This window comes from Rhodococcus sp. NPDC059969, from assembly GCF_042738325.1.
In the GTDB taxonomy this organism is placed as follows: domain Bacteria; phylum Actinomycetota; class Actinomycetes; order Mycobacteriales; family Mycobacteriaceae; genus Rhodococcus_F.
Genome location: NZ_JBHWUF010000008.1, coordinates 1 through 113,161 on the forward strand (window position 1 = coordinate 1; position 113,161 = coordinate 113,161).

111 protein-coding genes, 1 pseudogene and 1 riboswitch (1 of these 113 cut by a window edge) are annotated in these 113,161 nt (G+C 61.7%); of the genes and pseudogenes, 61 read left to right on the forward strand and 51 right to left on the reverse strand.

The features are described 5' to 3' along the window. Positions 1-104 precede the first annotated feature (104 nt). The 7 genes from katG to ACFWAD_RS20955 all read right to left on the reverse strand — a co-directional run bounded on the left by katG (position 105) and on the right by ACFWAD_RS20955 (position 7,822). Positions 105-2,327, reverse strand: coding sequence for a catalase/peroxidase HPI (gene katG / locus ACFWAD_RS20925; RefSeq protein WP_378547295.1), 2,223 nt, complete (start codon positions 2,325-2,327; stop codon positions 105-107). A gap of 36 nt (positions 2,328-2,363) precedes the next feature. Beyond that, positions 2,364-2,807, reverse strand: a complete 444-nt coding sequence (locus ACFWAD_RS20930) for a Fur family transcriptional regulator (RefSeq protein WP_378535689.1) — start codon at positions 2,805-2,807, stop codon at positions 2,364-2,366. A 237-nt stretch (positions 2,808-3,044) separates the two neighbouring features. Further along, on the reverse strand, positions 3,045-3,479 hold the full coding sequence (locus ACFWAD_RS20935; RefSeq protein WP_378535686.1) for a nitroreductase/quinone reductase family protein: 435 nt from the start codon (positions 3,477-3,479) through the stop codon (positions 3,045-3,047). A gap of 88 nt (positions 3,480-3,567) precedes the next feature. Next, positions 3,568-4,347 carry an acetoacetate decarboxylase family protein gene (locus tag ACFWAD_RS20940; RefSeq protein ID WP_378547298.1) on the reverse strand — a complete coding sequence of 260 codons (780 nt, stop codon included), beginning with the start codon at positions 4,345-4,347 and terminating at the stop codon, positions 3,568-3,570. A gap of 1 nt (position 4,348) precedes the next feature. After that, on the reverse strand, positions 4,349-5,149 hold the full coding sequence (locus ACFWAD_RS20945; protein WP_378535681.1) for an SDR family NAD(P)-dependent oxidoreductase: 801 nt from the start codon (positions 5,147-5,149) through the stop codon (positions 4,349-4,351). A gap of 17 nt (positions 5,150-5,166) precedes the next feature. After that, positions 5,167-6,411 carry an NADH:flavin oxidoreductase/NADH oxidase family protein gene (locus tag ACFWAD_RS20950; protein WP_378535679.1) on the reverse strand — a complete coding sequence of 415 codons (1,245 nt, stop codon included), beginning with the start codon at positions 6,409-6,411 and terminating at the stop codon, positions 5,167-5,169. Positions 6,412-6,445: 34 nt separating this feature from the next. Next, the gene (locus ACFWAD_RS20955; RefSeq protein ID WP_378535677.1) at positions 6,446-7,822 is read right to left on the reverse strand and encodes a flavin-containing monooxygenase; all 1,377 of its coding nucleotides are present in this window, start codon (positions 7,820-7,822) and stop codon (positions 6,446-6,448) included. A 111-nt stretch (positions 7,823-7,933) separates the two neighbouring features. Between ACFWAD_RS20955 and ACFWAD_RS20960 the strand changes: the two genes are divergently transcribed. The 3 genes from ACFWAD_RS20960 (at position 7,934) to ACFWAD_RS20970 (ending at position 10,028) form a co-directional block, all read left to right on the forward strand. Then, positions 7,934-8,581 carry a TetR/AcrR family transcriptional regulator gene (locus ACFWAD_RS20960; RefSeq protein WP_378535675.1) on the forward strand — a complete coding sequence of 216 codons (648 nt, stop codon included), beginning with the start codon at positions 7,934-7,936 and terminating at the stop codon, positions 8,579-8,581. Between the two features lie 112 nt (positions 8,582-8,693). After that, positions 8,694-9,599: an alpha/beta fold hydrolase gene (locus ACFWAD_RS20965; protein WP_378547301.1), complete on the forward strand. Its 906-nt coding sequence runs from the start codon at positions 8,694-8,696 to the stop codon at positions 9,597-9,599. A 120-nt stretch (positions 9,600-9,719) separates the two neighbouring features. Beyond that, on the forward strand, positions 9,720-10,028 hold the full coding sequence (locus ACFWAD_RS20970) for an amphi-Trp domain-containing protein (protein ID WP_378535671.1): 309 nt from the start codon (positions 9,720-9,722) through the stop codon (positions 10,026-10,028). Positions 10,029-10,055: 27 nt separating this feature from the next. On the opposite strand, the gene ACFWAD_RS20975 is transcribed toward ACFWAD_RS20970, so the two are convergent. The 10 genes from ACFWAD_RS20975 to ACFWAD_RS21020 form a co-directional block, all read right to left on the reverse strand. Beyond that, positions 10,056-12,350, reverse strand: coding sequence for a serine/threonine-protein kinase (locus ACFWAD_RS20975; protein WP_378535668.1), 2,295 nt, complete (start codon positions 12,348-12,350; stop codon positions 10,056-10,058). 86 nt (positions 12,351-12,436) lie between these two features. After that, complete coding sequence (locus tag ACFWAD_RS20980) at positions 12,437-13,846, reverse strand: FAD-dependent oxidoreductase (protein WP_378535666.1); 1,410 nt, start codon at positions 13,844-13,846, stop codon at positions 12,437-12,439. A 53-nt stretch (positions 13,847-13,899) separates the two neighbouring features. Beyond that, on the reverse strand, positions 13,900-14,679 hold the full coding sequence (gene nagB / locus ACFWAD_RS20985; protein ID WP_378535664.1) for a glucosamine-6-phosphate deaminase: 780 nt from the start codon (positions 14,677-14,679) through the stop codon (positions 13,900-13,902). After that, entirely contained in the window at positions 14,680-15,597 is a 918-nt protein-coding gene (gene murQ, locus ACFWAD_RS20990; protein ID WP_378547304.1) for an N-acetylmuramic acid 6-phosphate etherase, read from the reverse strand. Between the two features lie 45 nt (positions 15,598-15,642). Further along, complete coding sequence (locus tag ACFWAD_RS20995; protein WP_378547307.1) at positions 15,643-16,518, reverse strand: MurR/RpiR family transcriptional regulator; 876 nt, start codon at positions 16,516-16,518, stop codon at positions 15,643-15,645. Then, positions 16,515-17,711 carry an anhydro-N-acetylmuramic acid kinase gene (locus ACFWAD_RS21000; RefSeq protein ID WP_378547310.1) on the reverse strand — a complete coding sequence of 399 codons (1,197 nt, stop codon included), beginning with the start codon at positions 17,709-17,711 and terminating at the stop codon, positions 16,515-16,517. Before ACFWAD_RS21000 ends, ACFWAD_RS20995 begins: the two co-directional genes overlap by 4 nt. A 46-nt stretch (positions 17,712-17,757) precedes the next feature. Next, positions 17,758-19,089, reverse strand: coding sequence for an MFS transporter (locus tag ACFWAD_RS21005; RefSeq protein WP_378547313.1), 1,332 nt, complete (start codon positions 19,087-19,089; stop codon positions 17,758-17,760). Positions 19,090-19,192: 103 nt separating this feature from the next. Continuing rightward, positions 19,193-20,173, reverse strand: a complete 981-nt coding sequence (locus ACFWAD_RS21010; protein ID WP_378547316.1) for a linear amide C-N hydrolase — start codon at positions 20,171-20,173, stop codon at positions 19,193-19,195. Between the two features lie 17 nt (positions 20,174-20,190). Continuing rightward, complete coding sequence (locus tag ACFWAD_RS21015) at positions 20,191-22,098, reverse strand: alkyl/aryl-sulfatase (RefSeq protein ID WP_378547319.1); 1,908 nt, start codon at positions 22,096-22,098, stop codon at positions 20,191-20,193. Between the two features lie 109 nt (positions 22,099-22,207). Continuing rightward, positions 22,208-23,611: an MFS transporter gene (locus ACFWAD_RS21020; protein WP_378547322.1), complete on the reverse strand. Its 1,404-nt coding sequence runs from the start codon at positions 23,609-23,611 to the stop codon at positions 22,208-22,210. A gap of 112 nt (positions 23,612-23,723) precedes the next feature. Between ACFWAD_RS21020 and ACFWAD_RS21025 the strand changes: the two genes are divergently transcribed. After that, positions 23,724-24,326, forward strand: coding sequence for a helix-turn-helix domain-containing protein (locus ACFWAD_RS21025; RefSeq protein ID WP_378547815.1), 603 nt, complete (start codon positions 23,724-23,726; stop codon positions 24,324-24,326). Here the strand turns inward: ACFWAD_RS21025 and ACFWAD_RS21030 are convergent. Continuing rightward, positions 24,323-25,102 (reverse strand): IclR family transcriptional regulator, encoded by a 780-nt coding sequence (locus ACFWAD_RS21030; protein WP_378547325.1) that lies wholly within the window; start codon positions 25,100-25,102, stop codon positions 24,323-24,325. The two genes, ACFWAD_RS21025 and ACFWAD_RS21030, sit on opposite strands and share 4 nt — an antisense overlap. Before the next feature lie 167 nt (positions 25,103-25,269). On the opposite strand from ACFWAD_RS21030, the gene ACFWAD_RS21035 reads away from it, so the two are divergent. Genes ACFWAD_RS21035 through ACFWAD_RS21045 form a run of 3 tightly spaced genes read left to right on the forward strand, consistent with a single transcriptional unit; the run spans position 25,270 to position 27,892 of the window. Beyond that, a complete protein-coding gene (locus ACFWAD_RS21035; protein ID WP_378547328.1) occupies positions 25,270-26,037 on the forward strand; it encodes a CoA transferase subunit A in 768 nt (255 codons plus the stop codon). Next, the gene (locus tag ACFWAD_RS21040) at positions 26,034-26,696 is read left to right on the forward strand and encodes a 3-oxoacid CoA-transferase subunit B (RefSeq protein WP_003941451.1); all 663 of its coding nucleotides are present in this window, start codon (positions 26,034-26,036) and stop codon (positions 26,694-26,696) included. Before ACFWAD_RS21035 ends, ACFWAD_RS21040 begins: the two co-directional genes overlap by 4 nt. Next, the gene (locus ACFWAD_RS21045) at positions 26,693-27,892 is read left to right on the forward strand and encodes an acetyl-CoA C-acetyltransferase (RefSeq protein WP_378547331.1); all 1,200 of its coding nucleotides are present in this window, start codon (positions 26,693-26,695) and stop codon (positions 27,890-27,892) included. The genes ACFWAD_RS21040 and ACFWAD_RS21045 overlap by 4 nt, the downstream gene beginning before the upstream one ends. A 72-nt stretch (positions 27,893-27,964) precedes the next feature. Here the strand turns inward: ACFWAD_RS21045 and ACFWAD_RS21050 are convergent, their stop codons facing one another. Beyond that, the gene (locus ACFWAD_RS21050) at positions 27,965-28,180 is read right to left on the reverse strand and encodes a BldC family transcriptional regulator (protein ID WP_317551308.1); all 216 of its coding nucleotides are present in this window, start codon (positions 28,178-28,180) and stop codon (positions 27,965-27,967) included. A 111-nt stretch (positions 28,181-28,291) separates the two neighbouring features. Between ACFWAD_RS21050 and ACFWAD_RS21055 the strand changes: the two genes are divergently transcribed. Beyond that, positions 28,292-28,699 (forward strand): RidA family protein, encoded by a 408-nt coding sequence (locus ACFWAD_RS21055; protein ID WP_378547334.1) that lies wholly within the window; start codon positions 28,292-28,294, stop codon positions 28,697-28,699. A 22-nt stretch (positions 28,700-28,721) separates the two neighbouring features. Here ACFWAD_RS21055 and ACFWAD_RS21060 read toward each other — a convergent pair whose 3' ends face one another. The 5 genes from ACFWAD_RS21060 to ACFWAD_RS21080 form a co-directional block, all read right to left on the reverse strand. Further along, positions 28,722-28,991: a DUF4235 domain-containing protein gene (locus ACFWAD_RS21060; protein WP_378547337.1), complete on the reverse strand. Its 270-nt coding sequence runs from the start codon at positions 28,989-28,991 to the stop codon at positions 28,722-28,724. 410 nt (positions 28,992-29,401) lie between these two features. Then, positions 29,402-30,559 carry an AI-2E family transporter gene (locus ACFWAD_RS21065; RefSeq protein WP_378547340.1) on the reverse strand — a complete coding sequence of 386 codons (1,158 nt, stop codon included), beginning with the start codon at positions 30,557-30,559 and terminating at the stop codon, positions 29,402-29,404. A gap of 64 nt (positions 30,560-30,623) precedes the next feature. After that, positions 30,624-31,100, reverse strand: coding sequence for a hypothetical protein (locus ACFWAD_RS21070; protein WP_050656092.1), 477 nt, complete (start codon positions 31,098-31,100; stop codon positions 30,624-30,626). A 136-nt stretch (positions 31,101-31,236) separates the two neighbouring features. Next, positions 31,237-31,392 (reverse strand): DUF6131 family protein, encoded by a 156-nt coding sequence (locus ACFWAD_RS21075; RefSeq protein ID WP_003945564.1) that lies wholly within the window; start codon positions 31,390-31,392, stop codon positions 31,237-31,239. 164 nt (positions 31,393-31,556) lie between these two features. After that, a complete protein-coding gene (locus ACFWAD_RS21080; RefSeq protein WP_317829497.1) occupies positions 31,557-31,958 on the reverse strand; it encodes a nuclear transport factor 2 family protein in 402 nt (133 codons plus the stop codon). 104 nt (positions 31,959-32,062) lie between these two features. Between ACFWAD_RS21080 and ACFWAD_RS21085 the strand changes: the two genes are divergently transcribed. Beyond that, positions 32,063-33,433: a DUF1254 domain-containing protein gene (locus tag ACFWAD_RS21085; RefSeq protein ID WP_378547344.1), complete on the forward strand. Its 1,371-nt coding sequence runs from the start codon at positions 32,063-32,065 to the stop codon at positions 33,431-33,433. Positions 33,434-33,485: 52 nt separating this feature from the next. Here the strand turns inward: ACFWAD_RS21085 and ACFWAD_RS21090 are convergent, their stop codons facing one another. Together ACFWAD_RS21090 and ACFWAD_RS21095 are read right to left on the reverse strand one after the other, a co-directional pair. Beyond that, positions 33,486-34,277 (reverse strand): SDR family NAD(P)-dependent oxidoreductase, encoded by a 792-nt coding sequence (locus ACFWAD_RS21090; RefSeq protein WP_378547347.1) that lies wholly within the window; start codon positions 34,275-34,277, stop codon positions 33,486-33,488. Positions 34,278-34,444: 167 nt separating this feature from the next. Next, positions 34,445-34,603, reverse strand: coding sequence for a hypothetical protein (locus tag ACFWAD_RS21095; RefSeq protein WP_230815084.1), 159 nt, complete (start codon positions 34,601-34,603; stop codon positions 34,445-34,447). A gap of 156 nt (positions 34,604-34,759) precedes the next feature. On the opposite strand from ACFWAD_RS21095, the gene ACFWAD_RS21100 reads away from it, so the two are divergent. The 7 genes from ACFWAD_RS21100 (at position 34,760) to ACFWAD_RS21130 (ending at position 41,638) form a co-directional block, all read left to right on the forward strand. Next, positions 34,760-35,617 carry a siderophore-interacting protein gene (locus tag ACFWAD_RS21100; protein ID WP_378547350.1) on the forward strand — a complete coding sequence of 286 codons (858 nt, stop codon included), beginning with the start codon at positions 34,760-34,762 and terminating at the stop codon, positions 35,615-35,617. A 41-nt stretch (positions 35,618-35,658) separates the two neighbouring features. After that, a riboswitch (cobalamin riboswitch) is annotated at positions 35,659-35,840 on the forward strand. 57 nt (positions 35,841-35,897) lie between these two features. Further along, complete coding sequence (locus ACFWAD_RS21105) at positions 35,898-36,893, forward strand: ABC transporter substrate-binding protein (RefSeq protein WP_378547353.1); 996 nt, start codon at positions 35,898-35,900, stop codon at positions 36,891-36,893. Further along, positions 36,894-37,646, forward strand: coding sequence for a class I SAM-dependent methyltransferase (locus ACFWAD_RS21110; RefSeq protein WP_378547356.1), 753 nt, complete (start codon positions 36,894-36,896; stop codon positions 37,644-37,646). It begins immediately after the preceding gene. After that, the gene (locus ACFWAD_RS21115; protein WP_378547358.1) at positions 37,643-38,683 is read left to right on the forward strand and encodes a FecCD family ABC transporter permease; all 1,041 of its coding nucleotides are present in this window, start codon (positions 37,643-37,645) and stop codon (positions 38,681-38,683) included. Before ACFWAD_RS21110 ends, ACFWAD_RS21115 begins: the two co-directional genes overlap by 4 nt. Next, on the forward strand, positions 38,680-39,453 hold the full coding sequence (locus ACFWAD_RS21120) for an ABC transporter ATP-binding protein (RefSeq protein ID WP_378547360.1): 774 nt from the start codon (positions 38,680-38,682) through the stop codon (positions 39,451-39,453). The genes ACFWAD_RS21115 and ACFWAD_RS21120 overlap by 4 nt, the downstream gene beginning before the upstream one ends. 25 nt (positions 39,454-39,478) lie before the next feature. Further along, positions 39,479-40,339: a hypothetical protein gene (locus ACFWAD_RS21125; protein WP_378547362.1), complete on the forward strand. Its 861-nt coding sequence runs from the start codon at positions 39,479-39,481 to the stop codon at positions 40,337-40,339. Between the two features lie 138 nt (positions 40,340-40,477). Then, complete coding sequence (locus ACFWAD_RS21130) at positions 40,478-41,638, forward strand: CaiB/BaiF CoA transferase family protein (protein ID WP_378547365.1); 1,161 nt, start codon at positions 40,478-40,480, stop codon at positions 41,636-41,638. On the opposite strand, the gene ACFWAD_RS21135 is transcribed toward ACFWAD_RS21130, so the two are convergent. Further along, a complete protein-coding gene (locus ACFWAD_RS21135) occupies positions 41,635-42,243 on the reverse strand; it encodes a TetR/AcrR family transcriptional regulator (protein ID WP_378535617.1) in 609 nt (202 codons plus the stop codon). The two genes, ACFWAD_RS21130 and ACFWAD_RS21135, sit on opposite strands and share 4 nt — an antisense overlap. Positions 42,244-42,357: 114 nt before the next feature. On the opposite strand from ACFWAD_RS21135, the gene ACFWAD_RS21140 reads away from it, so the two are divergent. The 6 genes from ACFWAD_RS21140 (at position 42,358) to ACFWAD_RS21165 (ending at position 48,614) form a co-directional block, all read left to right on the forward strand. Beyond that, the gene (locus tag ACFWAD_RS21140) at positions 42,358-43,914 is read left to right on the forward strand and encodes a long-chain fatty acid--CoA ligase (protein ID WP_378547368.1); all 1,557 of its coding nucleotides are present in this window, start codon (positions 42,358-42,360) and stop codon (positions 43,912-43,914) included. Positions 43,915-43,926: 12 nt separating this feature from the next. Further along, positions 43,927-45,111, forward strand: coding sequence for an acyl-CoA dehydrogenase family protein (locus tag ACFWAD_RS21145; RefSeq protein WP_378535613.1), 1,185 nt, complete (start codon positions 43,927-43,929; stop codon positions 45,109-45,111). A gap of 100 nt (positions 45,112-45,211) precedes the next feature. After that, positions 45,212-45,541, forward strand: coding sequence for a YidH family protein (locus tag ACFWAD_RS21150; protein ID WP_378547370.1), 330 nt, complete (start codon positions 45,212-45,214; stop codon positions 45,539-45,541). Further along, entirely contained in the window at positions 45,538-45,870 is a 333-nt protein-coding gene (locus ACFWAD_RS21155; protein WP_378547373.1) for a DUF202 domain-containing protein, read from the forward strand. Before ACFWAD_RS21150 ends, ACFWAD_RS21155 begins: the two co-directional genes overlap by 4 nt. A 132-nt stretch (positions 45,871-46,002) precedes the next feature. After that, positions 46,003-47,328 (forward strand): MFS transporter, encoded by a 1,326-nt coding sequence (locus tag ACFWAD_RS21160; protein WP_378547376.1) that lies wholly within the window; start codon positions 46,003-46,005, stop codon positions 47,326-47,328. 74 nt (positions 47,329-47,402) lie between these two features. Beyond that, positions 47,403-48,614 carry a serine hydrolase domain-containing protein gene (locus tag ACFWAD_RS21165; protein WP_378535604.1) on the forward strand — a complete coding sequence of 404 codons (1,212 nt, stop codon included), beginning with the start codon at positions 47,403-47,405 and terminating at the stop codon, positions 48,612-48,614. A gap of 13 nt (positions 48,615-48,627) precedes the next feature. On the opposite strand, the gene ACFWAD_RS21170 is transcribed toward ACFWAD_RS21165, so the two are convergent. Continuing rightward, the gene (locus ACFWAD_RS21170; RefSeq protein ID WP_378547379.1) at positions 48,628-50,004 is read right to left on the reverse strand and encodes a wax ester/triacylglycerol synthase family O-acyltransferase; all 1,377 of its coding nucleotides are present in this window, start codon (positions 50,002-50,004) and stop codon (positions 48,628-48,630) included. Between the two features lie 385 nt (positions 50,005-50,389). On the opposite strand from ACFWAD_RS21170, the gene ACFWAD_RS21175 reads away from it, so the two are divergent. The 3 genes from ACFWAD_RS21175 to ACFWAD_RS21185 all read left to right on the forward strand — a co-directional run bounded on the left by ACFWAD_RS21175 (position 50,390) and on the right by ACFWAD_RS21185 (position 52,787). Next, the gene (locus ACFWAD_RS21175; protein WP_378547381.1) at positions 50,390-51,262 is read left to right on the forward strand and encodes a hypothetical protein; all 873 of its coding nucleotides are present in this window, start codon (positions 50,390-50,392) and stop codon (positions 51,260-51,262) included. A 72-nt stretch (positions 51,263-51,334) separates the two neighbouring features. Continuing rightward, positions 51,335-52,123, forward strand: coding sequence for a hypothetical protein (locus ACFWAD_RS21180; protein ID WP_378547384.1), 789 nt, complete (start codon positions 51,335-51,337; stop codon positions 52,121-52,123). Between the two features lie 49 nt (positions 52,124-52,172). After that, positions 52,173-52,787 carry a hypothetical protein gene (locus ACFWAD_RS21185; RefSeq protein WP_378535596.1) on the forward strand — a complete coding sequence of 205 codons (615 nt, stop codon included), beginning with the start codon at positions 52,173-52,175 and terminating at the stop codon, positions 52,785-52,787. A gap of 124 nt (positions 52,788-52,911) precedes the next feature. On the opposite strand, the gene ACFWAD_RS21190 is transcribed toward ACFWAD_RS21185, so the two are convergent. After that, the gene (locus tag ACFWAD_RS21190) at positions 52,912-53,370 is read right to left on the reverse strand and encodes a MarR family winged helix-turn-helix transcriptional regulator (protein ID WP_378535592.1); all 459 of its coding nucleotides are present in this window, start codon (positions 53,368-53,370) and stop codon (positions 52,912-52,914) included. 62 nt (positions 53,371-53,432) lie between these two features. Between ACFWAD_RS21190 and ACFWAD_RS21195 the strand changes: the two genes are divergently transcribed. Both ACFWAD_RS21195 and ACFWAD_RS21200 read left to right on the forward strand, forming a co-directional pair. Beyond that, positions 53,433-54,308 carry a haloalkane dehalogenase gene (locus ACFWAD_RS21195; protein WP_378547387.1) on the forward strand — a complete coding sequence of 292 codons (876 nt, stop codon included), beginning with the start codon at positions 53,433-53,435 and terminating at the stop codon, positions 54,306-54,308. 168 nt (positions 54,309-54,476) lie between these two features. Then, the gene (locus ACFWAD_RS21200) at positions 54,477-55,115 is read left to right on the forward strand and encodes a PAS and ANTAR domain-containing protein (RefSeq protein ID WP_378547390.1); all 639 of its coding nucleotides are present in this window, start codon (positions 54,477-54,479) and stop codon (positions 55,113-55,115) included. A 155-nt stretch (positions 55,116-55,270) separates the two neighbouring features. On the opposite strand, the gene ACFWAD_RS21205 is transcribed toward ACFWAD_RS21200, so the two are convergent. Further along, positions 55,271-55,417 (reverse strand): hypothetical protein, encoded by a 147-nt coding sequence (locus ACFWAD_RS21205; protein WP_378547393.1) that lies wholly within the window; start codon positions 55,415-55,417, stop codon positions 55,271-55,273. 185 nt (positions 55,418-55,602) lie between these two features. Here ACFWAD_RS21205 and ACFWAD_RS21210 point away from each other — a divergent pair, with 185 nt between their 5' ends. The 5 genes from ACFWAD_RS21210 (at position 55,603) to ACFWAD_RS21230 (ending at position 59,524) form a co-directional block, all read left to right on the forward strand. Further along, a complete protein-coding gene (locus tag ACFWAD_RS21210) occupies positions 55,603-56,790 on the forward strand; it encodes a zinc-dependent alcohol dehydrogenase (RefSeq protein ID WP_378547396.1) in 1,188 nt (395 codons plus the stop codon). A gap of 27 nt (positions 56,791-56,817) precedes the next feature. Continuing rightward, positions 56,818-57,528 carry an enoyl-CoA hydratase/isomerase family protein gene (locus tag ACFWAD_RS21215; RefSeq protein WP_378547399.1) on the forward strand — a complete coding sequence of 237 codons (711 nt, stop codon included), beginning with the start codon at positions 56,818-56,820 and terminating at the stop codon, positions 57,526-57,528. Positions 57,529-57,590: 62 nt separating this feature from the next. After that, positions 57,591-58,118: an SRPBCC family protein gene (locus ACFWAD_RS21220; protein ID WP_378547402.1), complete on the forward strand. Its 528-nt coding sequence runs from the start codon at positions 57,591-57,593 to the stop codon at positions 58,116-58,118. A gap of 51 nt (positions 58,119-58,169) precedes the next feature. Then, a complete protein-coding gene (locus tag ACFWAD_RS21225) occupies positions 58,170-58,757 on the forward strand; it encodes a TetR/AcrR family transcriptional regulator (protein ID WP_378547405.1) in 588 nt (195 codons plus the stop codon). Next, the gene (locus ACFWAD_RS21230) at positions 58,754-59,524 is read left to right on the forward strand and encodes a glucose 1-dehydrogenase (protein WP_378547408.1); all 771 of its coding nucleotides are present in this window, start codon (positions 58,754-58,756) and stop codon (positions 59,522-59,524) included. The genes ACFWAD_RS21225 and ACFWAD_RS21230 overlap by 4 nt, the downstream gene beginning before the upstream one ends. A 44-nt stretch (positions 59,525-59,568) precedes the next feature. Here ACFWAD_RS21230 and ACFWAD_RS21235 read toward each other — a convergent pair whose 3' ends face one another. Beyond that, entirely contained in the window at positions 59,569-60,054 is a 486-nt protein-coding gene (locus tag ACFWAD_RS21235; protein ID WP_378547411.1) for an RNA polymerase subunit sigma, read from the reverse strand. 424 nt (positions 60,055-60,478) lie between these two features. On the opposite strand from ACFWAD_RS21235, the gene ACFWAD_RS21240 reads away from it, so the two are divergent. From ACFWAD_RS21240 to ACFWAD_RS21250, 3 genes are all read left to right on the forward strand, one after another. Then, complete coding sequence (locus tag ACFWAD_RS21240) at positions 60,479-61,366, forward strand: SAM-dependent methyltransferase (RefSeq protein WP_378535572.1); 888 nt, start codon at positions 60,479-60,481, stop codon at positions 61,364-61,366. Between the two features lie 184 nt (positions 61,367-61,550). After that, positions 61,551-62,957, forward strand: a complete 1,407-nt coding sequence (locus tag ACFWAD_RS21245; protein WP_378547414.1) for a serine hydrolase — start codon at positions 61,551-61,553, stop codon at positions 62,955-62,957. Between the two features lie 1,143 nt (positions 62,958-64,100). Then, positions 64,101-65,279, forward strand: a complete 1,179-nt coding sequence (locus ACFWAD_RS21250; RefSeq protein WP_378547417.1) for a glutamate--cysteine ligase — start codon at positions 64,101-64,103, stop codon at positions 65,277-65,279. On the opposite strand, the gene ACFWAD_RS21255 is transcribed toward ACFWAD_RS21250, so the two are convergent. Beyond that, entirely contained in the window at positions 65,273-65,428 is a 156-nt protein-coding gene (locus ACFWAD_RS21255) for a DUF6131 family protein (RefSeq protein WP_003945912.1), read from the reverse strand. The genes ACFWAD_RS21250 and ACFWAD_RS21255 overlap by 7 nt on opposite strands. Before the next feature lie 145 nt (positions 65,429-65,573). Here ACFWAD_RS21255 and ACFWAD_RS21260 point away from each other — a divergent pair, with 145 nt between their 5' ends. From ACFWAD_RS21260 to ACFWAD_RS21270, 3 genes are all read left to right on the forward strand, one after another. After that, positions 65,574-65,777, forward strand: coding sequence for a hypothetical protein (locus tag ACFWAD_RS21260; RefSeq protein WP_003945456.1), 204 nt, complete (start codon positions 65,574-65,576; stop codon positions 65,775-65,777). Positions 65,778-65,854: 77 nt separating this feature from the next. Further along, positions 65,855-66,937: a M48 family metallopeptidase gene (locus ACFWAD_RS21265; protein WP_378547420.1), complete on the forward strand. Its 1,083-nt coding sequence runs from the start codon at positions 65,855-65,857 to the stop codon at positions 66,935-66,937. A 201-nt stretch (positions 66,938-67,138) separates the two neighbouring features. Beyond that, the gene (locus ACFWAD_RS21270; RefSeq protein ID WP_378547423.1) at positions 67,139-68,173 is read left to right on the forward strand and encodes a hypothetical protein; all 1,035 of its coding nucleotides are present in this window, start codon (positions 67,139-67,141) and stop codon (positions 68,171-68,173) included. A gap of 38 nt (positions 68,174-68,211) precedes the next feature. On the opposite strand, the gene ACFWAD_RS21275 is transcribed toward ACFWAD_RS21270, so the two are convergent. Further along, positions 68,212-69,378 carry a MinD/ParA family protein gene (locus ACFWAD_RS21275; RefSeq protein WP_378535562.1) on the reverse strand — a complete coding sequence of 389 codons (1,167 nt, stop codon included), beginning with the start codon at positions 69,376-69,378 and terminating at the stop codon, positions 68,212-68,214. A gap of 403 nt (positions 69,379-69,781) precedes the next feature. Continuing rightward, positions 69,782-70,750 carry a cellulase family glycosylhydrolase gene (locus ACFWAD_RS21280; RefSeq protein WP_378547426.1) on the reverse strand — a complete coding sequence of 323 codons (969 nt, stop codon included), beginning with the start codon at positions 70,748-70,750 and terminating at the stop codon, positions 69,782-69,784. Positions 70,751-71,016: 266 nt separating this feature from the next. Here ACFWAD_RS21280 and ACFWAD_RS21285 point away from each other — a divergent pair, with 266 nt between their 5' ends. The 4 genes from ACFWAD_RS21285 to ACFWAD_RS21300 all read left to right on the forward strand — a co-directional run bounded on the left by ACFWAD_RS21285 (position 71,017) and on the right by ACFWAD_RS21300 (position 74,822). Continuing rightward, positions 71,017-71,547, forward strand: a complete 531-nt coding sequence (locus tag ACFWAD_RS21285) for a hypothetical protein (protein WP_378547429.1) — start codon at positions 71,017-71,019, stop codon at positions 71,545-71,547. A 108-nt stretch (positions 71,548-71,655) separates the two neighbouring features. Beyond that, a complete protein-coding gene (locus ACFWAD_RS21290; protein ID WP_378547432.1) occupies positions 71,656-73,086 on the forward strand; it encodes a PepSY-associated TM helix domain-containing protein in 1,431 nt (476 codons plus the stop codon). Positions 73,087-73,111: 25 nt separating this feature from the next. Beyond that, positions 73,112-73,612: a copper chaperone PCu(A)C gene (locus tag ACFWAD_RS21295; protein WP_019747182.1), complete on the forward strand. Its 501-nt coding sequence runs from the start codon at positions 73,112-73,114 to the stop codon at positions 73,610-73,612. Next, positions 73,605-74,822, forward strand: coding sequence for a Dyp-type peroxidase (locus tag ACFWAD_RS21300; RefSeq protein WP_378547435.1), 1,218 nt, complete (start codon positions 73,605-73,607; stop codon positions 74,820-74,822). The genes ACFWAD_RS21295 and ACFWAD_RS21300 overlap by 8 nt, the downstream gene beginning before the upstream one ends. Positions 74,823-74,908: 86 nt before the next feature. Here ACFWAD_RS21300 and ACFWAD_RS21305 read toward each other — a convergent pair whose 3' ends face one another. Then, positions 74,909-76,045 carry a GIY-YIG nuclease family protein gene (locus ACFWAD_RS21305; RefSeq protein WP_378547438.1) on the reverse strand — a complete coding sequence of 379 codons (1,137 nt, stop codon included), beginning with the start codon at positions 76,043-76,045 and terminating at the stop codon, positions 74,909-74,911. Between the two features lie 45 nt (positions 76,046-76,090). After that, complete coding sequence (locus ACFWAD_RS21310) at positions 76,091-76,678, reverse strand: TetR family transcriptional regulator (RefSeq protein ID WP_378547441.1); 588 nt, start codon at positions 76,676-76,678, stop codon at positions 76,091-76,093. Positions 76,679-76,858: 180 nt separating this feature from the next. On the opposite strand from ACFWAD_RS21310, the gene ACFWAD_RS21315 reads away from it, so the two are divergent. The 3 genes from ACFWAD_RS21315 to ACFWAD_RS21325 all read left to right on the forward strand — a co-directional run bounded on the left by ACFWAD_RS21315 (position 76,859) and on the right by ACFWAD_RS21325 (position 80,099). Further along, positions 76,859-78,424 carry an LVIVD repeat-containing protein gene (locus ACFWAD_RS21315; protein ID WP_378535552.1) on the forward strand — a complete coding sequence of 522 codons (1,566 nt, stop codon included), beginning with the start codon at positions 76,859-76,861 and terminating at the stop codon, positions 78,422-78,424. Then, positions 78,421-79,083 (forward strand): DUF305 domain-containing protein, encoded by a 663-nt coding sequence (locus ACFWAD_RS21320; protein WP_378547444.1) that lies wholly within the window; start codon positions 78,421-78,423, stop codon positions 79,081-79,083. Before ACFWAD_RS21315 ends, ACFWAD_RS21320 begins: the two co-directional genes overlap by 4 nt. 92 nt (positions 79,084-79,175) lie before the next feature. After that, positions 79,176-80,099, forward strand: a complete 924-nt coding sequence (locus tag ACFWAD_RS21325; RefSeq protein ID WP_378547447.1) for a DUF2797 domain-containing protein — start codon at positions 79,176-79,178, stop codon at positions 80,097-80,099. Positions 80,100-80,106: 7 nt separating this feature from the next. On the opposite strand, the gene ACFWAD_RS21330 is transcribed toward ACFWAD_RS21325, so the two are convergent. Beyond that, positions 80,107-80,577 (reverse strand): hypothetical protein, encoded by a 471-nt coding sequence (locus tag ACFWAD_RS21330; protein ID WP_378535545.1) that lies wholly within the window; start codon positions 80,575-80,577, stop codon positions 80,107-80,109. 704 nt (positions 80,578-81,281) lie between these two features. Between ACFWAD_RS21330 and ACFWAD_RS21335 the strand changes: the two genes are divergently transcribed. Further along, complete coding sequence (locus ACFWAD_RS21335; protein ID WP_378448756.1) at positions 81,282-81,650, forward strand: hypothetical protein; 369 nt, start codon at positions 81,282-81,284, stop codon at positions 81,648-81,650. Positions 81,651-82,032: 382 nt separating this feature from the next. After that, positions 82,033-82,776: pseudogene (locus tag ACFWAD_RS21340) on the forward strand (HNH endonuclease family protein); the annotation flags it as partial. 45 nt (positions 82,777-82,821) lie between these two features. On the opposite strand, the gene ACFWAD_RS21345 reads toward ACFWAD_RS21340, so the two are convergent. From ACFWAD_RS21345 to ACFWAD_RS21360, 4 genes are all read right to left on the reverse strand, one after another. Then, a complete protein-coding gene (locus tag ACFWAD_RS21345; protein ID WP_378535541.1) occupies positions 82,822-82,992 on the reverse strand; it encodes a hypothetical protein in 171 nt (56 codons plus the stop codon). 345 nt (positions 82,993-83,337) lie between these two features. Then, positions 83,338-83,706, reverse strand: a complete 369-nt coding sequence (locus tag ACFWAD_RS21350) for a hypothetical protein (protein ID WP_378547450.1) — start codon at positions 83,704-83,706, stop codon at positions 83,338-83,340. A gap of 288 nt (positions 83,707-83,994) precedes the next feature. Then, positions 83,995-85,113, reverse strand: coding sequence for an Ig-like domain-containing protein (locus ACFWAD_RS21355; RefSeq protein WP_378547453.1), 1,119 nt, complete (start codon positions 85,111-85,113; stop codon positions 83,995-83,997). A 55-nt stretch (positions 85,114-85,168) separates the two neighbouring features. Beyond that, positions 85,169-86,383 carry an Ig-like domain-containing protein gene (locus ACFWAD_RS21360; RefSeq protein WP_378547457.1) on the reverse strand — a complete coding sequence of 405 codons (1,215 nt, stop codon included), beginning with the start codon at positions 86,381-86,383 and terminating at the stop codon, positions 85,169-85,171. Positions 86,384-86,679: 296 nt separating this feature from the next. Between ACFWAD_RS21360 and ACFWAD_RS21365 the strand changes: the two genes are divergently transcribed. Genes ACFWAD_RS21365 through ACFWAD_RS21375 form a run of 3 tightly spaced genes read left to right on the forward strand, consistent with a single transcriptional unit; the run spans position 86,680 to position 89,287 of the window. Continuing rightward, positions 86,680-88,179, forward strand: coding sequence for a SulP family inorganic anion transporter (locus ACFWAD_RS21365; RefSeq protein ID WP_378547460.1), 1,500 nt, complete (start codon positions 86,680-86,682; stop codon positions 88,177-88,179). 35 nt (positions 88,180-88,214) lie between these two features. Beyond that, positions 88,215-88,640, forward strand: a complete 426-nt coding sequence (locus ACFWAD_RS21370) for a MerR family transcriptional regulator (protein WP_378535530.1) — start codon at positions 88,215-88,217, stop codon at positions 88,638-88,640. A gap of 26 nt (positions 88,641-88,666) precedes the next feature. Continuing rightward, positions 88,667-89,287 carry an L-threonylcarbamoyladenylate synthase gene (locus tag ACFWAD_RS21375; protein ID WP_003945756.1) on the forward strand — a complete coding sequence of 207 codons (621 nt, stop codon included), beginning with the start codon at positions 88,667-88,669 and terminating at the stop codon, positions 89,285-89,287. 33 nt (positions 89,288-89,320) lie between these two features. On the opposite strand, the gene ACFWAD_RS21380 is transcribed toward ACFWAD_RS21375, so the two are convergent. The 3 genes from ACFWAD_RS21380 to ACFWAD_RS21390 form a co-directional block, all read right to left on the reverse strand. Beyond that, positions 89,321-91,234 (reverse strand): alkyl/aryl-sulfatase, encoded by a 1,914-nt coding sequence (locus tag ACFWAD_RS21380; RefSeq protein WP_378547463.1) that lies wholly within the window; start codon positions 91,232-91,234, stop codon positions 89,321-89,323. Between the two features lie 99 nt (positions 91,235-91,333). Next, positions 91,334-91,897 (reverse strand): TetR/AcrR family transcriptional regulator, encoded by a 564-nt coding sequence (locus ACFWAD_RS21385; protein ID WP_378448767.1) that lies wholly within the window; start codon positions 91,895-91,897, stop codon positions 91,334-91,336. Then, on the reverse strand, positions 91,894-93,129 hold the full coding sequence (locus ACFWAD_RS21390) for a cytochrome P450 (protein ID WP_378547466.1): 1,236 nt from the start codon (positions 93,127-93,129) through the stop codon (positions 91,894-91,896). Before ACFWAD_RS21390 ends, ACFWAD_RS21385 begins: the two co-directional genes overlap by 4 nt. Positions 93,130-93,224: 95 nt before the next feature. On the opposite strand from ACFWAD_RS21390, the gene ACFWAD_RS21395 reads away from it, so the two are divergent. Beyond that, positions 93,225-94,070 (forward strand): hypothetical protein, encoded by an 846-nt coding sequence (locus ACFWAD_RS21395; protein ID WP_378547469.1) that lies wholly within the window; start codon positions 93,225-93,227, stop codon positions 94,068-94,070. A gap of 113 nt (positions 94,071-94,183) precedes the next feature. On the opposite strand, the gene ACFWAD_RS21400 is transcribed toward ACFWAD_RS21395, so the two are convergent. Further along, the gene (locus tag ACFWAD_RS21400) at positions 94,184-94,342 is read right to left on the reverse strand and encodes a hypothetical protein (RefSeq protein ID WP_019747160.1); all 159 of its coding nucleotides are present in this window, start codon (positions 94,340-94,342) and stop codon (positions 94,184-94,186) included. Positions 94,343-94,547: 205 nt separating this feature from the next. Between ACFWAD_RS21400 and ACFWAD_RS21405 the strand changes: the two genes are divergently transcribed. Beyond that, positions 94,548-95,309, forward strand: coding sequence for an SDR family NAD(P)-dependent oxidoreductase (locus tag ACFWAD_RS21405; protein ID WP_378547472.1), 762 nt, complete (start codon positions 94,548-94,550; stop codon positions 95,307-95,309). Here ACFWAD_RS21405 and ACFWAD_RS21410 read toward each other — a convergent pair. Continuing rightward, positions 95,291-95,428, reverse strand: coding sequence for a hypothetical protein (locus ACFWAD_RS21410; RefSeq protein WP_378535516.1), 138 nt, complete (start codon positions 95,426-95,428; stop codon positions 95,291-95,293). The genes ACFWAD_RS21405 and ACFWAD_RS21410 overlap by 19 nt on opposite strands. A gap of 219 nt (positions 95,429-95,647) precedes the next feature. On the opposite strand from ACFWAD_RS21410, the gene ACFWAD_RS21415 reads away from it, so the two are divergent. The 3 genes from ACFWAD_RS21415 (at position 95,648) to ACFWAD_RS21425 (ending at position 98,864) form a co-directional block, all read left to right on the forward strand. After that, entirely contained in the window at positions 95,648-96,592 is a 945-nt protein-coding gene (locus tag ACFWAD_RS21415; RefSeq protein WP_378535514.1) for an alpha/beta fold hydrolase, read from the forward strand. 262 nt (positions 96,593-96,854) lie between these two features. Next, positions 96,855-97,628 (forward strand): VOC family protein, encoded by a 774-nt coding sequence (locus tag ACFWAD_RS21420; RefSeq protein ID WP_378547475.1) that lies wholly within the window; start codon positions 96,855-96,857, stop codon positions 97,626-97,628. An 81-nt stretch (positions 97,629-97,709) separates the two neighbouring features. Beyond that, positions 97,710-98,864, forward strand: a complete 1,155-nt coding sequence (locus tag ACFWAD_RS21425) for an alkaline phosphatase family protein (protein WP_378547478.1) — start codon at positions 97,710-97,712, stop codon at positions 98,862-98,864. On the opposite strand, the gene murJ is transcribed toward ACFWAD_RS21425, so the two are convergent. From murJ to ACFWAD_RS21445, 4 genes are all read right to left on the reverse strand, one after another. Continuing rightward, positions 98,850-100,466 carry a murein biosynthesis integral membrane protein MurJ gene (murJ, locus tag ACFWAD_RS21430; protein WP_378547481.1) on the reverse strand — a complete coding sequence of 539 codons (1,617 nt, stop codon included), beginning with the start codon at positions 100,464-100,466 and terminating at the stop codon, positions 98,850-98,852. The two genes, ACFWAD_RS21425 and murJ, sit on opposite strands and share 15 nt — an antisense overlap. Before the next feature lie 116 nt (positions 100,467-100,582). Next, positions 100,583-101,611 (reverse strand): beta-ketoacyl-ACP synthase III, encoded by a 1,029-nt coding sequence (locus ACFWAD_RS21435; protein WP_378547484.1) that lies wholly within the window; start codon positions 101,609-101,611, stop codon positions 100,583-100,585. A 161-nt stretch (positions 101,612-101,772) separates the two neighbouring features. After that, on the reverse strand, positions 101,773-102,414 hold the full coding sequence (locus ACFWAD_RS21440; protein ID WP_283307679.1) for a response regulator transcription factor: 642 nt from the start codon (positions 102,412-102,414) through the stop codon (positions 101,773-101,775). Further along, on the reverse strand, positions 102,402-103,640 hold the full coding sequence (locus ACFWAD_RS21445) for a sensor histidine kinase (RefSeq protein ID WP_378547487.1): 1,239 nt from the start codon (positions 103,638-103,640) through the stop codon (positions 102,402-102,404). Before ACFWAD_RS21445 ends, ACFWAD_RS21440 begins: the two co-directional genes overlap by 13 nt. 109 nt (positions 103,641-103,749) lie before the next feature. Between ACFWAD_RS21445 and ACFWAD_RS21450 the strand changes: the two genes are divergently transcribed. From ACFWAD_RS21450 to ACFWAD_RS21465, 4 genes are all read left to right on the forward strand, one after another. Continuing rightward, positions 103,750-104,532 carry an ABC transporter ATP-binding protein gene (locus tag ACFWAD_RS21450; protein ID WP_378547490.1) on the forward strand — a complete coding sequence of 261 codons (783 nt, stop codon included), beginning with the start codon at positions 103,750-103,752 and terminating at the stop codon, positions 104,530-104,532. After that, the gene (locus ACFWAD_RS21455; protein ID WP_378547493.1) at positions 104,532-107,015 is read left to right on the forward strand and encodes an FtsX-like permease family protein; all 2,484 of its coding nucleotides are present in this window, start codon (positions 104,532-104,534) and stop codon (positions 107,013-107,015) included. Before ACFWAD_RS21450 ends, ACFWAD_RS21455 begins: the two co-directional genes overlap by 1 nt. Positions 107,016-107,036: 21 nt before the next feature. Beyond that, the gene (locus tag ACFWAD_RS21460) at positions 107,037-107,669 is read left to right on the forward strand and encodes a class I SAM-dependent methyltransferase (protein ID WP_378535497.1); all 633 of its coding nucleotides are present in this window, start codon (positions 107,037-107,039) and stop codon (positions 107,667-107,669) included. An 89-nt stretch (positions 107,670-107,758) separates the two neighbouring features. After that, positions 107,759-109,594: an acyl-CoA dehydrogenase gene (locus ACFWAD_RS21465; protein WP_378547818.1), complete on the forward strand. Its 1,836-nt coding sequence runs from the start codon at positions 107,759-107,761 to the stop codon at positions 109,592-109,594. Between the two features lie 85 nt (positions 109,595-109,679). On the opposite strand, the gene ACFWAD_RS21470 is transcribed toward ACFWAD_RS21465, so the two are convergent. Next, positions 109,680-110,312, reverse strand: coding sequence for a hypothetical protein (locus tag ACFWAD_RS21470; protein WP_378547496.1), 633 nt, complete (start codon positions 110,310-110,312; stop codon positions 109,680-109,682). Between the two features lie 180 nt (positions 110,313-110,492). Here ACFWAD_RS21470 and ACFWAD_RS21475 point away from each other — a divergent pair, with 180 nt between their 5' ends. Together ACFWAD_RS21475 and ACFWAD_RS21480 are read left to right on the forward strand one after the other, a co-directional pair. Then, a complete protein-coding gene (locus tag ACFWAD_RS21475) occupies positions 110,493-111,215 on the forward strand; it encodes an ATP-binding cassette domain-containing protein (RefSeq protein ID WP_378547499.1) in 723 nt (240 codons plus the stop codon). 5 nt (positions 111,216-111,220) lie between these two features. Further along, positions 111,221-113,161, forward strand: the 5' portion of a protein-coding gene (locus tag ACFWAD_RS21480) for a YhgE/Pip family protein (protein WP_378547502.1). The gene runs 72 nt beyond the window's last position; only the first 1,941 of its 2,013 coding nucleotides appear in the window; its start codon is at positions 111,221-111,223; the stop codon falls past the right edge of the window.

Below are 113,161 nucleotides of genomic sequence, written 5' to 3' on the forward strand. Positions count from 1 at the left end.
CCACCCGCCAAATCTTCCCCCCCACCCCCCCCCGCTCGCGGGGGGGTCACTCCCGGGCCCCCCGGCACAAACCCCCCCGGGGGCGCCGTCGACGATCTGCTGGATCAGTTGACGTCGAACCGGTCGAGGTTCATCACCTTGGTCCAGGCGGCGGCGAAGTCCTCGGCGAACTTCTGCTTCGCGTCTTCGCTGGCGTACACCTCGGAGAGTGCGCGCAGTTGCGAATTCGATCCGAAGACGAGGTCCACTGCAGTTGCCGTGTACTTCGGGTCGCCCGTCGCACGATCAGCCCCGTCGTAGACGTTCTCGTTCGTCTTCGACGGCTTCCACTCGGTACCCATGTCGAGAAGGTTGACGAAGAAATCGTTGGTCAAGGTCTCGGGACGGTCGGTGAACACCCCGTGGCCGGTCTTGCCGAAGTTCGCGTTCAGCGCGCGAAGTCCGCCGACCAGCACTGTCACCTCGGGTGGGGTCAGAGACAGCATGTACGCGCGGTCCACCAGCAGAATCTCTGCCGGAATCTTCTCCCCACCCTTGAGGTAGTTCCGGAATCCGTCGGCCCGAGGTTCGAGTACCTCGAACGAGTCGACGTCTGTCTGCTCCTGCGTTGCGTCAGTACGTCCCGGAGTGAACGAGACCGTGATGTCCTGTCCCGCGTTCTTCGCGGCCTGTTCGACGGCCGCTGTACCACCCAGAACGATCAGGTCGGCGAGTGAAACCTTGGCTCCACCAGCCTGGTTGAAGTCCTGCTGAACCCGCTCGAGAGTCTCAAGCACCGCGGCGAGGGCTGCGGGCTCGTTGACTTCCCAGTTCTTCTGCGGCTCCAGTCGAATTCGCGCACCGTTGGCGCCGCCGCGCATGTCGGTGCTGCGGAAGCTCGCAGCCGACGCCCACGCGGTCGACACCAACTGCGAAATGGACAGCCCGGAGTCGAGAAGTCGACTCTTGAGGATCGCGATGTCTGCGTCCCCGATCAGTTGATCATCGGCCGAGGGAACGGGGTCCTGCCACAGCTGCGGCTCGGGAACCCAAGGTCCCAGGTAGCGCGTGACCGGTCCCATGTCACGGTGAAGGAGCTTGTACCAAGCCTTGGCGAACTCTTCGGCAAATTCTTCCGGATGATCGAGCCAACGCCGGGTGATCTTCTCGTACGTCGGATCCAGGCGTAGGGAGAGGTCGGTCGTCAGCATCGTCGGTGTGCGTCCGGCCGACGAATCGAACGGGTCCGGGATCGTGCCCGCCCCCGCGCCGTCCTTCGGAATCCACTGCCACGCACCCGCCGGGCTCTTGGTCAGCTCCCAGTCGTAGCCGTACAGAATCTCCAAGAAGGTGTTGTCCCACTTCGTCGGAGTGGGAGTCCACACGACCTCAAGACCACTGGTGATCGCGTCCTTACCCACACCCGTGCCGAAGGCACTCTTCCAGCCCAGTCCCTGCTGCTCGATGGGTGCGCCTTCGGGTTCCGGTCCGACGAGGTCGGCCGGTCCGGCTCCGTGTGTCTTGCCGAAGGTGTGGCCGCCGGCGATCAGCGCAGCTGTCTCCACGTCGTTCATCGCCATGCGCGCGAATGTTTCTCGGATGTCGCGGGCGGCCGCTACCGGATCCGGTTGCCCGTTGGGCCCTTCGGGATTGACGTAGATCAAGCCCATCTGCACGGCGCCGAGCGGTCCGGACAGCTCACGGTCTCCGCTGTAACGCTCGTCGCCGAGCCAGGTGTCCTCAGGACCCCAGTAGATCTCCTCGGGCTCCCAGATGTCTTCTCGGCCGAATCCGAAGCCGAAGGTCTTGAACCCCATCGACTCCAGGGCGCAGTTGCCCGCGAACACCAGCAGGTCGGCCCAGGAAACCTGCTTTCCGTACTTCTGCTTCACGGGCCAGAGCAGGCGCCGTGCCTTGTCGAGGCTGGCGTTGTCCGGCCAACTGTTGAGCGGGGCGAAACGCTGAGCGCCTTGACCGCCGCCCCCGCGGCCGTCTGCAATGCGATAGGTGCCGGCAGCATGCCAACTCATACGCACGAAGAGTCCGCCGTAGTGGCCGTAGTCGGCCGGCCACCAATCCTGCGACGCCGTCATCAACGCGATGACGTCGCGCTTGAGTGCCTCGACGTCGAGTTTGGCGAATTCCTGGGCGTAGTCGAAGTCTGCACCCATGGGATTCGACTTCGACGAATGTGAATGCAGGACAGAGAGATCCGGCTGATTCGGCCACCAGTCGCTGTTCGTTCTCGGACGGTTCCCGGTGGGTGTCGGCGACGGGATTGCGGGGTTTTCACTTTCGCTGGTGCTCTCGGTGTTTCCATCGTGAGCAACCGGGCAACTATCGGACACGGTAATCCCTCCATGAGCGAGTAGAACGGACTTCGATCACGTTTGTGATCGCAAACTCTGAGTTGTCGAACAGTCGGCACACAGGCCCCAGTAGATGACCTCGGCTTCATCGAGGACGAAGCCGTTGTGCGTCGACGGCGTCAAACACGGCGCTTCACCTACGGCGCAGTCGACGTCCTCGACAACGCCACACGACCTGCAGACCACGTGATGGTGGTTGTCACCGACGCGAGACTCGTACAGCGCCACGGATCCGGACGGTTGTATTCGCCGTATCAATCCGGCGTCGGTGAGAGCGTGCAACACGTCGTAGACCGCCTGCCGAGATACCCCTGGCAGAACCGCCCGCACAGCATCGAAAATCGTCTCGGTGGCTGCATGTGGGCGTGCATGCACAACCTCGAGCACCGTGACTCGGGGGCGAGTCACGCGAAGCTCAGCGTCACGCAATTGGGCTGCGTAATCCGGCGTCGAAGGCACCTTTCCACTATTGCGCAATCTTCTGGACTGAACCCAGACTTTCGCGAAATTCTTGCCCGATCGAGCTAATCGGCCCTGTGAACAATCCGTCCGGTCACCCGTCACCTCAACAGGTAAAAGGCGGGCTCGCCTGCGATCCCCGAGTTATCGTCCGACACCTGAACCTAATGCGACGGTGGTCGGGCAACTCCGTTCACCGTCGTGACTTCGCCGCATTCAGCGCAGCGACGGCGGTGTTCAAGACTTCATCGGGACCAGTTCTACGATCGGGATCGTGCGAGATGTCTTGTTCTGGTAGGCGGAGTATCGCCCCTTGTTCACGACGTCGAGTGTCGACCACCGTCGCGCGTAATCCGGATCGGTCGGCAGGGTGACGCGCGCGCGAACTCGTGTACTGCGTAAGCCGATCTGCATCTCGCACACAGGTTGTGCGGTGAGGTTGGCAAGCCAGTCGGGTGGCTTGGCTGCTCCTCCGGCGGAGGCGACCACCAGATAGGTTCCGCCATCGCGTGCGTAGGTCAATGCCGAAGTTCTCGGCAGACCGGATTTGCGACCGAGGGTGCGTATCAGAAGGGTGGGGTTGCCGAAGAGGAGACGATGCCCGACCAGTCCACCGGTACGCATGTAGATCCATTTGTGGGCACGCAAGATGTGACGATAGATATCGCTCATGACGGTCCTGAAGTTCTCTCGCAGAGGGATTCTGTAGGTGGCGGCAGCTCACGTTGATTTCCCGCGGGTGCGCTCGAGTATGTGAAGGTCACAGGACCCGCGGCCGTAGACGGCTGGTCGTGAACAACGGAGTAAGTGGGCGTACCGGGACAGGCGGCACCCACACGCCCGGCAGGTCGACGCGGTGCAGCCGCGCTTCGACCACCCGGCCGATTCCCATCTGATCCAGAGGGTCTCGTTCTGAGCCAAACACTTCCAGCGCGAATTCGTCGATGCGCCGTACCTCGAGCACGCTCTCACGTGGAGTGAAGGCGACCAACCAGGGCGGCAGCATGCCCGCGACGCCGACGACATTGCGGTGCGGTCGGGCGAGGATCGGCGGTGGGTCGGTGATGGCGTCGCCCATGCGGCCGCTCATGGTGAGCAGCTTGTGCCCACGCCGGGTTGCCGCAGCGCGGATATCGGTATCGGTGACCGTCCACTCGATCTCACCCAGTTTCTTCGGGTAGCCAAGAAGCTCACGGCCGATGATCAGGGCTACGTCGTCGTCGAGAATCATCCACGGGCAGTGAATTCCGGTGCCCTGCACTGTCTTGATGTGAACGAACAGTCCGGCCTCGTGATAGCCGGGTGACTCGAAATTGTTGTCCGGGAAACAGGCGGTGAAAAGGTCGGCGCGCGCCGGTTCGGCCAACCGTACCCCCGCAGGAAGCCACTGCTTCATGATGTCGGGGTCGATTTCGACGGTGGCGCTGAAGTAGTGGGCGTCGCGGTAGAGGCTGCGCCGCGGATCGCCGAGTGTCAGTGTGCGGCGCAGGTCCGTCCAGAGTGAGCGACCCGCAGTCCTGACGGCCGGTTCCCAGCTCATCTCATTTGACCCTTCGGTAGACGGTACGCAGAATCGGCCCGATCAGCCCTCGCGGGGTGTATTGGCCACTGACGGTCTGCAGTTTGGCGAACGCGCCGGGGACCACGCGGCGGCGACCAGCCGCCAGCCCGACGATTGCTGCCGTTGCGGCTTGTTCGGCACTGACCCACAGCGGGCCTGGCAACAGGCGGTCGAGCTTCGGGACCTCGGCTACCTCGGCGTATTCCGTACGTACTGGGCCTGGCGCGAGTAGCGTACATTGCACTCCGGTGCCGACGAGCTCACTGTGCAGCGATTCGGCGAGGGTGTTCGCGAATGCCTTGCTCGCCGCGTAAGTAGCGTTGTTCGGTCCGGGTTGGTTGCCTGCGGTGGATCCGGTGATCAGAATCGCGCCCACGCCGCGCGCCAGCATGGGTGGCAGTACAGCGAGGATGAGGTCGTGCACTGCAACGGAATTCAGTTCCACCTGTTGGCGTTCCCGCTCCGGGTTCGCGGTCGCGAGCTCGCCGTAGGTGGCGAATCCGGCGTTGTTGCACAGTATTACGACATCTCTGGTCGCGAGCTCGTCACAGAGCTTCGCGCGCTCGGCACGGTCGGACAGATCGACGCTTCGGATCTCGACCTCGATGCCGTAACGCTGGGCCAACCGCGCGGCCAGCTCACGCAATCGATCCTCGCGGCGGGCTACCAGGATCAACGAGTATCCACGCCGCGCCAGGCCTTCGGCGAGGGCGAGACCGATACCGGAGGACGCACCGGTGACGACAGCTCGCGTGGTTGATGTGGGTGGGGGAAGGCTCATGGTTCGCTCCTCGGTGATCAGAATTGGGTGAGCGCGCGGGCAGTCACGGCGGTACCAGCAGCGATCAGAGTGCGAACTGCACCCGGTTCACGTACTTGCTCCTTGCCTGCCGCAATCCGGCGGAAATTCGCCGCATGCCAGGCGAGTTGGAGGTAGGAATTGATTGGTGTGGCGCCGGCCAGCGGAATGCGTGGCGCAGTCGGAAGCACCTGCGGCTCACCGGTCCCGGACAGCAGGTCGGCCGCGATCGTCGGCCGCACGGCGAATGGTCGGCCGAGCCCGATCACATCCACGACGCCCTGAGCGAGCACGTCGCGGATGAAGTCGCGGGTGCGTACACCGCCGGTCAACATGAGCGGCATAGCAGTACGGGCGCGCAGGCTTTCGGCGTAGCGCAGGAAGTAAGCCTCCCGGACTCGGGTGCTGTCCTGCACGACGCCGGTCATGGCTGGAGCTTCGTAGTTGCCGCCGGAGACCTCGAGCAGGTCGATGCCGGCCTTTTCCAAAGCGAGCGCGACATCGAGCGACTCGTCTTCCCCCAACCCGCCGTGCTGGAAGTCTGCCGAGTTGAGCTTGACCGACACAACGGCCTCCGGGCCGATGGCTGCGCGAACGTCAGCGATCACCTCGAGCAACAGGCGACGCCGGTTCTCCGGGCTTCCGCCGTAGCTGTCGGTGCGCTTGTTCGCGACAGGTGAGAGGAACTGCGACAGGAGGTATCCGTGTGCGGCATGGACCTGCACTCCCGAAAATCCGGCTGCCACGGCCAGTTCCGCGGTTCGGGCGTAGCGGCGACGCAGGAAGGCGATGTCGCCGAGCGAGAGTTCCCGGGGTTTGCGCAGATTGAATCCGAGCGCCTGCGGCCGCAGCGCCGACGGGCCGACCGGGCGTCGGTGCAGTGGTCCGACGGCAACTCGTCCGGGGTGGTTGATCTGCATGATCATCACCGCACCCTCCCGGGATCCTGCCCGGGCCCAGTTGCCGACGGCTTCGAGGTGGCGGTCGTCTTCGAGGGTCACGTTGCGTGGCTCGACGTAGGCGCGACGGTCGATCATGACGTTGCCGGTGATGAGCAGGCCTGCACCGCCTCGTCCCCAGGCGCTGTAGAGGCGGGTCAGGTTCTGGCTGGGTGAGCCGTCGATCGCGGCGAGTTGTTCACTCATCGCGGCCTTGGCGATGCGGTTGGGCAGGGTAACGCCGCATGGCAGCGTGAGTGAACTGGCAGCGGTAGCAGTGCGGGGTGCGTGTTTCTTGGGTGGCATGGTTACTCCTGTTGTCGTGGTGGAGAATTGGAGGTCAGGCGTTGCGGTGCGCGGCAGCGAGGATCGGTCGCCGGACGTTGCCGGGCACAACAGGTCGCGGCTCGGGAATTCTCCGCGCGGTCGGTGGGCCGGCGAGTGCACCGAGGAGCTTCGAGCGGAGTGTGGCCAGTTGGGTCATGATCCGGACCGACCACCGGCCGCGCCGCATTTCCCAGCGCAATTCGGGGCCACCGGCGAGGATTTCTCCGGATGGCTTGGACAGATACGAGTAGAGATCACCGACCGGTGTATGCAGTTGTTGCTGCAGTATCGCGGCCTCGGCGAGCAGGCGTGAACTGTTCATCAGCAGCATTCCTGCACCCGAGCGCGGGGCGACCAGTCCCGCGAAATACAAGTTGGCCAACCCCGGGGCGAAGGTGTGTGACACCAGGCGCGGTTGCCCGTTATCCCACGTGAGCAGTCCGTCGCCTAGGAAGGGGAAGGTGGTCTTGAAGCCGGTGGCCCAGACGATGGTGTCGTATTCGCCGCTGGTGCCGTCGGTGAAATGCACTGTACGTCCGTCGAACCGGGATATTTCCGGCCTGACTGCAATGCGGCCGTGTTTGAGGAAGTAAGGCAGTTGCTGGTTGACTACCAGATCTTGGTCGAAGATACGGTGCTTCGGCTTTTCCAGCCCGAAACTGCGAAAACTTCCCATTCCGACAACAACGATCATTCGGAAGACTAGCTCCTGCAACACTTTTGGAACTGGGATCGAGCCCACGTCGAACTTGCTGCTAGGGACACCGAGGACGTACTTCGGAATGAACCAGTAGCTACGGCGCAGTGAAATCTCCGCGGCGCCGAAGGTCAGCGCGGCTTCTACCGCCAGGTCACAACCGGAGTTTCCCGCGCCGACCACCAAGGTGCGCGAGCCGTCGAGGTCGGCAGGGCGCTTGTAGTTCTTGGAATGGATCTGTTTGCCGGTGAATTCGCCCGGATACGCGGGAATGTTGACATCCCAGTAGTGACCGTTGGCGATCACGACGCCGGCGTACTCGCGCACCGTGCCGTCTCCGAATTCCACCAGCCACCCGGCTCTTCCCGAAGTATCGAGTGGCGCCACATCGACAACCAGCGTGTTGAATTCGATCCGGTGATCCAGGCCGAACTCGGCAGCGAAGGCGCGCAGATACTCGCACATCTGTGTGGCGCTGGGAAAGTCCGGGTAGTCGTCGGGCATCGGATAGTCCGGATACCCGGTGACGTCCTTCGAACTGATCAGATGCGTGGAGTCGTACACCCCGTGCGACCAGTTTCCGCCGATCGCAACGGCGGTCTCGACGTGGTCGTAGTCCAAGCCGAGATCCGCGTAGGCCTTTGCCACCGCCAGCCCGGTGTATCCAGCTCCGATGATGCAGTACCGAGTCACGGTTGCAACCTTCCCTCAAAGCTACAGTCAGTGTAGCTACAGTCAGTGTAGTATTTGCCAAGGCGTTGTTGCATGTCAAGCAACGCGGTGACGGAGAGGCGGCAAACGATCATGACCGAACGACGGAACCGGGCGTATGCACCGCGAATGGCTCCTGAACAACGTCGGGAGCAGTTACTGGACGCAGTCCTGCGGGTGATCGTCGAACAAGGCGTCCACAAGGTGTCCATCGACACGGTGGCGAAGGAAGCGGGCGTCAGTCGCCCCGTCGTCTACGGCCACTTCGACGACTCCGACCAACTGCTGCGCGCTTGCCTCGACCGCGAGGAGAACGCAGCACTGACGCAACTCGCCAACGTGGTGCCTCTTCACACGCAGGACCCGATCCACGCGATGACAGAAAGCCTCGAAGTTTTCCTTACGGCCGTCCTGGCCGCACCCAACCGGTGGCGAGCAGTCTTCCAGCTCGCCGACTCGAGCACGCCAACCTTTCGTAGACGCCTCGAGCACGGCCGCCAGGCGCTCATCGCAGCACTGACGGACTTCGTACGAGCGGCAACACCTCCGGATCGACTTCCCGCCGTCGATGTCGACCTCACCGCCCGCACCATGTATGCACTTTTCTGGGAGGCCGGTCGCTTGGTTTTGGCGGAACCGAAATCCTTTCCACCACAGCGCATTCGCGACTATGCCGACCTCCTCATTCCTGCACTGCCCGCATTCCACGAACCGAACAGGACCCCTGAACGATCCGCATGAGGAAACGCGAGAACTCCGATCGAACGCCTCCTGGCCCTCGGGCGTCCCCGTTGCGTCTTCAGGCGTGTTACGTTCCGGCGGATTGAACAGTCAACTCAGGGGAGCGCGACAAGTGGAGTTCAGCAGTACCGAACCGGACGAACGACGCGAGAATCATTGCCAGGGGAATTCCGAGTCAGTCCGCACCCGCGACGGCCGATACCTGCACACGATGGTGCTGCCAGGGCCTCGCAATCGGTCGGTCACCGTCGTCTTCGAAGCCGGTGCTGCGGCAAGCCGATCCGGGTGGGCTTTGGTTCAACCAGCGGTCGGAAACTGGGCTCGCGCCGTCGTCTACGACCGTTCCGGACTGGGACGCAGTGCCGTCGATGCGCAGCCGCGGACGCTACGGCGGATGGCTGACGATCTGGGCGACGTACTCGATCACTTCGGCCCGGGCCCGTTCGTCTTGGTCGGCCACAGCGCCGGCGGACCCATCGTCCGGGCTGCAGCGGCCGCTCGCCCCGAACGGATTGCGGGCGTCGTGCTTGTCGATCCGACTGACGAGGCTGCAGATCTGCTGTTCAGCCGGATGTTCCGTCTGATGGAGCGGGTGGCCATCGCAGCGAACATGGTCTTGGCCCGAACCAAACTGATGCCGCGACTGTACAAGTCGATGACCGACGCCTTGCCGGACGACGCGCGCAGAGATATGGAGTTGGAGGGATTTACCGTCACGATGGTCCGCACGCATGCCTCGCAAGCCGAAACCTTCATCGACGACTTGTACAAGTTCAGAGCTGACCCACCCGCGCTCGGCGGGATTCCGGTCACCGTCATCTCCGGCGCGCGAACAGGATCCGGCATGAATGCCACAGTCAGGGCGGCTGCGAATGCTTCCCACGAGTACCGGGCCGCACAATCTCCACAGGGCCGCCACGTCATCGCCGAGCGCTCCGGCCACTACGTCCCCATCACAGATCCGGAAATCATCGCCCAGGAAATACACCGCCTCGTCGATGGCACGCAAGAGTCCTGAACATTCGAGATCAGCGTTGCGTTGAAGCCTGTTGCCACCTCGCGGTTCCACAAATTCCGACAATCTTTCGTTTGTTCCATCTACCGTGAAAGGGAGAATCCGCCGAGGTCAGGAGTGATCGTGCCCAAATTGGAGATCAAGAGGAAGTCAGAACTCTCGCGCCAGGAAGTCGCCGACCGACTCATCGCCCTCGGCCAAGCGCTCGCCAGTGGATCGGAAGTGGAACTGGGATCTGGCGGGGACTCGATCGAAATCAGTGTTCCGGAGCAGGTTCGGTGGGAACTCGAGATCGAAGTCGACGGCAATGACGTCGAGATAGAAATCGAGATCCACTGGCGCGACGACCCTCAGGAAGAATCGGAAGTGAAGTCTCCGCCTCCCGCCAAAGCCGTCCGTCGCAGCCGACCACGCAAGAGCACTGCCAAATAGGCCGACTCGAATTCGGTTGACAGGCACTTAAGGAGACGCCGACACCTCGAGAGATACTACGCGCAGCAGTGCCCGGAGATCCCTTTCGATTCGTCGAAACAGTTGGTAGACAACGATGAATCCGGCGATACCGCCCAAACACAGAGCGCGGACGGTTGCGTTGAGTTCCTCACCGGCACCCGAACCGACAAAACTGAGCCCTGCGATTCCCACCAGGGGAACCGAGGCTGCGACCGCGAGGTACCTCGTGCTGCTCCGACCCAGTGAACGAATATCGCGGCCGTCGTCGCTTCGTAACTCGCCGTGTGACAACAAGATCGGATACAGACATCGAACCGAGTAGTAGGTCAGGATGAAGAACGGATAGGCGACTGCGACGGCTCCGCACACGGCCAGCGACGACATCAGGTGCACGTAGGCTCGCTGCGGAATACCGCCAGCCGCAATCTGCAACGCAACTGGATATGCGATACCGGCCAGCACCCACAGACCGAAAGCGATCACCACCGCTCGGTGTCCGACGTTCAGCGTCGCGGTACGCGCCTTGTTCAAGACCTCCGCGCTGTACGTCTGACCGTTACGCAGTCCGTGAGGCACGGTGAGCGCAAGCCGACACCAATACAGGATCGCCGCGGCGCCGAGAGAGAACGCAGCCACCCCGATGACCAGATGAACCTGCTCGAGATGCTGCTGAGCCTGCGGCGAGAGCCCCGAGATGATCAGCATCTTGTTGTAATAGTAGTTGTAACCCGCCGCAAGGAGATTCGGAATTCCGATCGCCGCCAGCAGAATCGGCAGCGCCCACTTCCACAACGTGGAACGCGGGCTCCCTTCCGGTGGGTCCACCAGATTGCGGGCAGACCGGTCCAGACACAGAGCGAACTGACGAGCCAGCTTTCGGCCACCAGACCACCTACCGTCTCGCTCCGGCGAGAGAGACTTCACCAGAACTCGGCGCAGCGCCGGCGGACAGTCGTCCGGTAATCGGGCCTCGGCCGCGGGGTCCACTCCGCGCCGACGAGCTTCGAGGGCCTTCTTGGGCGACGGCGGGTTCTCCCCCGTTCCGTCGTCAGTGAAAGGCCTACTCCCGGTGAGGAGCTCCCACAGCATCACGCCGAGTGCATAGATGTCGCTGCGAGTGTCGAGTGTGCCGGGCGCACCCACCGCACAGGCCTCCAACTGCTCTGGAGACATGTAGGCAAGCGAACCCCCGACAAAACAAGCCGCGTCCTCGGTCGAGACCTCCTCGCTCGAGCTGACGTTGAAGTCGGCGAGTTTCGGGATGCCTTCGACACTGAGAAGTACGTTCGCCGGCTTGATGTCCCGATGTAGTACGCCGTGCTCACGCGCGTACTCGAGAGCGTCGGCCAGTCTCATTCCGATCCAGGCCACGGTCTCCGGCCACGACATCGCAGCGATCTCGCTCCGCAGGCTCGTCTCGCTCGGCTTCATCTCGCCCTTCTTCGCCAGAGTCTGATCGATGGCGTCGAGAAGAAGTTGTCCGGACCGCTGGGCCTGCGGTGTCACGCGCACAAGTTTGACCACGTCGAGCAGAGTCCCACCTGGCACGTATTCCATGAACAGGACTCGCAACGCGCGTTCCTCGAGCAGTCGCTGATCGAAGACGCGGACGATGTTGGGATGGTCGAGCTGGGCGAGGGTCTGCGGCTCGACTCCGACGTTGCGGGAAATCTTCAACGCAACCCACCGCTGCATCGAGAGTTGCCGAGCGAGGAACACTCGAGCAAACGCCCCGTGCCCGAGTTCCAACACCAGTTCGAAATCGTCGAGGTGCTGCCCGATTTCGAACTCGTCGAAACCCGAGAGACCCAACATCATGACGTCTTCGCGACCGGCCATCGAATCACGGTCGAACATCTGCTCGAAACTCTCTGCCTGCAAAGGGAACTCGGCGACGTACTCAGCCGCCACGACGTCCTCGCCGCCCTGCTTCCGTAGCCGGAACTCCTCGTACAGGAGCTCGGCCGGTAGTGGTTCTTCGAGCAATTCCGGATACTCGACGCAATATTCCGTGAGCCGCTTCGGGCGATCGCTTTTCAGCCAGCGGTACTCCATGTCGATTCCGACCAGTTCGATCAGTGCGGCCCGGCGAATCTTGGCTGGATCGGGCAGATAATCGGTCAATTCGGAAGGGGTCCCCGCCTCCCAGTCTCCGACCAGGCGACCGAGCCCGTCGGCACCGTTGCGCCCGTCATGCCCCACCGGCGGTGCTGACGGGCGCAACTCGGTGACGGTGCCCCGTTCGGTCAGGGGCCCGCTCGCGACTGTCGCGTCACTGGCCTGCGCACCACGTTCATTCATGACACTTCTGCTCCGCACCTCGAGCACGATGAATCGAGGTGACTCACTTCAGCGTAACCCCGGTGGTACCCCAGACCCCAGCGATTCTATTCGGGGTGAACGGCCACGTTCGCGCCGATGCGGACAAGGTCTTCGCGATCTTTGATCTTGACGCGATCACGCCCGTGCCGCGCACCGAGGTCGCGTTCGGCGGCATCGATGCGAAGCCATCCGTCCCAATCGACGGGCAGTAATTTTCCGGCCGCGAGTAGTGCAGCGATCCGGCTGCGGTCCGATCGACATTCGACATCCGAATCCAGCTGCCGCAGCATAGTTTCGACGGTTTGGCGAGCATCCGGCCGTGCCGCACCGATCAGCCCGACGGCACCTCGCTTCATCCATCCGGTCACGAACAGGCCCGTAATGGGAAGACCGCTCTCGTCGACCACCGCGCCGCTCCGGTGCGGAACCGTGCCGCGTCCGTGATCGAAGGGCACCCCGGCAAGTGGAGTGCCGCGAAATCCGATTGCCCGGTACACCGCTTGAACCGGATAGTCGGTACAGACCCCCGAAGCGGTGACGTGACCGTAGCCGTCGGGATCAGTCCGCTCGACGCGAAGTGCTTCGACTTTCCCGTTACCGAGAATCTCCGCCGGCTGTCGGTAAAAGTGCAGGTGAACTCGGCGCTGGGCGATTCGGTCGGCAGAAGCAGCGCCTGCGAAAGTGCGGAGCGTCTCGACAGCCAGTCGGGTATGCACCCACTGTTTGGTCATCCGCTCGATATGCCGATCCGGTGCGACATCGGCAGCGTCGACGACAACATCGACTCCGGGCAGTTCACCGAGAGCGCGCAACTCGTTCGGGGAGAATCGAGCGTCGGCGGGTCCGTGCCGGACGAAGATGTGCACCTCCCGAACGAGACTGCTGGCGATCCCTTCCCGAACGTCGGCCGATACGTCGGCGGCCTGTAGTGATTGCTCCTCGGCGAGGATCATGCGCGCGACATCGAGTGCGACGTTGCCACCCCCGATCACGGCGACCGATTCGGCGTTCAGCGGCCACTGCGGCGAACTGTCCGGGTGATCGTTGTACCAACCGACAAAATCGGCGCCACCGAAAGAGCCTGGAAGGTCGACGCCGGGAATGTCGAGCGGCACATCCCTTGGCGCACCGGTTGCAATGATCACGGCGTCGTAGGAAGAACGTAGAACCTCGACGGAAAGGTCCTTTCCGATCTCTACGTTGCAGAACAGCCGGAAGTCACTGGCGCCCAGCGCGGTGTGCAGAGAATGGACGAACTTCTCGGACTCGGCGTGCCCTGGCGCGAGACCGTAACGCACTAGTCCGTACGGCGTGGGTAGACGCTCGAACACGTCTATCTTGGTGCCGGGCGCCAGTTCAGCGAGAGCGCTCGCAGCGTGGATTCCCGCCGGCCCCGCTCCGACGATCGCAACACTGCGCGGAGGTGAGAAAACCCGGGGCGACGCAAGCGGGGATACCGCTCTCACACTGATCATGCACCGAGGCTAGGAGCTCAACTGCGCTAGAGATCAAGTCCCCCGCTTTTCAGTCAGTAGCCCTGCTCTGCAGGCTTGTGCTCGGTTGTGTAGCGGTAGAACTCCGCGAGTTCGAGTTCACCGGCAGCTGCCTCGTCGACGATGACGGTCACGTGTGGATGCAGCTGAAGCACTGATGCCGGGCAGAACGCCGAGACCGGACCTTCGACCGCCGCCCGGACGGCGGGCGCTTTGCGTGCGCCGTCCGCGATCAGGACGAGATGCCGTGCATCACTGATGGTTCCGAGTCCTTGTGTGATCACATGATGCGGCACGTCGGCCGGGTCTGCGAAGAACCGTGCGTTGTCGGCGCGGGTCCTCTCGGTCAAGGTCTTCACTCGGGTGCGCGACGCAAGTGAAGAGGAGGGCTCGTTGAAACCGATGTGTCCGTTGAGGCCGATGCCGAGGATCTGCACGTCGACGGGACCGTTTTCGGCAATGGCAGCGTCGTAGCGCCTGGCAGCTTCACTGGGATCCGCGGCTCCACCGTCGGGGCTGAACACTCGCGCATTGTGGATGTCGAGGTGATCCACGAGTTCCGTGCGGATAGTGTGCGCATAGGACTGTGGCTGATCGGACGTGAGACCTACGTACTCGTCGAGAAGATACGCGCTCACGTCCGCGAACGACACTCCCGATTCTCGATGCCGCCTGATCAGCTCTCGATACGTGTGCAGCGGTGACGATCCCGTCGCGAGGCCGAGCGTTCGCGCTCCGTTCTCCATTGCGCCGCACACGATATCGGCAGCAATTCGCCCGCCGTCTTCCGGACTGGGAACGATGACGATTTCCATTCAGGCTTCCTCACTGCTCTTGCCGGCTCCGACGATGGCATTGCGTACCGAACCCGAAGCGCGTTCCAACAGTTCGGTTGCTTCGGCGAAGTCGCATTCGGCCAACAACATGACGACCGCTGCCTTCACATGACCGTCGGCATTCTCGATGGTCTCCGAAGCGATCTCGGTATCGACTCCGGTGGCTGCCGCGACGATCCGGTTTGCGCGATCGACAAGTTTGGCATTGGTCGGCCGAAGATCGACCATCAGATTGTGGAATGCCTTCCCGGATCGGACCATACTGGCCGTGGAGAGCATGTTGCACACCATCTTCTGCGCAGTCCCGGCCTTGAGCCTCGTCGATCCGGTGAGGATCTCGGGGCCGGTGTCCACTTCGATGGCCACGCCGGCGTGAGAACTCATTGCCGCACCCCGGTTGCACGAGACTGCCACTGTTGCGGCGCCGAGTTCGCGGGCATGATCGAGGCCACCGATGACATAGGGGGTACGACCACTGGCCGCCAAGCCCACGACGACGTCGGTGGCGTTCAACGAGATTGCGTCCAGGTCGCCCCCAGCCGCTCGCGGATCGTCCTCTGCTCCCTCGACTGCGTTCAGAAACGCTCCCGGGCCACCGGCGATGATTCCGATCACCTCACCCGGATCTGTCCCGAACGTCGGAGGGCATTCCACTGCGTCGAGCACTCCTAGACGCCCGCTTGTCCCGGCTCCCAGGTAGATCAGTCGACCACCTTGTGCCCGTGCGGCGACGATCAAGTCGACTGCGGCTTCGATGGCGGGTATTACCGCCGCGACGGCGTCGGCCACGATTGCGTCCTGCTGGTTCATCACCGTGAGCAGGTCTGACACCGACATGACGTCGAGATCGCGGGTGAGAGGGTTGGGTCTCTCGGTGGAGAGCATTTCCAATTGCATTGTGACGAGTCCTCCTAGATCAAATCTCACAGTGACGACTCCTCGTCAGTGTCGCTTCGAAGCGATTGCATCGTGGCTTCGTTGTAGAGCAGAGAGTGCGCTGGGCAGCGAGTGCGCCACCATCGCAAAAATTGTGTCGACTACCAACAGCTGGCCGGTGCGGCTTGCCATCGCAGCCGATCGGAAACCGAATTCTCTACCGGCAGTGAGTAGAACGTGGTGTGACTGCACGGCGAGCGTCGATCGCGCCCCACCGGTGATCGCAGCCGTCGACGCCCCGGTACGACGGGCAAGAGCAAGTGGCTCGACGACATCGGAAGTCTCACCTGAATGTGAGATCCCCACTGCGATGTCGTCCGGCCCGAGCAGGCTGGCACTGACCATCGCCGCGTCGCGGTCGAGATGAACCCGGCAATTGACGTCGATACGCGAGAGCTTCAACGTGAGGTCTTGCGCGACGATGCCAGACGCGCCGATGCCGTACACCTCGACGCGGCGGGCGGATCGAATCCGGGACACAACTTCTTCGAGCGCAGCAGGATCTGTCAATTGCGCCGTGCCCTTGAGTTGTTCGGATTCGAACTCGGCGAGCTTGGCCATCACCTCACCAGCCGAGTCGGCAGCAACGATGTCCACACCGAGCGGGATCGTGTTCTCTGTACCGGACCCGCTGATCGCCGCCAGCGCGAGACGAAGCTGTGGATAACCCTCGAAACCGAGTCGTTTTGCTGTGCGGACCACTGTTGCCGTGCTTGTCGACGCTCGCTCGGCGAGGTCGTTGACCGTCAGGGCGGAGGCCAGGCTGGGGTCGGCTTCGATGATTTCGGCGATCCGCAACTCGGCAGGCGAGAGGCTGCTCAGTGATGCACGAATACGAGCAAGCAGGTCGACGGACGCCGGAGCACTCCGGTCCAAAGTCATAACGCCTCGATTCGCATCGTTTTCGGAGCTGACGGCACCGATGTGATTCTAGGCAGCCCACGGCTTCCTGGCGTCAGAGATCCGAGCACACTGGCGTGACGCGCACCGGTGCACGAAGCAATGCTTCCGGGCAATCCGTGTGCGGTGAGAAAGCCGAGAACCGCGAAAGCCAATGCTTCCTTGATGTCGGAGGTGACGCCGAGTTCGTCCGAAGAGACAAGCGCGATGTCGCCCAGTTCGTCACGGAGCATCGCCATCAACGTCGGATTCTTGGTGCCACCACCTGACACCACTACCTCGGTGGCTGCCAGCCCTCTGACGGAATCGGCTACCGTCCGGGCGGTCAGTGCAGTCAGTGTCGCGACGATGTCAGCCAGAGACAAGGATTCGTAGCCCCGCAGAGCTGCGAGTAGATAGTCCCGATGGAACAATTCCTTGCCCGTGCTCTTGGGAGCGGGCTGCGCGTAATACGGTTCGCTCAGTAGATGTGCCAGCAGATCGACGTTCGGTGTGCCGGCTGCGCCCAGAGCCCCACCGAGATCGAACCACTGCTCCCCCGCCGTGAATTCGCTTACCGCAGAGTCGATCAGCGCATTTGCGGGGCCGGTGTCGAAGGCAATCGGTACTGCGGCACCATCTGCCGTCGATGTCGGGGCGCCACCCGGAGCAGTGACGTTGGCGATGCCACCGAGATTGAGCGCGACGGAACCCGAAGTTCTTCCGTTGAGCCACAATACGTCGAACGCGCTGACCAGTGGCGCACCCTGACCACCGGTCGCCACGTCGCGAGAGCGCAGGTCCGACACGACCGTGCATCCGGTCTTCTCGGCTATCCAGGCCGGCTGCCCGAGCTGAAGAGTGCCCTTTACCTGCACTCCTTCGACCCAGTGGAACATCGTCTGACCATGTGAGGAGATCAATTCCGCATTGCCACCGCACAGTTCCGCGTTCGCCCGCGCGGCGACGGCCGCAAATGCCTGTCCGATCTCGGTGTCGAGTTGGCAGATCTGACCGACAGTCGTGGACGCCGGCGGTACCGCAGCCGCCACCGCAGCCCGCAACTCACCGGAATACGGTTCGCTGACCATCCCCAGTGGGGTGAGCACAAGAGTGTCCCCGTCGATCCGGATGTCTGCTGCGGCAGCGTCGATAGCGTCGTACGAAGTACCGGACATCAGGCCGATGACTCTCATGAAATATCCCTTACTCGGATCGTTTCGGCATTCGGAAAAGCTGCGGTCAGTCGACGAGTGCCCGCATGTGGGCATTTCCTCGCAAGGTACTCAAGGCGATCGCACTGACGGCGCACGTTGCCATCACGAAGTAGGCCGGAATATCGAGATTGGAAGTTTCCTTGATCAGCCACGTGATGATCAGACCGGCGCAGCCCGAAAAGACCGCGTTGGACAGGGAGTATGCGAGTCCCAATCCGGTGTACCGAACCGAAGTGGGGAACATCTCGGAGAGCATGGCGGGTCCGGGCCCGGCAACAAGTCCCACTGCGGCGCCGGCGGCAAACACTGCAAATCCCTTGGCTGTCAGAGACGTCTGCTCGTTCTGCAGGACGTTGAGCAGCGGCAGAGCCAAGACCAGAATTATCACGGTGCCGGTGAGCATGACCGCGCGTCGTCCGATGCGATCGCTGAGTCCACCCGCGATCGGAATGGTCACCGCGAAGCCCGCATTGGCGAGCACGGAAGCAACAAGTGCCTGATGGAAAGTCGCGTTGAGCGAACTCTGAAGATAAGTAGGCATGACGACGAGGAAGGTGTAACCGGCAGCAGACCACCCCATCAACCGCCCGATTCCGAGCAGAATCGCCTTGGCCGTCTCTCGGACAGTCGGCTGCACGACCGGCGCCGGCGCATCAGCTGTCGGTTCGGACTGGACTGATCGAGCACGCTCGAACGACGGCGTTTCTTCGAGCCGGAGCCTGAGCCACAGGGCAACCAGCCCCATCGGGAGTGCAAGGAGGAACGGGATGCGCCAGCCCCAGTCACTGAGCTGTGACGGGTCGAGGACAGTGGCGAGGAGTGCTGCGATACCCGCACCGGCGAGCAGTCCGAGTGCGACGGTGAACGACTGCCACGAGCCGTACAGCCCACGTCGTCCGGGCGGAGCGAACTCGGTCATCACCGACACTGCACCGCCGAACTCACCACCGGCCGACAATCCCTGCAGAATTCGAAGGACCGTCAAGAGAAGCGGTGCCAGAATTCCGACGCTCTCGTAGGTGGGGAGCACACCGATCAGGGTCGTCGCAGCCGACATCAGCAGAAGAACGATCACCAGGGTGGGACGTCGGCCGATGCGATCACCGAGTCGACCGAACAGCGCGGCACCCACGGGGCGGAAGAAGAACGCCAACGCAAACGACGCATACGTCTTGATCAGGCTTTCGAGATCGCCGGAACCGTCGGCGCTGAAGAAGTTCGACGCGATGATCGTCGCGAAGAACCCGTACACACCGAACTCGTACCACTCGATGAAATTTCCGACGGAGCCGGCGACGAGCGCCCTGCGCCGTTTGAGCTGCGCACCATCGTTCCGTGTCTGCACTGTGATGCCCATGCCGTCCTCCGTTGACGAAACCCGAATATGCAACAAAGTTTCATCTGAACGGAGTGTAAATGTCAAGAAGTTTCACGATTGGATCTTTGCGGCCCCGGAATCCCTATGCTCCCGCGAACGTGAATGCCTCCGCCCGCTCGAACTGGTCAGTGGAATCACCGGAATAGACGGTGCTCTCGTTCGCGCCGAGCCCGAGCTTTCGGACGGGCGTCCCCTCCGCGAGATCCATCGACGCCACGTCCACCCAGAAAGTATTCGGTGTCATCGCCGACTCGAAGAAATAGAGCGTGCGTTTGTGATCGACGACCGTACGCCAACGGGTCGACGAGATGTTGGGCTCGTCGGGAGTCGAAATACCCAGCGGCACAGACACATTCCGAATAACACTGAAGGTGGATGCCAATGCCGACCGCGGATCGTCCGTCTGCGGTATCGCATCCACATAGAACGATGCCCGCGCGAATCGATCAGCGGCACGGTTGGTTCCGGGCAGCATGACGGTTCCGTTGATCTGCTTCCAGTACTCGTTGACGGCGAGTTGCTGATCGAAGATCGGCGAATTGGTCATCACCTGGTACTCGCGACTGTGATGAATCGTCGGGCGTCCACCGACGTACTCGATGATCGCGCTGTCTCCCCCAGCGTCCGAGAGCGACATGTGCAGCGTTGCGAGGCGGTCTTCGCCGGGAACGGCAGCGGTCACTACCGTGAACGGTTCCGACGCGAGCACTTCGACCGCTTCCTGAACTGTCGCAAAGCGATCCAGGACGTATTGCGCCCACGCCGCGATCGACAATCCCGGGGTCGAACCGTCATACGTCGGGTACTCGGACTCGACCAACCACAAGAGATTGGCAGACAGCCCAGCCTCGTTGACCCCGTCGGTCGTGCACATGTCGTAGGCCGTCGCGACAACACTTCCATATTTCGACGTCCACTGTATCGAGTTCGGACCTGCGCAGCCCCCTCTGGTCATGCCGCGCGGGAAAGCCCAGAGGTTTGTTCCGAGATCGACCTTCCAATCCATCGATCGAGCAGTGATCACAGTGTCGTTGGGCCCCAAGTAGACCAAGCGTGTACACATCGAAAACTATCCCTTCGTTACGGCGTGACGATATTGAAACTGGGATCGAAGGTATCGAGCAACCCTCCCAGCGTCTCGAGCGCTGATTCGTCTCCGTCGAGCGAAATCTTCCCGGCCTTGGCCAGTTCGGCGGCCGCGCCCGGTTGCAGAAGCGCTCCCACGAGTGCCGCTTTCGGGCCCGAGACCGTCAGTTGTGTGTTCGGTGACGCGCCCTTACGTGCATTGAGGACGCCGCGCTTGACCCACGCAGTCCATGCCTCATCGCCGCGATCGGTGAACACGAAATCGATCCGCAGTTCCGCGTCGGTGGCCTTGTCGCCGATGAGATGTATTGCGACGAAGTCGAAGAGGATGTCGATGGGCATCGCGAGGACACTGTCCTGGCTCGCGGTGACATAGGGGGCGGGCTGGGCGCCTTCACGGAGCTCCAGAGCGGCCGAGAGATAGATCCCACGCCACTGTGGCCCCTCGGCTTGATAGCCCATCTGCTCGTAGACGTCGGCTTGGAGGTTCCTCGCTTCGGTGTTCTCCGGTTGCGCGAACACCAACTTGTGCAGGATCTCTGCCGCCCATCGGTAGTCCGCGGCGTCGAATGCCCGCTTGCCCTCGTCCAGGATCTTCTGCGCGCCAAGGAGATCAACGAACCTCTTCGCCGATTCGACCGGCGGATGTGGATGAAGCGACACCGGATCGCCGTCCCACATTCCCAGTTCCTTGGTGTACACGGCGCGAACGTCGTGGTGCAGAGTTCCGTGATATCCGCGGTTGTACCACTTGCGCCCGAGTTCGTCCGGCAGTTCGATCACCTCGGCAGCTTCGAGCGGTGTGTACCCCTTGTTCGCGAGACGGAGCGCCTGGTCGTGAATGTACTTGTAAGTGTCCCTTTGCGATTCGATGAACGGCACCAGGTTCTCGTTACCCCACACCGGCCACGTGTGCGGTCCGTAGTGAACAGCCGCTTCGTCTCCCCATCGTTCGAGAGTCTCGTCCAGATACCGAGCGAAGTTCCGAGCGTCGCGAGTGCGCGCGCCTCTGAGGGTCTGGATGTTGTGGAGCGAATGATTGGCGTTCTCCGCACAGGTCAGCGCGGCGAGTTCGGGGATCCAGATGTGCATTTCCTCCGGGGCCTCGGTATCCGGCGCATACAGGAACTCGAATTCCAGACCGGCGATCTCACGCTTCGTTCCGGTCTCCGTGATGCTGTCGGTCGGCGAAATATACGAGATCTGAGGGCCTTTGGTGCTGAGCACACCGATTCCGCAGGAGACTGCCCCTTTCGGGCCGAGGTCGAGCAATCCACCGAAGGCATAGAAAGACCGCCGGGCCATGGCATTGCCGGCCACAACGTTCTCACCGATTGCGAACTTGTCGAACGATGCGATCGTGCCGGGTGCGATGATCGGCACCTTTCCCGACGCAACGTCCTCGACGTCGACGATTCCTTTGACGCCGCCGTAGTGGTCGATATGGGTGTGCGTGTAGATGATTGCCGCGACCGGCTTGTCGCTGACGTGCTCGCGAATCATCTTCATTCCCTGCCGTGCCGATTCGACTCCAGCCATACAGTCGATGACGATCAGTCCCTCGTCGCCCTCTACGACCGTCAGGTTCGCGATGTCGTTGTTCCGCACCTGGTAGAGGCGATCCGTCACCTGGTAAAGCCCACCTCGGCGTATGACCTGACTCTGGCGCCACAGGCTGGGGTTGACGGTGTCGGGTGCGGGGACGTCGTCACCGATGTACGCCAAAGCGTCCGGGTCGAAGACCACATGCCCGTCGTCGCCGAGAACATTGCCCGGCAACGGAGCGATCAACCCTCGATCCGCGTCGGCAAAATCCTGCTGGTCATCCATGGCATACCGCGCGACTGCCTCGCGATTCGCCGTGACTGTGGCCGGTGTTGCGTCCTTAGGTGTCTGGCACATGGCACTCCCCGCTCGGATACGACGATCTGATACCCCATCATCTGTATCGGTTGGGCGCGCGCTTGGAATCACCCGCGCAGGGTGAAGCTCGCACGAACATGGGAGGTGATCAGCCGGGGAGTTCCTCGGAATTCCGAGATGCGAGTGCAATTAACAGGACTGCGATCCCACATCCGGCAACCAGGATCCATCCCAGCCGCGATGCCTGTGCGACGTCTACCGGTGCACTGCCGCCGATAATGCCACCGGCCAGCGCCACACCGAGAGCGGCACCGAATTGGCGTGCACTGGAAGTTATTCCACCGGCAAGCCCCGCCTGCGATCTCGGCAGCCCGTTGACGGCGGTGTTGGTGATGGGGGCATTCGAGAACCCGAATCCGATACCGAGAAACAGGTAAGCGGCCAACAGCATCGGAATCGCCGTGTTGTTGTCGAGCGAAACCAGGCACAGTCCACCGAGCGTCGTGAAACTACCGGCGATCAGCAGCGGCCGCCGTGGGCCGAAGCGTCCGACGAGTATTCCGGACAACGGCGCGCAGACCGTTGCCGCAACAGCCATCGGGAGGGTGATCGCGCCGGCCAGGGCCGGACTCATACCGCGGGAGTGCTGCAAGTAGAACGTGCCGAGCAGTAGCGTCGCGTTCAACGCCACGAACACCACGACAGCGCCGACCACAGCCGACGAGAACGGTCTGCGGCGGAAGAGTGCGAGATCCATCAGTGGCTCGCGCTTGCGTGTTTCGACGCGGATGAATGCGGCCAACGCTGCAGCAACAACGACGTACCCGGCCGTCGCCGCGGCAGAGAACCATCCGATTCGCGGACCCTCGATCAGAAGGGCGACCGCCCCGCCGACAAGAATCACCAGTAGCAACTGACCGGGAAGGTCGAGACGTCGCGACAGCTGCGCTCGGGACTCCGGTACAAACACAGCAGTCAAGACGAGCACGGCCAAGATCACCGGCACGTTGATCCAGAAAACCGATCGCCAGCCGAAACTTTCGATGAGCACGCCGCCGACGATCGGCCCTGCCGCCATACTCAGGCCGAAGACCGCGGCCCACACCCCGATCGCCTTGGCCCGCTCCTTCGGGTCGGTCATCACGTTGACCACGATCGCCAAGGCAACCGGACTGAGCATCGACCCACCGACGCCTTGGACGACCCGCGCCGCGATCAGCACCTCCACGGACGGAGCGAGTGCGCAGGCAATCGACGCCACCCCGAAAACGACAAGCCCGATCTGAAAGACTCGTCTCCTGCCGAAACGATCGGCCACCGCTCCGGACGAGATCAGCAAGCTGGCCAGGACGAGTGTGTACGCGTTGACGACCCATTCCAGACCACGGGTTCCGACGCGAAATCCCTCACCGATCGCCGGCAGGGCTACGTTGACGATGGTCGTGTCCAACCCGACGACGAACAGGCTCGTGCAGCAGATCGCCAGGATGCCCCATCGCCGCCCTGCATCAAGTCCGATCACTTGCGGTTCGATCCCGCTCGAAGGTTTCATGGTCGGACTCCATCTCTCGAAGTGCTCTGCCGTACTCGACTGTCGAAAGGATCGTTGCTCTCCAGCGTCCGAAGTCGGTAAGAATTTTGCGGAAACTGCAAAGATGGACGGCATGGATGCTGAATTCGAGCAGTTGATCACCGATATCGGGCCGAGGCTGCGCACGCTTCGACGCGATCGCGGATTGACTCTCGACGCGCTGTCCGAGGCCACCGGCATCTCCGTCAGCGCACTCTCACGCCTCGAATCGGGGAAGCGTCGTCCCACCCTCGATCTGTTGTTGCCGCTTGCCCGGGCGCACCGGGTCGCGCTGGACCAACTCGTCGGCGCTCCCGCTACGGGCGATCCCCGGGTTCACCTCACCCCGAGCCGACGCAAGAACGGCAGTGCCGTCGTTCCATTGACGCGCTATCCCGGCCGCGTGCAGGTCTTCAAGCAGGTGATCGGTCCGCGTCCACCGAAGCTGGTCACCCACGCCGGCTACGAATGGCTCTACGTCCTCGCCGGGGATCTGCGTCTCATCCTGGGGGCGAACGAGGTTCTCCTACACCCCGGTGAAGTCGCGGAGTTCGACACTGCCGAGCCCCATTGGTTCGGGCCTGCCGATGAACAGGTGGTGGAAATCTTGCATCTTTTCGGCCCGCAAGGCGAGAAGGCACATGTGCGCACGAAGGCAAAAACTACTGCTGCACAAGACCTGGTTTCCGAAAGCTAGTTCACTGCATGCGTTTTCAATCGGTTCGACAGTGTGTGAGCGTGCTCGAGGAGCAGCGTTCCCAACTCGGCATGACGCGCGGGCCGGAAGCGAGTTTCCACTCCGGTCAGGCTCAACGCCCAGGCCGGGCGACCGTTGCGGTCGAACACCGCGGCACCCATCCCCCAGCTTCCCTCGACGATGAGGGCTGGATTGACGGCGTAGCCGGTGACCCGCGTCGACTCGATTCGCTCTCGAATCGATGTCTCACTGTGAATCTCACCCCATTCCGATTCCAGATTCACCCGGGCGAAATAGTCGTCGACGTCGCGCGCCGGTAGGTGGCTCAAGATGGCAAGGCCGGCCGAAGCGACTCCCAACGGGAAACGCTTCCCCTCGTGCAGCACGTGAGATCGCAGCGGAAAACTGCCTTCCTGACTCAGGACGCAGACAGTCTCGTCACCTCGACGTGCCGACAGGAATGCGCTCTCCCCCGTGACCCGGGCAAGTTCGTCGACGACGTCACGAGCGCGGTCGGTGATGTCGTACCGATTTCCGGCCGCCGCCCCCAGGAGGTACAACTCCGGACCGAGAGACCACCGACCGGTTCGTGCGTCACGATCGACCAGTCCTTCGGCAGCCAAGGACGTAAGCAGTCGGTGCGCGGTGGGCCGAGCGAGGCCAGTGAGCTTGCCCAATTCCGTGGTGGAAGAGCCCGTTGGTTCGGACGCGCCGAGGGCTCGTAGAAGTGCCGCCACCCGCGCGACCATGGCCGGCGATTGCTCGTGAGTTGGCATGCCTTCATCCTAGCGTCCATTGAGTGAACGAAATTACTTCAGATGGTCAGTAGTCGATCAGTTCTCTGTCGATGTTCGAGATTGCTTGAACCTGTGAACTGGAGATAGTTCACTGGATACCGAAGTGAGTGAGTGTCTACTCAATGAACGCCTGGCAGGGAGAGAACATGACAGCAAAGGTGTACGAGTCCGCAGCAGACGCGGTCGCCGACATCGTCGACGGCGCAACGCTGGCAGTCGGCGGATTCGGTTTGTGCGGCATCCCCGACGTACTGATCGACGCGATCGCAGCTACCAGTGCAACCGACCTCGAGGTGTTCTCCAACAACTGCGGCGTCGACGATCACGGCCTCGGAATCTTGCTGAGCGCGGGACGTATCCGACGGGTGACCGCGTCGTACGTCGGTGAGAACAAGGAGTTCGCCCGGCAGTACCTTGCCGGCGAGCTCGAAGTGGAACTGACGCCGCAGGGCACGCTCGCGGAGCGTCTTCGCGCCGGCGGCACCGGAATCCCGGCGTTCTTCACACCGGCCGGAGTGGGTAGCCCCATCTCCGACGGCGGAATGCCGTGGCGCTACGACGCCGACGGCTCGATCGCAATCGCCTCTCCCCCGAAGGAGACTCGCGTCTTTGGCGCCAAGCGTTACGTGATGGAAGAGGCGATCAACGCCGACTACGCACTCGTGCACGCTGTTCTCGGAGACACCGACGGCAACCTCGTGTTCGACAAGACCGCGATGAACTTCAACCCCCTCGCCGCTATGGCCGGTCGCATCACGATCGCGCAGGTGGAACGCCTGGTCGAGCCCGGCGAGATCGATCCGGCGTCAGTGCATCTGCCTGGGGTGTTCGTCCAGCGCATTGTTCACACCGGACCTCAGAACAAGCGAATCGAAAAGCGAACCGTCAGCGCTTCGGAAGGAACCACACGATGACCGCACCAGTGACAGTGACGGGTTGGACGCGCCAGCAGATGGCAGCACGGGCGGCCGCAGAGATGATCGACGGCGAGTACGTCAATCTCGGAATCGGCCTTCCCACACTGATTCCCGGATACCTGGGCTCGGACGTTCGTGTGGTCCTGCACTCGGAGAACGGAATTCTCGGCACGGGACCGTATCCCACCGAGGACAACGTCGATCCTGACCTCATCAACGCAGGCAAGGAGACGGTCACCGTCAATCCGGGTGCGGCATATTTCGACTCCGCCCTCTCGTTCGGGATGATCCGCGGCGGCCACATCGACACCGCAGTCCTCGGCGGTATGCAGGTGTCGAAGACGGGCGACCTTGCCAACTGGATGGTGCCAGGCAAGATGGTCAAGGGTATGGGCGGCGCAATGGACCTGGTCCACGGCGCCCGACGCGTCATCGTCGTCATGGAGCACAACGACCGCGACGGCAACCCCAAGATCGTCGACGCCTGCACCCTGCCGCTCACCGGCCAGGGAGTGGTGAATCGGATCATCACCAACCTCGCCGTCATCGACGTGAGCGAAGACGGTCCACTCGTCCTGCGTGAACTCGCCCCCGATGTCAGCGTCGAAGACGTTGTCGCCGCAACCGGCACCGAACTGAAAGTAGAACTGGCATGACCGACACGACAACTGTGATTGTTGCGGGAGCTCGTACCCCGATGGGTCGACTCCTCGGATCGTTGAAGGACCTCTCCGGGTCCGACCTCGGCGGCATCGCCATCAAGGGCGCCCTGGACAAGTCCGGAGTCGCACCCGAGCAGGTCGAGTACGTCATCATGGGACAGGTCCTCACCGCCGGCGCCGGCCAGATGCCCGCCCGCCAAGCCGCCGTCGCCGCCGGCATCCCCATGAACGTGCCCGCCCTGAGCATCAACAAGGTGTGCCTGTCCGGCATCGACGCCATCGCCCTCGCCGACCAACTCATCCGCGCCGGCGAATTCGACATCGTCGTCGCCGGCGGGCAGGAATCGATGTCCCGCGCACCCCACATGCTCGAAAAGAGCCGCGAAGGCTTCAAGTACGGCGACGTCACGATGCGCGACCACATGGCCTACGACGGCCTCCACGACATCTTCACCGACCAGGCCATGGGCCTGCTCACCGAACAGGTCAACCAACACGAGAGCACCCACATCACCCGCGCCGAGCAGGACGCCTTCGCCGCCGCCTCACACCAGAACGCGGCCCGCGCCTGGAAAGACGGCTACTTCGACAACGAAGTCGTCCCCGTCTCCATCCCCCAACGCAAGGGCGACCCCATCGTCTTCGCGCAGGACGAAGGCATCCGCGCCGACACCACCACCGAATCCCTCGGCACACTGCGTCCCGCGTTCAGCAAGGACGGCACCATCACCGCCGGCTCCGCCTCCCCGATCTCCGACGGCGCCGCCGCCGTCGTGGTGATGAGCAAAACCAAGGCCGAAGAACTCGGCCTGACCTGGATCGCGGAAATCGGTGCCCACGGCGTCGTCGCCGGACCGGACTCCACCCTCCAGTCCCAGCCCGCCCGGGCCATCGCGAAGGCCTGCGCCAAGGAAGGTATCGACCCCACCGACCTCGACCTCGTCGAAATCAACGAAGCGTTCGCCGCCGTCGGGATCGCCTCCACCCGCGAACTCGGCCTCGACCCCACCAAGGTCAACGTCAACGGCGGCGCCATCGCCGTCGGACACCCCCTGGGCATGTCCGGTGCCCGCATCGCCCTGCACCTCGCCCTCGAACTGCAACGCCGCGGCGGCGGCATCGGCGCAGCCGCACTCTGCGGCGGCGGCGGACAAGGCGACGCACTCATCATCCGCGTCCCCAAGGTGTAATCAGTTTCTGCTGACCAAACAGGTCGCCGAGCCCTCATCGTGCTCGGCGACCTGTCTGCTTCACGCCGGAGGTTACGTCGGGTCGAGTGTCGTCAAGCGGTTACGCAACAACTTCTCGATCTCCGACCGTCGGTATCTCCGATGTCCGCCAAGCGTTCTCAGAGTTCCGACTTTGCCCTCCCTCGCCCATCTGGATACCGTGGTCCGGTCGACGTGGAACAGTGCCGCAACCTGTTTGGTCGTCAGCCACTCATCGACAGGTGCTGTGTGCTCTTCTTCTCGGCTCATTGACAGACATTCGTAGCCGCAGCCCGAATGGACGGGTCCGATGACGAATTGGCTACCCCAGGTGCGCTGTGAAAGACTCGCTGCAAACCTTTACTATTCCTTGGGGAAACTATGGCGAAGTCGGTAACTCTGATCCGTTCCACATCACTCTCTTCAGTCGCTGAATATGCCTATGCAGCAACGGCTCCCGCCGAGGCTCGACTGATCTTTCTCGCAGGATCTTGCCCGTTGAACGAGGACGGCTCCACCGCCGCCGTCGGCGACTACGCGGGACAGGCAGCCAAGGCCGTCGACAACCTCAGAACCGCCCTCTCGGACGCCGGCGCGTCCTTCACCGATGTGATCAACACCCGCGTTCTGGTGGCGTCGAGCAGTCAAGAAGACCTCGTTGCGGCATGGGAAGTAGTCCGCGACGCGTTCGGCGATCATGACGCCCCGAGCACTCTGATGGGTGTGACCGTTCTCGGTTACGACGATCAACTGGTCGAGATCGAGGCAATCGCGGCCGTCGTCGACTGAACTCGAACCGAACCGGGCGTTCCTACCGGGGATCTTCGTGAGCAAGCGCCTGATAGCCCTTTGCCCCTGCACGATCCACGGCGGCGCGCACAACAGCGAAGATGGCGCCCTGCAGGGCAGCGGCGATCAGGACTTCCCTACTCGACCTGCTCAAGTCCTTGGGCTCGGGCGCATTCTTGTCGTCACCGATGCGCTTCCACACCTGTTGGAAAACTGCACCCGCCAAAATGCCGCCCAGGACGCTCGTGGCCAGCGAGAGTGGCTTGTACATCGCTTTCGATACTGCGCTCATTGCGCGGATCCTCCGTCGTTCGACACGTACCGCCTGAGCGGCTGACCGACTCTCACTACCCCGCAGGCGAGTTGTCGAAACATCGCAGCGGCGAGACGCGAAGTCGACTGTCGCACGTTATGTTCCACGGGTTTACCACTTCTCGAGCCGGGTAAGATCGTCTTAGCGAAAGAAGGTTGTGTAAGTCATGGAAAACTACAGAATCGAACTACCGGACGGTACAACGGTGATGGAAGATTTCGTCTCGGATCGCGCCGCGATCGCATACGCGGTCGATTTGAATCACGGTTGCAGCGAAAAAGTGTCGGTATTCCGTATCACTGACGAAGGGGAAACGATCCCGACTCGGATGTGCCCCAAGCCGAATCCTGGTTCGCGGCGTCACGCGCGAGCTGTCCGATAGAAGCCAGTCAAGAAGCGTCGAGCCGAGGGAAGAGAGTTTCCCTTGCGAGCAGCAGCAAGGCCGCAGCGACCGGAATTGCCAGCAACGCACCGACAATACCGAGCAACGCTCCGCCCAACAGAACCGCGACGACAGTCACCAGTGCCGGGACCGCCACCGTCTTCCCGATGATCTTCGGGACGAGAAGGTAGTCCTCGAGCAGGCGTAGTGCGACGAAGAACGCAACAGTCGCCAATGCCGTTGGGACAGAGACTGTCAGGGAGACCAGGGCGACGATAACCCCTGCGATCGTGGAACCGACTACCGGGATCAAATCGAGCAGAGCGACCAGCAGCGCCAAGATCAACGGATACGGCACGTCGAAGATCACCAACCAGGCGAAGGTGCATCCTGCGGTGATCACAGAGATCAGAACATTGCCGAGGACATACCCGCCCACACCTGCCAGTATCTGGTCACCGATGGCGATTGCTCGCGGCCGGCGCGAATGTGGCACCAGCCGATACAGATTCGTGCGGATTCGTGGATAGTCGATCAAGAAGTACGTCGTCAGTACAGCAACGATTCCGGCGTCGGCGACTGCGCTGAACACCGCCCGCCCCGCACCGAGCAAACCCGTCGCGAGTGCAGAACCCGAACCATCCAGTTGTGTGGTGAGGTGCTGCTCGAGGTGATACTTCTCGTCGAGGTCGCTCACGATCGGATACCGGTCACGAATGTGTGTCAGGAGTTCGGGAGCGTGCGATGCGAACTGGCGTCCCTGCTCGACCAGCGGAGTGATCGCAGCAACGAGGAACAGAGCCAACATCACGGCAATTCCGAGGAGCACCACGGTGACCGCGATCCAGCGTCGGAAATTTCTCCGCTCCAGCCAGACGATCACCGGTTCGATGCCCACCGCGAGAAACAATGCGACCACGATCAGGATCAACATGCCCCGCGCCGCAAGCAACACCTCGATCACCGCGTACGTCACGGCAACTCCGGCCGCGGCGCTCAGTCCGATGAAGAACGGTGAACGACGATCGAATCTCGGTCCGGGTTCGCCCAGCGGCCGGACGGGCGTCGCCAATGCTGCGGCTTCACGTTCGGCTTCCGCCATCGGATCTATCGGTTGAACTCCGCTTTCGGAATCCGGTGATGTGTCCGCGGAACTGGGATCCATCCAAGCCACCTCACGATCCGCGCGACTTCCCGGCTCGAGGGTGAGTACCCGTGCCGCAGTCGGATCAACCTCGAGGCTTCTCCGCTCCGCTTCGTGTCAGCGCGAGCCCGGTTCCCACAACACCGATGATCGACACGGCGATGGCAATGCTCGGCCAACCGTCGCTCTGCCAGTAGACGTCGTCGAGAGTGATCAGTAGTGCGGCTTCGTCGACGATGAGTCCGAGCGCAATGCCCAGCGCGATGCCCATCCAGGTTCTTGCGCGAGGACTTCGGTCGACGAGTCCGAAGATCGCTACTCCCGCCAGCAGGAGAATTCCCCACAGGTAGTGATGCAGATGAGTGCCACCGGCGCTGATGTCGCCGACATCCCTGGTATCGATCTGGATCAACCAGGTCACCAGACGTGCTCCGCCGAACGTCAGCGTGAAGGCCACCCACGCCAGCACCAAACCGCGGCGCGATTCGTCAATTTGATTCCATCTGCGAGGGAATCTGAATCTCTCTGCAGATTTCTCTTCGTCATGATCTCGAGAAAGCATCCTTCATGTTTACCCGACGCCATTCAGAGTCAGGTTTCGGGGTGGATGCAGCGACACGTAAATCGAGAACGAAAAAGCGGTACCCGATCTCCGGAGAGATCGGGTACCGCTTTCTCAGCTACTCGCGCAGTATCGATCAATACCAGACTTTTCGTCCGCCCACTGCACGCCCCGTAGCACCGAGGATAGACAGAACTGCACCTACGACGACCAAGATGATGCCGACAGTGGTCAGAATGCTCAACCCCGTGAAAAAGCCGATCAACGCCAGAATAATGCCGAGAACAATCATGTGAGAACCTCATCCGGTATGCGTATCAAAATGATCTACTCAACTGACGCTACTACAGAAACTTCGCAATCGATAAATCCGATAAATACATTCACAAATACGAAACTCGTTTTACTACCCAATAGTGTCTCCGTTAAAACATCAGCCCTTCTTTTACTTTTCCGTCACGGCTCCACGTCCTCGATCTTCGCCTCGACCGCCGGCGTGATGTGGCTCAATACGCAGCGCCAACGACCGTCTCGTCGCGCGAACACGTCGGTGGTCCACTCGTCGGCGTCGTACTGCCTGCCGTCGTAGTGCGCAGTATTGGTGATCCGCGTGGTGAACAGTGCAACGTCACCGAAGAAACGCACGCGAGCGCTCCCGACGCGGTCCATCGCCGAATGCGTCAGGTCACCCGAGGCCACGAAGCCCAGAAACTCCGCTTTGGTCGACACCCCGGATTCCGAGACGATTACCCAGTCGTCCGCCATGAAGTCGCCGATCCGTTCGGCGTCGTTCGAGCACATCGCGACATTCCACTCGTCTGCGACAGCGATCAACGCCGCACTCTCCTGATCCGACATGTCTTCTCCCTGTCGTCGGGGCGTCACCCCTGGCGGGTGATGCCCCGACGACAGGGTTCCCGCAAGGTGGACTTCGAACCGACGTGAACGACGAGAGGGCAGAGATGACCGACACCAGCCGCACCGAGCTTGCAGCTCAGGCGTATATCTACGGATTTCCCCTCGTTTTCAATCTCGACCAGGTCCATCGGTACGTTCACGACGGTGTCGGAGCGAACCCCGCCGCACCTTTCAACACCTTCAGCCACGCCCGCACACTCGCCGGCCCGGCAGACACTTTTGTCACGATCAACAACGACACCGTGTATTCCATGGCGCAGATCGATCTCTCTGTCGGCCCCGTTGCTCTGCACGTCCCCGATACCGATGGCCGTTACTACGTCCTCCAGTTCGTCGATGCCTGGACAAACAATTTCGCCTACGTCGGGCACCGTGCCACCGGTACGAAGAGCGGAGACTTCCTTCTCGTCCCACCCACCTGGACGGGAACCCCGGCGGCCCAGACCACGGTGATCAGATTTCCCACGAACATTGCGTCCATCGTGGGCCGGTGGGCATGCGGTGGCGGCGACGACCTCCCCGCGGTGCACGCCTTGCAGGACGCCACCACCCTGACCGTCGCCGACTCCACCGGGACCCCGGCCGGTCTCCCAGTCCCCGACGCCGGGGTAAGCCAGGACCTCCTGTTCCTCGAGAAACTCCGCATCTGGTCACAGGCCTTTCCGCCGGCCCCGCGCGATCGAGAACTCCAGGAATCGTTCTCGCCGATCGGCATCAACGAGCCCGGTGCTTCTCCCTATACCTCACACTCTGCCGACTCGCTCTCTGCCGACTCACTCTCTGCCGACGAGGCGGCCGCGTTGGCTGACGGATTGACGATCGGCGAGAAGAACCTGCTCGAGGCCCTCACGAAAGGCTCCAGCCCCGAAGTCAACGGATGGAAGCTCACATTCCACGCCTTCGACTACAACCTCGACTACTTCGAGGTCGGCACAATCGACGATCCACAATTCAAGATCGCCGATCCCAGGTTGCGCATCGTCGAACGCGCCGCGGCTGCCAAGGGCGGGCTGTGGGGCAACCACCCTTACGAAGCGGCGTACATCATGACCTACGTCGACGATCAGGGCGAGCAGTTGAACGGAACGCATACCTACACAATCAAACTCGACCCCACTCCGCCGGTGCGCGCCTTCTGGTCGCTGACGATGTACTCGGTGCCGGACTTCTTCCTCGTGGCGAACCCCGTAGACCGATACTCGATCGGCGACCGCACTCCAGGAATCGTCCACGACGCCGACGGTGCGTTGACGATCACGATCAGCCACGAGGAGCCGAAAGATCCCACGGCGAAGGCGAACTGGCTGCCCGCCCCGCGCGGGGATTTCCGACCGGTACTGAGAATGTACGAACCTTCGCCCGCCGTGCTCGATCAGTCCTACGTCGTCCCCGCCATCACTCGCTCGCGAGAATGACGGCTCGCGTCTGACGGCCTGCCTGGGGGTAGGCCGTCAGACGGACTCAGAATCAGGCGTGTGTGCCGCCGTCGACACGGATCTCCGTGCCCGTGATGAAGGCACCATCGTCGGATGCCAGCATCGCGATAACTCCCGCAACACTTTCCGGCCCGGCCATGGGGGCACCACTGGACTCCAGATCAGTGCTCAGAATCGGTGACAACTTGCCGAAGAGCGACCAGTCGGTGTCTTCCGGCAAGTACGACGCCGTGGTGTCGGTGATCCCGCTCTTCACACTGCCTGGAGCCACCGCGACGGCACGCAGACCCTGCTTGCCGTATTCGAGAGCCAGTGCGTGAGTGAAGGACTGGATTCCTCCCTTACTCGCGGCATACGCGGCCATGTACGGGTGCGCGAAGGCAGCGGAGGTGGAACTGAAATTCACCACGACTGCGTTGCCGGTGACGAGGAGAGCTGGCAGTGCCTGACGAGTGACGAGGAAAGTGCCCGTCAAGTTCACGGAGAGCACCTGATTCCACAGGTCCAGCGAGGTCTCGTGGGTGTGCCCACCACGCAGTATCCCGGCGGCGTTGACCAGTACGTCCAATCCCCCGAGAGTCGAAATCGCCTGACCCACAGCCTCGATGACGGAACTCTCGTTACCGATATCGACGACGAGGGTGTCGAGGCGATCCTCCGTCGAAGCATGTTCTGCCGATTTCCGGGTGTTCGCCAAACCCTGCTCGGAGATGTCGGCAGCGACCACTCGGCCACCTTCGGCGAGCAACCGCAGCGCGGTGGCCTGCCCGATTCCAGATCCTGCGCCGGTGACGAGAATACGACGACCTTCGAAACGATTCATTGCTGTGTACCTTTCACGAAAACGAGTTGGCTGGTATTCCAGGCGCGGTGGCGCCGACACTCACAAACTCACCCGCGAGAAACTTCAGGTACGGGAAATGCGCAGCACTGCAACAGGTGTGGCACTGCGAAATCTCAGCGAGGCAATGCCCGCCGAAGTGGCGAATGTCAGACGGATCCGGCCGGTGCGGCCAAGGCTCTTTCGATCCAGACGAGACCAGAGGGGCGGCGGTCGATCGCCTTACGCCCCCGTCGGAATGTCGCTACGCCGAATCGGGCCGTGCGCAGTGCACGGCCGGAAGCGAGAGAAGAGCGGCGTATGGACATCACAAGCACGGTAGCAGCGCGAGCACAGGTCGCTCAAACGCGTTGTTCGCGGAGCGTGTCATTTCAGGTAAGCAGATGTCGCTTTCGGACAACTTCAATTACTTAGGCAGCACTAACCTGATGGCACCTCGACAATCCGATCCAGGAGCGCAACCGATGACACATGCAGACGCCACGAGTACAACAACTTCCCCGACGACCGTCCTACGCACCGCCGACCACAATCGCGGACTCAACGACGTTCTCGCGATCGTCGAGGCAATGGAGCGACCGAGCGACCATCTGCTGCGGATCACTGCTCGCTTGAGCGAGTCGACCGACGATCCGACCTGGTCACGCCCGAATGTAACCGTACGGATGAATCTCGGGCCGGCCTTCGACGACGCTTCGCGCGTGTACACGGTGCGTTCCTACGATTCAGCGAGCGGATCGATCGTCATCGACGTGGTCCTGCACGGACAGACCAGTCCGATGATGAGATGGGCGGCGGCGTTGACCGTCGGCGACACCTTCGGCCTCACCGGTCCGCGGCCACACTTCTTGATCCCTGATGTTCCCGGTCGACGTATCGCACTCTTTCTGGACGGCACCGCAATACCTGCGTTGCACTCGATCATCGAGCAGTTGCCTACCGACGTCGCCGGAATCGGCTGGGTCACAACAGATGACGAGGTCGCCTTCGCCGAACTACCCACCCTCCCCGGGCTGGAACTTCACCGCGTCAGGGTCGATCTCGCCGAGCCCGACGGCCCACTGACGACGCGGGCGCGCGAGCTCACCGATCCCGAGAGCTACGTCGTATGGGGCGCCGGTGAACGCAGTGAGATGCGCGCAATACGGAAGCACTTTCGCTCGACCGTCGGACTCGACAAGGACGACGTTGCGATATTCGGGTACTGGAAGCAGGGCATCAGCAACACCGAGATCGACCTCCGTCGACGCGAGAACTACGAGCGCATCCTCGCCGACGGCGGATCCCTGACCGACATCGACGACCTGGCCATCGAGATCTGATTGCCTCACACTGGCCGACCTGACCGGCAGTGCACTGCGGTGATAAGTTCCTCTGTGCCAGCAGACCTCCACACAGGGGGTCAGGGAATCCGGTGTGAATCCGGAACTGACGCGCAGCGGTGAGGGTGACCGCCCGGGCTTACGCCACTGGATGAGAATCTGGGAAGGCGCTCGGGTGGGGCGATCTCGAGTCCGAATACCGGCTGGCAGCAGGGGTCAACAGGCGCCTGTTCACACGGTAACGGGCTCCGCGTACGAGCCCCTGCGAGAACGAGATTCCATGCGTCTGTCCAGACTTCGCCTACCCGCCGCTGCCGTTGCAGCCCTGTTGGGCGCATCGTTGGTTGCCTGTTCCTCCGACGACAGTGGTGCCGAACAATCCAGCGCCTCAGTCCAGAATTGTGGCCGAGACGTCACGGTGGAGCGACCGATCGAACGGGCGATCGCGGTAAATCAACCGGCGGCCGAAATGCTGTTCGCGCTGGGAGTGCAGGACCGGATGGCCGGCTACGCCATGAGCGATGACGACGTCCTCCCCGAACTGCGCGAGGCGCGTGGTCAGGTGAAGGCCTTCGACACCGAGTTCCCGTCATTCGAGAGTGTCCTCGAACGCGAACCCGACATGGTCTACACGACCTTCAACTACACGTTCACCTCGGAAGGCATCGCCGACCGGACCAAGTTCACCGACCTCGGTGTCGCGACATATCAGTCTCCCAGCGAGTGCACCGGTCAGGATGCCGAGCAGAGCAAGGCCCTCACGCTCGACGACTTGTACGACGAAATCGACGACGTGGCAACACTGTTCGATGTCAAGGACAAAGGTGTCGAGCTCACCGAGAGTTTGAAGGATCGCGCGGCCACCGCCACGGCGGCACTGGGAGCCGAAAACGTAACGCTGGCGTGGTGGTACGCCGCCACGAAGACTCCGTACTTCGCCGGGTGCTGCGGTGCACCGGGAATCATGACCGACGCGGTGGGTGCGAAGAACGCCTTCGACGACAACAAGCAGTACTGGCCCGAAATCGGTTGGGAGAGTGTGCTCGATCGAGACCCGACCGTGCTGGTGCTCGCAGATCTCGACCGCGGTGGAGACGGCGACAGTGCCGCAGACAAGATCGCGTTCCTCGAATCGGACCCGGTCGCCAGCAAGCTCACCGCAGTGAAGAACAAGCGTTACATCATCCTCGAAGGCACGACGATGGATCCCTCGATCCGCAATGTCGGTGGCATCGAACAGCTCTCCGACGGGCTGCGCCAGTTGGGTGTGGTCTAGATGTCCGCGGAGATCAGAGAACTGGTGTGTCAGTGGGACGACCAGCAAGCGGCATACATCGCCGATCGCGAGAAGCGCTTCGACGTGATTCTCGACGTTCTCGAATTGCAGTACGCGCAGACACCCTTCACGGTCGTCGACCTCGCCTGCGGGCCGGGTTCACTGAGCGCCCGGATCCTCGAGAAGTTCGAGCACGCCGGCGTTGTGGGAATCGATTACGACCCGATGCTGCTGGAGCTCGCCCGCCAGTCGTCGACTCGTTTCGGTGACCGACTGCAGCTGATCGACGCAGACCTAGCAGGCGCCGATTGGCCGACTGCGGTCACTGCGCCGGTTCAGGCGATCGTGTCGACGACCGCGCTGCACTGGTTGCAACCGCAGCAGCTCGTCGAGGTGTACCGGCAGTGCCGCGAACTGCTGAGCCCTGACGGTGTGCTGCTCAACGGTGACCACTTTCGCTTCGACAGCCGCTCCCCCGTCATGAGTCGATGGGCGAAAGCTCACGACGAGCAGACACAACGCTCCGCTTTTGCGACCGGTGCTCCCGAATGGGACAGCTGGTGGGACGGGCTGCGGGCCACTCCCGGCATCGGGGCACTGACCGGCGAGCGTGAGCGCAGATTCGCCGGACGCGACGCCACCGCGCCCACTGCCGTCGACTTCCAGTTGGCGGCGCTCGCGCAGGCGGGTTTTCGGGAGTCGGGAACGGTCTGGCAACTGTTCGACGACTACGTGGTCTACGGCGTGAGATGACGACAAGCGTTCGGCTGCGTGACAACCCGAAAGCCGTCACCCTGCTGTGGGTGATCGGTGTTGTCGCGCTGGCCGGGTCGGCCGCCGTGGCGATCACGTTGGGGCCGGCCGGTCTGTCGGTCGGCGAGGTGGCCTCGATCGTCGTGGGCCATCTCGGCGGTACCGCGGCGGACGTCACCCCTATTCGCGACGGAATCGTATGGGATCTCCGTCTGCCGCGTACTCTGCTCGCCGCGCTCTGCGGTGCCGGCCTCGGGTTGTGCGGAGCGATCATGCAGTCTCTGCTTCGTAATCCACTGGCCGATCCCTTTGTCCTCGGTATCTCGTCCGGCGCCTCGACCGGCGCCGTTCTGATCGTGATCCTCGGAGTGGGGTCAGGGGTGGTCGGACTGTCGAGCGGCGCCTTCATCGGCGCGGTGATCTCCTTCGCACTGGTGCTGCTGCTCGCCCATGCGGCCGGCGGCACACCGGATCGGGTGATCCTGGCCGGAGTCGCCGCGACCCAACTGTTCTCCGCGCTCACCTCGTTCATCGTCATCACCTCGGCTGATCCAGAGCAGACCCGCGGTGTGATGTTCTGGCTCCTAGGCTCACTCGGCGGCGCCGACTGGCTCGATGTCGCGCTCTGCGCAGCGGTGGTGGCAATCGGCCTGGTGGTCTGTCTGACTCACTCCCGTGCACTCGACGCGTTTGCCTTCGGTGAGGACGCCGCGTCGTCGCTGGGAGTGAACGTGTGGCGGGTACGGCTGACCTTGCTACTGGCAACAGCTTTGATGACCGCAGTGATCGTGAGCGTCGCAGGCGCCATCGGCTTTGTGGGCCTCGTCCTCCCGCACGCGGCGCGCGCTCTCGTCGGTTCGAACCACCGCCGACTCCTGCCCGCATCGGCACTGATCGGCTCCATCTTCCTGGTCTGGGTCGACGCCGTGGCACGCACAGCCATTGCGCCGCAGGAACTCCCGGCCGGTGTGGTGACCGCGCTGGTCGGTGTGCCTGCGTTTGCCGTCATCCTCTGGAGACGGAAGGCCAGGCCATGACGCTCGAAGCTACCGGTATCAGCTGGCGGGTCGGCGGGGCGCTCATAGTCGACGACATCGCCGTCTCCCCCACCACCGGAAGTACGGTGGGGCTCCTCGGCCCAAACGGTTCGGGAAAGTCGACGCTGCTGAAACTTCTTGCCGGGCAGAATAGTCCGACGTCCGGAATGGTGACCCTGGACCGAACTCCGTTGTCCGACTGGAAACGGCGCGACGTCGCGCGCCGAATCGCCACCGTCGACCAGCACAGCAACACCGAGATTGATCTGACTGTTGCCGAGGTCGTCGAACTCGGACGCACACCGCACCGCGGTCTGTGGGGCGGGCAGTCCGATTCCGATCGTGACGCCGTCCGCGCAGCGATCGAACACACCAACCTCGCCGGCATGCTGGACCGGTCGTGGCACACCCTGTCAGGCGGGGAGCGACAGCGCGTCCAGATCGCACGCGCCCTCGCCCAGGAACCCCACGAGTTGCTACTCGACGAACCGACAAATCACCTGGACATCAACCACCAACTCGAATTGCTCGCGCTCGTGCGACGCCTGCCCACCACCACGATCATGGCGTTGCACGATCTGAATCTGGCCGCCATGTTCTGCGATTCGATAGTGATGCTGAACCGGGGATCCATCGTTGCCCACGGAAGCCCGACCGAGGTCCTCACTGCCGACCTGATCGCCGAGGTCTATCAGGTCGACGCCGAAGTACGCCTTGATGGTCCCGGGGGCGCACCCACCGTGCGATACCTTCCGCCTTGCCACATGTAACCGTTCCGAGTGCCAATATGGATACGTGACCCTCGATGATGTCGCCGACGAACTGTACGGGCTCGACCCCGGCGAGTTCGTCGAGGCGCGTACACATCATGTGAAGGCTGCCCGTGACGACAACGACCGCACATTGGCGACGGAGATCGGAAAACTTCGGAAGCCGACCACCGTGGGATGGTTGGTCAATCTCATTGCGCGCGATCTACCGGAAGATCTGGATGCGCTTCTCGCACTCGGCGAATCGCTACGCGACGCCCAGCGCCATCTGTCGGGCCCGGACCTGCGCCGACTGACGACTCAGAGGCAGCAGGTGGTGCGGAGTCTCGCGCACAAATCCGGTGAGATTGCTGCTTCACGCGGAAAGAGCGTCGGCGAGGATTCGTTGCGTGATGTCGCGCAGACGCTCAATGCCGCCCTGGCCGACGAGGAGACTGCCGCGCAGGTTCGACTCGGACGGGTCCTGACCGCTGCGAGTTACAGCGGTTTCGGACCCTCCGGGCTCGCCGTGGTGAAGGAGAAATCACCGCAGCACGCCGCGGTTGAAGAGCCGCAGACTCCGAAGTCGAGAACTCCGGACCTGAAGGCCGAACGTGCCAGGGCAAAAGCAGAATTGAAGGAAGCCACGGCGCAAGCCGACGAGATCCGCCGCCGGGTGAAGGCAGAGACCGCCGAACTCGAGGAAGCCAGAACGACGATTTCCGACGTCGAACGTCGTGTTGAAGAACTGCGCGCCGAACTCGAGCACGCTGAGCAGCAACGACAGTTCGCACGGAACGCCGAGAAGACCCGTGATGCTGCGGTTCGAGAATCCGAGAAGGAACTCCGTGGCGCAGAGCGTCGCGTCGACGAAGCAGAACAAAACCTCGCCGCAATCAATTCATAGACATCCTGTTCATTAATCGATAGTCTGCCATTTATTGATCAGGTTGATCATCCTGGAATCCAGCAGCTACGAACAACGCCATGCCGATGAGGGTTTGGCGCTATCGGCTACTGCCTCGACAGTCTTCGGAGTGTGAACATGGACAGTGACACCGCGCCGGAATGGAGTTTCTTACACGGCAAGCGCGTTCTCGACCTCTCTCGACTTCTGCCCGGCCCGTTTGCGACGACGCTGCTTGCAGATCTGGGCGCCGACGTGGTCAAGGTCGAGGACCCGAGCCGCCCTGATCCCACCCGTATTGCTGGTGAACGGATGGCCTCGTTGAACAGGAACAAACGGTCGATTGCGCTCGATCTCCGCCTCGAACCCGATCGCGAGACGTTCCTTCGACTGGTCGAGACTGCAGATGCAGTGGTCGAGGGGTTCCGACCGCAGGTACTGGCACACATGGGACTCGGCTATGACGTACTACGAAAAGCCAACCCACGCATCGTATTATGTTCGATCACCGGCTACGGGCAGTCCGGACCTTATGCCGACAAGCCTGGGCACGAATTGAACTTCCTCGGCCTTTCCGGCTTTTTCGCAGTTCCCGGGTGCACCGACGGAGTCGTCACCCGCCCTGGCATCCGGGCCGGCGATCTGGTGGGTTCGATGTACGCGGCACTGTCCATCTCGGTTGCTCTCGCCAGCGTGGACAAGCACGGACGCGGACAACACATAGACATTTCCCTCGCCGAGGCTGCAACCGCCTGGTGCGCGCCTTTCGCGCTCATGATCCGAGATATCGAGAACCCTACCGATTCACCAACTGTCCAGGGAGACAATGACATTTTCGAGACTTCCGACGGTTGTTTGCTTTCACTTGCCACTTTCGAAGACAAGTTCTGGATCGAGTTCCGCACAGCATTCAGCGCTGAGTTTCCGGCACTGAACACACAGTGCTACGACGATCGACGGACTCGAACACAGCACAAGGAAGAGGTGCGGGAACTCCTGGTCACCACCATTGGTACGCGAACATATGAGTGGTGGGAAACATCGTTGACTGCGATCAATGCCCCGTGGGCGCCGGTGTTCACCAACGCCGGACAACTGATGAGCGATCCCCATGTCGTCGCTCGAAACCTGTTCTGCGAGGTCTCGAACGACGATGGAGGAAGCTGGCCTCAGATGAGATTCCCGGCACAATTCAGCTTGGGACTGAACAGTTTTCGACTTCCGACTCCGTACGTGGGCGAGCATACCGAGTCTGTTCTCAACGAAGCCGCCACGGAAGCGAACCGTGACAGCGACTAGTCCGCTTTCAATTCGCCATCGAAGCCCGAAGACCAGTAGCGACCCCGCAACGAAAGTTCGAGCAGCATCTCGGTGACTTCTTCCGGGGTCAGCGGTGGCGGGTCGGACTCGAGCCACCACTGCATGACCGCGATCTGTTCACCCACCCATGCCCGCGAGAGTACTTCGATGTCGATTCGCGGAGTAACTCCGAGCGCCTCCGCCCGTGCGGAAAATATCCGCACGGCGGCGACGCTGCGGTCTTCGACGAACTTTCGCAGCGCCTTGCCGTCCCCCTCACCACGCAGAATCACACGGTAGACGTCACGTTCCTCGGCGGCATGCCTGAACATCTCGAGCACGGGCTTGCCGGTGAATCCGATCGAAGACGCAGGAATGAGTGGACCGAGTCGCTCTTGTAAGTCATCGGCCAGATCGGACACGACTTGACCGAGCAGGTCGTCTTTGTCGGTGTAGTGGCTGTAGAACGTCGCCCGACCCAAATCTGCGCGGTCCGTGATGTCTTCGACGGTAATCCCCGCATATCCCCGTTCCAGAACGAGCGAGACCAAGGCATCCCGCAGCAATCGTCGGGTACGCCGGACGCGTCTGTCTTCTGGAGGCACTGGCTTCCCTTCCTTCGCACTGTTGTACGCAGCATAGTTCAACATTGACAGGACGATCGAATGTAGACAGACTGTCCATTAACATTCGTGATGTCAATTTTCTCTGGAGTGTTCATGAACCTCGGTACTTATCTCGCCCGAAGCGCCAGCTTCTACCCCGATCTCGAAGCCCTTGTCTGCGGCGAAGGCCGGTGGACTTACAGCGAGCTCGATACGGCCGCAAACCGTCTCGCGTCCGCTCTCGCAGTGACCGGGGTACGGCCCGGACACATGGTCGGAACCTTTGCCGGAAACTGCGGGGAGCTCGTGGTGACCGAAATGGCCTTGTACAAGGGAGGGTTCGTCAGGGTTCCGATCAACGCACGACTGGGCGCCGACGAACTCGCGCATATCCTCGCCGACGCCGACGTGCGTGTTCTCTTCGTCGACGCCGCCCACGCCGACATGGCGCTGAAGGTCGTCGCCGACGCCGGGCTGCACTGCAGGGTCATCGACTACGGCACTTCAACTCCCGGCGCGGACAGTTATCACGAGCTGACTGCAAGGGGCAGCGAAGACAACGTCGAGGTGGACGTCGACATTGACGCCCCGGCTGTCCTCAACTACACATCCGGATCCACCGGCAAGCTCAAAGCTGCGGTCCAGAGTCACGGCAACCGCTTGGCGAACATGCGCAAGCGACTGATGAGTCCGGAGGGCGCGCCGACTGTTGGTGATCGCTACCTCGCCCCCGGCCCGATCACACACGCCTCCGGCATGGTGATGCTCGGAATGTTCGCCAGGGGCGCTGCAGTGGTGATCCTGCCGGCATGGGACACGAGGACGTTCCTGCAGACCATCGAACGTGAGCGGATCACCACCACCATGGTGGTCCCGACGATGCTCAACCTGCTGATGGACCATCCGTCGGTTACCGACGTCGATCTGAGCTCTCTGCGCTGCATCGGCGTAGGCGCCGCGCCTGTTTCTCCACAACGGCTGCGTGACGCGGTAAAGCTGTTCGGTCCCATCGTCATCCAGGGGTACGGGCTCGGCGAAACGACCAGCGTCGTCACTGTTTTGACCGCTGAAGACGTGGTGCGCGGTATCGAATCCGACCCCGAGCTTCTTCTCTCGTGCGGTCGGCCGGCATACGACACCGATGTTCGAGTGGTCGACGACAACGGCGTACAGGTCCCGGCCGGCACGATCGGCGAGATCGTCGCCAGGGGTCCGGACTGTGTCCGCGAATACTTCCGCGAACCCGAACTGTCGGCTCAGACGTTCAAGAACGGCTGGGTCCACACGGGCGATGTCGGCTATTTCCGCGAAGACGGCTACCTGTTCATTGTCGACCGCAAGAAGGACATGATCATCTCGGGCGGATTCAACATCTACTGCAGCGAGGTAGAGGCAGCCCTGTACGAACATCCTGCTGTTTCCGAAGTATGCGTAGTCGGAGTTCCCGATCCGAAATGGGGAGAAGCGGTCAAAGCCGTTGTCGTGACCCGCGATGGCATTGACACCACCGCAATGGAATTGATCGCGCACTGCTCGACCCGTCTGGCAAGCATGAAGAAGCCGCGTTCGGTCGACTTCGCAGATTCGTTGCCCGTCAACCGAAACGGCAAGATCGATCGCCGCGCGATTCGCGCAACCTATTGGACCACCGCTGACCGTCACGTCAACTGACAGGAAAAACACATGTCATTCGCTCTCACTCCTACCTACGAAGACAACCCAAGGCTTCAATCGCTCGTCGAGCGTCTACGCGACTATCTCGACGGCGAACTCGCCGAGTACGAAGCCGAATTGGGTCTCACTCAAGAATCCCACTACATCCGTGAGACGCTCGAGCCAGTGTGGAGACGCAGCCGCGAACTCGGCTTCTACGGGATCCACCTCCCAACTGAACTCGGCGGCCAGAACCTCACCTTTACGGAACTCGCCGCGCTCAAAGAAGAGGTCGGCGCATCGCCGCGGGTCCTCGCGACGTCCGTACTCGGAGACATGGGCGGTCCACTCCGCGCGGGGTCGATCTTTCAGTACGCCACCGAATACCAGTTGGAAAAGTACTTGATTCCGGTACTGCGCGGCGAGAAGGCGTGCTGCTTCTCCCTCACCGAGAACGATGCAGGTTCAGACGTTCGCGGCATGCTCACCACAGCAACCCCGGACGGTGCCGGATGGCGCCTGAACGGCCACAAGGTGTTCTCGTCCGCGGGTCCCTTCGCCGACTTTTCGGTCCTGATCGCAAAGATGGCATCCGACGGCGACGGCCCGGATTCGTACTCTGCCTTTCTGGTCGACCTGGATTCTCCCGGCTGCACAGTGGCGGACGGTGACGTCCCGATGTCCGGTCAGCACATCGAAGCGGACATCATCCTCGACGACTGCTACGTGGGGCCGGAACAGCTTCTCGGAAATGTGGGCGAAGGCTTGCGAATCGGACTCGGCCGAGTCACGGTCAACCGGTTGTTGCATTGCCCCACCGTCCTCGGCGGAGCCCGCCGAGCGCTGGAACTGTCGGTGGAGTACAGCAAGACTCGCCAGGTGCAGGGCGCTCCTCTTGCGATGCTGCAGTCCATTCAACACAAACTCGCCGACATGGCGACGGACTACTACGCCGCGCGCTCGATGACCTACGACGCACTCGCCGCACTCGACGCCGGTCGAAGTCCTCGAATCGAAGCATTCATGTGCAAACTGTTCGTTGCCGAGAAGGCCTTCACCATCGCCGACCACGCAGTTCAGATTCACGGAAAGGCCGGGGTCATCCGTGGTTCGGAGATCGAATCACTGTTCCAGAGGTTGCGGATGTTCCGAATCCTCACCGGATCATCCGAGATTCAGAAGAATGGCATCGCGCGCCAATTACTCACCACCTGAACATCATTGATCCAAATGCGTATCCACTCCGTGCCCGCCAGGTCGTCTCCCGCTCGATGTGGCGGCCGGACGGGCACTCGACGCTCCAGAGGCAATCCCTGTGATCGAGAACGAACCGGACTACAGATTCAGCCTTGCCAACGAGCGAACTTTTCTGGCGTGGATTCGAACGGCGTTGGGGTTGTTGGCCGGCGGCGTCGCAGTCGGCCAATTCTACGGGTCTGAGAATGACAACAGCCTGAACAAAATTCTCGGAATCGTGTGCACTGTCGTGGCGTCAGCGATAGCGCTCGGCGCGCTCAGACATTGGAAAGCAGTCCAAACCGCAATGCGGCGTGATCAACCGCTCCCCAAGTCACCGATGATCGCGCTTGTCGTCGGCGGGGTGTGCCTGGTCGCCGGCCTGTGTGTAGGGATGACGGTGTTTTGACGGATAACGAGGTTGTGGCGGAGAACGAGCCGCCCGGATTGCAACCAGAGCGAACGGTGCTCGCCTGGCGACGCACCGCACTTTCCGCCTTGTCGGTGTCAGTGATTTCGGGCCGCGAAATCGTCCTGCACCCGTCAGTCCTATCCGTCGCAGTGTTCGTCACACTGCTCACCACGGCGGTCGGCGTCACAGTGGGCGCACGGGTGCGACATCGTCGATTCATTCTGAACCCCAGGGATTCTCGAGAAATGCCACTCGCCATCATGGCAACCCTGGCGGCCGGCATCGCGATTGCCGGACTCGGCTCCAGCCTTGTTATCCAACTTTGAACCATAGATAGACAGAGTGTTTATTTATGTATATTCTCTCCACTAATGCTCGCTGTGACTCAGTGCACAGTCGACCGCCGCGCGCAGCTACACCGCGCCACGAAATCATCGGCGTATTTCGAGAGGGAACCCATGACCACAGAAGTTGCGTCACCTACCCAGTTTCAACGCGGTCGCCGGGGAAAGAATCTCGCACTGCTGACCGGTTCGACGGCAATGGACAACGCCGAAAGCAGCGTGACGTCCGTGCTCTTCCCTCTCATGCGCGAGGCCATGGGATTGTCATCGGCGGCGCTAGGCACGATCGTTGCAGTGGCCAAGGCCGTCGGGGTCTTCACGGCAATCCCCTGGGCGTTCTTGGCCCGACGATATTCTCGTAAGTCGGTACTTGCCATCTGTTCAGGGTTCTGGGGTGTCTGGGTAATCCTGGCCGGATTGTCCGGCAGCTTCACTCAGTTTCTCGTCCTCTACGCGATCGGCGCCGCAGGTTTCGCCGGCGCCGGCTCGATTGCATTGTCCATCCTCGGAGATCTGTACGAGGACGCCAGGAGGGGCCGCGCAACGGGATTGGTATATGGCGGCGTCGCCGTCATCACCGGCGCGACCGCCCCGATATTCGGGCTTTTGTCGCGCTTCGAAGATGGATGGCGCTACGGATACATAATCACCGGTGCAATCTGCATCGCCATCGGTGTGCTGATCATGCTTTTCCTCGACGATCCTGAATCCGCCGACGCGCATGCACAGACGACCGCTGACGATCTCGGTGCCAAAGCAAGATTCTGGCGTGAAGGGATACGAGAGCTACTCGCTGTCAAGACATTCCGATACATACTCGTACAACGCGTATTCTCCGGTCAGAACGTCATCATGAGCTTCAGCATCGTATTTCTCGTCGAGGAGCACGGATTCACGACCGCAACTGCTTCGATCATCGCACCGCCCTTCGCAATCGGGTACCTGCTCGGCACGTTCGTCGGCGGACGAGTCAACGACGCCGTACACGTCAAACGACCCCGAAGCGGCCGCATCATCATGCTGCAGGCCAGCCAACTCGGATTCGCGGCCGCAGCACTGATCGCTACGCAGATTTCCTGGAACAGCATCGGCGTCTACGCGGTCTTGTTCGGGATCGTGGGCGTCCTTCAAGGTCAGGTTCCAGTGGTCAATCGGCCGATCATCATGGCTGTAGTCCGTCCGGAACTGCGAGCCCTGGCCTTTGCGGTTTCCGTCTCGACAGTCGAAGCGCTGGCCTACGCCGGATACGCTGTCTTGGTCGGAACCCTCGGCGACAGAATCGGATTGCAAGGCGCACTCTTCATCGTCACCGTAGTGCTGACCACCGTCAACGGGGTCGCTTCAGGCGCACTGTATCGCCCGTACGCCCGCGACAGCGCAGCCCTACTCGCCAAGGCATCCGCCAACCCCCTACATGAACAGAATGCGCTTCGGCACTAGGCAATTCAGGTCGCCAACTACGAACGCGGCAATCAACACTCCAACTCGGCAATCAAGACGGAAGAAGACCTCAGATGACACGAAACATCGCAACGGATGACATTCCCTGGGCGCGCGGATTCACCGACCCCGCCGATGTGCGCCAACAAGCCACAACCATACGAGAGATGGTTGCTACCCGCCGTGTGTGGCGCGGCGACGGACCCAAATGGACCCTCCCGACCGACGAAACGGATCTATCCGGTGTCACGTTGAACCTTCCGGATCAGCCGAAGCAGACGGTGTCCGAGTTCCTCGCGGGTGCGCATAGCGACGGTATCGCCGTGCTGCATCGAGGACGCATCGTGTACGAGAGCTACTTGCACGGTTGCAAACCGCACGAACCGCACCTCAATGCATCGATGGCGAAATCCTACGTCGGTTTGATGGCTGCACTGGTCGAAGCACAAGGATTGTTCGACCGCCAGGATCGGGCATCGAAGTTCATCCCCGAGTTGGCTGGAACTGCGTTCGGAGACAATCGGATTCAGGACCTTCTACACATGGGCACTGATGTAACGTACGGCGGTCGGCCGTTCTATCGCACCATCGAAGCCAGCCGTTTCTGGGCCGTAGTCGCCCCGAAGCTGCGCCCCGCAAATTACCGCGGACCGGAGACCATTCTCGAGCACCTCGCCACAGCACGCACCGCGGGCCCGACTGGCGTCGAATTCCGCTACGAGAACGGCAATGTCGAGACTGTCGGAGAAATACTGCGCCGCGTGACCGGCACTTCACTCGCCGAACTACTCAGTGAGCTGGTCTGGTCACGGATCGGGGCCGAAGAGGATGCGTTCTACATAGTGGACTCCGCCGGAACGGAGATGGCGGCAGGCGGATTCAGTGCGACCCTTCGAGACGTGGCCCGAGTGGGTGAGATGATCCGCTGTGACGGAGCCGTCGGGGACCGTCAGGTGATCCCGCCGAGTATTGCGCAATCTATGACCGCCGGTGTGCCCGCAGGCTATCCCTCGGAGGTCAGAAGCCCGCGTGCCGCTGTCGACTCACCCGCCACGATGAGCTACCACGACTACTGGTGGATTCTCAATGATCCGTTCGGATCGTTCATGGCAAGCGGAATCCATGGTCAGAGACTCTTGATCTCGCGCGACCTGGAATTCGTAGTCGCACATTTCGGAGCCCACATCCTTTCCCCCGCGATCGGCACTCCGGACTTCGTACCTGCGTTCCTTCAGATCGGCACTCATCTGGTGTCGAACGCTCGCGGAGAGGCCACCGCCGGCTGAGTTTCTCGTGCATTCAGCCTGCGGCAGATTCGAGCTCACCCAAGGATTCCTCGAGGTGACCTAGGAGTCGTTGCAAGTGGGGGACATTACGGCGGCAGCCGACCAGCCCGAACTGCATAGTGTCCGCGTAACCGATGACGGTGATGTTCATTGCCTGCCCGTCCAACGGAATCGACGCCGGATAGCAGCTCTCGAGCTTCGCACCGTTCCAGTATCGTGTCGTCGTTGGGCCTGGGACGTTGGAAATCACCAAATTGAAAACCGGACGACCGGTGATCAGTCGCGAGGACCCAGGAATCAGCGGTAACCCGAGACCCGCGACGTTCAACGCACTGAGAGCCGTGATCTGCAGGGGCGTCAGGCCCAACATCAGGGACTTGGCGCTACTCATCGAGTCGTGAACTCTCTGGAGTCGGGCCGCCGGATCCGCCAATTCGGTTGCCAGATCGCACAACACCGCACCTACGGCATTGCCGGAAGCCTCACCTGTTTCGCCTTTGCGAAGAGATACCGGCACCATCGCGATCAACGGTTTGTCCGGCAATTCGTCCAGTTCGATCAGATAGCGTCGTAGCGCGCCCGCGCACATGGCCAACACCGCATCATTGAGCGTCACGTCTGCCACGCAGCTGACCTTGCGCAGGCGCTCGATCGGCCACGACTGCGCGGCAACACGTCTCGCTCCGGTGATCGGGACGTTGAAGATCGATTTCGGAGCAGCGAACGGCAACGGCGCTACGTGGTCCTTCACTGCCGAGGCAGCAGCGTTCACTATCGCAGGGCCCACCCCGACCACATCTTGCACGGTGTCGATCACCGAGCCCACCCGCCTCTGCAGGTCCAGCCCGCGACTGGCTCGGACCCGACCGGAAGACGGGCGCTGCGCCCACGGCGGCATCGAATGCCGATCGAGCGGATCCGACGAGAGGCTGCGGTACCACGCTTGAACAGCGGACACACCATCCATGAGCGCATGGTGTGTCTTCATGTACACGGCAACTCGGCCGTCGGCGAGGCCTTCGATGACGTACGCCTCCCATAGTGGCCGATGCCGATCGAGCAGCGTGCCGTGCAGCATCGAGGTCAGTTCCAACAACTCGCGGACTCGACCCGGCCTGGGCAGCGCAAGCAACCGGACGTGATATTCGAGATCGACGTCCTCGTCCTCCGTCCAACGCACCGGCGCGAAGTTCGACAGGAACTGCACCGGCTTGCGACGAAAGAGGGGGCGGATCGCCTCGACGTCGGTGAGCGAACGGTAAAGCGATCTGGCGAATTCGCCGTCGTCCCCTTCCGGTGGAACGAATAGTGACAGTCCACCGACGTGCATGGGGTGCTCCCGTGACTCCATCAGCAGGAACATCGAGTCGAGCGGCAGCATCAGCGTCATGGCGATCCGTTCTCTCAGGCGGCTGACCGGTGCACCAGTCAGCCGCTGTTCGACAAGTTACTCGCCCTGACTCCCCACATTGATGACTCTGGCAAAACATTGACTACTCGATTTTGGCGGGAGTCTGATGTTCCGGTCGACGAACGCTATTTCGGCCGAAGCATTTCACGTCGATTCGCGAGTGAATGATGAGACACATAGCACTGCAACGAATTTCAATGCCCACGCCCACAAGTAGTAGCGGAGCCGATCGTTGTCCTACTTTTGTCGGAATTGTTGCGGATTGTCTGTACATCCAAGTCACACGTGACTACCGTCACTGATCATCACAATCCGACTGGTCGCGACGTCGCGACTCACGAGGTTGCATCCTAAGGAGAATTACATGTCCCGACGTTCAACGTCGCGTGGGCCTTTCAGCGCGCTCGCCACCGCAACTGTGCTCGCCACCGTCACTGCGATGGGAGCCTTGTCAGCAGGTATTGCAAGCGCCGCCCCAACTGCGGAGACTCCCTTCGGCGGTTGGGATTCATGTCCGATCGACAATCCCGAGACCAGCACCTGCATGGACGTCACAGTCACCGGCGGAAACATGAAGATCGGCAAGCTCTCCGTCAGTATCCCCGCCGGGGCGATGCGCATCGCCGGCGGAGTTGCCTACCGGGAGAATCCGGAGGCTGAATTCGGATTCGACCAAGTATTCATCCCGCCGAACGACAACAGTCGGGGGATCTACGCCAAGCCCATCGAGATCCCCGGCGGCGCACTCGGAATCGACCTACCGTTCAACAATCTCTTCGGATTGAACAAGGCCTCGGCCACCGTCGAGTCGACTTCCGCACTCCCTACCGTGGATGCATTTCAGCTTGGTGTGAAGCTACCCGTCAAACTGAAGATCGCGAACCCCCTACTCGGCGGCAAGTGCTACCTGGGCTCGGACAGCAACCCCGTCCAGCTCAACCTGGATGTGACCGAATACGGTGTCCTCGAGGAAGTTCCAGGTTTCCCGGACACCGCGGTCGTTCGAAACACCGGACACACCGGACAGCCCTTCGCGGTCCCGACGGCTTCGGGATGTGGCCCGTTCGGCGTGCTGAATCCCATCGTCAACTGGCGCGCCGGGCTTCCCTCGTCCACCACCTCCAACTCCCTGACCACAACGAGTGACGTCTACAACATCGGTGCCGACAGCCTCAGGCCTCAGCCGGCTGGCTCACCCGAGCCCGCTGCCGTCATCGCCGAACGTAGTGCCAACTAGCAATCCACCTCCCGACCAACCGGAACCGTCAGCGCCGAAAGATTTCTCACCCCGAACGGAGCTCACTTGTCCATGCGCACAATACGATTCAGAGCCGTGCTCGCTGTCGTCGCAGCAGGAGCCCTCACTCTCGGGGCGGTGTCAACCGCGACGGCGGCTCCGCTGCCCAACGCACCGTTCGGAGGTTGGGGAAAGTGCCCGATTGCCAATCCGGAGACAAGCACCTGCGTCGACGTCGTCGTCAAAGGCGGCGAAATGAACATCAACGGACTCAAAGTACCGATTCCTTCCGGCTCGTTGAATATCGCCGGTGGTGTCGCCTATCGCGAGAACCCCGACGCAGAATTCGGGTTCGACCAGATCTTCATTCCTCCCGCTGACGGCACCAAAGGCGTCTATTCGACCCCCATCGAGGTGCCGGGCGGGATCTTCGGACTCGGTATACCGTTTCCCGGCGGCCTGACCACTATCAAGGCGACTGTCGAGCCGGTCGCGTTGCCGACAGTCGACGCATTCCAACTCGGCGTCACACTTCCGGCCAGATTGAAGATTTCCAACCCTTTGCTCGGGGGAAACTGCTATCTGGGTTCTGCGAGTAACCCGATCATGTTCAAACTCGGAGTGTCCGAAAATGGTGTCCTCGAGGAAGTCCCAGGATTTCCGGATACCGCCGCCGTCAGAAACGTGATGCACGCCGACGAGACTTTCGCAGTACCGGGCGCATCTGGCTGCGGATTGTTCGGCGCATTGAATTGGGCCGTCAATCTTCGCGCGAACGTTCCGTCTTCAAGTGGTCACAACTCTTTGACCACCACAAGCGATGTGTTCAACATCGGCGCCGACAGCCTGCGGACGCAGTAGAGCAAGCACCGGCGACTCACGAAGTATCACCGACAACAAGGAGATATCGATGTCCCATGCAGTTCGCCGCACCACCTTCGTCACAGCTGCCGCAGCAGCCGCGATTGCAGTCGCAGCCGGCACCGCTCTGGCTTCGACCGTCGTCACTCCAGCGGGTCAAGCCGTGACTGCTTCTAGTAGCAATCTCAGCATCAAGACAGGAACGATCACACTTACCTGCTCCAGTACGACGGGCTCCGGAACCATCCCAGCGGCACCGGGTAACGCCAACACCGGCACCGGCGGGGTCAACGTCAATATCGGCACCCCCAGTCTGACCGGATGCAAAGCCAACGGTCTACCCGCCGTGGTCACGACCTCGGGCTCGTGGCTGTTGAACGTCTCGGCAGACACCGGATCGGCTCAGGGATCCCTCGTCATTCCTGCGGGAGGCGCAGTCGTCACGATGCCTGGATCAACATGCACAGTTACCGTCGGTGCCAGCACCATCGGACCGCTGCCGTTCGATGTTCCCAACCAGCGCGTCGTGGCAAGCAACACCGGCACTGTGAACTACACGCGTACCGGCACCGGGCCCGTCTGCCCCGCCGCAGCCACTGGCACGGCAACCATGTCCGGCACACTGCAGTTCGCGTCGGCCTCGCCGATCAACGTGACACCGTGAGGATCGACAGGTAGACAGCAAATCTCGTGGGGGATCGACGCTTCCGTCGGTCCCCCAACGAGCGTCCGACGGCGCGGATCCGCACACGACCACCATCGGTTGCGCTTCGAAGTGGATCAGGGCGTTATTCATCTCCGGCTTCGGTGGCGTCGAGTAGCGCACCGAGGGCGCGGTGAAGTTCGGCAAGCTCACGTCCGCCGGTTTTTGTCAGTACGCGAGTATTTTCCGCGTCCAATTCGCGGACAATGTCTTTGGCGAGCACGATAACCCGTTTTCCCTCGTCGCTGAGATCGAGGCAAACGGCGCGAGCATCGCGACTGTCACGTTCGCTGACAACAAATCCGCCCTTCTCCAAAGCTCGCACGAGCTTGGATATGTAGATTCGCTGCAACCCTGTCTGTGCGGCAAGTTCTCGCTGACTTGGCCTCTCCCCCTCACTTACGAGACCGTGGAGTGACGCAAGCACCGAATACTGGGCGTGAGTCAACCCGAGATGCGCGATCGCTCTGTCAACTCCCGCCCGCCAGCGAAGGGCAAGATGCCACACCAGCGACCCTGTAGTCCATGTTTCTCGATCTTGCATACATATAGAGTACATGGCTACTATCTCAATTAGAGTATATGGAAACTATTTGAGGAGTCGCAATGCCCACAATTTCCGTGCTCGACTCGACCATGGCTTACAGCTCGTGCGGCGAAGGCACACCCTTCGTGCTGATCCACGGAAATCCCACATCTTCCTATGTGTGGCGAAACATACTGCCACACATAGGAAATACCGGCCGCGCACTTGCTCCCGACCTCATCGGAATGGGCGCGTCCGGCAAGCCCGCAATCGACTACGGTTTCCTCGATACCGCCCGCTACCTCGATGCCTGGTTCGACGCGATGGAGCTCGACGACGTCGTACTCGTCGGGCACGACTGGGGTGGAGCACTCGCACTCGACTGGGCTACCCGTCACCCCGATCGCGTCCGAGGTGTGGCACTCTTCGAAACGATCCTGCGTCCGATGACCTGGGACGAGCACTTCCCGGGAGACGCACGAGCACGGATCGAGGCACTGAGAGCCCCCGGGACCGGCGAGACGAAGGTACTCGACGAGAACTTCTTCCTCGAAATCGCGCTTCACAGAACAGTTCTCGGCGGCCTGTCCGAAACAGACGTCGACGCCTATCGTGCCCCTTACCCCTCACGTGAGAGTCGCCGGCCCCTTCTCGCGTGGCCACGATCCTTCCCCATCGAAGGAAGTCCCGCTGAAGTGGATGCACGTGTGTCGGCGTACAGCGAATGGCTCGCGGAAAGCACCGAGGTACCCAAACTCCTTCTCACCTTCAGCGGCCCCGCCGAACTTCTCATGATCGGACCCGACGAAGTCGCGTGGAGTCGATCGAACATCGCGAACCTCGAGGTGACCGAGTGCGGTCCCGCAGGGCATCTCGCCCCCGAGGATCAGCCCTCGGCAATCGCCGCGGCAATCACCGAATGGACACAGCGGCAACACCGTTTCAGCCGCGAGTGACCGGACTCCGTCGCCCAAGCGCTCCGAGCGTCGTTTCGCCAACGCGTGCGGTAGCGACCCAGACCTTGCTCCGAAATGTGGGACCGACACCACCTCCGCCGGATTTGTCCGATATAACTAACTGTCGAGTACGCCGGTTGGGACGAGGTCGAGAACGAGGGGGCGTGGGTGGTAAGTGAGGACGGGCTGGGACAGACCTCGGAATCGGGGGCCCCACACAGAGTGGGCGGGTTTCTCTATCACCGAAGCGGCGATCGGTGGGAGTGGTCGGACGAAGTTGCGCGGATTCACGGCTACGAACCCGGACAAGTAGACCCCACGACTGAATTGATGCTCTCGCACAAGCATCCTGACGACCGAAGTCACGTTGCCCAGACACTGCTCGCCATCCGCACTTCAGGCGGCCCGTTCAGTAGCCGGCACCGCATCATCGACACTGCCGGGGACACGCACTCGGTAATCGTCGTCGGAGACAGCGTCGTGGCCGAGTCAGGTCAAGTGGTGGGTAGCTCCGGCTTCTACATCGACGTCACCGAAACCCTGGACAGCACAGTGAAAGCATCGGTCGACGTACTGGTCAACGAAATCACCGCTTCTCGCGCAGTGATCGAGCAAGCCAAAGGCATGCTCATGCTGATCTACGGAATTTCGGCCGACCGCGCCTTCGACATCCTCGTGTGGCGTTCTCAAGAGACCAACGTGAAACTGAGGGACGTTGCGGAGCAGTTGATAGTGCGAACGCTGGACGAATTCCGGGTACCGACACCATTGCGGACCCGATTCGATCACTTGCTGTTACAGGGTTGAACGACAACAGGGTTGAATGGCGACCGGGCTGAGGGATCTGTCCAAGGCGGTTCCCGTGGCTGGCTGCTCAACCTCGAGGAACCTCGCCCGCATTGATTCCGGGACGGTCCGATGCGGCCTATCCCCGTTGTTACCCAACACGGAGTAAAAGGAAACTACTTGTCGCCAGACTTCTTGTCGGAGGTCTCCTCGACCAGTTCAGGTGCTTGTTCGCGAGTTGCCATTCCGCCGTCGCCGCCCTTGTCGACGGGCCCTGGGTGCCCGCCCTTGGGCGACTGGTCGTTATTGTCCTTCTCGGTCATGCGGTCATCCCCGTCATCTGGTCGTGTCAGTCACACAGCGCGAGGCCTTGCAAGAACGTCAAGCCCACCGCCCTCTCAATCTAATGCTCTCAGCACTTCTCGCAACCCTCACCGATTTGTTTGCATTTCAGCACTTTCGGGCAGGTGACAGCGAACAGCATTTCCACGATGAGAGGTCGATCCCAGTGCGCGCAGTGACTTGGCAAGGCAAACGGAAAGTAAGCGTCGATACGGTTCCGGACCCCACGATCATCGAGCCCACCGACGCGATCATCAAGGTCACCACGACGAACATCTGCGGATCGGATCTGCATCTGTACGAGACTCTGGGTGCCTTCATGAATGCGGGCGACATTCTCGGTCACGAACCGATGGGCATCGTCGAAGAAGTCGGATCGGATGTCACGAATCTCGAGATAGGCGATCGCGTCGTGATCCCGTTCCAGATCTCGTGCGGCAATTGCTTCATGTGCGATTCGAGTCTCTATACCCAGTGCGAAACGACTCAGGTCCGTGATCAGGGAACGGGCGCCGCGTTGTTCGGCTTCTCCGAGCTGTACGGATCGGTGCCAGGTGGTCAGGCTGAATACCTACGAGTCCCGCAGGCACACTTCACACACATCAAAGTTCCCGAAGGTCCGGCGGATTCACGATTCGTCTATCTCTCCGACGTGCTTCCCACTGCCTGGCAGTCAGTCGAATACGCCGACATCCCGCCGGGTGGATCCGTGACAATCCTCGGCCTCGGACCGATCGGCGACATGGCTGCTCGCATCGCGCACCACAAGGGATTTCGGGTGATCGGCGTGGATCGTGTACCCGAACGCCTTGCGCGCGTTGCCGAACGCGGTATCGAGACCCTCAACCTGGACGACTACGGCAGCAAGATCGGCGATGCTGTCAGAGACGCGACAAACGGACGCGGAACCGATTCGGTGATCGACGCTGTCGGCATGGAAGCGCACGGGTCTCCGATCGGAAAGCTCGCGCAGCAGTTCGTCGGACTCCTTCCCGATGTTCTTGCCGCGCCGGCGATGCGCACCGCAGGGATCGATCGCCTCGGTGCCGTCTATTCGGCCATCGACATCGTTCGGCGCGGGGGAACCATTTCTCTGATCGGTGTCTACGGCGGAATGGTTGATCCACTGCCGCTGATGACCATGTTCGACAAGCAGATTCAGCTCAGGATGGGCCAGGCGAACGTCAAGAAGTGGGTAGACGACATCATGCCATTGCTCGCTGACGACGACCCACTCGGCGTCGACACATTTTCCACTCATCAGCTCCCGCTCGATCAGGCGCCACACGCCTACGAGATCTTCCAGAAGAAGCAGGAAGGCGCGGTCAAGATCCAACTGAAACCGCACGGTTAATCCAACTCCGCAGTATTGTCGCCCGATATGCCGTATTTGGATCGCGTCGGAGAAGTATTTGTCCTCCACCTGGGTAATGAAGGCGAGCCGGATACGCCGAATCCGTTCAATCCCCGGTGGCTCGACGAGGTCGAGGGACTCCTCACCGAAGTCGAGAACTTCGACGGTCCGGGAGCGCTGGTCACGACAGCTGTGGGCAAGTTCTATTCCACTGGGCTGGATACAGATTGGATTCTGCACAACGCCGATCAGGTCAACGGGTACATCGACCGCGTTCAAACCTTGTTCGCGCGACTGTTGACGTTTGCGATGCCCACCGTCGCCGCGATTCCGGGACATGCCTTCGGCGGTGGTGCCATTCTGGCCGCCGCGCACGATCACATCGTGATGCGTGAGGATCGCGGTTTCTTCTGCCTGCCAGGGATCACTATCGGCGCGAGTTACGCACCCGGAAGCATCGCCCTACTGGCATCACGTCTTCCGACACGCACAGTCCACGACGCGCTCGTCACAGGTAGGCGGTACGGCGGAATCGAGGCAATGTCAGCAGGATTCGTAGATCAAGTCGCGGCTGCGGACGATGTACTTTCGACAGCGGTCGACTACGCACGCACGTTGACTCGAACTCGTGGACGCACGCTCCATGAGATCAAGGAACTGCTGTATGCCGAGCCGTTGGCCCTCCTACGAACGCCAGTAGCCGGAATCGACAAGCAAGTGATACTGAAAGACAACTGACCGACACCACCGATCGTCGCACTCGCTTCACACACGCTCGACAGAAAGAAACTGAAACCGAAATGGCTCGCGAACTTACCGTCTCCGACAGCGTCGTCGTCAACGCCGACGCGCTCTCCCTCTACGAGCTCATCAGCGATCCCACTCGTATGGGTGCCTGGAGTCCCGAAAACACAGGCGCAACCTTGCGAGGAGACCGCGAAAGCGCTTTCCTGGGCATGGAGTTCGACGGGCACAACAAGCGTGGGCGCGCGCAGTGGACCACGAGATGCACAGTCACCGCTGCCAACGCCGGGAAGCTCTTCGAATTCCGTGTCCACAAGATCGGCCTCGGCACTCCCCGGATCCCCGCCTCCATCGCAACCTGGCAGTATCGATTTTCACCGGTGCCCGACGGAACTCGCGTTACCGAAACGTGGACCGACGACAGACGCGGCTGGCCGGACTTCGCAGCCGACATGTTCGACAAAATTGCCACCGGAGGAAAAACATTTGCCGACTTTCAGCGCGGCAACATTCACAAGACGCTCCTGAACCTCAAGAACGCAGTTGAGCAGGAGGTCTCCGCCATCGAAGGTAATGCCGACTGACCAGCCGACACCCTTTGTGGCAGTTTCTGCCACTTTTGGTACAGTGTGGATATGGCAACAGCCCGCCGCACTGCACTGCTTCTCCGCGTCTCGCAGAGTTGTGCTGCCGCTTTCGTCGAACGCGGTGACACTTCGACAACCATCGCTGAACTCGCGGCGCGAGCAGAAATCTCCGAGCGCACGTTCTACCGCTGCTTCGCCACCAAAGAGGAGAGCATCTGGCCGATGCTCGACGACGGGAACCGGAGTCTCGCCGCTGCACTCGGTGAGCAGCCACGCGATTCCGGATTGGCGCCGGCTGTCCGAAACGCCTTCGTCGCCTCGGTCGGTGAGTCTTTCGAAGACATGACCCGATCCCTGATGCCGATCATCTTCGGCGATGCCACACTCCGGAGAGTCTGGGAATCAGCGACTTTCGAGACGATGGAGCTCATTCGCCCCGAAGTGGCCCGGCTGATCGATCGACCGGAAACCTCGCTCGACACCACTGCGGCGGCGGGTCAATCGACCCTCGCTGTGGTCGCAGCACTGCGGGAAATGGCAGACCTCCGCACACCGGCACTCACGGCAATCAACCGCGCGCTCGACGCGTTTTCGACGTCGTATCTCGCGCACCCAACAGGTAAGGAACAATCATGACTCAAGATCTCTCCGGAAAAATCGTTCTCGTCACCGGTGGCGCCCGCGGCCTCGGTGAAGCGTTTGCGCGCGGCATAGTCGCAGGCAACGGGCGCGTGGTCATCGGCGACATCCTCGACGACGACGGCCGAGCGGTAGCCGAATCTCTCGGCGAGGCAGCGCGTTACGTTCATCTCGACGTCACCGACCCGGAATCGTGGAAGTCCGCCGTCGACTTCGCCGTGTCCGAGTTCGGCGCAATCAACGGCCTGGTCAACAACGCGGGAATCTCCGCTTCCGGCCAGACTGTCACCGACGAGCCCCTCGAAACATTCCAACGGATCATCCAGATCAATCTCGTGTCCGTACACACCGGAATCCACACGGTGGTCCCGTTCATGAGGGCCGCCGGTGGCGGATCCATCGTGAACATCTCCTCGGCTGCAGGCCTGATGGGCATGGCTCTGACCAGCGGTTACGGCGCAGCCAAGTGGGGCGTGCGAGGACTGAGCAAGATTGCTGCCGTCGAACTCGGTCGCGACAAGATCCGGGTCAACTCGGTTCACCCCGGCATGGTCCTGACGCCCATGACTGCACCGACGGGCATCAGCCTCGAAGAAGGCGCATTCCCCAACAATCCGTATCGCCGCGTCGGTCGCCCGGAAGAGTTGGTCGGTGCGGTCACGTACCTTCTTTCCGACGATGCCTCGTACACAACGGGTTCCGAGATCGCCGTCGACGGTGGCTGGACTGCCGGACCGTCGATCGAATACATCGCCGGCCAGTAAGGACGGGTTCCATTCCCGCCTGAATCTGCGCACTCCGACTACCCTCAGGTTGACACCAACATCTCCCTGATTGCATTCGGAGAAGGCAACTTTCGCAGTCGCTGGAGCGCCCGATGCAGGTCGAGTGACACCTGGTCGGTCGTACGGGCAAGCGATATTGCAGTCTCCTCGTTGTCGAGGCCGACGATCAACCGCAACACCAAGACGTCGCGCTCGACAACCGGAAGCGTTGTCGGAGGCGGGAGCGGCCCGACGGCGAAACCGTCGGATACCGCGCGAGCAATCGCGACGCTCGTACTCGCGTACAGCAGACGCAAGAAGGGCTGATTCGTCTCCGATCCGTCGCACACTGCCGTGAGAACCGCGACGCACGCGGCATCCGCGGCGGAGTCGGAGACGGCCCGATCAAGCTCGGCGCGGCACCGCAGCACAACCATCGGACGAAACGCCGCATACAAACTGGCCATGGACTCATGGTTACCGCTCCGCGCCGCGGTGGCAAGCCCATCCAGCGAGCCTTCCTTCAACATGGGCTCACATTCTCTCTTTCTCGACGGGAAATTTGTCCTGCAGTCCGAGGGATCAGCTGGAACCGAACAGTCCGGCGAAGAGGTTCACAGTCGGCGCGGGTGCCTGATCCTGCCAGCTTTGCCACTGGTTCTGGCTGTCCTGACACCACTCTCCGTAGATTTCTCGAGACTGTCTCTCGCAGTCATGAATGGGGCGCACACCAGTGAAGTCCTGCATCCTGGCCGTCGACTGGCACTAACCTGGCAAATTCCTGGCAGGGTGCTGATTCAAACCGAACGCCTTGCACTGCAGAGTTTTTCGATATCGGTGGATTGTCTTCTCTGCTTCAAGTCCGACCGTTCCGTTCCAGGCGGCGACGGGTCGCACGGGCGTAAGGTCGAGAGAGTTCGGCTCAGTCGTCAAGAGCGGAAGGACACCCAGACAATGCGGAGCGATGGAGATACGTGGGACATCGTCAGTAGCGTTGGACTCACCGCACTGGCAGTGGCAACATTTCGCGCATTGGAGAGCACCCGTCCGGACGCGATCATCGAAGACAAGTTTGCATCGTGGTTCGTAGAAGCCGCAGCAGAGCCACATTTCACAGCTCTGCTGAAAGATCCTGAACTCCTCGACGACACACCCTTCGGCGGTTTCATGGGCTTGCGAACCAGATTCTTCGACGAATTCTTCTTGTCGTCAACTGAATCCGGCGTTGCACAGGCGGTCATCGTCGCGGCAGGCTTGGATTCGCGTGCGTACCGACTGGAATGGGCGTCCGGATCGACAGTCTTCGAAGTAGATCAGCCAAAGGTGTTGGAGTTCAAGGCCGAAGTGCTCGCGGCACACGACGCCCAGCCGAAAACCGATCGACGCGCTGTAGCCACCGATCTGCGAAACGACTGGCCGACCGCACTCGAGGAAGCTGGCTTCGATCCGCACAACCCCACCGCCTGGTCGGCGGAAGGCCTGCTCGCCTATCTCCCCGGCCCGGCCCACGACGCCCTGTTCGAACGGATCGACGAACTCTCGACCACCGGTAGTCGGTTGGCGGTGAACGACTTTCCGGCCGGCACCGACCCGAGCAAGCTTGCGGCCATCAGATCCAAGTACTTCGCCAAGAACCCGTTCGGCGACCTGGACATCTCGCAACTGTTCTACAGCGACACACGATCCGATCCGGGTCAGTGGTTAGCTGAACACAATTGGACCGTCCGTCGCTTCAGTTCGGTCGAGTTGGCAGAACTCTACGATCGCCGGATCCCCGAACTCCCCGAAGAAATCGCGGCACTGTCGGCGCAACCGTCTTTCCTGGCCGCGACCAAGAACTAACTCTCGCAGTCCTCACGAAAACGCCTCGGGTGCAGCATTTCTCCCTTTTGTCCACCTTCACCCTGCGTGTCACCACTACGAGCCGTAGACGGTACTCGAGGATGAACCGATTCAGTACTTCAGGCTGAGAATGTCTACACCTCAGACGGACGCGCGCCGGCGAAGATACTGATGAAATGAGTCCATGAAACTCGAACACACACGCAGGAAGAGTCGCCCACTCACGTTGGTGGCACTTGCCTCCGCAGCGGTATTCGCCCTTGCCGCATGTACTTCCGGGACCGATTCCGCACAAACCTCCGAAAACAGCACAAAGGTCTCCGCCACCGAGGCACCCGCAACGGTCACGATCCCTGACAGCGCCGTCGGCAAGCAGATCACCTGGCTTCTCAGCGCGGTCAACACGAGCACACCCTTGACCCAAGAAGGAATCGCCGAGCATTTCGGGCCCACCGCACCTGTTGTCCTGACACCTCCGGACTTCGACTCCATCCGAGCCGGACAGCCATGGACCACAGTGAATTACAGGGGAGGCGACACCGACGGCACTGTTTCCATCACCAGCACCACCGGCGGTGCGTTCGACATCAACGTCGTCGTCGACGGCAGCGGGCTGATCCTGGGAATGGCGATCACACCGACCAAGACCGATCATGTGCCGGCCGCATCGTGGCCAGAGCTCGAGGCAGTTGTCAAAGCGCTTCCCGCGCCGACCAATCTGACCGTCACCGAGGTCACCGGCGGAAAGAACGCCGCAGTCTTCAGTGTCGGCGACACCGCACCCCAGCCGACAGGGTCGACGATCAAGCTGTACGTTCTCGGCGCGGTCGCGACGGCTGTCAAGAACGGGACACTCTCCTGGGATCAGAAGCTCACGATCACCGACGACCTCAAATCGATGCCCGGTGGGACCCTGCAGGATCTGCCATCGGGAACTGAAGTCACGGTCCGGGAAACCGCCGGCAAGATGATCTCGATCAGCGACAACACCGCCACCGACATGTTGATCGCTGCTGTCGGGCGCGAGCAGGTCGAAGCCGAATTCGCGCCGATGGGCATGGCGGATCCTTCCCTCAACATCCCGCTCAAGCCGACCCGCGCACTGTTCCAACTCGGCTGGGGTGACGAAGGCGCACAACGTATCGCTTGGCGCGACGGAACTCCTGATGAGCGTCGAGCGATACTCGCGGCGCTGCCGGGTGGTCTGGTGGACATCCCGGCGTCAGCATTCACTACCCCCGCATGGCCTTTCGACATCGACTGGTTCGCCTCGCCCGCCGACCTGCGTGCCGCGTTGGTCTCGTTACAAGAGATGGCGAAGACCGAGAGCGGCGCACCGGTCAGAGACATTCTCGCCGAAGATCCGGCGCTCAGCGACGAGTCTGCGAAATGGTTTACCTACGGCGGATTCAAGGGTGGCAGCTCCATCGGAGTCCTTGCGGGTGCCTATTACGTGGAACACGACGATCGTGCCTGGGTTGTCACCATGCAAACTCATGGTGACGAGGCTGCACTGGTTGCCGACCCGGCTCTGTACTTCGGTCCGGTCGACGACGCGATGCTCTTGATCCAGAAGGATGCAACCAGCTAGAGCGCACCGGGCGGGTCAAACACACGGACACAGACTCCTGCCTGACCCGTGGAGATGGCCGGATACAGAGAACCGCTGCGCATCCGGTGTCACCAGGATGCGCAGCGGCTTCGGTAAGTCTTAGCCCGTGGGAGGCTCAGTCCCGTCCGACGAGAATCCGTCGAAGAATGCGATGACCTTCTGAAGAAGTGCCGCGATGTCGAAATCTTCCAAGCTACCCATTGCGTTCGTCCTTTCGTTTAACACTGGAGGATGAAACGTGCATCTTGCAATTCCCAATGTAAAGCATCAATGGGATTTTTTCTCGACCACGCAACACTTCGACTGCAAATGCCCCATTCAGCAAGATGTGAGCAAATTGCCGCAAATAACAGCCCCACAAGCAATATTCCCCTCATCCACGACCTACGAATAGTTCCCAATTCACAGATGGGTAATCTTTGAGAAAAATTTCTGGGCGCGTCGATTCCCATAGATATTCCTGGCGAAAGCCTGAATCAGAGACTGCAAGGTAGACGAAGTTTCGACATAGAAGGTATGCAGTTCTGTCGGACATTCGACCGCGATAACGAATCGATTGCACCACTATCCTTGGCACCTCTCCACATCTTTGGAATTCACATGTAACCACTAGCGATTCCCGCTGATCGAACGCAATACCAGTTCAAGAATTCGAGAGCTTCAATTGATACTGTGCGCGCGATTAACTGATCGCGCCTGCACTCAGTCACCGAGCGCGCATGCTCCACCAAAATTTCATATCCAATTGTTGGACGTTAGTTTAGATGAGTTCACATTTCTCCGAGATCGGCCCGATAACTGGCCGACTCCAAGGACAGAACCGAGGCTGCCCCACGGCAGTACGCCAGGACACGATCCGCGACTCGACGACAGGTGTGCGGGCGTGCGGGCAAGATCACCCGAGGGTGAAATAGGGGGTGAGACATGCCTGGGGGTCTCGTTTTACCGAGTCCGGCACAGTACGTTTTCCCAGGCACGCCAGTCCCCAGATTCACACGGTGTGCAAGGGCTCGTTGACGCTTCCGAGATGTTGGCAAGACCGACCACAGGCCCCGTTCTCCCGACGAGAACGGGGCTTCCTCGTGTCTGTTTCCGCCTTCCACCGACCGGGTAGACGCGAGCATGAGCGCCACCTGCTCGACGGGATCCACCGCTGGCCGCTACGAATCGACGACCCCAACCATCGGCGTCGAAGAAGAATTCATCCTCGTCGACCCGACATCGTGGCTGCCGTCCACCGACAATGCCGCGGTTGCGGAAACCGCGTCGACACTGGGTTTGGATCTTCAGCTCGAACTGTCCCGCTGCCAAGTCGAGACCAACTCTCCCGTGTGCGAGGGCATCGACGAGCTCCGAACCCACCTGATCGACATGCGTCGGCTCGCGGGGAAGGCGGCCGATTTGAACGGCTGCAGGCTGTTGGCCGTCGGCGCACCGCTTTCGGGACCTTCCCGTTTCGAGATAAGCGACTCGCCTCGCTACCGGCAGATGGGGCAACACTTCGGCGCCCTCGCTGCCGAACAGAGCATCTGCGGTTGCCACATCCATGTAGGCGTCGCTGATCAAGCTGAGGCAGTGCAGGTCTGCAATCACGTGCGCATCTGGCTACCGGCCTTGCTTGCCCTGAGCGCCAATTCCCGTATCCACCAAGGAGTCGACACAGAATTCTCGAGTTGGCGAGCGGTTCAGTGGTCCAGGTGGCCCGTGGCCGGACCGCCGCCGTACTTCGAGACCGCCGAGGACTTCGACACCGCGGTCGCGATGATGGTGGATTGCGGAGTGATGCTAGACAAGCGGATGGCCTACTGGGATATCCGACCGTCCTGCCACCTACCGACCGTCGAGATCCGGGTCTGCGACGTTCAACCTACGGTCGACGACGCTGTGCTGCTTGCGACACTTGTGCGTGCCCTGGTCGCCACTGCGCTGCGCGCCGTAGACAAAGGCGTGCCCGCACCGCGCGCTTCTCTCGAGAGTCTTCGCATCGCGACATGGGTGTCCGCAAAGGAGGGCATCCTGGGAACGCTGATCGATCCGGTTACCGCACAAAGAATTTCGGCCACGGAGCTGTTTCGCCGACTCCTGATCCATCTCCGCGACTCACTCGACGAGACGGGTGAGTACGCGAGTGTGGAGTCGGCGCTGCGCCACAAGTTGGTCACCGGTAGCGGCAGCGACTGGCAACATCGAACGCTGCGCCAGGTCTGCCTTCGGGAACTGATCGCGCGTGCCGTTCGACGCACCCTCCCGACCGCGCCGACGGACATGGATGCGTATGGCGGCCCGACTCCGGATCAGTAGTAATGCCGCCGACCACCGATGGCATGCCCGGCCGCGCCCAGTGCGTACAGGATGATGCCGATCACCAGCAAGACGACACCAATCGTCCACAGGATCGGAATGTTCACCACGAAGCCGATTATCAGCAGGATTACGCCGAGGATGATCATGACAAGCTCCTTCAGTGCGTTCACTCGGGCGGATACGCCCGCCTCGAGCCGCATACACCGTGGATACCCGTCGGCCGAGCGTTTCATACCCACTCTGACCGGGTATTTCGCTGGGCACCACAATATTTGAAGAATCGAGCACGCCATGATGAGAATTGTGACTCTGATCGTTCTGATCTGGCTGATCGTCGGGGCCGTCGCGGCCGGCCAGCGCGGCTACTACAGCAGTTCGCCGACCAACTGTGCCGGGGTCGGGACCATCGCACTCACCGTCATCGCCGGCCCGCTGAACTACTTCGGCGTCAATCCCAAGGTTACGGATTGCACGCTTCCTCAACCAACCGAATGAACTGCCGAAAATCCACGCTAAACCGACTAGTCGTTACCCTGGAGGTGAGTCGACACACATCGAAGTGAGGGGCCACCATGACCACTGCACCAGATCGCACCCGAATCGAGTTCCCGGACATCAGCTCGCGTGCATGGGAACACCCAGCCGATCGGGCTGCATTGGTGACGCTCCGGACGCTTCGGGGGTTCGACACCGTTCTGCGGACGCTGTCCGGTCTGCTCCAAGAACGTCAGCATCGCCTCATGTATCTCGCCACGTCCGTGCGAGTCGACGAACGCCAGTTCAGCGACCTCAACGACCTGCGACGCGACTGCGTCGACATTCTGCAGGCCGACGAGACACCAGAGTTGTTCGTGCTCCAAACCCCGATGGTCAACGCCTTCACCATCGGCATGGACAAACCGTTCATGGTGGTCACGACCGGCCTACTGGACGTGATGAACTACGAGGAGCAGCGGTTCATCATCGGCCACGAACTCGGCCACGCACTGTCCGGTCATGCTGTGTATCGGACCATCTTGATGCATTTGATGCGGCTGGCCGGAACCATCGGCTGGTTGCCCGTCGGCGGGTGGGCGCTGCGCGCGATCATCGCGGCCCTCATGGAATGGCAGCGCAAGTCCGAACTTTCCGGTGATCGCGCCGGACTACTGTGCGGGCAAGACGTCCACACCGCGATCCGCGTCCAGATGAAATTGGCGGGCGGATCACGAGTCAGTGAAATCGACATCGACGCATTCTTGGCCCAGGCCGCCGAGTACGACGCCAGTGGTGACCTCCGCGACGGTGTACTCAAGCTCCTCAACATCGAACTGCTCTCGCATCCGTTCTCGGTACTTCGCGCCGCAGAACTCAAGAAGTGGGTGGACAGCGGAGACTACGCCGCAATTCTGCGCGGAAACTACCCGCGGCGAGGAGAAGACGACGGAGCGAAGATCAGCGACGAGTTCAAGAATGCGGCCAAGACCTACAAGCAGAACTTCGACGAATCAGAAGACCCTCTGATCCGAATGGTGCGCGACATCGGCAGCGGACTGGGCGGCGCGGTGGGCGCCGTCGGAAACGGCGTCGGCGATGTGGCGTCGGACATCAAGGAACGATTTACCCACTGGCGCAAGAGTTCCGACAGATCAAAGGGCGCCGACGACGCCGAGTGAACAGAATCGGGACCTGCCACCGAAGGCAGTCGGCGGCAGGTCCCGGGTTCTTGGCGTGAAGGTGATGCAGGCTTCCCTCTGCACCACCCTCACGTTCACAGACAGTACCAGCAGTCGAACAAACGTGCGAACTGAAAGCAGTCGTGTCGAATCACCAGTTGTCGGGTACGCGGCATAGGACCACTACAGAAGGGAGCCGACATGCATGCTGGGCGACTGAAGAAGGTCGGTTCGAGTGACGGCCCGTTTGCCTCCGTGTACTTCGAGGACGTCCGCAACCGGGAGGATGCGCGCGAGCGCTTCGAACTCGAATGGCGCTCGATGCGCAATCAACTCTCGAAGCAGGGAGCATCCGAATTACTGATCGCACGGCTGGACGAGGTGAAGGACAACCATCACGGAATCTCGGGGCGCGCCGGGCGAGCGATCGTCGCCACGCCGGAGGCCGTGCTGATCGACGACATTCTGCTCGAACCTGCCGGATCGACCATCGCAACCTTGGGCGAGTTGCCCTACCTGATTCCACTGATCGCACATGGATACGACACCGAGCCGTTCCTCATCGCCAAGGTCGACCACACCGGCGCAGACCTGTGCGTACGTGATGCGCGCGGGCGTGACGTGTACGGCGAATCGGTCGACGGCGACGGCTTCCCGGTCCACAAGGCACACGTCGGCGGTCAGGAGCGGTACACCGACAGCCAAGGCCTCGTGGAGGAGAACATCCGGAAGAACCTGACACTGGCCGTGGAGCGCGCGGCGGCGCTCGCCCGTGAACACAAGGTTGCATTGGTAGTCGTGATCGGAGAAGTACAGTCACGCAAAGCTTTTGCTCAGCTCCTACCGTCGACGCTACGGGTGGTGGACGTCGAAAAGGGTTCGCGTTCAGTCGGTTCGACACCCGCCGAGGTGTCGAAGTCGATTCGTGAACTGATCGACACGCAGCGGCTGCGCAGAATGGATACGGAAACCGAACGCTACGTCGCAGAGCAGGGACGGGACTCCGGCCTCTCCATCGACGGGACCGCACGCGTCCTAGACGCACTCGAGCAGGGCAAGGTCGAAACGCTGCTGCTCACCGACCCCGACGACAAGGAAGTCACGAGCGGAAAGTTGATCGGGCCCGCCGATCGCGTACTCCCCTACATCGCAATCGGGACGGGCACCGAACTGGTGCAGATCGACGAACGCCTGGTTCTCGCCGACGGCTACGGCGCGATACTTCGGCACCCCTGAACACCGGCCTGCTGATCAGATTCAGTGGGCGAGCACCTTCAGCGAGAAGCGTGCTTGCCCACCGAGTCCGGAAAACCATCGGCAATCGCTGCCACGAGCTCCAGATACGCCCGCGCAGTGCGCTTGTTCAATAACTTCAAGTCGATCGGACCGCCCTCGCCGAGGTGATCGTCGTAGGGCAGGGTCTTGACCGCGCGCACTCCACGCTGAGCGAAAACGTCCTCGAGCTGGTCGAGATCGAGCGAAGACGAACCCGGTCGCGTCGAATTGATCGCCACAACCGACCTGCTCACCAGATCCGCGTATCCATGTTTGGTCAGCCAACTGAGCGTTGCTGCTGCACTACGCGCACCGTCCTGCGCCGTCGGGCTGACGACAACCAATGCATCTGCTTCGTCGAGAATTCCGTACATGGCCGAATGCATGATTCCGGTGCCACAGTCGGTGATGACGATGTTGTAATGCACCTCGAGAATCCGCAGGGTATCGAGGTAGTCCTGCTCGTTGAACGACTCCGAAGTTTCCGGATCTGCTTCACTCGCAAGGATTTCGAGCCGGCTGTCGCCTTGCGACGTGTAGTAGCGAACATCGCTGTACGTACGAATGTCGCCGTCGGCCAACAGATCACGAACGGTCAGATGATGTTCACGTCGTTCACGATCAGCCAGAGTCCCCAGGTCGGGATTGGCGTCGATGGCTACGATCCGATCGCCACGGATCGAGGCGAACGTGGACCCGACGGTCTTGGCCGCCGTCGTTTTTCCCACACCGCCCTTGAGCGAGATGAAAGCGATCTTGTACACGCCGCGCACCGTGCGGTTGGCACGGCGCACGAGAGCCTGGTGTTCGAGTTCGGCAGCCGACTGCCCAGTGTTGATGCGACCGCCGGTGAGTTTGAACAACACACTGCCCAAACCGCGTTCGGGTGGACGCTTCGCCCGCTTGATGATGTCCAAGTCGTCGACGGAGGTCATAGGCCTGGGCGTCGAGGTTCGAAAATCGGTCGGCTCTTCACGACGTTGCTGGCGCATCCGCTGGCTGGGCAACGGTTTTGCGGCTGGTTCGTCGAATTGTGGTGTGAACGTGACAGTTCGAATCGACGTTGAGTAGCCGTCGTCGGACGCGTCGAAAAGGCCGTCGCCTCTAGTCGTTCCCGAGTTGTTCCCCAGGACTCCGCCATTCGAACCGTTGTTATCGCTGCGCACCGTTTTCCTAGGTCGAGGTCGAAATCAATTCGGACATAGCCTCTCGGACGCTATCACTCTGGCGGGCTTGCCGTTCTCTGCTCAATACCGTCACAGCACTACAGACCGTTACACCCGCCTTTCGATGACTTTGGTCCCCCCGCCGGTGCCATTCTCAGCAAATACGAACGTCGTAACGATATGCGGCACATATATCTTCATCTGCCGCCGAAAACAGCCCTCCGCAATGCCAGGGCAAATCCCTTGGTACCAAACGAGAAAAGGGAGGGTGATCGCCTGGGCGATCACCCACCCTTCATGGACAAGTGTTCAGCTGCTGCAGGATTCCAGGCTTCCGAGCGAATTGCCCGCCCCTTCAGGTTCCTGCCAGTCCGACCGGATCACTCTTACCATTCGACCTTCATCACGGGCAAAGCACACTCTTCACGTATGCAGCACTCGGCTTGACGGTGCCGTCCGACCTCACTGCACCGAAATACGACTCTCGATCCGTCGTTGCTCCGTATGGCGCGTAGTCGTTGAGCCGGTAGAAGATGAGCGGCCCCAACCATGGCTTGGTTTGCTTGTCCGCCATCGCCGACTGATAGATCTCGAGCTGACGCGCTTCGCTGACGCTGTCCGGAGTCCCACTTGTCGGCGCCCCGAACTCGGTAATCCAAATCTTTTTTGCAGAATCTCCGTTGGCAGTCATGATTCCGCGAAGGCTCGGCCGAACGATCCCGCCGCCCGCGAACGACTCGACACTCATCTGAGACCACGAGTTCCAGTCATGTTCGTCTGTAGGCAGCGCCGGATACGAATACGGATGATGCCCGACAGCGTTGAACGATGACCGTGCACCATTCGTATACAGGGATTGTAAGAATGTGAGCGGCGCGACCTGGCTGCCGTCGGCAGCGTCCGCGGCAGGTGACATACCGCCGCTGATGATCGTGATCGAAGGATTCGCCAAGCGGGCCGAGGTAGCAGCCGCTTTCAGCAATTGTGCGTATCGCACGGGATTAGGCTTCGGATTAGCAACCGAGTCCTTCCAGAACATACTGATATTCGGTTCGTTCCAGATCTCGTAAGACATGATGCCTTTAGGTGCATAGCGTGCAACAAGCTTGTTCACGAACGTCGCATATTTGGAAATGTCGGCCGGTGCGTACTTGTCGTCCGCAGGAGCACCTGCAGGTCGAGCCCACGCCGGCGTTGTATGTGGCAGGAGAATGATCTTCTTTCCGTGAGCGAGAGCCTCGTTCACGACCGTGTCGAGCGGACCCCAGCTATAGGAATTAACGCCCCCGGATTGAATCTGCGACCAAAACGCATCGATACGAACCCAACTCACGCCTGCGCTGTCGATCAGGTTCAGCGCAGCTTCACGCACCGCTGGGCGGACGATTGATTCGCGTAGACGATGCCGTAGTCACTGACCGGACAGACCGTTGGCGCGGCAGTCACAGATGGTGGGTTGATCAAAAATGACATCAACCCCAGAACTGCTGACACGGCAAATAATCTCATTCTGGACATTTCACTCCCCCATTGAAACCTGAATGTCTGCCGAACGTAACGGCGTCCGTCGACGGCGTCAATCCGATGCGCCGGACTCGACTACTAGCCGTCGTAGTAGCTGCCTGTATCCTTTCGCGTATGACGCCGGGTCCGAAAGATGTCGCGCAGCTGCGCGGCGCCTTCGTGGGCGGTACATCCGGCGCGGTCTCTGTCGCGGCCCACGCCCTCGGTGGCGGCGGCATGGCCCCGTCCGAAAGCGCGGTGGTGTTGTTGATCCTCGCGTGCGCGAGCGTCGGCGCGGTGGTCACGTCCATCGACACCCGTCGCTCCCCCGCGCTCTTGCTTACCCTCATGCTCGCTGCGGGTCAGGCCATCGGTCACGCGACTTTGACCATCGCTTCGGATCATCAACACGGGCTGCTCCTGTCACTTCCGATGCTTGCGGCGCACATCGCTGCCGTCGGAGTGTGCGCAGTGCTGATTCGCGGCGCAGAACGCGGATACGTCGTGGCAGCGTCGACGGTGGCCGCCATTGTCGCAGTGCTTCTGCGCCCGTGGGCACCTGAGCCCTCGCCGTTCACTGCGCGGACTCGATACCGCGCCAAAGTTGTTCTGCGTCAACTTCTCACCTCCGGGCTGGGCACTCGCGGCCCACCGGCATTCGTGTAACTCACCTTCCCTTTTCACTTCACGCACGTGAATACGTGCGCACTTTGCTGTGCGCCTTTATTAACCGCCCGCGGTTAATAAAGGCGCACGGCGGGATCGAGTACACGCATGTCCGCACCCGAATTGGAGCGCGCACAAACGCGCGCGTCCAACGACAGTTCTCCCCCGAAGAAGCAGGTTGGCGGCGCCAGACCCCTGATCCTGCGCCTGCACTTCTACGCCGGCATCCTCATCGGACCGTTCATTCTCATCGCCGCGCTGAGCGGCGGTATCTACGCGATGGCGCCCACCATCGAGAAGTTCGTTTACGACGACTACCTCCAGACCGACACCACCGGACAGATCGCGTCTCTGAACGACCAGATCCGTTCCGCTCAGCAGTACCGCCCCGACTTGACTGTCTCGGCAGTACGTCCGTCGCCTGGCGCCGGCGAAACCACCCGGGTCCTGTTCACCGATCCGTCACTGGGCGAATCGGAGAGGCTCGCGGTCTTCGTCGATCCGGTGCTCGCACAGCCGGTCGGCGAGTTGGCGGTGTACGGAAGCAGTGGTTCGCTGCCACTACGAACCTGGATCTCCCAACTGCATCGCCACCTACATCTGGGCGAACCCGGCCGCCTCTACAGCGAATTGGCCGCGTCGTGGATGTGGGTGGTCGCCCTCGGCGGTGTCTACCTCTGGTTCCGTCGATACCGCACCGCCCGGAACGCTCGACTGCTCACGATCGATCGAGCGTCCACCGGACGAAGCCGGACCCTGAACTGGCACGGTGTCGTCGGCATCTGGATAGCAGTTGCATTGGTCTTTCTCTCGGCGACCGGCCTCACGTGGTCGACGTACGCCGGAGAGAACGTCAGCAATCTGAGAACCGCATTGAGTTGGACGACGCCCTCCGTCGTGAAGACTCTCGGCGACGCTCCCCCACCGGCAACGGGCGGGCACGAGGGTCACGACATGGCCCCCGCCGCCACCGGCACGCTGACAGACACCAACGTCGGACGCGTCGACACCGTCCTCGGTATCGCCAGATACAACGGGATCACCGGTCCGGTCGAAGTATCGATACCCGCGAACGCCGAGACAGCGTTCACCGTCGCCCAGACACGTCAGCCCTGGGTGTACAGCAACAACACCATCGCAATCGACGGAGCGACGCAAAAGGTCACCGACGAGTTGTGGTTCTCGGATTGGCCACTCGCAGCCAAACTTTCGGCCTGGGGAATCCAGCTCCACATGGGTCTGCTGTTCGGCCTTGCCAACCAGATCGCACTCGCCGCATTGGCACTCGCGCTGGTCAGCGTGGTGATCCGCGGCTACATCATGTGGTGGCGCCGACGCCCCACCCGAGGCTCCGACTGGGCAGTCGGCCGGGTTCCCGTCCGCGGCGGAATCCGCAACCTCTCCCCGATCAGCCTCGTTGCGCTCGTCGCGATCACGGCGGCGGTCGGCTGGTTCGTGCCGCTACTGGGCATCAGCCTGCTCGCCTTCCTGTTGATCGACGTGTGTGTTGCGGCGTTCAAACGCCGTGCCACCACCTGACCATTCACTAATTACGGAGACACACATGACTGTTCGTACAAAGATATTCGCAGCTGTTGCGCTCACCGCGGCTCTCGCTCTGACCGGTTGTTCTTCCAACTCCGACAAGGAAACCGAAGCGGCACAATCGATCACCGTTCAGGATCAATGGGTCAAGGCGGCGCCGGAAGGAATGAGCGCGGCATTCGCCGAACTCGTCAACTCCAGTGACAAGGACGTTCGCGTGGTCTCGGCAACCAGTCCCGCGTCGTCGCGACTGGAACTGCACGAAGTTGTGACCGGCGACGGCGGAACTATGACGATGCGCCCCAAGGACGGCGGTTTCCTGGTCCCCGCCAACGGTTCCGCCTCCCTGACGCCGGGCGGTGACCACTTGATGTTCATGGACCTGTCCGCGCCACTGCTCCCCGGCGCAGAAACCGACCTCACCTTGATCTACGACGACGGTTCCAGCACCACGTTCACGGCCCAGATTCGCGACTTCTCCGGTAATCAGGAGAACTACGACCCGAATCACGGTGGCTGAGAACACGAACCCGCCCAGCCGAGCTCTCAGCCGGCGGCGCCTTCTCGGAGGAGGCGCCGCCGCGCTCGGCGTCGCGGGAATAACCTGGGGCGCAACCACAGTGGTCGAGCGCAGCGAACACGAGCAGCAAGCAGGCAAGCTTGTGGAACCGTTCTACGGAGTCCACCAAGCCGGCATCGACACCACGCCGCAAGCGCACGGCACCTTCATCGGGTTCGACCTCTTGCCGGGAACCGATCGAGCTGTAGTCGTCGGAATCATGAAGATGTGGTCCGAGGATGCGTCACGGCTCACCGCCGGCAACCCTGCGTTGGCGGACACCGAACGGGAACTGGCTGTGGATCCGGCCCGCTTGACGGTGACCGTCGGCTACGGCCCTGGCCTGTTCTCCAAACTGGGATTACAGGAACGTCAACCGGATTGGTTCGAACCGTTGCCGAGCTACGCGATCGATCGACTCGACGATCGATGGGGCGCCTCGGATCTGTTGTTGCAGATCTGCGGCGACGACCCGGTAACCATTGCTCACGCTGTGCGAGTCCTGACCAAGAACGTCCGATCATTGACGACCATCCGGTGGACGCAAAAGGGATTCCGCAATGCTCGCGGCACCATGCCTGAGGGAACCACGATGCGCAATCTCATGGGCCAGGTGGACGGGACGGTCAATCCTGCTCCGGGAACAGTGGATTTCGATTCACTGATCTGGCACGACGGCGCCGGTCAGTCGTGGCTGGCGGGTGGAACCTCGTTGGTACTGCGACGCATTCGTATGGAAATGGACACGTGGGACGAACTCGACCGCTCGGGGCGCGAACTCACCATGGGGCGCACCTTGTCCAATGGCGCTCCGCTCAACGGAACCAACGAATTCGACGAAGCGGACTTCACTCTCACGGACAAGTTCAGCATTCCGGTTATCCCGCCAGGATCACACATCGCCAGAGCCCACCGCACACACGAGAAGGAGCAGTTCTTCCGTCGGGTGTACAACTACGACGACGCACCCGAGAGCGGGCAGACCTCGAACTCGGGATTGATCTTCGCAGCGTTCCAACGGGACATCGCCGAGCAGTATCTACCGGTCCAACAGCGGTTGAGTGACTTCGACGCACTCAACGAGTGGACGACGCCGATCGGTTCGGCGGTGTATCTCATTCCGCCGGGATGCAGCGAGAACGACTATCTGGGAAGCGGATTGCTCGGATAGCGACGCTGGCGAGGGCGTCAACAACACTGTGGGGCGGGATCCGGTCGGATCCCGCCCCACAGTGTTGCCTACCTGGAACTGTTGCCTTACTTGGACTTACGAGGTCCCGGCATAACCGCACCTGGGCGGGCGGTGGTCAACCGCGTGACCCAACCACTGACGGGCCACTTCTTCAGGCCGACGTTGTGCGGGGTGACTTCGGTTCCGACGTACTTGGCAGCAAGCTCGTCGTCGACGGTTCCGTTGAACCGCCACAGCTGGCTTCCGTCGGCGTTGCGCGTGGACACCTCCCACGACTGAGCGCGGAATGCACCACGAATGATGCTGTCCGCAAACACCAGAACCGGGATGCCGATCTCGGCGCGGACAGCCGCCCCGGCAGACCACTCGGCGCGCGCGAGTTCGTAGATCTCTTCCTGCGTCGCTCCCGGACGAGCCGATGCCGGTACATGAAGGACGATGCTCGGTGTCGGGAGTTCCGGCGCGGGGTCCGCCGAGTACCGCAAGGCGAGTTCCTCGACGCGGGTCGCACGGGTGTCCTTGTCCGACGTGTCGCCGGCGAGGTTGGTCAGACCGTCTCCCGCGTCGGTGATCCGCAAAGCTTCCGCGATTCCGCGGACGACCTCTCCGGTGGTGGCGGCCGAATCGGTGGCGGCGGAGACCGAGCGGAGGAGTACGAAGTGCTCCACCGCCGAACCCGCGTCATAAATTTCGCGGATCCGAGCGATCTTGGCCGCGGTCACGGCAGCATTCGTCTCGGCCGGGCCGTCCGCACCTTCGAGATTCGCGAGTTCACCGAGCGCTTCGAACACCGGCGCGAAGACCTGATTTCCCGTGCCGTGCCCGACATGGAATACCTGGTGGTTACGTGGGTCGCGCAGGGCAAAGACGTACTGCCCCAGCCTCTTCCCGACCTTTTCGGTAAACGGCTGCGGAGCCGGCTTCCGGACGACGACATCGGTGGACAGAGTGCGCATCACGGCCAGACGGAGGGCGTCGGGCACGCTACTTGAACCGGCAACACCGGAAAAGATTGCCGCCGAAGCAGCGCTGATCGAGGTGAACGTGCGACCGACTTGCTTCTCGAGAGAGGCAGAGACCGTACCGACCGCATTCAGTTTTGCATCGAGGGTGCCGTCACCCTCGACAAGGAACTCCTTGATCAACGGAGCAACGAGCAGGGTGGAGCCGATAGCGCGAGGAACTGTCCAGACAATAGCCATGGCACGAGCCTAGGCGATCACTTCGAAGCGCGAGGCGAACGCGTCTCAGCCCGCCGCTGCCGGTCCGGCCAGTCCCTGCACAAGAAGGTTCCACGCCGAGTGCGCGACTTCTCTTCGCGAGCTCTCGGCGGTCCGTTCCATGATCGCGGCAAACATGGCGATCGCCAGGATCACGTCCTCAGCAGTGACGGACTCGCGTATCTTCCCAGCTCGACGCGCCTCCGCGAGGCGTCCTTCGAGGAGATCGGTCAGGCGGGTGCCTGCCGAATTCAGTCGAGAGTCGCCGAAGGAGACGGGCTTGATGACCTCCACGAACACGATGGAGGTGGTGATCTGGTCGACCAACAAACGAAAAAGATCGTCGAGAGTCGAATCCGGATCGGCAGCCAGGTCTTGCAGTTCGACGAGGTTCTCGTCGAACACCGCGAGGGCAAGGCTTTCGCGAGTGGGAAAGTGCCGGTAGAGGCTGCCCTGGCCGACTCCTGCCGTGCGGGCGATCAGGCTGAGCGGAGCAGCAAAACCATGAGTGGCGAACACCTCGCGAGCTGCCGAGATGAGCGCCGCACGATTGCGCGCCGCATCTCTCGGCCCTCTGTTGAGGGATCCGCTATTGACGCGGCCAGACGATGTCACGCACACTACGATACCAACCGGACAGCATTGTCCGGTTGGTTGCGGCCCGACACCGGTTCACACCCCGACCCGACCGTCGTGAGCGCTCGAACACGCGCCTGCCCTCCGTGCTGCCTGTCCGTGAGGCACGTCTGTCCGTGAGAGATACGAAAGGCAATCCCGCACCGGGAGTTGGACTCGATGAAATCGTTCACGACCATCAGAACCAGATCTGCCATCGCGCTCGTCGCATTGATCACCATCCTTCCGGTGTGTGTTGCCGCTGCCGAACCCGCCGCTGCCCCCGGCTCCATCCTCGAGGCTTCGGGCGTCGGCTCGAATGCAGCAAGTCGCGCGGAATGCGGGCCCGGGTCGATGCCCGAGACAGGATTGCAGGGCGATGTGCCCGCCGAGGACCGAAACAGCGGACGCAGCCGAGACGGATACAGCTGCAACATGTCTCAGATCGGCGGCTACTCGGGTCGCGGCGGCGGAATCACGTCCACCAACTTCGAACACTGCTCGTACGTCGGCAGCTTCTTCCCCGGAAACCTCCTGGGCCCCGCGCAGGGTGTCCAAGTTCTCGACGTATCGAATCCTGCCAACCCCGCACTCACCGCTACCCTGACCGAACCCGCGATGCTCGCCGGAACGTGGGAGAGTCTCAAAGTCAACACCGCACGAAAGCTGCTGGTGGGCACGGGCGTTCCGCTCTTGACCGGCGTCGGCCTGATGTCGGTCTACGACATCTCCGATTGCGCGCACCCGAAACTACTCAACCCCGGCCCCGGAACCGATCTGGGAATGTTGCTGCCCATCACCAATCACGAAGGCGGATTCTCGCCGGACGGCAACACATACTGGTCTTCCGGCACCGCGCCCGGTGTTGTGAGTGCCGTCGATCTCACCGATCCCGCCAACCCTCGCGTCATCTGGCAGGACCTCATCGGGTTGTCGACCCACGGCTTCGGCATCAGTCCCGACGGAAATCGCATGTACCTGTCGAACAATCTCGGCGGAATACATGTTCTCGACATCAGTGAGGTTCAGCGCCGCGTCCCGAATCCGCGAGTGCGCCAACTGTCCCAGCTCTCGTGGACCGACGGCTGGGCCACCCAACACAGCATTCCGGTCACCTACGACGGTTCGCCGTACCTGTTCACCGTCGACGAGGGTGGTTCCGGCGGCGTCAAATTGATCGACATCTCGAATGACAACGAACCGACCGTCGTCAACTCGGTGAAGCTGGAAATCAATCTGCCGGAGAATCAAGACACCGCGCTGGCGTCCGCTGCCGGTGGATCGCTGTTCGCGTACGAATCGCACTACTGTTCCGCCGATCGCCCAGTCGACCCGACGGCGCTGGCATGTGGATGGATCTCGAGCGGGATTCGGGTCTTCGATGTTCGAGATCCCTTCGACGTCCACGAAATTGCGTACTTCAACCCACCCGCCCGAACCGGCGACAATCTCCAACTCGCCAACTCGCCGCATGCTCTCGCCTCGCTCATCGGGGTACCCATTCTCAGCACGCCGGCAATTGCGCAGTCGATCGCGCAAGGTCAGTTCGACCCCGGCCAAGCGCTGAGTTCGCGGTCAGGCATGGTCGCTCTCGGCGACATCTCCACCGATTGGTGCTTCTCCCCACCCGAATGGCGAGGGACCACGTTGTGGGCGACGTGCGCCGACAACGGCTTTGTTGCCATGCAGCTCGAAAACGGCGTCTACACACCTCCCACCGACCAGAAAACAACTGTCGGATCATGACGGCTACGCGATCGGTCAAAGCCGTCGCGCTGGTCGCGGCGGCCCTGATGCTGCTCGTACTCGGCGCAGCATTGCGCCCCCTGTTTGCGCCCGAGAACCATACGCAGACAGCCGTTCTGAGCGAAACCGAAATCGGATTCGTGCACGACATGGCGACCCACCATCAGCAGGCCCTCTTCATTCTCGCGCGTCTGAGTCCCGATGTGGACCCGGCAGTGACGAGGCTGGCCCAACAGATCGACGACGTTCAGCGAACCGAGATCGGCGTCATGCTCGGTTGGCTCCGACTGGCGGGTGTACCACCGAACAGTAGAACGCCGATGGGGTGGATGGAAGCATCCGTCAGCGGCACCGGCGATGGCCATCATCACCCGGCACCCGATGCGCCCGACACAGACACCGAGGTCATGCCCGGAATGGCTACGACCGAAGAACTCGAGAGATTGGGCGCCGCTCAGGGCAGCGATGCCGAGGTCATGTTCCTTCAACTGATGGAACGTCACCACCGCGGCGGGATCGCCATGGCGCAGGCCGCCGATGCACTACTCGAGAGTGGGCCGGTAAAACAGTCCGCCCGAGACATGATCAACACCCAGAGTCAGGAATCCGGGCTGATGACACTGATGCTCGGGCAACGCGGGGCACAACCACTGCACTGAACCGCACGTGCACTGACTACCATAAGTGTCGACCTGCGAACTACCGCGCCAACCGCGACGACGTCTCGTCCAGAAGGAATCGACACTTCATCATGACCCTGCTCGTCCGCGGAATCGAATGGTCGAACCCGACAGCACCACGGATCCGATGCGTCGACGACACCACTTCCGCTACGACGTTCTTCACTCACGACTCGGTACTGCGATTCTCCGTCGACAAAGCGAAGGGCCGCCGTTGCCTCGGGTGGCGAGATCTCACCGCAGAAGGTTCAGGCCACTCGCCGTGTGACCGCGGGGCCACCGTCGTTGCCGGACGCCAATGCGATCGGTGCCGAAACCGTGAGGGGTTCACCACAGTTCATCAGGCACACGTCAGCGGTGCGCACATTCATCCGAACGTGCGTACCTACCTCGCACAACCACAATGGCTCTACGTCGACGTATTCGCCGGCGGTCAGATGAAGGTGGGGACGGCGTCCGAGTTTCGCAAGCATCCGCGAGTCGCCGAGCAGGGAGCAGTCTGCGCGTTGTTCGTCGCGCGGTCGACAGACGGTTACAGCATCCGTTCGCTCGAAGCCCGGGTGTCGGAAGAGTTCCACTTGAGCCAGGCCATCCGTACGTCTCGAAAGATCGAAGCACTGACGGGTTCTTTGGATCGCGAGAAACTCCGAAAGTCTTTGCATCACTTCGTATCGTCGATCAAAGACGAGTTGAAGGACATCGGGGCGGACATCGACGGCATCGAGATCCTGGAGGCTCCCGAAGAATGGACGGCGCCGGCGTGCGCCGACGTGGTCTTCGATGCGGCACCGTTGATCGCGTATCCGCACACTTTCGAGTCCGGGGAGCATTCTCTGTATTTGGAGGGCCTTGCCGGGTCGATCGCATCGCTGCGGATCGACACCGACCCTGAATCACCACGCTTTGTCGCGGACGTGTCCGGACTGGTCGGTCGAACCATCACCGTCGGCGAGTTCGTATCCCCTGGCGTGGCGATTCAGGAATCGTTGTTCTGAAGGGAAGTCAGCAGCTTCCTGCGGTCGCTGCGGCGAATCCGCGAGTGACCTCGGCCTGCTCGTCGGCAGACAAGCTCGACCATTCGGGATAAGCCTGGATGGACGTCATCATGTCGTTTGCCAATGATTCACGCGTCATACCCATTTCCTCGCCCGACTGGTCGATTGCCGGCTGGTACGCGTCGAGGTACCGGAGAACGTCGGCGCAGGCTTGCGCGTATGTCCGCGGCAGCGCCGAGCTTGCGTTCGGGTCCGAAGGAACCTCCACCGGAGCGCTCGACTCGACCGAAGGTGCCTCGGTAGTCATGTCCGACGACGTTGCCGGAGCCTCGGATGACGCCGTCGGCGTCGCCGTGGTGGTCGCCGAAGCGGAGGAAGTGAGTGTTCCGACCTCGGTCGGCTTGTCTCCGTCAGAACCGCAGGCAACCAGCGCCACCAGCGAGCAGGCACCGATGAACCCGGTGATCGTTTTCTTCATCCCTCAAGGATGCCAGAGGGCCACTGAGGTTCGAACGGACCGGCATCGCCGATCAGCGACAATCGCCCGCGCAGCCTGCCGAATCCGAGCGCCTCGTCCTCCCGTCTGCGGTATTGGACCGTATACCGCCTTCGCAAACCCATGCTACGGTGATTTAACTGCAAAGTAACTACGGGTGGGATTGTCCGGTCTGCCGCGTTCATCCGGAACGCACCGATCGGAAAGAGTTCGTCTTTAAGGGGCTGGAACGAGTGGGACTTTTTCGTCGACGAGGTTCCCGGGAGGATGATGACGATCGCGGGCAAAACCTCGATCGCAGCGATCCCGGGTACGCCGCCTGGTTCGCGAACGTCGGCGACGCGGGCGGTCAACCGATTCCGTACAAGCGACCACTGACTGCGCCGGTGTATCCACAACTCCAGCCGCCGGTCCCGGACTACGAGACAGACACGCGATGGCCGCTCAACGCACCCCCTGGAGACGGCTGGCTGCCCGCAGACCGCATCGACGAATTCGAGTCGTCGAACGGCCGCTCATCTGCGCATAGCGGAGCAAGCCCCCAAATCTCACAGGCTGAACAGTTGCCGCCCGGCCCACCCCCGACGCCGCAACCAACGATTCCACCTCGAAATGTACCGATGACTTCACCACCGAAGCATCACCTGGAGTCGCCCCGCGCGGCTCTGTCCAACCAAGGAGAAGTAATGAGCAACATCGACAAAATCCTCGGCGAATTGATGCGCATCGACGGTGCCAGCGGTGTAGCCGTCGTCGACGCCGACAGCGGAATGGTTCTCGGCATGAGCGGCAACCCGTCATTCAGCCTCGAGTACGCCGGCGCCGGCAACTCCGAGGTTGTGCGAGCAAAGCTCCGCACGATGAGTAACTTGGGGATTACCGACACCCTGGAAGACATCCTGATTACCCTGAGCAACCAGTACCACCTCATTCGTGTCCTCGAGACGCCCGGACTCTCGACGCTGTTCGTGTACCTCGTCCTCGACCGCGCACGTGCGAACCTGGCACTCGCTCGCCACAAGCTGGGCGAACAGACCCCCAAGATCGAGATCTGAAGCTTCCACACCTCCCGACAAGGCCCGGAGATCGCCGCACGGCGACAACCGGGCCTTGTTTGTTTCGCATCGTGACTTGTGTACCTCCGGCGGGCACCGATACTGAGACCGTGACTATCGCGGACACTCCTTGCGCGTGGTTGACCACCCTTCGAACTGACGGCTCGCCGCACACGAGTTCCGTGCTCTCGCGCGACTTTTCGGCAAGAAGTACGACGGATGGGACGCCGCAGATGAGACTCGCGACGGCCCGCGAGTTCTAGTCTCCGTCCCGGTGAAGCGGTGGCTACTTCGACCGGACTGACGGGAGGTGCCGGCTCAGCCCGAAATGTCGCGAATGACATACTTGTAGTTCATCTCTCGAAGAAATGGACTCTCGCACATGGCACGCACGGCACATCACAGGCGCGGCATCACCGGCGTCACCATCGGCATCGCTGCCGTGATCGTGCTGGGAGGCTGCGCCAATTCCAACGCCGATGCACCCGAAACATCTTCTCTCGGTTCAGGAATCGGATCCGGCGTCACGACGACGGTGGCGACCGAAGCCTCGGCTCCTTCGTCCGCCGCAATTGAACTGCTGGCACAGATCCCCGTAAAAGGACGCGCACCCAAGACCGGTTACGACCGCGCACTGTTCGGTACGGCCTGGACGGACGACGTCACCGTCGAGTTCGGCCACAACGGCTGCGATACGCGCAACGACATCCTGCGGCGTGACCTCACCGACCTGACATTCAAGGACGGCTCCAAAAGCTGCTCCGTCCAAACCGGCACGCTCCGTGACCCGTACACGAACAAGACCATCGCGTTCACTCGCGGCCAGGACACGTCTTCTGCAGTCCAGATCGACCACGTGGTCGCACTCTCGGATGCCTGGCAGAAGGGCGCACAGCAGCTCGATACGCAAACGCGAACCAATCTCGCCAACGACCCTCGAAACCTGCGCGCTGTCGACGGACCCACGAACCAGAAGAAGTCGGATTCCGACGCGGCGTCGTGGCTGCCACCCAACAAGGCCTACCGCTGCCAGTACGTGACTGCTCAAGTGGAAGTCAAAGCGGCATACGGTTTGTGGGTCACCCAAGCCGAACATGACACCATCGCCGACATTCTCACGACCTGCTGAAACTCTTACGGTGATCAGAGTCCGCTGATCAGTGGCCCTTGATCAGCGGCCCTTGATCAGATACCGCACAATCGCCATTCCGAGCGCGAGCCCCAACACGGTGGCCAGCGCTGCAACGAGACCGTGACCGGTCAGTGCAACGAACACACCGGTAACGATCGCGACAACGGCGATGATCCCCGCGTCCACTCTGCTTTGACCACGTTCAGGCATGGCACTCTCTCGTGCTGTCAGGTCCGTCCGCTCCCCTCGTAGCGGACGGACCCAGCGGCAATCTGTCGAAATGCGCGAACTTCTGGTGGCCTCACCGGGCTGACTTTGCGGGCGGTCCTGCGAGGCCGGCACGTCCCCGGAGCCAACTCACATCGGTTCACGAAGTCCGTACCTTCGCAGAATATACCGAGTGGTAGGTAAATACCGAGGGCCAAAGTCCCTGGTCGTCGACTCATGCGACGAGTGGTCGGCAACTCGAGACGAACGAGCGCATCCGCGAGCCGAGTGTTTAATCGAAATGGCAAGAACAGCCATATCCGATATTCATGTCAAACCAGGAGACGTCTATGACCCGAAAAGTGATCCGAGGTCCAACGATCCGATTGACGACACTCTCTTCCAATCAGCGCAATATGCGGTGGTGAAGCGAGAATCCGTCAAGAGAATCGTGACCGTCGCCGGTTCGAGGGTGCTTTCGAACTCGAGGACATTCAATTCACCGTCGCCGTCAACTTTTGCTCGGCCGTAAATGCATGGCATGTCAGCCGATTCGGGTCCAGAAGTCGTGTAGGTTCCCGGCAACACCTCCCACGGCACGTCGAACAGCCCGTGTCCGGGAATGCTTCCCGGCGCTGCTGAAGCCGTAGACGTCCCGATCATTGCCACACTGACAGCTACTGCCGCAGCGGACGCGAGCAAACCAACCTTGCGCATTTTCCCTACCTTGTTCATACCTGAACCGCAGCGGCGAGTTCGAAGGCTTGTTGATGTAAGAACCCGCGGATCGCGCAGTTCTTCAACCAACGGTAGTAAAAGGGCACGAGTTTTGGTGAGCTACCTTTTGTGGTTCCGGCCCGGTTTCCGTGACGGAGACTCCCATTGAGAAAAACAGGGAACGCCGGCGTTGCGGCTCTCGACATGATTCGAACCTGTCATTCCAGTATTCGACCACACACCCAGATTCGAGCCGAAACGTCGACGCTCCCCTGCCGTTTGGGTGACTCAGCCTCCGAGTGAGCCCGTCGGCAGCTTCGAGAAGATGTCACCGAGGCTTCCGGTTCCGCCCGGTGTTTCCGGATCCGTCGGATCCACCGGCTCGACGACGATGACACCAGGCACGGTGACGGTCACGGTCTTGTCCGCAGATTCCGAAGAACTGAACTTCTTGGTACCCAGAAACTTTGCGGTGATGCGATGCTCGCCCTGGTCGCGGAACGGCCAGACCAGTTCAGCATGGCCATTCGAATCGACTGCGGCGCTGCCGATCTTGGTATCGCCGTCGAAGAACTCGACTGTTCCCTCACCTGGATTCGGGTCGATGCTCGCCGCGATCTTGACGTCTTCGCCCGTCAGTGCCTCTAGTGCGACAGCGACCGTCGTCTCGGTCTGGTTGGTCGAGAAGACCTCTGTAGTCGAGAGGGCGCCGCGTCCGTCGCCCGAAGCAACACAATACCCAGCGGCATTGACCCATCGGGACTCGCCGAAGCTCATGCTTGTGTCTTTGATCTTGATAGTCGGGCTCGCAGCCCCTCCGCGCAGGTGCGTCGTCGCATTGCCCTCGTCGGAGCGAGCTTCGAGTTTCAATTCGACTGCCGGCAGACGGAAGTCCGTGTTGGCCTTGACCTGCAGCCCTTCCTTGGGCTTGTTGTCGTTCGCGCTCGGACCGTCGTTGACAGTTTTGTTGCTGGTCCCGGTAATGCGCAAATATTCACCGGTGGCGTTCGCATTTCCGTCTGCACCCACACGGAGCAGTACCGCAGCTTCGCCGGTCAAGTTGGACGACGAATCACCGACGAGAGAGTACGAAACCAGTGTTGCCCCTTGCGGAAGCGCAATGTCGTACTTGATTCGACCGGTGTCCGAATCCGAACTACGCATGGTGCCGGGATGGAGTTTCACCGTGAACTGCTCGCCGGGACGCACGGACGTGGGCGCCGTGACCTCCATGTTGTCGGAGAACGACGAATCCCAATCGGTGGCGCCGTCGACCCGGCACTTGTGTTCGAAGGAAACTGTTCGTGTCACGGCATCTGATGCTGCTGCTGTCGGCGCGGACACAGCGAGGAGTCCGGCCGCGAGAGCGGGTACGGCTGCGCAAACAGCCAGAGAACGGGGGTTCATGTATTGCCTTTCAAAAGAACTCGGGCATCGAGTGTTCGGTGAAGTAGATCCGTGATCACTTGCCGCCGAGCGAACCCGTCGGCAGCTGCGGCAGAACGGACTCGAGGCTGCCGAGACCGCCCGGCGTGCCCGGATCGGTCGGGTTAGGATCGACCGGACCTGTTGAATCGCCGGTGACGGTGAGAATGTGTGCCGCCGACATGTGCTTCGCCTCGTCACCGGTAGCGGTGAACACCGCAGTCACAGACTTGATTCCGGCCTTACCGAAGGTCAGATCCAGGCGGGCGATACCGCGAACCACCGGCCGCGGTTCGCCGGCGGGCTTGCCGTCGACCATGAACTGGACTGTTCCCGTGGCATTTTCCGGTTCGACGTGAGTAGCGAAGGACACTTTGGTGCCGGTTACGGCGGTAGCCGGTCCCTCGAGTGTGGTCACGATGTCGGTACCGGGCTCAGGATCGACCGGTCCCAGGTCCCCGTCGATTTTTGTCGACGCCAGGCTGCCGGCACCGGCATTGAGAGGGCCGGTCTCGCTGTCGCGGGGTGAGCAGGACGTAGGCGCCCAGATCGTTCCCGCGAGCCAGTGACCGACCTGAGGGAGGAAGGTCAAGAATGACTCCGGCCCACCGAAAGTACCTGCAGCGCCCGAGGTCCGGACATTGGTCTCGACCACGCCGGAAGACCCGGCCTTCACGGTAATTCTGATCTTCGGAAAGACGATGTTCGTCTCGGCACCGGACTGAGCATTGATCGCGAGACCACCGTGCGCTCCCGACGACGATGACGGACTGTTGCCGATCGCTTCGTTTGCGCCGGACAACCGGAGTATCGAGCCGTCAGGAGTGGGAGTGCCGTCTTCGTTTACACGAATCACCGAAGCAGGTTTCCCGGCAACGACATTGCCCGGATCGGTGACCACCGCCGAGACGAACTCCGCGTTGGCCGGAATCGGAAGATCGATCTTCAGACGTGAGATCTTCTTGACACTTGCGCCGCTCACATCGTTCGGGATCTGCACGCTACCCGGATCGACGTCGATGTCGAAGACTTGACCTGGCGCTACGACCGACGGAGCCGAGACCCGCACCGTGGCAGGCTTTCCGTCTGACGACGGCCCGGAGAACGCACTCGGAACTGCGCGGCACGTGACCTGAAAAGTTGTCGACGTGGTTTCTGCAACGGGTGCCGCGGTCGCCGGAATCACGGCCACCGCGGTTCCACCGGCAAGGAGGCCGGCTAGCAGCGCAGCATTCAGTAAGCGTTTTGACATGATGTCCTCTCGGAACAACCTGATTGACGTTTGCCGCCGAACTGTAACGGAGCGAACGCCCGAATTGGCCAGTTTTCGATCAACAAAAACCACACAGTAGGTAAATACTTGGTAAGGGTTACCGGCCGTCACATCTGACAGCCAACGCGAGCCTTCCCCTTCCGCTGAATCGAAACAATCGAGATTCATTGCAGCGAAATAGAATTCGACCGACACTCGCATCGCTGTCAAATTCTCGTTCACACTCTACCCTTACGGGAGGGTAGAGTCTGAGAACCTCGTCAGGACGGAATCTCATGGCAGTAACCACCGCTTCATCCACCATCGACAACTCGGTACGAACCGCGCTTCGGTCACCTCGCCGACTCAAAACCGAAGTCTTGGCCGGACTGGTCGTGGCCTTGGCATTGATCCCCGAAGCGATCTCGTTCTCGATCATCGCCGGGGTGGATCCGCGGGTGGGGCTGTTCGCGTCGTTCACGATGGCTGTGACCATCGCCGTCGTCGGCGGACGACCTGCCATGATCTCCGCGGCCACCGGCGCCGTCGCACTGGTCGTCGCTCCACTGACGCGCGAGTACGGAATCGACTACCTGATCGCGACAGTCCTCCTGGCCGGCCTCCTCCAGATCGTGTTGAGCCTCCTCGGCGTCGCAAAGTTGATGCGTTTCATCCCGCGCAGCGTCATGGTGGGATTCGTCAATGCACTGGCCATCTTGATCTTCATCGCCCAACTCCCCCACCTGATCGATGTTCCGTGGCTCGTCTACCCACTCCTGATGATCGCCCTGCTGATTCTCGTGTTCTTGCCGAAACTGACGAACGCGGTCCCGGCTCCGCTGGTGGCGATCGTGCTACTGACCGCCGCCACAGTCGTTTTCGCATTCGATGTTCCCGACGTCGGCGACGAGGGCGAACTTCCGTCGAGCCTGCCGACGCTACTGTTCCCCGACGTCCCTCTGGAAATGCACACACTGTCGATCATTGCTCCGTACGCGTTGGCCATGGCGCTCGTCGGACTCCTGGAATCGTTGATGACCGCCAAGCTCGTCGACGACGTCACGGATACCCACTCGAACAAGACCCGAGAAGGGTGGGGCCAAGGCGTCGCGAACATCGTCACCGGCTTCTTCGGAGGCATGGGAGGGTGCGCGATGATCGGCCAGACCATGATCAACGTGAAGGTCTCCGGCGCTCGCACTCGGATCTCGACCTTCCTTGCAGGCGTGTTCCTGCTGATACTCGTGGTCGGCCTCGGCAACATCGTGGCGCTGATTCCCATGGCCGCATTGGTGGCCGTCATGATCATGGTCTCGGTCGGAACTTTCGATTGGCATAGCATCAATCCGAAGACCTTGCGCCGCATGCCGATCGGCGAGACAACGGTCATGCTGGTCACCGTGGCTGTCACCGTCGCGACCCATAATCTCGCCTACGGCGTGATCGTCGGAGTGATTACCGCGATGGTGATCTTCGCCCGCCGCGTCGCGCACCTCACCGAAGTTGTCGACGTAGCGCATCCGGACGAGGACACCCGTGTCTATGCGGTTCGAGGCGAGTTGTTCTTCGCATCGAGCAACGATCTCATCTATCAGTTCGACTACGTCGGCGACCCGAAGAGCATTGTCATCGATCTTTCCGAGTCTCATATCTGGGACGCGTCGACCGTGGCGACTCTGGACGCCATCACCACCAAGTACGCCGCCAGAGGCAAGAAAGTCGAGATCGTGGGCCTCGACGGCGCGTCGGCCGAGCGCCATCTGCGCCTGTCCGGTCGCCTGGGTGATGGTCATTGAGAGTATGGAGGCTCAGCGCGACGAAAGTGGGAGTGATGTCTGAGCCGGAACACGCGGGCCAGGGGCAGAACATGCAGATCGGTCAGGTTGCCGAGCGCACCGAACTGTCGATCAAGACGATCCGTCATTACGACGAGGTCGGTCTGGTGACCCCGTCCGAGCGGAGCGCCGGAGGTTTCCGCCTGTACACCGAGGCCGACGTCCAGCGGCTACTGGTAATCCGACGAATGAAGCCGCTCGGATTCAGTCTCGAAGAAATGAAACAACTCCTCGATTCTCTGGCAGTGCTCGGTGACGAAGGTTCGGACGCGTCGATGCGAACCGGTGCAACCGAATTCGTCACCGCCTGCCATACCCGAGCGGAAGAAAGCTGCATACACTTACGTAAGCAACTCGCCTACGCCGAAGAACTGACGGGATTACTCGCCGACCACAGTCTGAACGGTGAACTGCATTCGTGATCTGCCGACTGAACTAAGCTGGGTTGATGGCCCGATACTTCGACGTTCACCCCGAAAACCCGCAGCCGCGCGCGATCAGCCAGATCGTCGAAATGCTGCGCAACGACGCGGTCATCGCCTACCCCACCGATTCCTGCTACGCCTTGGGCGCCCGAATGGATAATCACTCGGGCACCGATCGGATCCGCGAGATCCGTCATCTGCGGTCGGATCACCACTTCACACTCGTCTGTGCCGACTTCGCGCAGCTCGGGCACTTCGTCCACGTCACCAACTCGGCGTTCCGCGCGGTGAAAGCCGCCACCCCGGGCCAATACACGTTCATCCTTCCCGCCACGAAGGAAGTTCCGCGGCGGCTGGCACACGCCAAGAAGAAGACCGTCGGGGTGCGCATCCCCAGCCACCCGGTAGTGCGTGCGCTCCTGCAGGAATTGGGAGAACCGATCCTCTCCAGCACCCTTCTGCTGCCCGGCGCCGAGGAGCCGATGACGGACGGCTGGCAGATCAAGGAAGAACTCGACCACCAGCTCGACGCGGTCATCGACTCGGGTGATTGCGGAACTGAACCAACCACAGTGGTCGACTATTCGTCCGGTGTCCCCGAGATCGTGCGCGTCGGAGCAGGGGATCCTTCTCGTTTCGAGTGATCCCCGCCCGGGCCACATCATGGAGTCGACCAGTCACGGCGTGACGATATCGAACCACAGATCAAAATCCTCCAGCAGCGAGATGAACGTCTCCAGTTCTGACTGATCCCCCGCAGCCGTCGCTGTTCCGGAGGTGATGGATTCGGTGAGTGAGGTCGTCCCCAGATACACCTCGTTGAACACCGCACGGGTCAAGGTCAGAGTCAGGGCGGCCGACGAATCTGCCCTGTCCATGTCGTAGTTCAGCACGCCGTTGCGCACTGTGACCAGGACGTTGTCCTCGGTATCCGACAACACGAATCGCAACGACAGGTCGACGTCGGCGGCCTTCGGGCCGTCGAGGCGAACTGCCCAGAAGTCCAGCATCTGTTCGAGCGGCATCACTGCGACGACGGCCGGGCCGGTGGGGTTGTTGGACGGCATCGGTGCCAGCGGATGTCGCAACTCCATCGCTCCGACCAGATAGAAGTTGCGCCACGTACCGTTCTCGGCTTGGTAGCCGAGCTGTTCGTACGTGTCCGCCAACAACTCTCGCGCTTTCTGATTGCTCGGATCGGCGAAGACCAGGTGATTCACCAACTCCGCCGCCCAGCGGTAGTCGCCGTCATCGAACGCCTGCTTGCCCTTCGTCAGGAGCGCGTCCGGTCCACCGACGGCTTCGACGTAGCGCTTGCCGTTCTCCACCGGCGGATGAGGATTCAGGTGAGCGGGAACGCCGTCGAACCAACCGAGATAGAAGGTGTAGATCGCCTTGACGTTGTGACTGAGCGAGCCGTAGTACCCGCGGTTGTACCACTGCTTTCCGATGGCGTCGGGTACCTCGATCTGGTCGGCGATCTCGACGGGTGTCAGTCCCTTGTTTGCAAGACGCAACGTCTGGTCGTGGAGATACTTGTACAGGTCTGCCTGATCCGACATGAGCTTGCGAATCTTCTCATTGCCCCATGTGGGCCAATGATGTTGCGCAAAAATGATTTCGGCGTCGGGGAAGAGCTCCATCGCCAGGCGAACGTAATGCGACCAGGCCTTGGCGTCGCGAGTCTTGGCGCCGCGCAACGTGTATAGATTGTGCATCGTGTGTGTGACGTCCTCAGCCGAACCGAGCGCCTTGAAATCAGGTAGATAGAACAGCATCTCGGACGGTGCTTCGGTTCCCGGCGCGAGCATGAACGTCACGCGCACACCGTCGATGACTTCTTCGTGCACCGGTTCGGTGATGACGTCGGTCGGCACGGCGAACGTCGACGTGCCGTGCGAAGTGGACAGTCCGAGACCACCGGATACCTGCCCCTGTGGACCGGGACGCAAAAACGATCCGTACATGTACATTCCGCGACGCGTCATCGCCGTACCGGCAAGCACGTTCTCGGAGATCGCTTCTTCCGTGAAACTGTCGGGTGCATAGACTTTTACGGCACCGGACTCGATCTCTTCGTCGGTGACAAATCCTTTCACACCGCCGAAGTGATCGCCGTGGGAGTGAGTGAAGATGATTGCCTTGACCGGGACCTTGGGGCGGTGCTGGTAGTACAACTCCAACGCGAGTGCGGCTGTTTCCGCGGACATCAGAGTGTCACCGATAATCAATCCGGTGTCGCCCTCGATGATCGTCGTGTTCGACAAATCCTGGCCGATCACCTGATACAGGCGATCAGCGAGCTTGAACAGTCCGCCGCCCTTTCCCATCAAAGTCGCTTGGCGCCACAAACTCGGGTTGACGGTATCCGGCGCGTCGCCGTCGGCGAACCCGTAGGCGTCGTAAGAGAAGATGAACTGCCCTTTGTCGCCCTTGACCAACCCGCCGTCGATGAGCGGCGCCACCAGACCTCGTGAAATCAAATCGAAGTCGAAGGTGTCGTCGAAAGGAAGGTCACGGAGAACCTGAGCATTCGCCTGGCGAGTCGCTTCGGTGGCGGGCTTGGGGTCGAGTTCGGACGGTGTAGTCATCTTCTCTTACGCTCCTCGGGAACTCGCGGTGGCCTGTGTCTGGATACCGGTTCATCCTCGATCCCGACAGCACCCTCGCGCATCACCCGGAAGGGATGATCAGGCGGTCCTTCCTGCGCTCACCAGCGCAGCGACGAACTCACGCACCAACGCCCGCTCGTCATTCTCGTCCGCCCCCGGCACCATGAGCAGCGAGAGGATCACTCGCACGATCCAACGTGCTCGAGTGGCTACCTCGGCGCCGGTGTCACCGAGCATCGCGACCCCCAGTCCGTTGATGACATCGGACGAATTGGCAAGCTCACCGGCAAGACTCGCATCACCCGGGGTGAACCAGGCAGCCAGCGTCGGAGTGCTGCGTACCGCGGACACTGCCGCGAGCATCGCCGTTTCGAGACGCTCACTCGGATCGTCGATGGCCGCTACCGATTCCGCGATGGCTGTTCCGAGCCTGCGCGCTTCGCGGTGAACGAACGCGATGTGTAGAGCCTGTCGATTCTCGAAGTACCGATACAAGGTGGCCCGAGAACATCCTGCAGCAGAGGCTATTTCCGCCATACCGACCGTTGCGACGCCCTTTTCGACGAACAATTGCGCCGCGCTGTCGAGAATCTTCTCGGCTGCCGCCAAAGCGCGGCCCTCACCGAGCCAGTCGTTGCTCACGGCCGGCTAACCGACATCGGGGCGGTGAGCGGACGGCGGACGTAATTGCCTGGTGCGTACTGCATCGCGTCGATGTCGACGTGGAAGTCTGGAATCCGGGAGAGCAACTCTTCCAACGCAACTCGTGCCTGCATCCGAGCGGCCGACGCACCCAGACAATGGTGTGCGCCATGACTGAAGGTGAGTATCTTCTGTGGCCGGCGCAAGACGTCCAACTCCGCCGCGTCGGGTCCGTACTTTTCGGGGTCACGATTTGCCGCACCATACATCAGCAAAACCTTACGTCCTGCCGGAATCACTTTGCCACCCAAGGCCACATCTCGCGTCGTGGTGCGTGCCAGACCTTGGACCGGCGAGGTGAGCCGAAGCAGTTCGTCGACTGCGTCAGTGATCAATGCGGGATCGTCCAACAGGATCTGACGCTGGTCGAGGCGTTCGGTCAGCATCGCCACCGATCCGCCCAACATTCCTGTTGTAGTGTCGTTTCCACCGGCCACCATGGTGAAGGCGAAGCCCAGAATCGACAGTAAGCCGGACATGTCGCCTTCTTCACCGAGACCAGCGGCGAGTAGGTGCGAAATAGTGTCGTCACCCGGTTCGACCTTGCGGCGTTCGATCAGCGAAGCGAAGTACATCATCAACTCACCGGTGGCGGCCTGCGCCGTCGTCGCCGCTGCGGCCACACCACCAGCCGAATTGGCAGCAACAATGGCCTCGGTCCAGCCGTCGAACTGATCACGGTCCGATTCCGGCACACCCAGATAATGTGCTACGACCATCGACGGCAACGGCTTGAACAACTCGACGACGATATCGCCGCTGCCACGCGCTTTCAACGCCTCGATACGTTCGACGACAAATTCGCGGACCATCGGCTCGACCGCCGACACCTGACGCGGGGTGAACCCCTTCGACACCATGCGCCGGAACTCCGACTGCGCGGGCGGGTCCTGCATCACGAACGGCGGATTGTCCTGCATCCCGATCTGCTCGAGTTCACCGTAGACAGTGGTCAATCCCTTTGCCGACGAGTACGTCTCGTAGTCGCGAGCGGCGTTGTAGACGTCTTCGTGACGGGTGAGCACCCAGTAGTCGTCCTGCGGCGCAGCTTCCGGCACAACGTTGTGAACAGGATCGTTCTCGCGTAACGCGTCGTACATTGCCCACGGCGAACGCCAGGACTCCCCAGTGGAAGGAACAAACCGTGGCGAATGTGACACAGAGGTTGTCATGACTCGACTATGAGACAAATAGTCGAATGTGTCAACCAATCTCCATCCTCAATATCGAGTAACTCGCTTCCACGCAGAGCACTATCGTGTGTCGGGTGATCACGGATCCGAAGAATCATCCGAACAGCTCTGACACCGGACGTCGCGCAGTGGTTGCGGTCCTGCTCCCCCGCGAACATCTCCCCTTCATCAGAGACTGGTGCCTGCACCACATCGAGCAAGGCTGGGAGGTTGTTCTCTACGACAACACCGGTTCCGTCGGGTCCACTCGCAAGACAAGCGCATTCAGTCTCAACCGCTGGCACGGACGCAGCGAGGACAAGCGCGGCAACTCGTACGGCGCCTTCACGCGATCGATGTCGGACAGCGAGGTTCAGGTCGCATTCCGCAAGGAACTGCACGACCTCCCGGTGACAATCATCGACTGGCAACCGCGCGACGCGGACGGTCGGATCGTGCACGGACAGGTGGAGGCCTACGTCGATTACGTGACCCGACATCGCGACACGGTCGCCTGGGCAGCATTCATCGACGCGGACGAATACCTCCAACACGCACCAGGATTGGACTGGGGGACACTACTCGGTGGTGTTACTCGAGAGGGTTCGCACCGCGTTGTTCTCGATGCGCTGGTCTACGAATCCAGGTGGACGCGCGACGGGCAACTGCGAGACGTCGGTACGCTCAAATGCCTTGGGCTACAAAGCCACGGCTGCAAGAACATACTCAGACTGTCGGAGATTCTGCGAGCAGACGTCCACTGGGCCTGGAAGACAACCGAACCCGACACAGTGGTCCGGCCGGACAGATCACTTTACTACTTCCGCCACTACCGCGGTTCGGAAGCGACACTCGATTTCACTCCGTTGCCGAACTTCGGACCCCAGGTCTACGAAGAAGGTGTGGACATACCAGCGACAATCGAAGTATCACAAAAATGAATGTGCCTGCAAGGCACAGACATTCACATGAAGATAAACCTCCGGCCCGCGTCCACGAAGGCAATGCCTTCAGGACGCGGGCCGGAGGCCGTAAATCCGGTTCAGCGAAGCAATCAAGCCTTCGGCTGCGAGCTTCCTGCGCCACCGATTGCGCCGAGAAGACCAGCAACTGCGCCGATGCCGACGAGGACGCCGCCCAGGCCTGCAATGATCTTCTGGAAGTCGCCGAGCTGTGCCAGGTCCGTCTTGCTGCTGCCAGTGGTGAATGCCATGTCTAGCTCCTCATCATGGAATGTGTACGCGGTCCGCGCGCCCGGTATGTAACGGCGCTCACAATATACGTAAGACAGCCGAAATTTGAAGCGGTGCCGCCGAGTGGGACGTAACTCACATCTCATCCAGCGGGAACCCACGAGTAACAATGCGCGATTCGGACAACGCTTCGGGAACCGTTGAATGACGAGCAGGAGAACAGCAGTGGGCAAGTTGGATGGAAAAGTGGCCCTGATCACTGGTGCAGGGCAAGGAGTCGGCCAGGGAGTTGCGTTGGCACTCGCCAAGGAGGGCGCTTCTGTCGCGGTCGCGGGCCGTACTGAGTCGAAACTCGTCGTCACATGTAACGAGATCACCCAACGTGGCGGCCGCGCCGAACCGGTGCTCGTGGATATCGCCGACGCTGACTCCATCACCGGCGCTGTGGCGCGAACCGTGGAACTGTTCGGCGGCGTCGACATCCTGATCAACAACGCCAGCCTCAACCCGCTCGGCAACATCCTCGACCTCACTCCGGAGCGCCTTGCCGACGGATTGACGTCGGGCCCCGTCGCGACGCTGCGAACAATGCAAGCCTGCTACCCGTTCATGAAGGAGCGCGGCGGCGGGGCGATCATCAACATGGTCAGTTCCGTGGCCGTCCGCTGGGATGCTGCCGGCTACGGCGGATACGCGGCCGTGAAGGAATCCGTCCGAGCCCTCAGCCGCGCAGCAGCGTGCGAATGGGGCGTCGACGGGATCCGTGTCAACGCGGTGGCCCCACACGCCTCGTCACCCGGGTTAGAGCGTTGGGCCGATGCGCGTCCGCAAGAGGCTGCCGCTTTTGTTGCCGGGATTCCACTGCGGAGGATCGGCGACTGCGAGACGGACATCGGTACAGCGGTGGCTTTCCTGGTCGGGCCGGATGCCGCTTATCTGACGGGAGCAACAATTCCGCTCGACGGCGGTCAGTCGCGCTGGGGCTGAGATGCGGCGTCGTCGAAGGCAAGCACCGCCGACTTGTCTTCGGCGATCGGGCGGCGGAAAACGAAACCGACCAGAACGGATGCCAAAACCAACGCGGCCAGCACAATGAGCCCGACCATCCACCACATGGTTTTCAGTATGCCCGAACCTCCCTCGGCCGGACGCGAACCGCGGCCGCGAAAAATCGATGACAACCACGAAAAGTGCTTGGCACCAGTCAAATTCCGTTTTGACCGTTTCGTGAGCTTCTGGACAATCCGTGATCGAGCACACAATTTCGCATCTCGAACCGGGGCGAGTGCGTGACTACGACGACACCTCGGTGCATCCTGGCAGGTATGGAATCCGCTGTTTCGGCCCAACTTGCCGACGGAAGCACCCTCACGCACCCGTGGGGCGGGACAAGCAACATCACCGATCTTGGCGGTGATGTTCACTGGATCGACTTCGGCGGTCCCAGCGGAGCGCCGCCCATCGTCCTCGTTCACGGACTGGGCGGCTCACATCTCAACTGGGTACGGGTGGCACCGGCGTTGGCCGCACGCACGCGCGTGTATGCATTGGATCTCGCCGGATTCGGACTCACCTCTGCTGATGGGCGGCACACCGGCGTCGATGCCAACGCGGCGCTCCTGAATCGCTTTCTCGACGCAGTGGTGCGTGAGCCCGCCGTCCTGTTCGGCAATTCGATGGGCGGAATGGTCTCGGCAATGTCGACCCATGCCAGTCCCGAATCAGTGGCCGGCCTGGTCCTGGTGGATCCGGCACTCCCCCTTCCCGTCCAACTTCCCGACCTGACCGTCGCCGCTCAATTCGCGCTCTACTCGATGCCGTACGTCGGCGAGCAGGTTCTCGGCTTCGGACGCCGGAAGATGTCCGACCGGCAGTTGGCCGCACAGATGACCAGATTGTGTTTCGCCGATCCGACGCGAGCAGACCCTGCGGTTCTCGACGCGGGCGCCGCCTTGACGGCTATTCGCCGCAACGAACCCACTCAGGATGCCGAGTTCCTGCAGGCAGCACGATCACTGCTGATGACCCTCGCCCGCCCGGCTTCGTATCGAAAGACCCTGCGAGAGATCACGACTCCGACGCTCCTGATCCACGGCGACCGCGATCGTCTTGTCCCGGTCGAGGCCGCACGGGCGGCCGCTGCTGCACATCCACACTGGACCACCATCATTCTCGGCGACACCGGCCACACCCCACAGTTGGAGATTCCGGACGAGTTCACCCGTCATGCGCTCGCGTGGCTCGATCGCACGGGGCTGATCACGAGCTGACCCGCACCGGCACTACGCCAGTAAGAAGTCTTTACCGATTGGGCAAGTGCCCCAATAATTTCGGCGTAATCAGAACGATTCGGCGCAGATGATACTGGCGGGTCCGGTCCACCGGTGAACATGAAGCGGCCAAATACTCCAAAGCTCTCGATCCCTGGGAATGTGTCGGGGTACGCGCGTAGCGTGAGAATCGCGCCTTCATCGGCCAGCCCGCTCTGTGTCCCTTGCTTGTGTATCCGTTTCGGTAAAGGAGAATTTTCAGATGCCCGCACGTACAGCGCTCGACGGAACTCCCTGTTGGATCGACCTGACCAGCTCCGACACGGCGGTTGCCAAATCGTTCTACACCAACGTGTTCGGCTGGCAGGCTGACACAAACGACGACCCGCAGTACGGGGGCTACGCGATCTTCAGCAAAGACGGGCAGCCCATCGCCGGGCTCGGCCCCCAGCAGGAGGGAAACCCCTACGGCAACGTGTGGACCACCTACATCTCCTCGGCGGATGCGGCAGCGTCGGCGTCCAAGGCCGAAACCGCGGGCGGCACGATCATGATGCCGTCGATGCAAGTCGGTCCTCAGGGCAGCATGGCGATCGTGGGCGATCCGGCCGGTGCCGTCGTCGGCATCTGGCAGGCAGATCAGCACCACGGCTTCGGTCTGGTCGGCGAGGCCGGAGCGCCGGTCTGGCACGAGACATTGTCCAAGAACTACGCCGCGGTTCTGCCGTTCTACACCGACGTGTTCGGCTGGACCTACGAGTCCATCGGCGACAGCGACGAGTTCCGGTACTCACAGGCCAAGCAGGGCGACACCGTCGTCGCCGGTTTGATGGATGCCAGTTCGTTCCTCCCGGCGGAGGTGCCGTCGTTCTGGCAGGTGTACTTCGGGGCGGACGACACGGATGCGGCAGTCGCCAAGGTCGTCGAATTCGGCGGCAGCGTACTGCGCGATCCCGAGGACACGCCCTTCGGCCGTCTCGCATCGGTTGCCGATCCTCTCGGTGCCAAGTTCCAGATCTCGACGATCATGGAGTGAAGGCCGGTTTCGAGAAGCGCAGATTTGAACACTCGCCCAGAAGGTATGCAGTTTTCTGCGTCCAACGCCTAATCTCATGGGATGCCCGCCCCCGCCCCTCTCCTCGATGTGTACTCGCAGCCGACACTGTCGACGCTTGCGCCGTCGGTACTCGCTTCCCTCGGAGTGAGTGGCGAAGCGAACCGTCTCGATCTGCAACCCAGCAAGAAGACCGTCATTCTGCTGGTAGACGGGATGGGCGCGAATTTGCTCGCCCGCAACGTCGAACATGCACCATTCCTGAATTCACTCGCCGGAACGCCCATCCGGGCTGGATTCCCCACGACGACGGCCACCAGCATCGTCTCGCTGGGGACCGGTCTGCCTTCGGGAGCGCACGGCATCACCGGCTACCAGTCCTACGTCGAAGAAGCCGATTCGGTGTTCAACTGGCTGGGCTGGCACAGCGCGGGCAAGAAGGATTCTCAGACCGACTCCATCGTCCCGGAGACCTTGCAGCCGCAGGCCACGACCTTCGATCGCGCAGCGGCCGCCGGCATCACCGTCACTACCGTCGTTCCGTCCAAATTCGACGGCAGCGGCCTCACCCGGGCGGGAATGCGCGGTGCCCAGTTCGCCGGGATCCAGGCTTACGGAGACCTCCTCGCTCGCACCGTGGCGGCATCGAAATCCGCCGACCGGACGTTCACGTACTGCTACATCAGCGAGATCGATGCGCTGGGCCACGTCTACGGCCCCGAGTCCGAACCGTGGATCTTCCAACTGATGCTTGTCGATCGACTGGTCGAACAACTCGCCACCGCTCTCGGTCCGGACGTGAGATTGCTGGTGACGGCTGACCACGGAATGGTCGACGTGTTGGACGAGAACAAGATCGACTTCGACAACACTCCGATTCTGTCCAAAGACGTACTCGCCCTTGCCGGTGAACCGCGTTGTCGTCACATCCACACCAGAGAAGGCGCTGCACAAGATGTTGCGGACCGCTGGCGCGCCGAGCTGGGTGATCGCATGTGGATCGGGACGAGATCTGAAGGCATAGTCGCAGGATTGTTCGGGCCCGCAGTGCATTCCGAGTATCACGGGCGGATCGGCGATGTCATCGCCATTGCCTCCGGAGACGTAGCCGTCGTACGTCGATCTGTCGAGTCAGGACTGTCCGGCCTCCGTGGACAGCACGGTGCCCTCACCCCGGACGAACTGCTGGTACCGCTCCTGTCCTCAGGACAACAGTAGGGCTCGGGCCCGGCGAATCTCGGGAACAACGACCACCTTGCACGCGCCCAACAGGACAATGACACCAACGGCTGCACCCGCCGACAAGGAAACAGCAGCAGCGAGTCTGGGCTCGGGAATGCGATTCTGAACCACCACAACCAGAGCGAGCGCACAACCGCCTGCCAGCACTGTCGCCGTCGAAATCCTGCCGACAGTGGCCCGCACGTGACGGAATCCCAACAGCCCATATCGTTTTCGAAGCAGGACATGGCCGAGCACCGCTCCGAACACGTAGGAGAACGAGCCGGCGGCGCAGACAGCCAGGATCAGCGTTTCGTCACTCGCCGACAGTGATGCAAGAAGAACGAGTGTCGTCTTGGCAATCACCATCACAACGGCAATCACGGCGGGAGTTCGAGTATCGTTGTCGGCGTAGAACACTCGTAGCTGAAGCATGACCATCGCAAAGGGCACCAGGCCGAATGCACTGACGGCAAGGGCCGTCCCGATCAAACGGGCACTGCTGCCGTCCACCCGGCCGAAGAAGATCAGAGTGGTCAACGAGGGGCCGAACACCATGAGTGCCACGGTGACCGGAATCAGAGCCACCACTGAATACCGGGCTCCGCGGCCGAGATCGGATACGACGCCTACGTCATCCCCCGCGGCAACTGACCTGGCGATTCGCGGCATCAGTACCGTCAACAGAGACACTCCGAGAATTCCGTATGCCACTTGAAACAGCAGATCCGCATGTGTGTACATCGAGTAGACGTGACGTGAGAGCGTCACCTTCATCGTCACCCACACCCCGACCTGACCGGCAACAACGTACACCAGAACCCACCCGAGCAACGGCACCCCGACGCGCACCGGTCGCCAGGTGTGCGGTACGACCCGCACGCGAAGGCGCCACCGAAACCCGTTGCGGTGCAGCGCTAGAGCAACGACAGCGGTTTGCGCCACGATCCCGAGCAGAGTACCGACACCGATCACCAGAACCTGCGCCATTGTCATCGACTCTGGAGTCAAAGCCACCGGACCCGGGATGCACAAGAAGACTGCGACCGTCACCAGAAGGACGACGTTGTTGATCACCGGTGCCCAGGCCGGCGCGCCGAACACCGATCGAACACTGAGCACAGCCGTCATCATCGCCGTGATGCCGTAGAAGAAGATCTCCGGCAGAAGTAGATACGCGAAGAGCGTCGTGAGCTCGCGTTGAGCCGGATCATCGATCACGGCCGAGACCAGCGGCGGCGCGCACACCACCGCCACTACTGTCACGAGAGCAAGAGCAAGCGCTCCCACAGTGAGGACGCGTTGCGTCTGCGCTCGTTCGAGTGCCCGCCCACGGCGTCGTTGCCGCGTCAGATACGGAAGCAGGACACTGGCGAGAATTCCGCCGAGTAGGAGCTGATAGACCATGTTGGGGAAGCTGTTGGCCGCGTTGTACGCATCGCTGACGAGGGCAATGCCCAGGACTGCGGCAAGGGCAAGGGTGCGGACGAAACCGGTGATCCGGCTGACCGTGCTGGCGAGCGCCACTTGCCCGCCCATTTTCGCCAAGCTGCCGCCCGTCTCACCCGTACGTTCGGACTCACCGACACTCTCGACCATCTCGCCAGGGTGCCATATCGCACGTTCCGACGAGCCGGAGCGGAAACGACTGCCCTCCCGAAACGACTGAGCGCCCCGAACCGAAGTTCGAGGCGCTCAGTAGGTACGAGGGAAGATCAGGCTGATTCTGCCCCAGCCAACGGCGGCATGACGACAACCTGACCGGCGAAGGACAGACCGGCACCGAAGGCGAGAAGCAGGGCCTTGTCGCCCGGCTTGCACTCTCCGTCGCGCAGCATCTGCTCCATGGCGAGCGGGATCGAGGCCGCAGACGTGTTGCCCGTCTCGGCGATGTCGTTGGAGATGGGGAAGCCCTCGGGCAGCTTCATGCTGCGAGCGATGACCTCGTTGATGCGCTGGTTTGCCTGGTGCGGGACAAAAGCGTCGATGTCCTCGATACCCAGCCCCGACTTCTCCAGGGTGCGAGTGGCGACCTTGCCCATCTCGAAGGCAGCCCAGCGGAACACCGCGGTGCCGGCCATCTTGATCCACGGCCGAGGTCCGGTCGGGTTCTTGGTGTAGTCGAGCCAGCTGGGCTCCTGAACGATGGCGTCGGACTGGCTGCCGTCCGAACCCCACTCGACCGGGCCGATTCCGACGGTATCGCTCGGGCCGACGACAACTGCGCCGGCGCCGTCACCGAAGATGAAGCGAACGCTGCGATCGGTGGGCTCGGTGGCCTCGCTCATCAACTCGACACCGACGACGAGTACGTGATCTACGGTGCCACCGCGAACGAGGTCACTGGCCACCGCAAGGGCGGTACAGAAACCGGCGCAACCTGCTGCGACGTCGAACGCAGCCGGACCCTTGATACCCAGCTCATGGGCAACGATGGATGCGGCCTGAGGAGTCTGCAAGTCCCACGTCGACGTCGCGATGATCACGGCGCCGATCTGCTCGGGTGCAATGCCGCTGACGTCCAGTGCCTTACGGGCAGCGCTGATCGACATGGCGAGGATGCCTTCGCCTTCGCCGGAGAACCGGCGCGACTTGATGCCCGATCGCGTCTGGATCCACTCGTCGGTGGAATCGATCAGCTCGCAGATCTCGTCGTTGGTCACGACTCGCTCCGGGCGGTGAACGCCGAGCCCGAGAAGGACGGACTGCCGACCTCCGGCCACACTGGCAATCGGCTTACCCATTGATCGATCTCCTCGTTGGTTTCTGGTGATGACGCGCATTCGACATCACACGTTACGTACAGGACATAAGCCCCTGCCTCTCAGGTCACCGTTCGATCACGGCAACAACATGAGGCTCGCTCACGTTACGCTTCGGTCAGGTATGTAGTCCAGATCCTCGATCAGGCGCGCAAATGAGCTAGAACTGCCAAAACACGACGATGCCCGCTTTCCGAAGCCGACAGGCCGAGTTTCGCGAAGATATTTCCTATGTGCTTGCTCACAGCGGTGTCGCTGACGACCAATTTCCTGGCGATTTCCTGATTTCCCAGCCCCTCCGCCATCAGTCCGAGAACCTCGGACTCGCGTGGAGTCAGCGATCTGATCGGATCGTCGGCGCGTCGACGGCTCATCAGCTGGGATACGACCTCGGGATCCATCACCGTTCCACCGTCGACGACCCGGTTCAGCGCGTCGACGAACTCGGCTACCTTGCCAACCCGTTCCTTGAGCAAATAGCCGACGCCACCGGCGCCGCCTGCCAACAGTTCACCGGCGTAGCGATCCTCGACATACGCAGAAAGGACCAGGACGGGAAAGCCCGGACGAAGCTTGCGCACCTCGATCGCCGCTCGAAGTCCCTCGTTGGTGAAAGTAGGAGGCATCCGGACGTCGAGCACCGCGGCGTCGGGGGCGGTCTCCTCGAACACCGCAAGGAACTGTGTGGCGTCGGAGACGGCAGACACCTCGAAGCCCTCTCCGCGAAGCAGCAGTGCCAGCCCTTCACGCAGGAGAGCGTCGTCCTCGGCAATCAGAATCCGCACGGTAGTTCCACCCTCATCGTTGTCGGTCCACCCTCCGGGCTCTCCAGTACAGCGGTTCCCTCGAAAGCCTCGACCCGGCGCCGGATGCCCGCCACGCCGCCGCCCGGCCGTTCGTTCGCACCGCCGTGACCGTCGTCGATCACGTCGATGAGCATCGTCTCACCCGACGAGTCGTCCGACGTCTCCGTCCGCGCCGTGACGGTGACACTGCGCGCTCCGCTGTGCTTTGCGACGTTGGTCAAGGCCTCAGCGACGACGAAGTACGCAGCGGCCTCGACGGCAGCCGGGGCACGGCGGAGCTCGTCGATCTCGAGTACACAGGGCACGCTGGAGCGACCGGCGAGCGCGGAGATCGCACCCTCGAGGCCGAGCTCGTCGAGGATCGGCGGATAGATGTCGTGCACCAACGTGCGGAGTTCACTCAACGCCTCGGTCGCGGCATCTTGTGCCCGATGCAGTTGCGGCAGAGCCTGGTCCGGGTTGATCTGCAACGACCGCTCCGCCATTCCCAGCATCATCACCACCGCGACCAGACGGTTCTGCGCGCCGTCGTGCAGATCGCGCTCGATGCGTTTGAGTTCGGCCGAATGCGCGTCCAGCGCCGCAGCGCGGCTGGCCGTCAGGGCGGTGACGCGCTTCGATAGGTCCGAACGCGTATCCGGCGCAAGCAAAGTCGTGGTCGACCAGCTGATCCACTTCGCCATCGCGGGGATCAACCACCACGCGATCAGGAAGTACAGGATGCCGATCAACGGCATCCCCGCAGCGCCCAACCACGACGTCACGGGGTACGGGTTGTTGACGGGTTCGCCCGCGGGCATCTGCTGCCAGTACAGCGGGACGGCAATCGCATTGAGCGCACCGAGTGGCAGAGCAATGGTCAGCATTGCCGCGACGAAAGCACCCAGACCATGAATCGACAACCAAGCCGCGTCACGCCTCGTCGACTGATCGGTGAGGAACCGGCTCCAGTCCCCGAATGTCGGATTGCTGGGCATCGGTGGGTATCGCTGCAGAACAGGGCGCCCGGTGTACGCAGCGGTGCGTTTGCGAGCCAGGCCGGCCCACCACCGGAGCACTCGCACGTACGACGGCAACAGCAACCAGCCGACGATCAGAATCGAGAGCGACAAGAGAATGAGGCCGACCATCAGCAAGAACAGGGAGACCACAGCTGCCGCACCCTCGACGAGCACGTATACCGCAGCCCTGGTTCTCTTCTTCACTGCCCCAGCATGCCGCACCGCACCGCACGATCCACTACAGCTGGCTACACCATTGATTCGGGACTCTGCTGGATGTCGACGAATGCCGAATCTCCATAGCGTTCTTCCCATGAAGAATCGACACTCGGTCCTCGCCCCGCCGGCCCCTGATGCCACGGGAGCTCGAACATCTGCCGTGCGACTCGAAGGCGTCAGCAAGGTCTACGGCAACGGCCGCGGCGCCGTGACCGCCCTCGACAACGTCAGCCTCACTCTGCCGCGCAGCACCTTCACCGCCGTGATGGGCCCGTCCGGCTCGGGCAAGAGCACTTTCCTGCACTGCGCCGCAGGGCTCGACCGACCGAGCAGCGGATCGGTGTGGCTGGGCGACACCGAGATTTCACAGCTGAAGCCGAAGGCCCGCAGCATCTTCCGACGCGACCACATCGGTTTCGTCTTCCAGGCGTACAACCTGCTCGGCGCTCTCGACGTCGAGCAGAACGTCACGCTCCCCCTACTCCTCGCCGGGCGACGAGCCGACAAGCAGTACCTGACCTTCGTCCTCGAATCCGTCGGGCTCGGATCATACCGAAAGCGCAAACCCTCAGAACTGTCCGGTGGTCAGCAGCAACGCGTCGCCATCGCGCGCGCCCTCGTCACCCACCCCGACGCACTCTTTGCCGACGAACCGACCGGCGCCCTCGACTCCCGCAGCGCCAAGCAGGTTCTGGAATTGCTGCGCCGAACGGCCGCCGAGTTCGACCAGACCATCGTCATGGTCACGCACGATCCGGTGGCCGCGTCGTACGCCGATCGTGTGCTGTTCCTCGCCGACGGGAAACTTGTCGGGCACATCGACCGCCCGACACCGCAGCAGATCGCCGAGCGCATGACACACCTCGGGGACTGGTGATGATGAAAGCGCACACGTTTGCCCATCTGAAAGCGCATCGCTCCGGTTTCGTCGCCGTGTTCGTCTCCGTATTCTGCGCGGCTCTCCTCACCTGCGGTCTAGGTGTGCTGCTGGAATCCGGAGTGCGAGGCGGAGTCTCACCACATCTCTACGCCGGCGCCGACGCCGTGGTCAGCGCACCGCAGGCACTCGAGGTCAAGGAAGATGCCGATCAGCCTTTTGCCGAGAGAGTTCTCCTCGACGGTGATGCGGTCCGCAAGCTCGAGGCACTCGATGTCACGGTGGTTCCCGACATCTCCGTCCCCGTCAGTACAGCCGAGGGCGTCGTACTCGACGCACATCCTTGGAACACAGCACAATTGGCGCCGTACTCGCTCGCCGAGGGTCGCGCTCCGCAGAGCCGCGACGAGGTGGTCTCGACCACCGGCGCCGCGCTCGGCGAGCGGATCATGCTGGCTCACGGCGGCATAGTGGACGAGTACACCGTTGTCGGCACAGCAGATTCGTCTTCGGTGCCCTCACCCGACCGTCCGGCACTCGTCTTCCTCGACGACGCAGAGGCCGAACGGTTGTGGCCGCACCAGAACTCGGTCACCGCAGTCGGATTGATCGCTCCCGAAGGTGTGAACGCCGCCGCTCTCGCTCGCGAGGCACTCGCCGGGACCGACGCCGAGATCTCGACCGGCACCGCACGCGGAGGCATCGAATTCCTCGACGCCGGTGCTGCGCGGACTCAGTTGATCGTGCTCTGCGCCTCGTTTGCGGGTCTTGCATTGATGGTCAGCATGTTCGTCGTGTCCAGCACGTTGTCGCTCTCGATCAACGCCAGGCGCCGAGAGTTCGCTCTGTTGCGTGCAATCGGAGCCACTACTCGTCAAGTCCACGTCATGATCGGGCGTGAAGTGCTGCTCGTTGCTGCTGCGGCGGCAGCTCTCGGCGCGGTGCCCGGATACCTGCTCGCCCGAGTTCTGGGCGCACAGTTCGCCGATGCAGGGGTCATGCCCACGGATTTCGCGTTGGCGTACAGCCCGCTTCCTGCCATCGCGGCCTTCCTGATCTGCGTACTCACTGCCCGCGCGGCAGCGGCGATCGCGGCACGACGGCCGGCCAAGCTCGACCCCGTCGAAGCGCTTCGCGAATCCGAAAGCGGCCCGGCGAAACTGGGCCGCGGACGCATCATCACCGGGCTGATCTTCGGCGCCGCCGGCCTCAGCGCGTGCATCCTCCCTGCTTTTTTGCCCGGCAGCGTGGCAGCCGCCGGAGCCGGTTCGAGCGCGCTGCTGTTGATCTTCTCGGTCGCGCTGCTCGGCCCGTTGTTGGTGCGCGGCATCATCAAGGTCCTCGGCGGCCCACTGCGCCGTAGCCGATCGGCGTCGAAAGTTCTCGCTGCTGCCAACGCCGAATCCAACTCGAGGCGACTCTCGTCGGCCGTTGTCCCCTTGGCTCTCGCAATCGCACTGGGCTCGGTGCAGTTCTTCAGCCAGAGCACCGTCGCAGCCGAGGCGACCAACCAGTCGATCAAGGGCGTCACCGCAGACCTGATCGTCGGCGCTCCGGCCGGTATCGCTCCCTCTCTCCTCGACTCGATTGCAGCGGTGCCCGGTGTGAGTGCGGCAAACCCCGTGGTGCGCAGCCAGGTCTTACCGGTACCGAGTGGAGAGGAAGGCGGCTCAGCCGACAGCGCGATCGCGGCCCAGGGCATCGACGCCGCCAGTGCCGCCGCGACCCTCGATCTCGCGGTGACCGAAGGCGACCTGAGCGCTCTGACCGGCGATACCGTTGCCGTGAGCGAAGACGGCGCTTTCACACTCGGAGCCAAGGTCGGCCAGCGCGTCGACCTCTATCTGGGTGACGGAACGCTGGTGCATCCGATGGTCGTCGCAAAATACGGTCGCGGCCTCGGATTCGGGGACGTGACCATGCCGATCGAGACTTTGCGTCAGCACTCCACCGACGCTCTGATCGACACCGTTCTGGTTGCTGCCGAACCCGGACGGTCGGCTGAAGTACAGCAGTCGTTGCAGTCTTTCCCCTCGATCGCCGCGATGAACCAGGACCAGTTCGGAGCGGCAGGCGAAGATCAGCGACGTATGCAGTCGTGGGTCAGCATCCTCGCCGTCCTCGTCCTGCTCGGTTATCTGGCCGTCGCCGTCGTGAACACTCTGGTCGCCGCCACTGCCGAGCGTTCCCGCGAGTTCGCGCTCCTGCAGCTGGTGGGTTCGCGGACGAAGCAGGTCCGAGCGATGATGCGCATCGAATCGTTGATGGTGGTGGGAATCGCCGTCGTGGTCGGATCGCTGATCGCCCTGCCGCCGCTGATGGGCATCGCCGTGGCGGTGTCCGGGCAGCCGATCCCGGCGATCTCACCGGTGATCTACGGTTCCATCGTCGCCGTGACCGCTGTTCTGGGATTTGTCTCCATCGCGATCCCGACTCGCGCGGCCCTGCGCAAGAACCCGATGGACGGCGTCCGCAAGAACTGAGTGCCACTACCGTCGTCATCTATGGATGCGGCCGCCTGGGACAAGAAGTACGAAGAATCCGAGCTCGTCTGGGGCGCACCTCCCAACGAACTACTGGTGGAATACGCAACGGCCCTCCCCCACGGCCAGGCACTGGACCTGGCGTGTGGCGAGGGCCGTAACGCGTTGTGGCTCGCAACCCGCGGTTGGCAGGTCACCGGCATCGACTACTCGGCCGTCGCGATCGAGAAAGCCCGCACGATCGCAGCCCGCTCACCCCGATCGGTCCTCGACCGGCTCGACTACCGATGCGGCGACGTCACCGTCGCGGATTACCCCTCCAGAAACGGGCAGGCATACGACTTGGCCCTGCTTCTTTACCTTCATCTACCCGCACCACAACGCACCCTAGTTGTGAACCGTGCCATAAATTCTCTGAAACCTGATGGAATCCTCATGATTTTGGGTCACGACCGAAGCAACATCGACTACGGCGTCGGCGGACCGAAAGATCCCGAAATCCTCTACACCCCAGAAGAATTGATGCAGGAGTTCCAAGGAAAGCTCGAGTTCGAGATCGCCGGAAATCCCCACAGGCACACCGAAACGGGACTCGCGGTCGACGCGCTTGTCATCGGACGCAAATCCGGTGTTGGCAATGCAAAGAACGGCTAGTAACATGTATTAAGTTACCGACGAGTAATAAACTTCGGGCGGTACTAGGAGTGCTGGACCGCACCACCTCACTGGGAGAAGCAGAAGACATGGGCCATTACAAGAGCAACGTTCGGGACCTGGAGTTCAACCTCTTCGAGGTTCTCGGACTGGAGAAGCCACTGAGCGAAGGCGCTTGGGGCGACCTGGATGCCGACACTGTCCGCAACATGCTGGCAGAGGTCGCACGCCTGGCCGAGGGACCGCTGGGCGAATCTTTCGCCGACGCGGACCGCAACCCCCCTGTCTTCGATCCCGAGACACACACCGTTGCACTGCCGGAATCCTTCAAAAAGTCTTTCAAGGCTCTCTGGGACGCCGAGTGGTACCGCATGGGACTGAGCGAAGAGGTCGGCGGCGTGCCGGTTCCCCGCTCCGTCGTGTGGGCCATCGGTGAGCTGATCCTGGGCGCACAGCCCGCAGCGCACATGTACCAGGCCGGACCCGCCTTCGCGGACGTGCTGTTCAACAACGGCACCGAAGAGCAGAAGAAGTGGGCCGCCACCATCGTCGAACGCGGATGGGGCGCCACGATGGTCCTCACCGAGCCCGACGCCGGCTCCGACGTCGGTGCCGGACGCACCAAGGCAATCAAGCAGGACGACGGATCCTGGCACATCGAGGGCGTCAAGCGCTTCATCACCTCGGCCGACTCGGACGACCTGTTCGAGAACATCTTCCACCTCGTTCTCGCTCGCCCCGAAGGCGCCGGACCCGGCACCAAGGGCCTGAGCCTGTTCTTCGTCCCGAAGACGCACTTCAACTTCGAGACCGAAGAGCTCGGCGAGCGCAACGGCGCCTTCGTCACCAACGTCGAGCACAAGATGGGCCTGAAGGTCTCCGCCACGTGTGAGGTCACCTTCGGCGGCCACGGCATCCCCGCACAGGGCTGGCTGGTCGGCGAGGTCCACAACGGCATCGCCCAGATGTTCGACGTCATCGAGCACGCTCGAATGATGGTCGGCACCAAGGCAATCGCCACCCTCTCCACCGGCTACCTCAACGCTCTCGACTACGCCAAGCAGCGTGTGCAGGGCGCAGACCTGACCCAGATGACCAACAAGGCCGCGCCCCGCGTGACCATCACGCACCACCCCGACGTGCGTCGTAGCCTGGCAATGCAGAAGGCATACGCCGAAGGCCTGCGCGCGGTATACCTCTACACCGCAGCACACCAGGACGAGGTTGTCGCCAAGCTCGTCTCGGGCGCAGACAAGGACACCGCGTTCCGCGTCAACGACCTGCTGCTCCCGATCGTCAAGGGCGTCGGCTCCGAGCGTGCGTACCAGTACCTGACGGACAGCCTGCAGACCCTCGGCGGCTCCGGCTTCCTGCAGGACTACCCGATCGAGCAGTACATCCGCGACTCCAAGATCGACTCGCTGTACGAAGGCACCACGGCCATCCAGGCTCAGGACTTCTTCTTCCGCAAGATCGCCCGTGACCGCGGCGTCGCGCTCGCTCATGTTGCCGGACAGATCAAGACCTTCATCGACAGCGAAGCCGGCAACGGCCGTCTGAAGGCGGAGCGCGCACTGCTCGCCACCGCACTCGAAGACGTCCAGGCCATGGCTGCCACGCTCACCGGCTTCCTCATGGGAGCTCAGGAGCAGCCCACCGAGCTGTACAAGGTCGGCCTCGGCTCAGTCCGATTCCTGATGTCCGTGGGCGACCTGCTCATCGGCTGGCAGCTGCTCCGTCAGTCCGAGATCGCTCTCGCAGCACTCGACAACGGCGCTTCCGACAAGGACAAGAGCTTCTACGAGGGCAAGGTCGCCATCGCGTCCTTCTTCGCCAAGAACGTCCTGCCGGAGCTCACGGCTTCGCGCGAGATCGTCGCGAACACCGAGAACGACATCATGGAGATCGACGAAGCAGCATTCTGATTCGTTCCTGATTCATGAAAAGTGCCGGTCCCGAGAACGTTTCGGGGCCGGCATTTTTGTTGTCAGCGCTCGGTGTCGCCCGCGGTCATCTGCCCTCGATGGTGGGGCAACTGATCTGAGCGGACAGGACCGACGTCGTCGGTTGTTCGCCGGGTCGGGCCGCCGTTCCCGCCAGGGAAAGCGCCACGCGCCTGCGATCCGGAGAACTGACTATTTCGATGGACTTGTCGTCACCACCGCCGAAGGAGACGAACTGTCCGCTCTGATCCGAGAACTTCATGATCGCCGCCCCGTGCTGGCCCGGTTCCGGTTTTTCGTTCACGTAGACCTGCAACTGAAAATCACGTCCCGGATACTCGCCGCCGCCGTCGTACTCGTAGAAAGAGCTGGTGTGCACTTCGTAGGCCCACTGGCGGTGCCCGGCAGGCAGCGAATCCGCCCAGTTGTGCTCGAAACACGTGACGGATCCGGGCAGCGAGACACTGGCTGCGCCGGTCCACCCACCGGTCAGGGTGATCGCTCCGTAGGGCGCTGCTTCGTGCTCGTGTCCTTCGGAAGGCAAGGGCGGAACCGTCAACGGCCCGACATTGCGCCCGGTGAACTCGAAAAGCCTCTCGCTGGACACGAACGGGGGCGACTCGCGCTCACCGGCACAGGAGACAACCGACAGGGCGGCCATGACAAGCAACACGCACATACCGCGTCTACGAACCGGCACCTCGACTCCCCCTGTCCGTTTCCAACAGAATACATACCGTTCGGTCTCCAAGTTGTCAGACGTGTCCGACACATCCCTTTCGTGAGGCCGCTCGCCCCCTGACGATGTGATTGGGTGAGCACGAACGTCCACAGAACCAGCCACTCGGTTCTTTCGAAGCCCGAGTAGATCAACAGACAGGTGATCATCGTGGTCGCACCAGAGCACGCACAACCCGATTACGCCCCCGACCTGGCATTGACTGCCACGGACTTGGCGCTCGACGGCCCATGGGGGCCGGTGTTCGGACCCGTCAATCTCGAAATTCGTGCGGGCGGTGTGACCGTCCTCGAAGGCTCGGCCGGTTCAGGACGTACGTCCTTACTTCTGACACTCAGCGGGCGAATGAAAGCCAGTTCCGGATCGCTCTCCGTCTTCGGCCGAACCCGTCCCCGTGAGATCTTCGAGATCGCCGGGGTCGCTGGGTTCGAGGACATCGACGAGCTTGCCGAGTCCGTCACCGTTCGCGATCTGATCACGGAGCAGATCCGGTGGGACGCACCCTGGTACAAACTCATCGGACGTGCCGGGGATCGAGAACTCGAAACCGTGTGTGCCCCTGTCTTCGGTGACCATCCGCTGCCTGCACTCGGCCGATATGTCAGCGACCTCGGCGAACTCGAGGCGACCCTGCTGCGTATCGCCGTCGCGAACACGAAGAAGCCGGCCCTGCTGGTCGTCGACGATCTCGAACAGGTGCGGCGTGACTCCGAGCGCGCATATCTCGTCGAGCGACTGGTCGAGATGGGGAGCTACCAGACCATCATCGCGTCGACCGTCAACCCGCTGCCCGACGGATCACCCATCGATGCCGTCACCTTGCTCCAAGAAGTCACCAATCCCGACCAAGAAGGGGCGAGGTAAACGCGATGCTCGCTGGAATGTCTCTCGGAACCGAACTCAAGCGGTTCTCCCGCGGCGCGATGCCCAGGATTGCACTCGTCACCATCATCTTGATGCCGCTCCTGTACGGCGCGATGTACTTGTGGGCCTTCTGGAATCCGTTCGGTGAGGTGAACAAGGTCCCCGTAGCTCTGGTCAACACCGACCGTGGCGCGATGGTCCAGGGGCAGGAACTCAACGCGGGCGACGAGGTCAGCCAAGCGCTGCTCGATTCCGGTGAGCTCGATCTCCATCTGGTCTCACAGCAGGAAGCCGCGCAGGGAGTTTCGGACGGCACCTACTACTTCTCTCTCACTCTGCCCGAGAATTTCAGTGAGGCCGTTGCCTCCCCGACGTCCAAGGACCCCCACAAAGCGCAGTTGCAGTTCACCTTCAACGACGTCAACAACTATCTCGGCACCATCATCGGTCAAAATGCCGCCCAGCAGGTCCTCAGCCAAGTCAGCGACAAGATCGGCGCGCAGTCGGTTGAGACGGTTCTGGTCGGATTGACCGACGCCGGTGCAGGTTTGAAGCAGGCCGCCGACGGAGCGCTCCAGCTCTCGGCCGGAGTGAACACAGCCAACGCCGGAGCCGGCGAATTGGCGTCGGGCTCGAAAACGCTGGCCGACAACATGGTTACCGCACGCGACGGTGCAGCCACTCTTGCCGGCGGTACAGCGCAACTCTCGACCGGTATCAACACCGCCACGGACGGTGTCCTCGCACTGACCGACGGTTTGGGGCAGCTCGATCTCGGAGCCGTCCAACTGGGCGACGGCGCAAGCCAACTCAGTGGTGGCGTCACCCAGGTCGTCGACCAACTGAGCGTCCTCGGGAACACACAGGCAGACGTCGCACAGCTGGTCGGGCAGGCCGTGGCCAGCCTTCGGCTGAACCCGGATCCCGTCAGCCAACAGATCGCCAATGCCCTCGCGCCTGCCCAGGACATGCTGCGCACTCAGGGTTTCGGTGAAGCGACCATGGGCCAACTGGGCGAACTCAAGAGCGGTGCACAACAACTCGTTTACCAACTCGACGATCCGTCGAGCACCTTCCGAGCCGGGCTCAATGCCGCGGCCAACGGCGGCGGTGAACTCCGCAACGGTCTGGTGCAGCTTCGTGACGGCGGTCAACAAGTCAACGACGGCGCTCAAACCCTCAGTAGCGGACTGGTTCAACTCACCGACGGCAGCGTCCAACTTTCCGACGGTGCGGCCAAACTCGCAGACGGCACCGAGCAACTCCGTGCCGGATCCTCCGAACTTGCAACCAAACTCACCGAGGGCGCGGGCCAGATTCCCAGTTGGACCGATCAACAGCGAACCGCAACCGCTCAAACCCTCTCCAGCCCGGTCGAACTGCAGGAAACTTACGAGAACCGGGCAAGCACCTTCGGCACCGGATTTGCTCCGTTCTTCCTGCCCCTCGCGCTGTTCGTGGGCGGCATCATCACCTGGATGCTGCTCAAGCCGCTCCAGAACCGGCCCATCGCAAACGGTCTCGGCGCGCTGCGAGTGGTCCTCGCCTCGTACTGGCCGGCACTGCTCATCGGCATCTGCCAGGTGATCGTGATGTACCTGGTCGTGCACTTCGCCGTCGGTCTGCACCCCACGCACGCCCTCGGTACCGTCGGGTTCCTGATGCTCATCACCGCCACCTGCATGGCGTTGATCCAGGCATTCAACGCCATCTTCGGGGTATCCGTCGGACGCGTCATCACCCTGGCGTTCCTGATGCTGCAACTGGTTTCGGCCGGCGGCATCTATCCCGTCGAAACCACCGCGAAACCGTTCCAGATCATCCACCCGTTCGACCCCATGACCTACGCAGTGAACGGGCTACGACAACTCACCGTCGGCGGTATCGACTCGAGGCTGTGGGTCTCGATCGCCGTCCTCGGTGGCCTCCTCGTCGCCTCACTCGGG

What these genes read in the sequence shown, in the direction of transcription:
- ACFWAD_RS20935 (WP_378535686.1), bottom strand. Translation starts at nt 3,479, where the DNA reads ATGAGCGATATCTATCGTCACATCTTGCGTGCCCACAAATGGATCTAC.
- ACFWAD_RS20940 (WP_378547298.1), bottom strand. Translation starts at nt 4,347, where the DNA reads ATGAGCTGGGAACCGGCCGTCAGGACTGCGGGTCGCTCACTCTGGACG.
- ACFWAD_RS20945 (WP_378535681.1), bottom strand. Translation starts at nt 5,149, where the DNA reads ATGAGCCTTCCCCCACCCACATCAACCACGCGAGCTGTCGTCACCGGT.
- ACFWAD_RS20950 (WP_378535679.1), bottom strand. Translation starts at nt 6,411, where the DNA reads ATGCCACCCAAGAAACACGCACCCCGCACTGCTACCGCTGCCAGTTCA.
- ACFWAD_RS20960 (WP_378535675.1), top strand. Translation starts at nt 7,934, where the DNA reads ATGACCGAACGACGGAACCGGGCGTATGCACCGCGAATGGCTCCTGAA.
- ACFWAD_RS20975 (WP_378535668.1), bottom strand. Translation starts at nt 12,350, where the DNA reads ATGAATGAACGTGGTGCGCAGGCCAGTGACGCGACAGTCGCGAGCGGG.
- ACFWAD_RS20980 (WP_378535666.1), bottom strand. Translation starts at nt 13,846, where the DNA reads ATGATCAGTGTGAGAGCGGTATCCCCGCTTGCGTCGCCCCGGGTTTTC.
- nagB (WP_378535664.1), bottom strand. Translation starts at nt 14,679, where the DNA reads ATGGAAATCGTCATCGTTCCCAGTCCGGAAGACGGCGGGCGAATTGCT.
- murQ (WP_378547304.1), bottom strand. Translation starts at nt 15,597, where the DNA reads ATGCAATTGGAAATGCTCTCCACCGAGAGACCCAACCCTCTCACCCGC.
- ACFWAD_RS20995 (WP_378547307.1), bottom strand. Translation starts at nt 16,518, where the DNA reads ATGACTTTGGACCGGAGTGCTCCGGCGTCCGTCGACCTGCTTGCTCGT.
- ACFWAD_RS21000 (WP_378547310.1), bottom strand. Translation starts at nt 17,711, where the DNA reads ATGAGAGTCATCGGCCTGATGTCCGGTACTTCGTACGACGCTATCGAC.
- ACFWAD_RS21005 (WP_378547313.1), bottom strand. Translation starts at nt 19,089, where the DNA reads ATGGGCATCACAGTGCAGACACGGAACGATGGTGCGCAGCTCAAACGG.
- ACFWAD_RS21010 (WP_378547316.1), bottom strand. Translation starts at nt 20,173, where the DNA reads ATGTGTACACGCTTGGTCTACTTGGGGCCCAACGACACTGTGATCACT.
- ACFWAD_RS21015 (WP_378547319.1), bottom strand. Translation starts at nt 22,098, where the DNA reads ATGTGCCAGACACCTAAGGACGCAACACCGGCCACAGTCACGGCGAAT.
- ACFWAD_RS21020 (WP_378547322.1), bottom strand. Translation starts at nt 23,611, where the DNA reads ATGAAACCTTCGAGCGGGATCGAACCGCAAGTGATCGGACTTGATGCA.
- ACFWAD_RS21025 (WP_378547815.1), top strand. Translation starts at nt 23,724, where the DNA reads ATGGATGCTGAATTCGAGCAGTTGATCACCGATATCGGGCCGAGGCTG.
- ACFWAD_RS21030 (WP_378547325.1), bottom strand. Translation starts at nt 25,102, where the DNA reads ATGCCAACTCACGAGCAATCGCCGGCCATGGTCGCGCGGGTGGCGGCA.
- ACFWAD_RS21035 (WP_378547328.1), top strand. Translation starts at nt 25,270, where the DNA reads ATGACAGCAAAGGTGTACGAGTCCGCAGCAGACGCGGTCGCCGACATC.
- ACFWAD_RS21040 (WP_003941451.1), top strand. Translation starts at nt 26,034, where the DNA reads ATGACCGCACCAGTGACAGTGACGGGTTGGACGCGCCAGCAGATGGCA.
- ACFWAD_RS21045 (WP_378547331.1), top strand. Translation starts at nt 26,693, where the DNA reads ATGACCGACACGACAACTGTGATTGTTGCGGGAGCTCGTACCCCGATG.
- ACFWAD_RS21050 (WP_317551308.1), bottom strand. Translation starts at nt 28,180, where the DNA reads ATGAGCCGAGAAGAAGAGCACACAGCACCTGTCGATGAGTGGCTGACG.
- ACFWAD_RS21055 (WP_378547334.1), top strand. Translation starts at nt 28,292, where the DNA reads ATGGCGAAGTCGGTAACTCTGATCCGTTCCACATCACTCTCTTCAGTC.
- ACFWAD_RS21060 (WP_378547337.1), bottom strand. Translation starts at nt 28,991, where the DNA reads ATGAGCGCAGTATCGAAAGCGATGTACAAGCCACTCTCGCTGGCCACG.
- ACFWAD_RS21065 (WP_378547340.1), bottom strand. Translation starts at nt 30,559, where the DNA reads ATGGATCCCAGTTCCGCGGACACATCACCGGATTCCGAAAGCGGAGTT.
- ACFWAD_RS21070 (WP_050656092.1), bottom strand. Translation starts at nt 31,100, where the DNA reads ATGCTTTCTCGAGATCATGACGAAGAGAAATCTGCAGAGAGATTCAGA.
- ACFWAD_RS21075 (WP_003945564.1), bottom strand. Translation starts at nt 31,392, where the DNA reads ATGATTGTTCTCGGCATTATTCTGGCGTTGATCGGCTTTTTCACGGGG.
- ACFWAD_RS21080 (WP_317829497.1), bottom strand. Translation starts at nt 31,958, where the DNA reads ATGTCGGATCAGGAGAGTGCGGCGTTGATCGCTGTCGCAGACGAGTGG.
- ACFWAD_RS21085 (WP_378547344.1), top strand. Translation starts at nt 32,063, where the DNA reads ATGACCGACACCAGCCGCACCGAGCTTGCAGCTCAGGCGTATATCTAC.
- ACFWAD_RS21090 (WP_378547347.1), bottom strand. Translation starts at nt 34,277, where the DNA reads ATGAATCGTTTCGAAGGTCGTCGTATTCTCGTCACCGGCGCAGGATCT.
- ACFWAD_RS21095 (WP_230815084.1), bottom strand. Translation starts at nt 34,603, where the DNA reads ATGTCCATACGCCGCTCTTCTCTCGCTTCCGGCCGTGCACTGCGCACG.
- ACFWAD_RS21100 (WP_378547350.1), top strand. Translation starts at nt 34,760, where the DNA reads ATGACACATGCAGACGCCACGAGTACAACAACTTCCCCGACGACCGTC.
- ACFWAD_RS21105 (WP_378547353.1), top strand. Translation starts at nt 35,898, where the DNA reads ATGCGTCTGTCCAGACTTCGCCTACCCGCCGCTGCCGTTGCAGCCCTG.
- ACFWAD_RS21110 (WP_378547356.1), top strand. Translation starts at nt 36,894, where the DNA reads ATGTCCGCGGAGATCAGAGAACTGGTGTGTCAGTGGGACGACCAGCAA.
- ACFWAD_RS21115 (WP_378547358.1), top strand. Translation starts at nt 37,643, where the DNA reads ATGACGACAAGCGTTCGGCTGCGTGACAACCCGAAAGCCGTCACCCTG.
- ACFWAD_RS21120 (WP_378547360.1), top strand. Translation starts at nt 38,680, where the DNA reads ATGACGCTCGAAGCTACCGGTATCAGCTGGCGGGTCGGCGGGGCGCTC.
- ACFWAD_RS21130 (WP_378547365.1), top strand. Translation starts at nt 40,478, where the DNA reads ATGGACAGTGACACCGCGCCGGAATGGAGTTTCTTACACGGCAAGCGC.
- ACFWAD_RS21140 (WP_378547368.1), top strand. Translation starts at nt 42,358, where the DNA reads ATGAACCTCGGTACTTATCTCGCCCGAAGCGCCAGCTTCTACCCCGAT.
- ACFWAD_RS21145 (WP_378535613.1), top strand. Translation starts at nt 43,927, where the DNA reads ATGTCATTCGCTCTCACTCCTACCTACGAAGACAACCCAAGGCTTCAA.
- ACFWAD_RS21160 (WP_378547376.1), top strand. Translation starts at nt 46,003, where the DNA reads ATGACCACAGAAGTTGCGTCACCTACCCAGTTTCAACGCGGTCGCCGG.
- ACFWAD_RS21165 (WP_378535604.1), top strand. Translation starts at nt 47,403, where the DNA reads ATGACACGAAACATCGCAACGGATGACATTCCCTGGGCGCGCGGATTC.
- ACFWAD_RS21170 (WP_378547379.1), bottom strand. Translation starts at nt 50,004, where the DNA reads ATGACGCTGATGCTGCCGCTCGACTCGATGTTCCTGCTGATGGAGTCA.
- ACFWAD_RS21175 (WP_378547381.1), top strand. Translation starts at nt 50,390, where the DNA reads ATGTCCCGACGTTCAACGTCGCGTGGGCCTTTCAGCGCGCTCGCCACC.
- ACFWAD_RS21180 (WP_378547384.1), top strand. Translation starts at nt 51,335, where the DNA reads ATGCGCACAATACGATTCAGAGCCGTGCTCGCTGTCGTCGCAGCAGGA.
- ACFWAD_RS21185 (WP_378535596.1), top strand. Translation starts at nt 52,173, where the DNA reads ATGTCCCATGCAGTTCGCCGCACCACCTTCGTCACAGCTGCCGCAGCA.
- ACFWAD_RS21190 (WP_378535592.1), bottom strand. Translation starts at nt 53,370, where the DNA reads ATGCAAGATCGAGAAACATGGACTACAGGGTCGCTGGTGTGGCATCTT.
- ACFWAD_RS21195 (WP_378547387.1), top strand. Translation starts at nt 53,433, where the DNA reads ATGCCCACAATTTCCGTGCTCGACTCGACCATGGCTTACAGCTCGTGC.
- ACFWAD_RS21205 (WP_378547393.1), bottom strand. Translation starts at nt 55,417, where the DNA reads ATGACCGAGAAGGACAATAACGACCAGTCGCCCAAGGGCGGGCACCCA.
- ACFWAD_RS21215 (WP_378547399.1), top strand. Translation starts at nt 56,818, where the DNA reads ATGCCGTATTTGGATCGCGTCGGAGAAGTATTTGTCCTCCACCTGGGT.
- ACFWAD_RS21220 (WP_378547402.1), top strand. Translation starts at nt 57,591, where the DNA reads ATGGCTCGCGAACTTACCGTCTCCGACAGCGTCGTCGTCAACGCCGAC.
- ACFWAD_RS21225 (WP_378547405.1), top strand. Translation starts at nt 58,170, where the DNA reads ATGGCAACAGCCCGCCGCACTGCACTGCTTCTCCGCGTCTCGCAGAGT.
- ACFWAD_RS21230 (WP_378547408.1), top strand. Translation starts at nt 58,754, where the DNA reads ATGACTCAAGATCTCTCCGGAAAAATCGTTCTCGTCACCGGTGGCGCC.
- ACFWAD_RS21235 (WP_378547411.1), bottom strand. Translation starts at nt 60,054, where the DNA reads ATGTTGAAGGAAGGCTCGCTGGATGGGCTTGCCACCGCGGCGCGGAGC.
- ACFWAD_RS21240 (WP_378535572.1), top strand. Translation starts at nt 60,479, where the DNA reads ATGCGGAGCGATGGAGATACGTGGGACATCGTCAGTAGCGTTGGACTC.
- ACFWAD_RS21245 (WP_378547414.1), top strand. Translation starts at nt 61,551, where the DNA reads ATGAAACTCGAACACACACGCAGGAAGAGTCGCCCACTCACGTTGGTG.
- ACFWAD_RS21250 (WP_378547417.1), top strand. Translation starts at nt 64,101, where the DNA reads ATGAGCGCCACCTGCTCGACGGGATCCACCGCTGGCCGCTACGAATCG.
- ACFWAD_RS21255 (WP_003945912.1), bottom strand. Translation starts at nt 65,428, where the DNA reads ATGATCATCCTCGGCGTAATCCTGCTGATAATCGGCTTCGTGGTGAAC.
- ACFWAD_RS21260 (WP_003945456.1), top strand. Translation starts at nt 65,574, where the DNA reads ATGATGAGAATTGTGACTCTGATCGTTCTGATCTGGCTGATCGTCGGG.
- ACFWAD_RS21265 (WP_378547420.1), top strand. Translation starts at nt 65,855, where the DNA reads ATGACCACTGCACCAGATCGCACCCGAATCGAGTTCCCGGACATCAGC.
- ACFWAD_RS21270 (WP_378547423.1), top strand. Translation starts at nt 67,139, where the DNA reads ATGCATGCTGGGCGACTGAAGAAGGTCGGTTCGAGTGACGGCCCGTTT.
- ACFWAD_RS21285 (WP_378547429.1), top strand. Translation starts at nt 71,017, where the DNA reads ATGACGCCGGGTCCGAAAGATGTCGCGCAGCTGCGCGGCGCCTTCGTG.
- ACFWAD_RS21290 (WP_378547432.1), top strand. Translation starts at nt 71,656, where the DNA reads ATGTCCGCACCCGAATTGGAGCGCGCACAAACGCGCGCGTCCAACGAC.
- ACFWAD_RS21295 (WP_019747182.1), top strand. Translation starts at nt 73,112, where the DNA reads ATGACTGTTCGTACAAAGATATTCGCAGCTGTTGCGCTCACCGCGGCT.
- ACFWAD_RS21305 (WP_378547438.1), bottom strand. Translation starts at nt 76,045, where the DNA reads ATGGCTATTGTCTGGACAGTTCCTCGCGCTATCGGCTCCACCCTGCTC.
- ACFWAD_RS21315 (WP_378535552.1), top strand. Translation starts at nt 76,859, where the DNA reads ATGAAATCGTTCACGACCATCAGAACCAGATCTGCCATCGCGCTCGTC.
- ACFWAD_RS21320 (WP_378547444.1), top strand. Translation starts at nt 78,421, where the DNA reads ATGACGGCTACGCGATCGGTCAAAGCCGTCGCGCTGGTCGCGGCGGCC.
- ACFWAD_RS21325 (WP_378547447.1), top strand. Translation starts at nt 79,176, where the DNA reads ATGACCCTGCTCGTCCGCGGAATCGAATGGTCGAACCCGACAGCACCA.
- ACFWAD_RS21330 (WP_378535545.1), bottom strand. Translation starts at nt 80,577, where the DNA reads ATGAAGAAAACGATCACCGGGTTCATCGGTGCCTGCTCGCTGGTGGCG.
- ACFWAD_RS21335 (WP_378448756.1), top strand. Translation starts at nt 81,282, where the DNA reads ATGAGCAACATCGACAAAATCCTCGGCGAATTGATGCGCATCGACGGT.
- ACFWAD_RS21345 (WP_378535541.1), bottom strand. Translation starts at nt 82,992, where the DNA reads ATGCCTGAACGTGGTCAAAGCAGAGTGGACGCGGGGATCATCGCCGTT.
- ACFWAD_RS21350 (WP_378547450.1), bottom strand. Translation starts at nt 83,706, where the DNA reads ATGCGCAAGGTTGGTTTGCTCGCGTCCGCTGCGGCAGTAGCTGTCAGT.
- ACFWAD_RS21355 (WP_378547453.1), bottom strand. Translation starts at nt 85,113, where the DNA reads ATGAACCCCCGTTCTCTGGCTGTTTGCGCAGCCGTACCCGCTCTCGCG.
- ACFWAD_RS21360 (WP_378547457.1), bottom strand. Translation starts at nt 86,383, where the DNA reads ATGTCAAAACGCTTACTGAATGCTGCGCTGCTAGCCGGCCTCCTTGCC.
- ACFWAD_RS21365 (WP_378547460.1), top strand. Translation starts at nt 86,680, where the DNA reads ATGGCAGTAACCACCGCTTCATCCACCATCGACAACTCGGTACGAACC.
- ACFWAD_RS21370 (WP_378535530.1), top strand. Translation starts at nt 88,215, where the DNA reads ATGTCTGAGCCGGAACACGCGGGCCAGGGGCAGAACATGCAGATCGGT.
- ACFWAD_RS21375 (WP_003945756.1), top strand. Translation starts at nt 88,667, where the DNA reads ATGGCCCGATACTTCGACGTTCACCCCGAAAACCCGCAGCCGCGCGCG.
- ACFWAD_RS21380 (WP_378547463.1), bottom strand. Translation starts at nt 91,234, where the DNA reads ATGACTACACCGTCCGAACTCGACCCCAAGCCCGCCACCGAAGCGACT.
- ACFWAD_RS21390 (WP_378547466.1), bottom strand. Translation starts at nt 93,129, where the DNA reads ATGACAACCTCTGTGTCACATTCGCCACGGTTTGTTCCTTCCACTGGG.
- ACFWAD_RS21400 (WP_019747160.1), bottom strand. Translation starts at nt 94,342, where the DNA reads ATGGCATTCACCACTGGCAGCAGCAAGACGGACCTGGCACAGCTCGGC.
- ACFWAD_RS21410 (WP_378535516.1), bottom strand. Translation starts at nt 95,428, where the DNA reads ATGGTCGGGCTCATTGTGCTGGCCGCGTTGGTTTTGGCATCCGTTCTG.
- ACFWAD_RS21415 (WP_378535514.1), top strand. Translation starts at nt 95,648, where the DNA reads ATGGAATCCGCTGTTTCGGCCCAACTTGCCGACGGAAGCACCCTCACG.
- ACFWAD_RS21420 (WP_378547475.1), top strand. Translation starts at nt 96,855, where the DNA reads ATGCCCGCACGTACAGCGCTCGACGGAACTCCCTGTTGGATCGACCTG.
- ACFWAD_RS21425 (WP_378547478.1), top strand. Translation starts at nt 97,710, where the DNA reads ATGCCCGCCCCCGCCCCTCTCCTCGATGTGTACTCGCAGCCGACACTG.
- murJ (WP_378547481.1), bottom strand. Translation starts at nt 100,466, where the DNA reads ATGGTCGAGAGTGTCGGTGAGTCCGAACGTACGGGTGAGACGGGCGGC.
- ACFWAD_RS21435 (WP_378547484.1), bottom strand. Translation starts at nt 101,611, where the DNA reads ATGGGTAAGCCGATTGCCAGTGTGGCCGGAGGTCGGCAGTCCGTCCTT.
- ACFWAD_RS21450 (WP_378547490.1), top strand. Translation starts at nt 103,750, where the DNA reads ATGAAGAATCGACACTCGGTCCTCGCCCCGCCGGCCCCTGATGCCACG.
- ACFWAD_RS21455 (WP_378547493.1), top strand. Translation starts at nt 104,532, where the DNA reads ATGATGAAAGCGCACACGTTTGCCCATCTGAAAGCGCATCGCTCCGGT.
- ACFWAD_RS21460 (WP_378535497.1), top strand. Translation starts at nt 107,037, where the DNA reads ATGGATGCGGCCGCCTGGGACAAGAAGTACGAAGAATCCGAGCTCGTC.
- ACFWAD_RS21465 (WP_378547818.1), top strand. Translation starts at nt 107,759, where the DNA reads ATGGGCCATTACAAGAGCAACGTTCGGGACCTGGAGTTCAACCTCTTC.